This is a genomic window from Streptomyces sp. NPDC051563 (genome assembly GCF_044454225.1).
Classification (GTDB): Bacteria; Actinomycetota; Actinomycetes; order Streptomycetales; family Streptomycetaceae; genus Streptomyces.
The window spans coordinates 57,672-159,021 of record NZ_JBITDL010000010.1; the positions used below are offsets into that span (position 1 = coordinate 57,672).

The 101,350-nt window shown below is 72.8% G+C and carries 80 protein-coding genes, 1 tRNA gene, 1 pseudogene and 1 riboswitch (1 of these 83 running past the window's edge); of the genes and pseudogenes, 27 read left to right on the forward strand and 55 right to left on the reverse strand.

Going from position 1 to position 101,350, the window contains the following annotated elements; all coding sequences use genetic code 11:
• The 3 genes from ACIA8F_RS13920 to ACIA8F_RS13930 all read right to left on the reverse strand — a co-directional run.
• Positions 1-170 carry the beginning of a transglycosylase family protein gene (locus tag ACIA8F_RS13920; protein WP_399378547.1) on the reverse strand. It extends 538 nt beyond the left edge of the window, so 170 of the gene's 708 nt are visible here — the first part of the coding sequence; its start codon is at positions 168-170; its stop codon lies off the left edge, out of view.
• A 2-nt stretch (positions 171-172) separates the two neighbouring features.
• Positions 173-344, reverse strand: a riboswitch (cyclic di-AMP (ydaO/yuaA leader).
• Positions 345-620: 276 nt separating this feature from the next.
• A complete protein-coding gene (locus ACIA8F_RS13925; RefSeq protein ID WP_399378549.1) occupies positions 621-1,769 on the reverse strand; it encodes a transglycosylase family protein in 1,149 nt (382 codons plus the stop codon).
• 143 nt (positions 1,770-1,912) lie between these two features.
• Positions 1,913-3,202 (reverse strand): cytochrome P450, encoded by a 1,290-nt coding sequence (locus ACIA8F_RS13930; RefSeq protein ID WP_399378774.1) that lies wholly within the window; start codon positions 3,200-3,202, stop codon positions 1,913-1,915.
• A 199-nt stretch (positions 3,203-3,401) separates the two neighbouring features.
• Here ACIA8F_RS13930 and ACIA8F_RS13935 point away from each other — a divergent pair, with 199 nt between their 5' ends.
• On the forward strand, positions 3,402-4,586 hold the full coding sequence (locus tag ACIA8F_RS13935; RefSeq protein WP_399378550.1) for a globin domain-containing protein: 1,185 nt from the start codon (positions 3,402-3,404) through the stop codon (positions 4,584-4,586).
• 33 nt (positions 4,587-4,619) lie between these two features.
• On the opposite strand, the gene ACIA8F_RS13940 is transcribed toward ACIA8F_RS13935, so the two are convergent.
• Positions 4,620-5,609 carry a nucleoside triphosphate pyrophosphohydrolase gene (locus ACIA8F_RS13940; RefSeq protein ID WP_399378552.1) on the reverse strand — a complete coding sequence of 330 codons (990 nt, stop codon included), beginning with the start codon at positions 5,607-5,609 and terminating at the stop codon, positions 4,620-4,622.
• Positions 5,610-5,639: 30 nt separating this feature from the next.
• Entirely contained in the window at positions 5,640-6,260 is a 621-nt protein-coding gene (locus ACIA8F_RS13945) for a SurA N-terminal domain-containing protein (protein WP_399378554.1), read from the reverse strand.
• A 176-nt stretch (positions 6,261-6,436) separates the two neighbouring features.
• Between ACIA8F_RS13945 and ACIA8F_RS13950 the strand changes: the two genes are divergently transcribed.
• Entirely contained in the window at positions 6,437-8,854 is a 2,418-nt protein-coding gene (locus tag ACIA8F_RS13950; protein WP_399378555.1) for a YfhO family protein, read from the forward strand.
• Here the strand turns inward: ACIA8F_RS13950 and ACIA8F_RS13955 are convergent.
• From ACIA8F_RS13955 to ACIA8F_RS13965, 3 genes are all read right to left on the reverse strand, one after another.
• Positions 8,842-10,350, reverse strand: a complete 1,509-nt coding sequence (locus tag ACIA8F_RS13955) for a protein kinase (RefSeq protein ID WP_399378556.1) — start codon at positions 10,348-10,350, stop codon at positions 8,842-8,844. The two genes, ACIA8F_RS13950 and ACIA8F_RS13955, sit on opposite strands and share 13 nt — an antisense overlap.
• Entirely contained in the window at positions 10,347-11,015 is a 669-nt protein-coding gene (locus ACIA8F_RS13960; protein ID WP_399378558.1) for a hypothetical protein, read from the reverse strand. The genes ACIA8F_RS13955 and ACIA8F_RS13960 overlap by 4 nt, the downstream gene beginning before the upstream one ends.
• A 171-nt stretch (positions 11,016-11,186) precedes the next feature.
• Positions 11,187-13,325, reverse strand: coding sequence for an N-6 DNA methylase (locus ACIA8F_RS13965; protein ID WP_399378560.1), 2,139 nt, complete (start codon positions 13,323-13,325; stop codon positions 11,187-11,189).
• A 184-nt stretch (positions 13,326-13,509) separates the two neighbouring features.
• Between ACIA8F_RS13965 and ACIA8F_RS13970 the strand changes: the two genes are divergently transcribed.
• Entirely contained in the window at positions 13,510-13,671 is a 162-nt protein-coding gene (locus ACIA8F_RS13970) for an Rv0909 family putative TA system antitoxin (RefSeq protein WP_399378561.1), read from the forward strand.
• Between the two features lie 111 nt (positions 13,672-13,782).
• Here the strand turns inward: ACIA8F_RS13970 and mfd are convergent, their stop codons facing one another.
• Positions 13,783-17,343 carry a transcription-repair coupling factor gene (mfd, locus tag ACIA8F_RS13975; protein ID WP_399378562.1) on the reverse strand — a complete coding sequence of 1,187 codons (3,561 nt, stop codon included), beginning with the start codon at positions 17,341-17,343 and terminating at the stop codon, positions 13,783-13,785.
• 227 nt (positions 17,344-17,570) lie between these two features.
• Between mfd and ACIA8F_RS13980 the strand changes: the two genes are divergently transcribed.
• Together ACIA8F_RS13980 and ACIA8F_RS13985 are read left to right on the forward strand one after the other, a co-directional pair.
• Positions 17,571-17,846 (forward strand): type II toxin-antitoxin system Phd/YefM family antitoxin, encoded by a 276-nt coding sequence (locus ACIA8F_RS13980; protein WP_399378563.1) that lies wholly within the window; start codon positions 17,571-17,573, stop codon positions 17,844-17,846.
• Complete coding sequence (locus ACIA8F_RS13985) at positions 17,843-18,217, forward strand: type II toxin-antitoxin system VapC family toxin (RefSeq protein ID WP_399378564.1); 375 nt, start codon at positions 17,843-17,845, stop codon at positions 18,215-18,217. Before ACIA8F_RS13980 ends, ACIA8F_RS13985 begins: the two co-directional genes overlap by 4 nt.
• Positions 18,218-18,287: 70 nt before the next feature.
• On the opposite strand, the gene ACIA8F_RS13990 is transcribed toward ACIA8F_RS13985, so the two are convergent.
• Together ACIA8F_RS13990 and ACIA8F_RS13995 are read right to left on the reverse strand one after the other, a co-directional pair.
• Complete coding sequence (locus tag ACIA8F_RS13990; protein ID WP_399378566.1) at positions 18,288-20,861, reverse strand: ABC transporter permease; 2,574 nt, start codon at positions 20,859-20,861, stop codon at positions 18,288-18,290.
• A complete protein-coding gene (locus ACIA8F_RS13995; RefSeq protein ID WP_399378568.1) occupies positions 20,858-21,634 on the reverse strand; it encodes an ABC transporter ATP-binding protein in 777 nt (258 codons plus the stop codon). The genes ACIA8F_RS13990 and ACIA8F_RS13995 overlap by 4 nt, the downstream gene beginning before the upstream one ends.
• A 367-nt stretch (positions 21,635-22,001) precedes the next feature.
• Here ACIA8F_RS13995 and ACIA8F_RS14000 point away from each other — a divergent pair, with 367 nt between their 5' ends.
• The gene (locus tag ACIA8F_RS14000; protein WP_399378570.1) at positions 22,002-23,579 is read left to right on the forward strand and encodes an MFS transporter; all 1,578 of its coding nucleotides are present in this window, start codon (positions 22,002-22,004) and stop codon (positions 23,577-23,579) included.
• 124 nt (positions 23,580-23,703) lie between these two features.
• Positions 23,704-24,549 carry a hypothetical protein gene (locus ACIA8F_RS14005; protein ID WP_399378572.1) on the forward strand — a complete coding sequence of 282 codons (846 nt, stop codon included), beginning with the start codon at positions 23,704-23,706 and terminating at the stop codon, positions 24,547-24,549.
• Between the two features lie 189 nt (positions 24,550-24,738).
• Here ACIA8F_RS14005 and ACIA8F_RS14010 read toward each other — a convergent pair whose 3' ends face one another.
• The 3 genes from ACIA8F_RS14010 to ACIA8F_RS14020 all read right to left on the reverse strand — a co-directional run bounded on the left by ACIA8F_RS14010 (position 24,739) and on the right by ACIA8F_RS14020 (position 29,421).
• Entirely contained in the window at positions 24,739-25,611 is an 873-nt protein-coding gene (locus ACIA8F_RS14010; protein ID WP_399378574.1) for a DivIVA domain-containing protein, read from the reverse strand.
• Between the two features lie 170 nt (positions 25,612-25,781).
• Entirely contained in the window at positions 25,782-28,364 is a 2,583-nt protein-coding gene (locus ACIA8F_RS14015; RefSeq protein ID WP_399378576.1) for an SUKH-4 family immunity protein, read from the reverse strand.
• A 7-nt stretch (positions 28,365-28,371) separates the two neighbouring features.
• Positions 28,372-29,421 (reverse strand): SMI1/KNR4 family protein, encoded by a 1,050-nt coding sequence (locus ACIA8F_RS14020; protein ID WP_399378578.1) that lies wholly within the window; start codon positions 29,419-29,421, stop codon positions 28,372-28,374.
• Between the two features lie 230 nt (positions 29,422-29,651).
• Between ACIA8F_RS14020 and ACIA8F_RS14025 the strand changes: the two genes are divergently transcribed.
• A complete protein-coding gene (locus tag ACIA8F_RS14025) occupies positions 29,652-30,278 on the forward strand; it encodes a YwqJ-related putative deaminase (RefSeq protein WP_399378579.1) in 627 nt (208 codons plus the stop codon).
• A 5-nt stretch (positions 30,279-30,283) separates the two neighbouring features.
• Positions 30,284-30,793 carry an SUKH-3 domain-containing protein gene (locus ACIA8F_RS14030; protein ID WP_399378580.1) on the forward strand — a complete coding sequence of 170 codons (510 nt, stop codon included), beginning with the start codon at positions 30,284-30,286 and terminating at the stop codon, positions 30,791-30,793.
• On the opposite strand, the gene ACIA8F_RS14035 is transcribed toward ACIA8F_RS14030, so the two are convergent.
• Complete coding sequence (locus ACIA8F_RS14035; protein ID WP_399378776.1) at positions 30,794-31,333, reverse strand: ferredoxin; 540 nt, start codon at positions 31,331-31,333, stop codon at positions 30,794-30,796.
• Positions 31,334-31,467: 134 nt separating this feature from the next.
• Positions 31,468-32,733, reverse strand: a complete 1,266-nt coding sequence (locus ACIA8F_RS14040) for a sensor histidine kinase (protein WP_399378581.1) — start codon at positions 32,731-32,733, stop codon at positions 31,468-31,470.
• Between the two features lie 154 nt (positions 32,734-32,887).
• Here ACIA8F_RS14040 and ACIA8F_RS14045 point away from each other — a divergent pair.
• From ACIA8F_RS14045 to pth, 5 genes are all read left to right on the forward strand, one after another.
• Positions 32,888-32,959, forward strand: a tRNA-Gln gene (locus ACIA8F_RS14045).
• A gap of 108 nt (positions 32,960-33,067) precedes the next feature.
• Positions 33,068-34,513, forward strand: a complete 1,446-nt coding sequence (gene glmU, locus ACIA8F_RS14050; RefSeq protein WP_399378583.1) for a bifunctional UDP-N-acetylglucosamine diphosphorylase/glucosamine-1-phosphate N-acetyltransferase GlmU — start codon at positions 33,068-33,070, stop codon at positions 34,511-34,513.
• A gap of 133 nt (positions 34,514-34,646) precedes the next feature.
• Positions 34,647-35,624: a ribose-phosphate diphosphokinase gene (locus ACIA8F_RS14055; RefSeq protein ID WP_112451977.1), complete on the forward strand. Its 978-nt coding sequence runs from the start codon at positions 34,647-34,649 to the stop codon at positions 35,622-35,624.
• 188 nt (positions 35,625-35,812) lie between these two features.
• Positions 35,813-36,388 carry a 50S ribosomal protein L25/general stress protein Ctc gene (locus ACIA8F_RS14060; RefSeq protein ID WP_399378584.1) on the forward strand — a complete coding sequence of 192 codons (576 nt, stop codon included), beginning with the start codon at positions 35,813-35,815 and terminating at the stop codon, positions 36,386-36,388.
• A gap of 91 nt (positions 36,389-36,479) precedes the next feature.
• Positions 36,480-37,070, forward strand: a complete 591-nt coding sequence (pth, locus tag ACIA8F_RS14065; protein ID WP_399378586.1) for an aminoacyl-tRNA hydrolase — start codon at positions 36,480-36,482, stop codon at positions 37,068-37,070.
• A gap of 96 nt (positions 37,071-37,166) precedes the next feature.
• Here the strand turns inward: pth and ppc are convergent, their stop codons facing one another.
• Complete coding sequence (gene ppc / locus ACIA8F_RS14070; RefSeq protein ID WP_399378587.1) at positions 37,167-39,932, reverse strand: phosphoenolpyruvate carboxylase; 2,766 nt, start codon at positions 39,930-39,932, stop codon at positions 37,167-37,169.
• A 384-nt stretch (positions 39,933-40,316) separates the two neighbouring features.
• Here ppc and ACIA8F_RS14075 point away from each other — a divergent pair, with 384 nt between their 5' ends.
• Positions 40,317-41,297 carry an acyl-CoA desaturase gene (locus ACIA8F_RS14075; RefSeq protein WP_388497945.1) on the forward strand — a complete coding sequence of 327 codons (981 nt, stop codon included), beginning with the start codon at positions 40,317-40,319 and terminating at the stop codon, positions 41,295-41,297.
• Positions 41,294-41,968, forward strand: a complete 675-nt coding sequence (locus tag ACIA8F_RS14080) for a TetR family transcriptional regulator (RefSeq protein ID WP_383947427.1) — start codon at positions 41,294-41,296, stop codon at positions 41,966-41,968. The genes ACIA8F_RS14075 and ACIA8F_RS14080 overlap by 4 nt, the downstream gene beginning before the upstream one ends.
• A gap of 74 nt (positions 41,969-42,042) precedes the next feature.
• On the opposite strand, the gene ACIA8F_RS14085 is transcribed toward ACIA8F_RS14080, so the two are convergent.
• Entirely contained in the window at positions 42,043-42,417 is a 375-nt protein-coding gene (locus tag ACIA8F_RS14085) for a VOC family protein (RefSeq protein ID WP_399378589.1), read from the reverse strand.
• 2 nt (positions 42,418-42,419) lie between these two features.
• Complete coding sequence (locus ACIA8F_RS14090; protein ID WP_399378591.1) at positions 42,420-43,292, reverse strand: trans-aconitate 2-methyltransferase; 873 nt, start codon at positions 43,290-43,292, stop codon at positions 42,420-42,422.
• A 160-nt stretch (positions 43,293-43,452) separates the two neighbouring features.
• Between ACIA8F_RS14090 and ACIA8F_RS14095 the strand changes: the two genes are divergently transcribed.
• A complete protein-coding gene (locus tag ACIA8F_RS14095) occupies positions 43,453-43,950 on the forward strand; it encodes a MarR family winged helix-turn-helix transcriptional regulator (RefSeq protein WP_399378592.1) in 498 nt (165 codons plus the stop codon).
• Here the strand turns inward: ACIA8F_RS14095 and ACIA8F_RS14100 are convergent.
• From ACIA8F_RS14100 to rsmI, 13 genes are all read right to left on the reverse strand, one after another.
• On the reverse strand, positions 43,909-44,694 hold the full coding sequence (locus ACIA8F_RS14100) for a LuxR C-terminal-related transcriptional regulator (protein ID WP_399378593.1): 786 nt from the start codon (positions 44,692-44,694) through the stop codon (positions 43,909-43,911). The genes ACIA8F_RS14095 and ACIA8F_RS14100 overlap by 42 nt on opposite strands.
• Before the next feature lie 460 nt (positions 44,695-45,154).
• Positions 45,155-46,102, reverse strand: a complete 948-nt coding sequence (gene galE / locus ACIA8F_RS14105; RefSeq protein ID WP_399378777.1) for a UDP-glucose 4-epimerase GalE — start codon at positions 46,100-46,102, stop codon at positions 45,155-45,157.
• 186 nt (positions 46,103-46,288) lie between these two features.
• Positions 46,289-46,978 carry a response regulator transcription factor gene (locus ACIA8F_RS14110; RefSeq protein WP_399378779.1) on the reverse strand — a complete coding sequence of 230 codons (690 nt, stop codon included), beginning with the start codon at positions 46,976-46,978 and terminating at the stop codon, positions 46,289-46,291.
• 138 nt (positions 46,979-47,116) lie between these two features.
• On the reverse strand, positions 47,117-48,895 hold the full coding sequence (locus ACIA8F_RS14115) for a PQQ-binding-like beta-propeller repeat protein (protein ID WP_399378595.1): 1,779 nt from the start codon (positions 48,893-48,895) through the stop codon (positions 47,117-47,119).
• A gap of 106 nt (positions 48,896-49,001) precedes the next feature.
• Entirely contained in the window at positions 49,002-50,675 is a 1,674-nt protein-coding gene (locus ACIA8F_RS14120) for a PQQ-binding-like beta-propeller repeat protein (RefSeq protein WP_399378596.1), read from the reverse strand.
• A gap of 152 nt (positions 50,676-50,827) precedes the next feature.
• Positions 50,828-52,627 (reverse strand): ABC-F family ATP-binding cassette domain-containing protein, encoded by a 1,800-nt coding sequence (locus ACIA8F_RS14125; RefSeq protein ID WP_399378598.1) that lies wholly within the window; start codon positions 52,625-52,627, stop codon positions 50,828-50,830.
• Positions 52,628-52,655: 28 nt separating this feature from the next.
• Positions 52,656-53,987, reverse strand: coding sequence for an acyltransferase family protein (locus tag ACIA8F_RS14130; RefSeq protein WP_399378600.1), 1,332 nt, complete (start codon positions 53,985-53,987; stop codon positions 52,656-52,658).
• Between the two features lie 328 nt (positions 53,988-54,315).
• The gene (locus ACIA8F_RS14135; RefSeq protein ID WP_399378602.1) at positions 54,316-55,212 is read right to left on the reverse strand and encodes a 4-(cytidine 5'-diphospho)-2-C-methyl-D-erythritol kinase; all 897 of its coding nucleotides are present in this window, start codon (positions 55,210-55,212) and stop codon (positions 54,316-54,318) included.
• Complete coding sequence (rsmA, locus tag ACIA8F_RS14140) at positions 55,209-56,048, reverse strand: 16S rRNA (adenine(1518)-N(6)/adenine(1519)-N(6))-dimethyltransferase RsmA (RefSeq protein ID WP_399378781.1); 840 nt, start codon at positions 56,046-56,048, stop codon at positions 55,209-55,211. The genes ACIA8F_RS14135 and rsmA overlap by 4 nt, the downstream gene beginning before the upstream one ends.
• Before the next feature lie 95 nt (positions 56,049-56,143).
• Entirely contained in the window at positions 56,144-57,355 is a 1,212-nt protein-coding gene (locus ACIA8F_RS14145; RefSeq protein ID WP_399378783.1) for a ubiquitin-like domain-containing protein, read from the reverse strand.
• 632 nt (positions 57,356-57,987) lie between these two features.
• Positions 57,988-58,866 carry a TatD family hydrolase gene (locus ACIA8F_RS14150; RefSeq protein WP_383956350.1) on the reverse strand — a complete coding sequence of 293 codons (879 nt, stop codon included), beginning with the start codon at positions 58,864-58,866 and terminating at the stop codon, positions 57,988-57,990.
• A gap of 10 nt (positions 58,867-58,876) precedes the next feature.
• Positions 58,877-59,257 carry a hypothetical protein gene (locus ACIA8F_RS14155; protein WP_399378785.1) on the reverse strand — a complete coding sequence of 127 codons (381 nt, stop codon included), beginning with the start codon at positions 59,255-59,257 and terminating at the stop codon, positions 58,877-58,879.
• Between the two features lie 298 nt (positions 59,258-59,555).
• The gene (gene rsmI / locus ACIA8F_RS14160; protein ID WP_399378603.1) at positions 59,556-60,473 is read right to left on the reverse strand and encodes a 16S rRNA (cytidine(1402)-2'-O)-methyltransferase; all 918 of its coding nucleotides are present in this window, start codon (positions 60,471-60,473) and stop codon (positions 59,556-59,558) included.
• 88 nt (positions 60,474-60,561) lie between these two features.
• Between rsmI and ACIA8F_RS14165 the strand changes: the two genes are divergently transcribed.
• Positions 60,562-62,343, forward strand: a complete 1,782-nt coding sequence (locus ACIA8F_RS14165) for a dolichyl-phosphate-mannose--protein mannosyltransferase (protein WP_399378604.1) — start codon at positions 60,562-60,564, stop codon at positions 62,341-62,343.
• A gap of 325 nt (positions 62,344-62,668) precedes the next feature.
• A complete protein-coding gene (locus tag ACIA8F_RS14170) occupies positions 62,669-64,321 on the forward strand; it encodes a penicillin-binding transpeptidase domain-containing protein (RefSeq protein WP_399378606.1) in 1,653 nt (550 codons plus the stop codon).
• A 43-nt stretch (positions 64,322-64,364) separates the two neighbouring features.
• Here ACIA8F_RS14170 and ACIA8F_RS14175 read toward each other — a convergent pair whose 3' ends face one another.
• Genes ACIA8F_RS14175 through ACIA8F_RS14195 form a run of 5 tightly spaced genes read right to left on the reverse strand, consistent with a single transcriptional unit; the run spans position 64,365 to position 68,703 of the window.
• Positions 64,365-64,841 (reverse strand): YbaK/EbsC family protein, encoded by a 477-nt coding sequence (locus tag ACIA8F_RS14175; protein WP_399378608.1) that lies wholly within the window; start codon positions 64,839-64,841, stop codon positions 64,365-64,367.
• Between the two features lie 55 nt (positions 64,842-64,896).
• On the reverse strand, positions 64,897-66,054 hold the full coding sequence (locus ACIA8F_RS14180) for a serine hydrolase domain-containing protein (RefSeq protein ID WP_399378609.1): 1,158 nt from the start codon (positions 66,052-66,054) through the stop codon (positions 64,897-64,899).
• Positions 66,055-66,114: 60 nt separating this feature from the next.
• Complete coding sequence (locus ACIA8F_RS14185) at positions 66,115-66,900, reverse strand: energy-coupling factor ABC transporter ATP-binding protein (protein WP_399378611.1); 786 nt, start codon at positions 66,898-66,900, stop codon at positions 66,115-66,117.
• Positions 66,888-67,649: a cobalt ECF transporter T component CbiQ gene (cbiQ, locus tag ACIA8F_RS14190; protein ID WP_399378613.1), complete on the reverse strand. Its 762-nt coding sequence runs from the start codon at positions 67,647-67,649 to the stop codon at positions 66,888-66,890. The genes ACIA8F_RS14185 and cbiQ overlap by 13 nt, the downstream gene beginning before the upstream one ends.
• 1 nt (position 67,650) lies before the next feature.
• The gene (locus ACIA8F_RS14195; RefSeq protein WP_399378615.1) at positions 67,651-68,703 is read right to left on the reverse strand and encodes an energy-coupling factor ABC transporter permease; all 1,053 of its coding nucleotides are present in this window, start codon (positions 68,701-68,703) and stop codon (positions 67,651-67,653) included.
• Positions 68,704-68,898: 195 nt separating this feature from the next.
• On the opposite strand from ACIA8F_RS14195, the gene ACIA8F_RS14200 reads away from it, so the two are divergent.
• Entirely contained in the window at positions 68,899-69,366 is a 468-nt protein-coding gene (locus ACIA8F_RS14200) for an SsgA family sporulation/cell division regulator (protein ID WP_399378616.1), read from the forward strand.
• 107 nt (positions 69,367-69,473) lie between these two features.
• Here the strand turns inward: ACIA8F_RS14200 and ACIA8F_RS14205 are convergent, their stop codons facing one another.
• Together ACIA8F_RS14205 and ACIA8F_RS14210 are read right to left on the reverse strand one after the other, a co-directional pair.
• Complete coding sequence (locus tag ACIA8F_RS14205) at positions 69,474-71,681, reverse strand: MMPL family transporter (protein WP_399378618.1); 2,208 nt, start codon at positions 71,679-71,681, stop codon at positions 69,474-69,476.
• A 162-nt stretch (positions 71,682-71,843) separates the two neighbouring features.
• Entirely contained in the window at positions 71,844-72,434 is a 591-nt protein-coding gene (locus tag ACIA8F_RS14210) for a TetR/AcrR family transcriptional regulator (RefSeq protein ID WP_399378619.1), read from the reverse strand.
• A gap of 209 nt (positions 72,435-72,643) precedes the next feature.
• Here ACIA8F_RS14210 and ACIA8F_RS14215 point away from each other — a divergent pair, with 209 nt between their 5' ends.
• On the forward strand, positions 72,644-75,952 hold the full coding sequence (locus tag ACIA8F_RS14215; RefSeq protein ID WP_399378620.1) for a S41 family peptidase: 3,309 nt from the start codon (positions 72,644-72,646) through the stop codon (positions 75,950-75,952).
• Positions 75,953-76,041: 89 nt separating this feature from the next.
• Here ACIA8F_RS14215 and ACIA8F_RS14220 read toward each other — a convergent pair whose 3' ends face one another.
• From ACIA8F_RS14220 to ACIA8F_RS14235, 4 genes are all read right to left on the reverse strand, one after another.
• Positions 76,042-76,200, reverse strand: coding sequence for a hypothetical protein (locus ACIA8F_RS14220; protein ID WP_383952762.1), 159 nt, complete (start codon positions 76,198-76,200; stop codon positions 76,042-76,044).
• A gap of 78 nt (positions 76,201-76,278) precedes the next feature.
• Complete coding sequence (locus ACIA8F_RS14225) at positions 76,279-77,163, reverse strand: SDR family oxidoreductase (RefSeq protein WP_399378622.1); 885 nt, start codon at positions 77,161-77,163, stop codon at positions 76,279-76,281.
• Positions 77,160-78,125, reverse strand: coding sequence for an alpha/beta fold hydrolase (locus tag ACIA8F_RS14230; RefSeq protein WP_399378623.1), 966 nt, complete (start codon positions 78,123-78,125; stop codon positions 77,160-77,162). Before ACIA8F_RS14230 ends, ACIA8F_RS14225 begins: the two co-directional genes overlap by 4 nt.
• Positions 78,122-79,687 (reverse strand): flavin-containing monooxygenase, encoded by a 1,566-nt coding sequence (locus tag ACIA8F_RS14235; protein WP_399378624.1) that lies wholly within the window; start codon positions 79,685-79,687, stop codon positions 78,122-78,124. The genes ACIA8F_RS14230 and ACIA8F_RS14235 overlap by 4 nt, the downstream gene beginning before the upstream one ends.
• 207 nt (positions 79,688-79,894) lie before the next feature.
• Here ACIA8F_RS14235 and ACIA8F_RS14240 point away from each other — a divergent pair, with 207 nt between their 5' ends.
• Positions 79,895-80,575, forward strand: a complete 681-nt coding sequence (locus tag ACIA8F_RS14240; protein WP_399378626.1) for a MerR family transcriptional regulator — start codon at positions 79,895-79,897, stop codon at positions 80,573-80,575.
• Here ACIA8F_RS14240 and ACIA8F_RS14245 read toward each other — a convergent pair.
• Positions 80,557-81,360, reverse strand: a complete 804-nt coding sequence (locus ACIA8F_RS14245) for an exodeoxyribonuclease III (protein WP_399378628.1) — start codon at positions 81,358-81,360, stop codon at positions 80,557-80,559. The two genes, ACIA8F_RS14240 and ACIA8F_RS14245, sit on opposite strands and share 19 nt — an antisense overlap.
• Positions 81,361-81,398: 38 nt before the next feature.
• On the opposite strand from ACIA8F_RS14245, the gene ACIA8F_RS14250 reads away from it, so the two are divergent.
• The gene (locus ACIA8F_RS14250; RefSeq protein ID WP_399378629.1) at positions 81,399-81,899 is read left to right on the forward strand and encodes a GNAT family N-acetyltransferase; all 501 of its coding nucleotides are present in this window, start codon (positions 81,399-81,401) and stop codon (positions 81,897-81,899) included.
• Positions 81,900-81,966: 67 nt separating this feature from the next.
• On the opposite strand, the gene ACIA8F_RS14255 is transcribed toward ACIA8F_RS14250, so the two are convergent.
• The 7 genes and pseudogenes from ACIA8F_RS14255 to asnB form a co-directional block, all read right to left on the reverse strand.
• The gene (locus ACIA8F_RS14255) at positions 81,967-83,031 is read right to left on the reverse strand and encodes a CE1758 family FMN-dependent luciferase-like monooxygenase (protein ID WP_399378788.1); all 1,065 of its coding nucleotides are present in this window, start codon (positions 83,029-83,031) and stop codon (positions 81,967-81,969) included.
• Positions 83,032-83,089: 58 nt separating this feature from the next.
• Positions 83,090-83,980, reverse strand: coding sequence for a shikimate dehydrogenase (locus ACIA8F_RS14260; RefSeq protein ID WP_399378631.1), 891 nt, complete (start codon positions 83,978-83,980; stop codon positions 83,090-83,092).
• The gene (gene aroQ / locus ACIA8F_RS14265; RefSeq protein WP_399378790.1) at positions 83,980-84,417 is read right to left on the reverse strand and encodes a type II 3-dehydroquinate dehydratase; all 438 of its coding nucleotides are present in this window, start codon (positions 84,415-84,417) and stop codon (positions 83,980-83,982) included. Before aroQ ends, ACIA8F_RS14260 begins: the two co-directional genes overlap by 1 nt.
• A gap of 66 nt (positions 84,418-84,483) precedes the next feature.
• Positions 84,484-85,605 (reverse strand): annotated as a pseudogene (aroB, locus tag ACIA8F_RS14270) (3-dehydroquinate synthase); the annotation flags it as partial.
• Complete coding sequence (gene aroC / locus ACIA8F_RS14275; RefSeq protein ID WP_399378792.1) at positions 85,602-86,786, reverse strand: chorismate synthase; 1,185 nt, start codon at positions 86,784-86,786, stop codon at positions 85,602-85,604. The pseudogene aroB and the gene aroC, both read right to left, overlap by 4 nt.
• A gap of 80 nt (positions 86,787-86,866) precedes the next feature.
• Positions 86,867-87,580, reverse strand: coding sequence for an SDR family oxidoreductase (locus ACIA8F_RS14280; RefSeq protein WP_399378633.1), 714 nt, complete (start codon positions 87,578-87,580; stop codon positions 86,867-86,869).
• A gap of 102 nt (positions 87,581-87,682) precedes the next feature.
• Positions 87,683-89,536 (reverse strand): asparagine synthase (glutamine-hydrolyzing), encoded by a 1,854-nt coding sequence (gene asnB, locus ACIA8F_RS14285; RefSeq protein WP_399378634.1) that lies wholly within the window; start codon positions 89,534-89,536, stop codon positions 87,683-87,685.
• A gap of 278 nt (positions 89,537-89,814) precedes the next feature.
• On the opposite strand from asnB, the gene ACIA8F_RS14290 reads away from it, so the two are divergent.
• Positions 89,815-91,311: an FAD-dependent monooxygenase gene (locus ACIA8F_RS14290; protein WP_399378636.1), complete on the forward strand. Its 1,497-nt coding sequence runs from the start codon at positions 89,815-89,817 to the stop codon at positions 91,309-91,311.
• A 26-nt stretch (positions 91,312-91,337) separates the two neighbouring features.
• Here the strand turns inward: ACIA8F_RS14290 and ACIA8F_RS14295 are convergent, their stop codons facing one another.
• Positions 91,338-92,792 carry an MFS transporter gene (locus tag ACIA8F_RS14295; RefSeq protein ID WP_399378637.1) on the reverse strand — a complete coding sequence of 485 codons (1,455 nt, stop codon included), beginning with the start codon at positions 92,790-92,792 and terminating at the stop codon, positions 91,338-91,340.
• Between the two features lie 357 nt (positions 92,793-93,149).
• Here ACIA8F_RS14295 and ACIA8F_RS14300 point away from each other — a divergent pair, with 357 nt between their 5' ends.
• From ACIA8F_RS14300 to ACIA8F_RS14310, 3 genes are all read left to right on the forward strand, one after another.
• Complete coding sequence (locus ACIA8F_RS14300) at positions 93,150-94,778, forward strand: FAD-dependent oxidoreductase (RefSeq protein ID WP_399378639.1); 1,629 nt, start codon at positions 93,150-93,152, stop codon at positions 94,776-94,778.
• A gap of 115 nt (positions 94,779-94,893) precedes the next feature.
• A complete protein-coding gene (locus ACIA8F_RS14305; protein ID WP_399378641.1) occupies positions 94,894-95,655 on the forward strand; it encodes an SDR family NAD(P)-dependent oxidoreductase in 762 nt (253 codons plus the stop codon).
• A gap of 81 nt (positions 95,656-95,736) precedes the next feature.
• A complete protein-coding gene (locus ACIA8F_RS14310; RefSeq protein WP_399378642.1) occupies positions 95,737-96,204 on the forward strand; it encodes an AtaL-like protein in 468 nt (155 codons plus the stop codon).
• Positions 96,205-96,518: 314 nt separating this feature from the next.
• On the opposite strand, the gene ACIA8F_RS14315 is transcribed toward ACIA8F_RS14310, so the two are convergent.
• Genes ACIA8F_RS14315 through tkt form a run of 3 tightly spaced genes read right to left on the reverse strand, consistent with a single transcriptional unit; the run spans position 96,519 to position 101,086 of the window.
• Positions 96,519-97,694 carry a 3-hydroxybenzoate 6-monooxygenase gene (locus ACIA8F_RS14315; RefSeq protein ID WP_399378644.1) on the reverse strand — a complete coding sequence of 392 codons (1,176 nt, stop codon included), beginning with the start codon at positions 97,692-97,694 and terminating at the stop codon, positions 96,519-96,521.
• A 6-nt stretch (positions 97,695-97,700) separates the two neighbouring features.
• Positions 97,701-98,972: a 3-phosphoshikimate 1-carboxyvinyltransferase gene (gene aroA, locus ACIA8F_RS14320; RefSeq protein ID WP_399378645.1), complete on the reverse strand. Its 1,272-nt coding sequence runs from the start codon at positions 98,970-98,972 to the stop codon at positions 97,701-97,703.
• A complete protein-coding gene (gene tkt, locus ACIA8F_RS14325) occupies positions 98,969-101,086 on the reverse strand; it encodes a transketolase (protein WP_399378647.1) in 2,118 nt (705 codons plus the stop codon). The genes aroA and tkt overlap by 4 nt, the downstream gene beginning before the upstream one ends.
• Between the last annotated feature and the right edge of the window lie 264 nt (positions 101,087-101,350).

Below are 101,350 nucleotides of genomic sequence, written 5' to 3' on the forward strand. Positions count from 1 at the left end.
CCGCCGGACTCGCACGCGGCGACGCGGTCCCATTCGCCGGCGGTCGCGGCGGAAGCGGTGCCCGCAGCCATCAGCGGAGCCGCCACGGCGACACCGGCGACACCGGCGAGCGTGACGATGCGGACGGCCTTGGAGCCGCGACGGTGCTTGCCCTTGCCCGAAAGCAGCATGGAGTTCTCCTCACCGACGCCTACGAGGTGAGCTGTCGGGTTCGGGCGAGTGAGTGCCCGGCCGAGCGACCTAGCGCTCGACTTAACCCCTAGCCGGTTCCGTGACCGTCTCTCAACGGCCGGTTCCGGCGCCTACCTTGGTTCCCCCGCTCCTGCCTTCGGCGCTTTACGCGACGAGTGTTCCCTCCGTCCGCCGGCAGGATTCGGCGATGCGGTCGAAGGAGCCCGCGGTGGCGAGCGATTCAGAAGGTAGACAGGTCTCCCCCCGATGTTCAACGAGCAACATCGGGGGGAAACGGTGCCTACTTGCGCTCCCCGGAGGGACGTTTGCGCAGGTGAGGGCGGGGTTTGCGGAACCCTCCGGGCCTGACACGCCAGTTGACCTGAAGAGACACATGTCTCACTTACAGAAAACGGACAATCAGCTGGTTCCGGGCGCTTTAAGTACCCCTATTGGTGCGTTAGATCCAGGTTCTGGCCGGGCTTGATCAGGTCCGCATCGCCGCCGATGACCTGCTCGTTGGCCTCGTACAGCCCCTTCCAGCCGCCCTTCACTCCGTTGGCGTCCGCGATCGTGATGAGGCTGTCGCCCGCCTTCACGGTGTACGTCGGGTCCGACGCGGCATCAGACCCGGTCTGCGTCTCGACCGCGGCCTGGCCGCGGTGCTTGCCGCCGCCCTCGGTCGCGCCGGCGGTCGCCGGGGCGCTCGGGGTGGCCGCGTCGCCCGGTGCGGCCGGGGCCGTCGGGGCCGTGGGATCAACCGGGTTGACCGGATTTGTCGGGTTCGCGGAATTCCCCGGCCCGGCCGGGGAGGTCGGGTCCGCCGAGTCTGACGGACCGACGGGAGCCGTCGGCCCCACCGGCGCCGTCGGGCCGACCGGAGCGGTCGGGTCCACCGGTACGGACGGGTCCGCCGGCGCGGTCGGGTCCACGGACGGCGGCGGAGTCGTAGGGTCCGCCGGGGCGGTGGGGTCCGCCGGGCTCGTGGGAGCCGTCGGGTCGCCCGGGAGGCCGGGAGGCGGCACCTGGAGGTCCGGCGCGGGCATGACGGGCAGGTCGCCGGGCACGCCGATCGGATAGTCGGGCAGCTCCGAGCCCGAAGGGGACGGCGCGGCCGGGGCCGTGGGCGTCGGGGCCCCGAAGTCCGTGGAGAGGCTGCCCGAGCCCGTGTGGGGCACGGAGTCGTCCGGGCGGGACGGGGCGGCGGGGGCGGCGGATCCGGAGCCCCCGGGCAGGCCCGGGTCCACCACGGCGGCGGGCGCGTCCTGCGTCAGCCCGGCCGGCACCCCGCACAGCGGCCACGCCTGGGGGCCCTGGGAGGCCAGGACCCGCTCGGCCACGGCTATCTGCTGGGAGCGGCTGGCGAGGTCGGCGCGCTCGGCGAAGTCGAGCCCGCCCGCGTTCTTCCACTGCTCCTGGGTGAACTGCAGCCCGCCGTACGCCCCACCGCCGAAGTTGGCGCTCCACGTACCGCCGCTCTCGCATTCGGCGACCTTGTCCCATGTGGAGGTCTCCGCTGCGCTCGCGCCGGTGGCCGCGAGCAGCGGCAGGGCGAGGGCGGTGCCGGTGACTCCGGCGGTGACGACAAGTGCGGGCACTTGTCGGGGGCGTCTGTGGCGGCCGTTCCCGGAACGCATGAGGCTGCACCTTTCGCATAACGGCGGGGTAACGGCAGAACCTAGCGGCCTTCGAACGCCTGTCACAAGTTTGGGCAGCCAACTGACTTCGGGTCAGGCCGGTTTCAGGTGTTTTGGGCGGTGGATTCGGCGGTGAAGCGGACCGGGAGCGTCCGCAGCCCCCGCATGATGAGCCCACCGCGCCAGCGCAGCTCCTCGGGCTCCACGGCCAGTTCCAGGTCGGGCAGCCGCGTCAGCAGGGTCGCGAGCGCGGTCTGCCCTTCGAGCCGGGCCAGCGGGGCGCCCAGGCAGTAGTGGATGCCGTGCCCGTATCCGAGGTGCTGGTTGTCGGTCCGGGAGAGGTCCAGGGTGTCCGGGTCGGTGAACCGTTCGGGGTCCCGGTCGGCGGCCGCCAGGACCACCAGGACCGGGTCTCCGGCCGCGATGTCCTGACCGGCGAGCTCGAAGGCCTCGGTGGCGAACCGCCAGGTGGCCAGCTCCACGGGGCCGTCGTAGCGCAGCAGCTCCTCCACACCGGTGGCCAGCAGCCCACTCTCGCCGGCGGCGAGGGAGCTCTGGAGGCGTGCGCGCTGCTCCGGGTTCATGAAGAGGGAGTGGACCCCGTTGCCGATGAGGTTGACCGTGGTCTCGAAGCCCGCGAACAGGAGGATGAAGGCCATCGCGGTGGCCTCGGCCTCCGTCAGGTGGTCGCCGTGGTCGCTGGCCCGGATGAGATCGGAGATCAGGTCGTCGCCGAGGTCGTCGCGCTTGCGGTGGATGAGCTCGCCGAGATAGGTGCGCATCTGCTTCACGGACCGGGCCACCCCGCCGCGCGGGCCGCCGCCGTGCCGGATCATCATGCCCGCCCAGTCGCGGAAGTCGTCCTGGTCCTCTCGCGGTACACCGAGCATCTCGCAGATGGCGTAGATGGGGAGCGGGAAGGCGAACTCGTGGATGAGGTCGGCCTCCCCCTTCTCGCAGAACCGGTCGATGAGGTGGTCGGTCAGTTCCTGCACCCTCGGGGTGAACTCGGCGACCCTGCGCGGGGTGAACGCCTTCGACACCAGCCGGCGCAGCCGGGTGTGGTCCGGCGGGTCGATGTTGAGGAGGTGGGTCATCAGCTCCGCCTTGCGCTCCCCCGGGATGCCGGTGCGGCCCTTGGCGTGCGCGGAGCCCTCGTGGTGGGCCGGGTTCTTGCTGAGCCGCTGGTCGGCGAGGGCCTGGCGGGCGTCGGCGTACCGGGTGACGAGCCAGGCCTCGACCCCGCTGGGGAGCGTGGTGCGGTGCACGGGCGCGTGCTCGCGGAGCCAGGCGTACGCCGGGTACGGGTCGGTCGCGAACTCCCAGTCGAACAGGGTCGGCGGGGTGGATCCGGCGGCGGCCGCGGCGGCGGAGCCGCCCGCGGAACCGTCCACGGGCTGGTCGGCGGTGGGCTCTTCGGGGACTGCGGGGGTCTGCTCGTGCACCCGCAGACCGTATCCCGCCGGCCACCCGTGACCCCATATGAGCCGTTTATCGCGGCTGTCCGTAGATCGGCCGTGGCTTGACCTCACGTTCTTTGGCGTTCCTACTTTCGGTTTTGTGGATGTGAGGATCTTGAAAAGCAGCTTCGCGGTGGTGGAGAGACGGGCCGAGCATGCGGTCAAGTTCTTCTACTCCCACCTCTTCTGGCACAACCCCGGAGTCCGTGATCTCTTCCCGGCCTCCCCCGAGGACATGGAACGACAGCGGGACCGGCTCTTCGCCGCGCTCACCCATGTGATCGCCCACCTGGAGAACGAGACGCTCGTCCCCTATCTGCGCGACCTCGGCCGCGATCACCGCAAGTTCCTGGCGGGGCCCGAGCACTATGCGGCCGTGGGCATCAGCCTCATCGCCGCGCTCGCCGAGGCCTCCGGGTCCGCCTGGGATCCACAGGTGGAAAAAGCCTGGTCAGAGGCGTATCAGGTGATCGCCGACGCGATGATGGCCGGCGCTGCCGCCAGCGAGGACCCGCCCTGGTGGGACGCGGAAGTCGTACGCCACCTGCTGTACGGGGAGGACATCGGCGTCCTCACCCTCCGCCCGCACGCGCACTTCCCCCACGTCCCCGGCCAGTACGCGAGCGTGAGCAGCGACCGGGTGCCGACCACCTGGCGCACTTACTCCCTGGGCAACGCCCCCCGCGCCGACGGCACGCTCGACCTGCACGTCAGCCGGATCGAGGGCGGCCGCCTCAGCACGGCCCTGATCCGCGAGACGCAGCCCGGGGACGTGCTGCGGCTCGGCGCCGCCGGCGGGCAGATGACCTTCCGCCGCGAGGACCGCCCGGTCAGCTTCATAGCCGCCGGCACCGGCTGGGCCCCGGTCCGCGCCATGCTGGAGGACCTGGCGGAACACCCTCCCGATCAGGACGTGCGGCTCTTCGTCGTCGCACGGGACGCCGCGCACCTCTACGACCGCCCGCTCATCGACGCGTACGCGGACGCCCTCGGCTGGCTGAGCGTCACCTACATCACCCCCGCCCCCGGCCAGCACCGCAACCAGGCCACCGGCCGGCTGGCGACCGCGCTCAGCAACCGCGGGCTCTGGCCCGACCAGGACGTCTACTTGAGCGGTCCGCCGCAGTTCATCCGGGAGACCTCGTACCTCCTGGAGGAACTCGGCGCGCGCCCCGACCGGATCTTCTACGACTCCGTCCCGGCGGGCGGCCGGAACCAGGACGACGCAAACCGTCCGATGGGCTTCGGCGAGTGGTTCCTGAACCGCCCCGACCCCCACTGGCACAACCCGTCCGGCCGGGCTCCCCGGGAGTACTGACTCCGTTCTCGCGGGACCTCCCGCCGCTGAGGGCTACTCGCCGACGCCCTCGGCCGCTCGGATCGCGTTCCGGTAGGTCCGGGCCGCGGCGCGCAGTGCGGTTTCGGGGTCGGTGCCCGCCGCTTCGGCGCGTGCCGCCAGCTCCAGCAGTTCGTACCCGACGCCCTCCCCGCGGGGCAGGTCCACGGGTACCGCTCCCGCGCGGACACGGCCCGCCAGCTTGGACGCGAGGGCGAGTCCGGGCTGGCCGAGCGGAATGCCGTCGGTGACCGACTCCCGCTGCTTCTCCACCTGCTTGGTGCGCTGCCAGTGTGCGTTCACGTCCTCCGGGGTTTGCGCGGTCGCGTCGCCGAAGACGTGCGGGTGCCGGTGGATCAGCTTCTCGACGAGGGCTCCGGCCACGTCGTCGATGGAGAACGGCTCGTCCTCTTCACCGGGGCCGCCCTCCTCCGCGATGCGCGCGTGGAAGACCACCTGGAGCAGGACGTCGCCCAGTTCCTCGCGCAGTTCCTCGCGGTCGCCGGCCTCGATGGCTTCGACCAGCTCGTAGGCCTCCTCGATGGCGTACTTCGCCAGTCCCTCGTGGGTCTGCTCCGAGGTCCAGGGGCATTCTCGCCGGACCCGGTCCATGACCTGGACGAGGTCGAGCAGGCGTGCGCCGGGCAGGTCGTACGAGCCCGGCAGCAGCTCCAGGTCCGGTACGGCGACCCGGCCCGAGCCGGCGAAGCGGGCCAGCCCGTCGGTGAGCCGCCGGTCTCCCTCGCCGCTGAGCAGGACGACCACCGTCCGCCCGCCGGCGCACTCCCCGATCAGCGCCTGGGCGTCGGGGGCCTCGAGGGCGACCTCGACGCCCGCCTCGCGCAGGTAGGGCAGCTGGACGTGGTCCGGGTCGGCGCACAGGACCCGGTCCGCGGTCTGCAGGGTCTGCCAGGCCGGCCAGGAGAGGATGCCGGGGGCCACCCGGTGGCTCGTGGTCAGCAGCACGATGCGGCCGGTGGGCTCGGAGGACACGTCGTCAGTCACCCTCCGAACCTACCGCGCCGCCCCGAGCGCTCAGGCCCCGGCCGGAGCCTGCTCGGGCCGGGTGACCTGGGTGATCCACGGGGTGGAGTGCTCGCCGAGGGTGACCCGCTGGGCGTCCCAGACGCCGTAGCGCGGATTGACCTCGATGCCGAGCTTGGCCGCGGCCTTCGCGGCGGGCTCGGCGAGCTTGCCCTCGCCGTACTTGGCGTTCAGCTTCTCGAAGAGCACCTGGTCCCGGACCCAGCGCTCGATCTGGTCGGGCGCGACGGCGGCCTTCTGCAGGATGGCCTCCTCGAAGGCGGCGGCCCCGCGGTTGCCCTCGTCGTACGCCTTGCGGGCGTCCTGGAGCTCCTTGGGGGTGACGGCGATCCCCGCGTCCTTCGCCATCCGGTCGAGGATCCGGCTCTGCAGCATCGTGCTGAGCTTGACCCGGTCGAGCTGCGGGACGGCCGCGATGAGCTCGGCCGCGTGTTCGGAGCGGTTCTGGGCGGTACGGACGTCGTTCACCTGGGCCTGGAGCGCGGAGGTGGTGATCCGTTCGCCGCCGATCACGGCCGCGGTGCCGGGGCGGGCTTCGCCCGAGCACGCGGACAGCAGAGGGGCCGCCAGGAGCAGGGCGGCGGAAACGGAGAGCGCTGTGCGACGGTGCAAAGGAGCCTCCAGGGCCGGGAGATTGTGCTTCGGTGCACAAGGGCCGTGCGGTGATCGATGTTATGCAGTCGAGGTGGTCAGAGCCACCGGTTCGACCAACGATTCCGGGGGTGTTGGGGTTCGCGCCCACCGATGGCCACCCTTCGGCCCACCGGGAGTGCCAGGGTCGGCCCACCATGTCGACACCGCACCGCTCCCCGCGCCGCCCCGGTCTGCTCGGCTCGGCGCTCGCCGCCCTGGTCACGGCGGTGGCCGTGGGCGCCGGAGACGCCGTGGCGCGCGTCTTCCCGTACGGGCCCCGCCACCGCAGCGTCAACGACCTCGGCAATCAGTTCGTGCCCTTCCACGCGCACCTGTGGGACCTGCTGCACGGGCGCGCCGGGGGCGGGCTGCTGCTGAACTGGCAGTCCGGCTACGGGACCAGCTTCCTGCCCGACTTCGGGACGTACCTGTCCAGCCCGTTCGCGGTGCTCGTGGCGCTGTTCCCGCGCGCGGACATCGACCTCGCGGTGTACGTGGTCACCGTGCTCAAGACGGCGGCCGCGGCGGCGGCGATGGCCTGGCTGCTGCGCACCCAGCGGCGCGGACCGGTGTGGGCGGCGGGGCTGCTGGGGGCCTCGTACGCACTGTGCGGCTGGTCGGTGATCGAGGCCTCGTACAACCCGATGTGGCTGGACGGGCTGATCGCCCTCCCGCTCCTGTGTCTGACGGGTGAGTGGGCGCTGCGCTCGCGCCGGCCGGCCGCGGCCGTGGTGGTCGTGGCGCTGTGCTGGACGGCGAACTTCTACACCGCCTACATGGCGACCCTGGGCGCCGTCCTGGTGCTGCTGGTCCGGCTGCTCACCCGGGAGGGCGCGAAGGAACGGCTACGGGTCCTCGCGCGGGCGGCGCTGACAACCGCGCTGGGCGTGGCCCTGTCGGCTCCGGTGCTCGTTCCCCTCTTCCTCAGCTCGCAGCAGGCCTACCCGGGGTGGTCCAAGCCCTTCGTACCGGTGGCCACCGAGGACCTGCTGGCCCGGCTGCTGCCCGCCACCTACTCCTTCTCCTCCCCCGCCCTGTTCATCGGCACCGGGACATTGCTGCTCGCGGCGGCCCTGCCCTTCCACCGGGCGGTGGCCGGGCGGGAGCGGCTGGTGTGGACGGGGCTGGTCCTGCTGGTGCTGCTCTCCTTCCAGTGGCTGCCGACCCACCTGGCCTGGCACCTCTTCGCGACGCCCAACGGCAGCCCCTACCGGCAGACCTTCGTGCTGGCCGGGATCGTGGTGATGGCCGCCTGGGCGGGGCTGTCGGCCGGCCCGCCCGGGCCGTGGGCGCTGGCGGGCGGCGCGGCGGTGCTGGCGGCCGTACTGCTCGCGGCGAGCGGGAGCCGGCTGGCGACCGGCTGGGGCCTCGCCCTGTCCGGCGGCGGCCTGGTCCTGGCGGTCGCCGCCTGGTGGGCGCTGCGCCACCGGCGCCTGGCCCTGCCCGCGGCGGCCGTGCTGGCGCTGGTGCTGATGGCCCAGGCGGCGGCGACCACCGCCAACGGAGAGCGGGGCAAGCTGGCGGGCCTGGACGACTACCCGGTGTGGGGCGCGGCGCACACCGCGCGCGCCGGAGCCCTGGCGGGAGCCGAGGGGTGGCCCGCGTACCGCACGGACGCCGGGCGGCCCGCGCTGACCGGCAACGACCCGATGCTGCTGGGCGGGGAGGGCGGCGCGTACTACAGCAGCCACACCCCGGACCTGTTCACCCGGACGATGGCGGCCCTCGGAGCGGGCTGGACCTCGCGCGGCCGCAACGTGCAGAGCCTCGACAACCCGGTGACGGACGCCGTGTTCTCCGTCGGCGCCCGGCTGCGGCCCGACGGCACGGTCGCGCGGGCCGAGGTGCCGCCGCTGGTCACCGTCCGCCCGCCGGGCCCGGAACCGGCCTACGGGGCCTCGCCCTTCGCCAACCAGGAGCTCCTGCTCGGTGCCCGGGTGTACGAGGACCCGCTCTCCCCCGGGGTCTGCCGGGCGGGGACCGAGGCCTTCCTGTCGGCCCCGGAGTACAACGGGACGGCCCGCCTCACGGACGGGCCGGCCTTCCGGCTCAACGCCCGCCCGCCGCGCAACAGGGCGGCCCTGCAGCCCCTGGGGGCCTCCCGGGGCCCGGGCTCGGCGCTGGTCTTCGAGCAGGGGGCTCCGGTGCACTGGCAGCTGGCCTGCCTGGACCGCTCGCTGCTGACCGCGGCCGTGGCCCGGCTGCGCGCCACCGCGGCGGTGTCCGTACGGGCCGGCTCCTCGGGCGTCCGTGCCGTGCTCCCGCCGGGCAGTACCGGCACCGCGGTGCTGTCCGCCCCCGCGATCGCGGGCTGGACCTGCAACGGCCGCCCGGCCGCGGCCCGGCTGGGCCTGGTCGCGGTCCCGCTGGACGGCCGGACCACCCACCTGAGCTGCACCTTCCGGCCTCCGGGCCTGGTCCCGGGCGCGGTGGCCGCGGGGGTGGCCCTGCTGGTCCTGGCGGCCCTGCTGGGACGGTCCGGCCGGCCCGGCCCGCTCGCGGCGGGCCGCCGGGATCGGCGTCCGCGTCCACGGGCGGCTGCCCTGACCCGGTCGGAGCGTCAGCGGACCTGACCCAGCCAGTGCAGGGTGCGGCGGACCTCCTCGGTGAAGGGGTGGTTCGGGCCGTGCAGGCGTTCCCCGTCGAAGAGGAGGCGGGCCAGGGTGTCGTGGGCCGCCGGGCGGTCGCCGAGGGAGAGCAGCAGGTGCGCTATGCGGCGGCGGACCTCCAGCGGGAGGCCCGGGTCCGGGTTCGCGTAGTGGTTCTCGAAGAGCGGCAGCAGCGCCCGGTACTCGGCCAGGGCCGCCGCCGGTTCCCCGAGCTGTTCCAGGCACTGGGCCGCGTCGTAGCGGAAGCGCAGGGCCTGCGGGTCGCCGGCCGGGAACTCCTCGGCGAGCCGCCGCAGTTCGGGCAGGGCGCGGCGGTACTGGCCGTCGTCCATCAGCGTGGCCGCGTACTGCTTGCGCAGGGAGCGGACCACCGGCGAGTGCGCGCCGTGCTGCTCGGCGGCCGCCGGGAGGATGCCGCCGAGGATGTCCACGGCCTGGGTGAGCATGCCCTGGTCGAGGAGCTTCTTGGCCTCCTCCACGGCTGCCGGGACGTCCGGCCGCGGCGGCGGGGGCGGGGTGGCCGGCCGGGGCGGGATCACGGTGGCGCGGTCGGGCCAGGGGGCCTGCGGGCGCAGGAAGGGCCGGGTCGGGTCGAGGGGGCCGGTGGGGGCGCCCGAGCCGCGGTGGGGCAGCAGCGGCGCGAGGGCGGCGTAGACCGCCTGGGCGGAGGCGGGCCGGTCCTGCGGGTCCTTGGCCAGCAGGTTCAGCAGGACGGCTTCCAGCTGCTGCGGCACCTCGGGGCGCAACTGGCGCACCGGGAGCGGGGGTTCGTACAGGTGGCGGTGGAGCACGCCGAGCGCCGTGGAGCCGGCGAAGGGGACGTTGCCGGAGAGCAGCTCGTAGAGGACCACGCCGAGCGCGTAGAGGTCGGTGTGCGGGCCGACGGCCCCGCCCATGGCCTGCTCGGGGGCCATGTACGCGGGGCTCCCGATCGGCGAACCGGTGCTGGTGAGGCGGGTGGTGTCGGTGTCCATCACGGAGGCGACACCGAGGTCGAGGACCAGGACGGTCCCGTCGGGGCGGACCATGACGTTGCGCGGCTTCAGGTCGCGGTGCACGATCGGCACCGCGTGCACGGCGGAGAGCACCGAGCACAGCTGCGCGATCACCGAGACCGCCCACGGCCACGGATAGGGGTCGTGCTCGGCGAGGTGGTCGGCGAGGTCGGCGCCCTCCACGTACTGCATGACGAGGTACAGCTCGTCCCCGTCGCTGCCCGCGTCGTACACGGTGACCAGGCCGGGGTGGTCGACCTGCGCCGTGACCCGGCATTCGCGCACGAAGCGGCGGCGCAGCTCCTCGGCCACGGAGCCGGGGCCCGCCACCTTGTCGGGGCGCAGCAGCTTGACCGCGACGCGGCGGTCCAGGCGCCGGTCGTACGCCGTCCACACCTGGCCCATGCCGCCCTGGCCCAGGATGGTGGCGAGCTGGTAGCGGTCCCCGATGAGCCGGTCCGTCACGGGCGGGGGTCCTCGTCACGGGGCGGCTGCTGGCGGCGCAGGAGCTCGCTGAGCTCGTCGAGTTCGGCGCGGACCTGCCCGATGCGCGGGGGCGGGGTCGGGGCGGGCGCGGACTCGGGGGCCGGCTGCGGGGCGGGGTGCTGCGGCCGGTGGGTGGGCTGCTGGGGGTGCGGCTGGGACTGGTGGGACTGCTGGGACTGGTGTTGCTGCGGGGCGGGCTGGGACACCGGCGGGTACCCGTAGGCGGGCCCGGCCTGCTGCTGGGGCGGTACGTACGGGGAGGCGGGCGGCGGGTACCAGCCGGCCGCGCCGGGCCCGGCCTTGAGCGCCTCGAAGTGCCGGATGTCGGCGACGAGGTAGTAGATGCACACCACGAGGCCGTTGATCAGCGTGCCGAAGGCTCCCGCATTGCCCTGCGGGCCGCTGGCGTCGGCGCTCGGGTCCGCGCCGATCAGCGCCAGCGACAGGACCTCGACCGCGACGCAGGCCCCGAGCAGCCACCAGTCCCGGGACTTGCGGGTGACCAGCGCGAGCCGCAGCATCGTCCCCCAGGCGAGGAACCCGCAGCTCAGGATCGGCAGCAGCGCGAACAGCACGCGCAGCGCCACCACGCTCCCGGTGGCGGGCTGGTGACCGTGGGGCGGCGGAGTGCCGGGGCCGTGCATCGCTGCTCCTGACGGGCCGTGCGGAGGAAGGGCGGAGAAAGTGCGGAAGGACGAGGAAGTGCGGAGGATTCCGGGTCAGAGCGTATACAGCGTTCCCGGCCGGGAGTGAGGGGATGCGCTCAACCGTTGTACGGTCGCAGCCCAATCGATCCACCGCCCCGGCCGGGACGGTCATTCGGGCCGGACCGTGCCGTCCGACAGCCCGTCGTACAGCCCCTGGACGAGCTGTTCGCCGAGCCGGGCGGCCAGCCTGAGGGCGTCCTCGAACTCGGCCAGGGCGCGGAACCGCGCCCCGTAGACCTCCTGCTCGGTCCGCGGCAGCCGGGGCAGTTCGAGGCGGCGCACGTCCAGCCGGGTCGTGGTGGAGGCGTGGCTGCTCGCGCGGCGGTTGTTGGCGGTGGCGCGCAGGAACCCGGCCAGGAACCAGGGGTCCAGCGCGGCCCGATCGGGCCGCAGCAGCTGCAGGCCCCGGCCGAGGGCGGCCCCGGCGGTGGCCGCGTCCACCACGCGGACCACGCCGGCGCCCCCGGTGAGCGGGACGACCACGTCACCGGGTGCGGTCAGCAGCGGCGGCTCCGCGGCGGCGGCCAGGGTCCCGGAGGGCCCGGTCCCGGCGCTCACGTCGTACTCGGTCAGGACGGCCGCCCGGCCCGCACCGCTGCCCGTGCCCGTGTGGAGGAGCAGGGCTCCGGCGCGGGCGAGCTCGCCGACGGTGGTCAGCGGCAGCCGGGCGGGCTCGGCGGCAGCGGCCCCGTCCGGGGCGGCGCCGGGAGGTGCGGGCGGGGCCGCCGGGGTGAGCCCGGCCGCGCGGGTCAGCGTGGAGTCCAGCCGGTCCCGTACGGCCGTCAGCTCGGCCAGGCCGCCGCCCGCGGCGGGCGGCGGCAGGTGGCGGGCCGGGGTCAGGTCCACATCGTCGTCGAGCAGGTCCACGACGGGCACCACCCGGCGCACGCCCGGGACCTCCGGGAACCCGGGAGCCGGGCCGCCCCGGTCGTACGCCGTCCAGGCCTCCTCCACCGCGCTGTGCACGGCGGCCCAGCCGGCCCGCCCCGGCCCGGGGCCGTCGGCGAGTGCGGCGGTGTCCACGAGGAGCAGCCCCGCGGGGGGCGCCGGCTGCGGGGCGGGCCTGCGCAGCACCCACAGGTGCAGCGGGATCCCGTACGGCGGCGCGGCGCCCGCCGGGAGCGCGACGACGGCCCGCAGCGCGCCCCGGCGCAGCAGGTCGGCCCGGATCCGGCGGCCGGAGCGGCGGGCCGCGGCGGCGGGGGGCATGAGCAGGACGGCGGTGCCGCCCTCGCGCAGGTGGGCCAGGGCGTGCTGGACCCAGGCGAGTTCGGATTCCGCGCGGGCCGGCAGTCCGTACTCCCAGCGCGGGTCGTAGGCCAGTTCCCCGTGGCCCCAGTTGCGTTCGTTGAACGGCGGGTGGCAGAGCACGGCGTCGACCGCTTCGGCGGCGGGCCGCGCGAAGGCGTCGGCGCGCAGGCTGTCGGCGGCGGCGGCGCGGACCGGGGCGTCCGACTGCAGGGCGAGGCGCAGGGCGGCCAGGGAGGCGAGCTCGGGCGAACTGTCCTGCGCGTAGCGGGTGGTGGCCCCGGGGACGGCCCGCAGCAGGGTGCCGGTGCCGCAGGCGGGGTCCAGGACCGTGAAGGGGGCCGGGCCGGCCGGTCCGGTGCTCGCGCCGGAGGGGGGTCCGGCGAGGGCGGCCATGAGGGCGGCCAGGCCGTCGGGAGTGAGCGTGTACTGGCGGGGGTTGGCTTCGAGGTGGCGGCCGAGCAGGAACTCGAAGGCTCCCCTGGTGCCGAGCTCGGCGGCGAGCTCGGCCGCGGCCCGCAGGAAGGGCACCGCGCCGGGCGTCAGGGGGGCGGCGGTTGCGAGCGGGTGCGCGGGCCCGAACCGCAGGGCGAGCACCCGGTCGAGGGCGGGCGCCAGCAGGATGGCCATCCGCTCGTCGGAGACCGCCGAGGCCTCGAGCCACTCCCTGGGCCGGTCGCGTACGAGGAGCAGCGCGCTCCCGGCCCTGACGAGCGCGGCCACGGAGCCGCCGGGGTGGGCGGCGACGTACTGCCAGACGCGCTCGCGCAGCGGGACCTCGGCGAGCTTGCCCTGGGCCCGGAGCCAGTCGGTGACCTGCGCCAGCGCGAAGGAGGGACTGGCCTCGGTGCCACCGACGGGCCGCGGGAAGTCACCATGCCGACGGCGCCAGTTGCTCACGGCGGCCCGCCCGACTCCGGCAAGCCGGGCGATCCCGGCGGCGGTCACTTCGGGGGCGGGGGCGGCTGGGGCCTCGGTGAGGGGCTTCTGCTCCGGCATGTGCGCGAGCGTACCGGCGCACCGTGGAGAGACCTGTTCACACGGTGAATTCAACAATGCATCGACATTGCGTTGCTTCGGTTCACATGCCTGCGGGCGATTACGGGATGTTCCGACCTCCCAACGAGCGAACCACCCCGAACGGGCGTAGCGTCGCAAAAGGGATCACGGAAGGAGCCCGGGCATGGGAATTTTCGACAGGTTCAAGGACAAGGGCAAGGACATCTCCGACAACCTCGAACAAGAGGCCAACGAGAAGACCGGCAACAAGTACGCGGACCAGATCGACAAGGCCCAGCAGACGATGGAAGAGAAGCTCCGCATCGACGACGACCCGAACAAGTAGCCCCCGCGGGAACCCGAACGGCCGCGACCGGGGACCGGAAGGTCCCCGACGCGGCCGTCGCCGTGTCCACGGGCGCCGTGATCACGAGCTCCTACGAGCCCCTACGAGCCCCTACGAACCGAGGATCGTGGCGAGGAACTCCCCGGTCCAGCCCAGCAGTTCCCGTCCGACCAGCGGCTTCCCGCCCACCCGGGCGGTCTTCGGCCGCGGCACCAGCACCTGCGAGGCGGCCGGCTTGATCACCGAGCCCGGGTAGAGCCGCTTCAGCCGCAGCTCCTGCGATTCGCGCAACTCCACCGGCCCGAAACGGATGTTGGGGCCCTGGAGGGTGATGTCGCCGACCCCGCAGGCGCGGGCGAGCATCCGCAGTCCGGCCACCAGCAGCAGGTTCTCCACCGGCTCCGGCAGCTTGCCGTAGCGGTCGGTGAGCTCCTCGCGGACCGCCTTGACGTCCTCCTCGGAGTTGGCCGCCGCGATGGACCGGTACGCCTGGAGGCGCAGCCGCTCGCCCGGCGCGTAGTCGTGCGGGACGTGCGCGTCCACCGGCAGCTCGATCTTGACCTCGAGCGGCGGCTCCTCCTCGACCTGGCCGTCGACGGCCGACCGGTAGTCGGCAACGGCCTCGCCGACCATCCGGATGTACAGGTCGAAGCCGACGCCCGCGATGTGGCCGGACTGCTCGCCGCCGAGCAGGTTGCCCGCGCCGCGGATCTCCAGGTCCTTCATCGCCACGTACATGCCCGCGCCCATCTCGGTGTGCTGGGCGATCGTCGCGAGCCGCTCGTGCGCGGTCTCGGTCAGCGGCTTCTCCGGCGGGTACAGGAAGTACGCGTACCCGCGCTCGCGGCCGCGCCCCACGCGGCCGCGCAGCTGGTGGAGCTGGGAGAGGCCGAAGTTGTCGCCGCGCTCGACGATGAGGGTGTTGGCGTTGGAGATGTCGATGCCGGACTCGACGATCGTCGTGGAGACCAGCACGTCGAACTTCTTCTCCCAGAAGTCCACCACGACCTGTTCCAGGGCCTGTTCCGACATCTGGCCGTGGGCCGTCGCGATGCGCGCCTCGGGCACGATCTCGCGGAGCTTGGCGGCCGCCCGGTCGATGGACTCGACCCGGTTGTGGATGTAGAAGCACTGGCCCTCGCGGAGCAGTTCGCGGCGGACCGCGGCGCCGATCTGCTTCTCCTCGTAGGGGCCGACGAAGGTGAGGACCGGGTGGCGTTCCTCGGGCGGGGTGGTGATCGTGGACATCTCGCGGATGCCGGTCACCGCCATCTCCAGGGTGCGCGGGATGGGGGTCGCGGACATCGTCAGCACGTCGACGTTGGCGCGCAGCTTCTTCAGCTGCTCCTTGTGCTCGACGCCGAACCGCTGCTCCTCGTCGACGATGACCAGGCCCAGGTCCTTGAACCTGGTCTCCTGCGAGAACAGCCGGTGCGTGCCGATGACGATGTCGACGGAGCCCTCGCGCAGGCCCTCCAGCGTGGCCTTGGACTCGGTGTCGCTCTGGAAACGGGACAGCGCCTTCACCTTGACGGGGAACTGCGCGTACCGCTCGGAGAAGGTCCCGAAGTGCTGCTGCACCAGCAGCGTGGTCGGGACGAGGACGGCGACCTGCTTGCCGTCCTGGACCGCCTTGAAGGCGGCGCGCACCGCGATCTCGGTCTTGCCGTAGCCCACGTCTCCGCAGATCAGGCGGTCCATGGGGACCGACTTCTCCATGTCCTCCTTGACCTCGGCGATGGTGGTGAGCTGGTCGGGGGTCTCCGCGTACGGGAAGGCGTCCTCCAGCTCGCGCTGCCAGGGGGTGTCGGGGCCGAAGGTGTGGCCGGGGGCCGCCATGCGGGCGCTGTAGAGCTTGATCAGGTCGGCGGCGATCTCCTTGACCGCCTTCTTCGCGCGCGCCTTGGTCTTGGTCCAGTCGGCGCCGCCGAGCCGGTGCAGGGTCGGGGCCTCGCCGCCGACGTACTTGGTGACCTGCTCCAGCTGGTCGGTGGGGATGTAGAGGCGGTCGCCGGGCTGGCCGCGCTTGGCCGGCGCGTACTCGACGAGCAGGTACTCGCGGGTGGCGCCCTGCACGGTGCGCTGCACCATCTCGATGTAGCGGCCGACGCCGTGCTGCTCGTGGACGATGTAGTCGCCGACCTCCAGGGTCAGCGGGTCGATCGTCTTGCGGCGCCGGGTCGGCATCCGGCCGAGGTCCTTGGTGGCGGTGCGCTGGCCGGTCAGGTCGGTCTCGGTGAGCACGGCGAGCTTGAGGACCGGGTCGACGAAGCCGTTGTCGAGGGAGCCGCACGAGACGTGGACCAGCGAGGGCTCCAGGTCGGTGACGTCCGCCTCCAGGCGGGCCGCGATGCCCTCGCCGCCGAGGACCTCGACGGTACGGGCGGCCGGCCCGTGGCCCTCGGTCAGGTAGACGGTGCGCCAGCCGTCGGCGAGCCAGGCCTTGGTGTCGGCGAGCGCCCGGGTGGTGTCGCCGCGGTAGGCCTCGGGGGCGTGCATGCCGAGGCTGAGGGTGTCGCGGCCGACCGCGCCCGCCGCGTCAGCGGCATATGTCAACGTCTCGTCCGCCGCGAAGGGGGACACCGACCACCACATCATGCCGAGCTCGCGCGCGTGGTCCCGTACGTCGGCGATCCCGCGGAGCGAGGCCGCGCCCACGTCGATGGGGGCCTCGCCGCCGCCGGCGGTGGCGGCCCAGGAGGCCATCAGGAACTCCTGCGAGGTCGCCACCAGGTCCGAGGCCCGCGTGCGCACCCGCTCCGGGTCGCACACGACGGCCATGGCGCCGGCGGGCAGGACGTCGATCAGCAGCTCCATGTCGTCGACCAGGACCGGGGCCAGGGACTCCATGCCCTCGACGGCGATGCCTTCGGCGATCTTGTGCAGCAGTTCGCCGAGCTCGGGGTGGAGCTCGGCGAGGGCCGCGGCGCGCTCGCGGACCTGGTCGGTGAGGAGCAGTTCCCGGCAGGGCGGGGCCCACAGGCCGTGTTCGGCGATCTCCAGGGAGCGCTGGTCGGCGACCTTGAAGTAACGGATCTCCTCGACCTCGTCGCCCCAGAACTCCACGCGCAGCGGGTGTTCCTCGGTGGGCGGGAACACGTCGAGGATGCCGCCGCGCACCGCGAACTCGCCGCGCTTCTCGACGAGCTCCACCCGGGCGTACGCGGCTGCGGCGAGCGCCTGCGTCACCGCGCCGAGGTCCACGCTCTGGCCCTGGCGCAGGCTCACCGGGACCAGGTCGCCGAGCCCCTTGACCTGCGGCTGGAGCACGGAGCGGATCGGCGCGACGACCACCGAGACCGGTCCCGCGGCGGGGTCGTCCTTGCTCGGGTGCGCGAGGCGGCGCAGGACGGCGATCCGGCGGCCCACGGTGTCGCTGCGCGGACTGAGCCGTTCGTGCGGCAGCGTCTCCCAGGAGGGGTACTCCGCCACCTCGTCGGGGGGCAGCAGGGACCGCAGTGCGGCGGCCAGGTCCTCCGCCTCCCGTCCGGTGGCGGTGACCGCGAGCACGGTCCGCTGGGTCCGGGCGGCGAGCGCGGCGATGGCGAAGGGCCGGGCGGCGGCCGGGCCGACGAGGTCCACGTGCATGCGGTTGCCGTCCCCGGCCGCGGTGACCGCCTCGGCGAGTGCGGGGTCCCGGGTGACGGCATCGAGCAGTCCGTGCAGGCTCATGAAGGCGGCTTTCCATCCGATGAGGTGCGGCGCGTCCCCGCGGGGCGGCAACGCGAAGGACCCGACACGTCGAACGGGCCGGGGGTACCCACCCTACGACGCGGCTCCGACACCCGCGCGTGGGATTCGCATCCCCCGCGGGGGTGAAGGAACTGGCGCGGACTGAGCCAACCTGATTACGCTTAGCCCGGCGGTTAGTCCACCTTCCCCATGTCCTGGAGTACGCGATGGAAGCGGCCCGGCAGTACAACGTCCACGAGGCGAAGACCAACTTCTCCAAGATCCTGGAGACCGTCGCCACCGGCGAAGAGGTGATCATCAGCAAGGCCGGCGAGCCGGTGGCCAAGGTGATCCCGCTCGCGGGGAAGGTCCGGCGGACCGCCCGAGGGTCGGTTACCGAGCCCGTGGTCTTCCGCGAGGACTTCGACGACATGTCCGACGATCCCGGCTTCGCCGAGGCCTTCGGACTGCTCCCTGCTCCCGGGGCCGGGGGCGCCGAGTGAAGCTCCTGGCCGACACGCACGTCATCGTGTGGTGGCTGACCGACTCGCCTCAGCTGTCGGAGGAGGTCAAGCACCTGCTGGACACCGAGCGACTCGTCCACGTCAGCGCCGTCACCCCGTGGGAACTGTCCGTCAAGCAGGCGCTCGGCAAACTGGACGGCCCGGAGGACCTGCCGGAGCAGGCCCGGGACTGCCAGCTCAGGCCCCTCCCGATCACTGCCCTTCACGGAATCCGGGCGGGTCAGCTACCCCTGCACCACCGGGACCCCTTCGACCGGATACTGATCGCCCAGGCCCAGACCGAGGGACTCACCCTCGTCACCCGGGACAAGCACATCCCGCTCTACGACGTTCCCGTCATGAGCGTGTGAACGACCCCGGCCCCGCCCCACCCGAACGGGTGGGGCGGGGCCGGGGCTCCCCCGTACGACCGGCCGGCGATTACTCGCTGGCGATCGCGTTCAGGACGTTCATCCGGCCCGCCCGGAAAGCCGGGACCAGTGCGGCCAGCAGGCCGACCAGGGCGGAGCCGGCGAACACGCCGAGGATGGTGGGCCACGGGATCTCGAGGATCTTCATGCCCTCCAGTGCGAGGAGCTGGTGGGCCGTGGCGCCCCAGCCCATGCCCAGGCCGAGGCCCAGCAGGGCGCCGAAGAGGGCGATGACCACGGACTCCAGGCGGATCATGCGGCGCAGCTGGCGGCGGGAGAGGCCGATGGCGCGCATCAGGCCGATCTCGCGGGTCCGCTCGACCACCGAGAGGGCCAGGGTGTTCACCACGCCCAGGACCGCGACGATGATCGCGAGGGCGAGGAGGGCGTAGACCACGTTCAGGAGCTGGCCGACCTGGTCCTTCAGCGCCTGCTTGTAGTCCGTCTGGTTGAGCACCTGGTACTGCGGGTACTCCGCCAGCGCCGACTTGACCGCCGCGTAGGCGGCGTCGTCCTGGCCGTCCTTCGCGGTGGCCAGCACCATGAAGGGCCGGGGCAGCTTGTCGGCCGGCACGTTCGCCTCGGCGACGGCGGTGCTGACGTACTTCATGCCCTTGTCGAGGTTGCTCTCGTCGCTGGTGATCGCCGCGACCTTGAGCTTGACGGTCTTGCCGCCGGTGAAGGCGACGGTCAGCTCGTCACCGAGCTTGACCTGGTGCTTGGTGGCGTATTCGGAGCCCACCGACATCGAGCCCGGCCGGTAGGCGTCCGCGTGCTCGCCGGCCGTGGTCTTGCGCCGGACGTCCTTGGCGTAGGTGGGGTCCTGGGCCCCGATGCCGTCGGACTCGGTGGTGCCGTCGGGGGCGGTGATCTTGGCGTCGACCTCCCGGTAGACGGTGACGTGCGCCAGGCCCTGGGTCCGCCGCAGCGCTTCCTCGGCCTGCGGTACGACGGGCTGCCCGGTCTGGGACTGGACGATGAAGTCCGCGCCGACCGACTTGTCGAGCTCGTCGGTGGCCGAGGCCACCATCGAGGAGCCGACCACCGACAGGCAGGCGACCAGCGCGAGGCCGATCATCAGCGCGGCGGCGGTGGCACCGGTGCGGCGCGGGTTGCGCAGGGCGTTGCGCTCGGCGAGGCGGCCTATGGAGCCGAAGGGCCGCAGCACCGGGGCCGACAGGGCCCGGACCACGACGCCCGCGAGGAGCGGGCCGATCACTATGAACCCGATGAGGGTGAACAGGACGCCCAGCCCCAGCCACTGCGCTCCGGTGCCGGCGGCGTCGGCGCTGCCGGCGAGGTACAGGGCAGCGGCGCCGATGCCGGTGAGGCCCAGTCCCAGGGCGGCACGGATCCGGCCGGCCTTCTTGTCGCCGGGGGTGCCGGACTCGCGCAGGGCGGCCATCGGGGAGACCTTGCCGGCCCGGCGGGCCGGTATGAAGGCGGAGACGACGGTGACGACGACACCGAGGACGATGCCGATGACCGGGGTGGTCCAGGCGATGGTCAGGTCCTCGGTGGACAGGCTCATGCCCATCTGGCTCATGAGCTGCATCAGGCCGACGGCCAGTCCGACGCCGGCGGCGACGCCGAGGACCGAGCCGACCACACCGAGCAGTAGTGCCTCGATGACCACCGACTTGAGGACCTGGCCGCTGTCGGCGCCGATGGCCCGCATCAGGCCGATCTCGCGGGTGCGCTGGGCGACCAGCATCGAGAAGGTGTTGAAGATCAGGAAGATCCCGACGAGGAAGGCGATCGCGGCGAAGCCGAGCATCACCCACTTCATGATGTCGAGGAAGTCCATGCTCTTCTTGTTGGCGTCCGCGGCTTCCTTCGCGGTCTGGAGCTTGTAGGCGTCGGCCCCGAGGGCGGAGGCGACGTTCGCCTTCAGCTGCGCATCGCTGACCCCGTCCTTGGCGGTGACGTTCACGTGGGTGAAGGCGTCCGGGGCGCCGAGCAGCTTCTGCTGCGAGGTGGCGGTGTCGAAGTAGACGACGGTCGCACCGGGGTTGGTCACGGTGAAGGCGGCGATGCCGGTGATCCTGGAGCGGATGTCGCCGGTGACGGTGATGGTGCGGATGTCGTCACCGAGGCCCAGGTGGTGCTTCTTCGCCGTGTCGCTGTCGATCATCACGTCGGTGGGGCCGCGCGGGGCCTGACCCTCGATGATCTTCATCGACTTCAGTTCGTTCTCGGTCCAGTTGCCCGCGAAGGTCGGGGCGCCGGTGGTCGAGCCGAGGTTCTCGTTCTTGGAGTTGACGACGGTCACCGCCATCGAGGCCACGCCGCCCTCGGCGGACTTCACGCCCTCGGCCTTCCTCACCTGCTCGACGACCGAGCCGGGCAGCGCCTGGGGCTTGCCGGTGTCGGGGGTCTCCCCGCCGCTCTCGGCCTCCTTCGGGCTGACCGTCACATTGGAGTTGGTGACCGCGAACAGCTTGTCGAAGGTCGTGTTCATGGTGTCCGTGAACACCAGCGTCCCGCAGACGAAGGCGACCGAGAGCAGGACGGCCACGGCGGAGAGCGCCATGCGTCCCTTGTGCGCGAAGAAGTTGCGCCGCGCGGTCTTCATGACGGTCATGACGTCCGCCCGCGCGCGTCGAAGTCCTTCATGCGGTCCAGGACCTGGTCGGCGGTGGGCGTGTGCATCTCGTCGACGATCCGGCCGTCGGCGAGGAAGATGACGCGGTCCGCGTAGGAGGCGGCGACCGGGTCGTGGGTGACCATGACGATGGTCTGGCCGAGCTCGTTCACCGAGCGGCGCAGGAAGCCGAGGACCTCCGCGCCGGCCCGGGAGTCGAGGTTTCCGGTGGGCTCGTCACCGAAGATGATCTGGGGCCGGGAGGCCAGGGCGCGGGCGACCGCCACGCGCTGCTGCTGGCCGCCGGAGAGCTCGGTCGGGCGGTGCTTGAGGCGGCCCGCCAGGCCCACGGTCTCCACGACCCGGTTCAGCCACTCCGTGTCGGCCTTGCGGCCGGCGATGTCCATGGGGAGGGTGATGTTCTCCAGGGCGTTTAGCGTCGGCAGCAGGTTGAAGGCCTGGAAGATGAAGCCGATCCGGTCACGGCGCAGCTGCGTGAGCTTCTTGTCCTTCAGCCCGGTGATCTCGGTGTCGTCCAGGAAGATCTGGCCGCTCGTGACAGTGTCCAGACCGGCCAGGCAGTGCATCAGCGTGGACTTGCCGGAGCCCGAGGGCCCCATGATCGCGGTGAACTGCCCGCGGTGGATGTCCACGTCCACCGCGTCCAGGGCGACGACCCGCGTCTCGCCGGAGCCGTAGGCCTTGACGACCTTCCGCGCACGCGCCGCGACGGCCCCATGCCCTCCAGTGCCCCCGTGCCTGGTTTCGGTCATAGCCGTTGTCACGGTGTTTCCCCTCGTTCTGATGCGTACGGTCGTCGGTGCTGCGTGTGTGTCGCACGCAGTGCTGCGCTTGATCCGAAGTCTGCTGGCCGGGGGTACCGCGGCGCGCTGGTGCCAATCGCCGTATCCATAGGGGTGCTAGCCCTACCCCCCGCGGACTCCCGCCCTGTAGACACCAGTTAAGGACCCGCGCGGCCCTTCCTCCTCCTCCCCCGGGACGAAGCGCCCCTGGATCCTTGTGAGGAGCAACCCCTAGGGGATCTCGCCCGTTGGGACGAGGCGCCCTCCGGGGATACCACCGCGTAATGCCGCAGTGAGAGGGTGTCTGCGCAGGTAGCCACGGGGTGAAGGGTTTTTCATGGGCTCAGGGGAGAGCACGGGCGCGAGTACCGACGAAGGTGCCGGAGGCATACCCGGGGAGGAACGGACCGGATCCGGAGCTCCCGGGCGGCCCCGTACGGCCGTCGTCGCCGCCCTGATGCTGACCATGGGCCTCGTCGCCCTCGACGGCGCCATCGTGGCCACCGCCATCCCGCAGATCGTCGGCGACCTCGGCGGCTTCGCCGTCTTCTCCTGGATCTTCTCGGGCTACATCCTGGCCGGAACGGTCACCCTGCCCGTCTACGGCAAGCTCTCCGACACCTACGGCCGCAAGCCCGTACTGCTCCTCGGCATCAGCCTCTTCCTGCTCGGCTCCCTGCTGTGCGCGGCCGCCTGGGACATGGCCGCCCTCATCGCCTTCCGGATCCTCCAGGGCCTGGGCGGCGGTGCCCTGCAGGGCACCGTCCAGACCCTGGCCGCCGATCTCTACTCCCTCAGGGACCGGCCGCGCATCCAGTCCCGGATGTCCGTGGTCTGGGCCGGATCGGCGCTGGCCGGCCCCGCGCTCGGCGGGCTGATCGCCACGTACGCCGACTGGCGCTGGATCTTCCTGCTCAACCTGCCGCTGGCCGCCGCAGCCCTGTGGATCATCAGCCGGTACCTGGTCGAGCCCACCCGGGCCCCCGGCCGTACCGGCCCCGTCGACTGGCCCGGCGCCGTCGCCGTGTTCGCCTGCGGCGGGCTGCTGCTCTTCGCGCTGGTGCAGGGCGGAGTGGCCTGGCCCTGGCTGTCGGCGCCCTCGCTGCTCCTGCTCGGATCCGCGGCGGCGCTGGGCGTGCTCGTCGTCTGGATCGAGCGCCGGGCCGAACAGCCCATCCTGCCCGGCTGGGTGTGGCGCCGGCGCACCATCGCCGCCGTCAACCTGGCCATGGCCGGGCTCGGCCTGCTGATGGTCGCCCCGATGCTGTTCGTGCCGACGTACGCCCAGTCCGTCCTGGGCCTCGGCCCCACCGGCGCCGGTCTGGTCGCCTCGGCGATGACCCTGAGCTGGCCGATCAGCGCGGCCCTCGCACAGCACGTCTACCGGCGCATCGGCTTCCGCAACACCGCGGCCACCGGGGTCGGGCTGGCCGCCCTGGTCCTCGGCGCCTTCGCCGTGCTCCCCTACCCCGCCCCCGTCTGGCAGCCGGTGGTGATCATGCTTCTGCTCGGCGCGGCCCTCGGCCTGTTCCAGCTCCCGCTGATCGTCGGGGTCCAGTCCACGGTGGGCTGGGAGGAGCGCGGGACCACGACCGCCTCGGTGCTGTTCTGCCGCAACGTCGGGCAGAGCGTCGGGGCGGCGCTGCTCGGGGCCGTCGCCAACGCCACCATCGCCGCCCGGCTCTCGCAGGCTCCGGTGCCCGGGCTCCCCTCGAACCTGGACGACGTGGCCAGGGCCCTGACCCACCCCGGCATCCTCCCCCCGGAGGCCGCCGAGTACCTGCGCCGGGCGGTGGCCGCCGCCGGGGACCACATCTTCCTCGGCGCGAGCCTGGCGGCGGCCGCGTCGGCCCTGGTACTGCTGCTGGTGGCCCCGCGCCGGTTCCCGGTGCTGCCGGAGCAACGCGAGGGATGAGGGCGGGCGCGGGCGCCGCGGAGTTGGCGCAAAGGTGACGCCGCCGGGGGCCGATCGACTTGTCATGCCCGGACCGGTTCGGTAACCCTCTGCGGAGACGCCGTACTTCCGGGGGGAACCACACATGACGTCCGCGCTCCTGGCCCTGGCCCTGCTCGCCGCCGTGGCCGGCCCGATCCTGCTCCGCCTGCTCCGCCACCCCGGCTTCGTCACCGGCCGCGACGGGCGCCTCTCCACCTCCACCACGCTCGCCCTGGCCTGGACGGTGATCCTGCTCTGGCTGCTCCTGGCCACCCTCGGCTACGGACTCACCGCGGGCGGCGGCGTCGCCTGGTTCCAGGGTCCCGAGGGCCCCCTGTCCTCGCTGACGACCGTCTACCTCCCGCTGCTCGGGGGCCCGTACGCGGCCCTGATCGCGGCCAAGGCGGTGGTCGGCATGCGGGTGGAGCGGGGCTCCATGGCCAAACCGGCGCCCAAAGGCACGGAACGGCGCCCGCTGCACGACCTGATCGCGAACGACAGCGGGCGGACCGACCTGGTCGACCTGCAGTACGTGGCCCTGAGCGCGGTCACCATGCTGTACGTGGTGGCGTTCTTCGTGACGGACGTGGGCGCCGGACTGCCGAAGCTGCCGTCGGAGATGTGGGCGCTGACCGGGGCGCCGGCCGGGGCCTACCTCCTGAACAAGATGGCGGTGCGGGCCAATCCGGTGATCACGAGGGTCTCCGTGACGGAGGGTCTCCTCGCCGTCGAGGGCGGCGGCTTCGGGGACGCGCCCCTGGTCGAGGTCGACGGCACGGCCCTGCCGACCGCGGTCACCCCGGCCGGGACCCTGGCCGCGGCCCTGCCCGCGACGGCGCCGCCCGCCTTCAGCGTGGTGGTCACCACCCGCGGCCTGCGCAGCGACCCGTCGCCCTATCCGGCGCAGCCGTCCCAAGCCGGCGGTCCCGTGCCGCTGAGCGGGCCTTGAATCCCCTACCCGCCCTTCCACCGTTCCCAGGGCTCCGCCCTGACCCGCCGAACCCGGACCGCGCCCGAGACCCCTGGGGCTCCGCCCCACACCCCGGTCCTCAAACGCCGGACGGGCTGAAACGGCGCGCTTGAGGAACAGGGTCCGGGGACTGGCCCCCGGGAAGGGCGCCGCGCGTGGCCGTCCGGGTCAGCCCTCCGCCGGGGCGCGGCCCGTCAGGGCGGCCAGGCTGGAGCGGACGTGGTTCATGTGGGCGCGCATCTCGTCCTGGGACTCCCCGTGTTCGCGCAGGATCCGCTCCGTCTCCCGGCCCGACCGCTCCTCGCGTACCCGCGCCTCCGCGATGAGCTCCGCCGCCCTCGCCTCCGCGTCCTCCTGGCCGTGCCGGGCGGTCTCCTGGGCCTGCGCGAACGCCCGCTTCGCCTCCGCCAGCCGGGATTGCGCGTACCGCTCCAGTTCCGCGTGCCGGGACTCCAGCTCCGCCGTCCGCGCCGCCAGCTCCCGCTCCGCCGCGTCCCGGCGCTCAGCGTGTTCCTGTTCGCGCTCCGCGAGCAGCGCGTCCGCCCGGCGGGCCGTGTCCGCCAGCGCCGCCTGCGCCTCCGCCCGCCAGGCCGCCGCGTCGTCCCGCGCCTCGGTCCGGGCGTCGTCCGCCTCGCGCCCCGCGCGCAGCAGCAACTGCCGGGCCCGGACCTCGGTCTGCTCGCGCACCGCCTCCGCGTCGCCGTGCGCCAGGTCCGCCACCCGGTCGGCGTGCGCCTCGGCGGCGCCCGCCGTCGCCAGTGCGTCCGCCCGCGCGTCGCCCCGTAGGGTCTCGGACTCCTCCTCGGCCAGCAGCAGGATCCGCCGGGCGCGCTCGCCGAGCTCCTCGTACGTCTGCGGGGCCAGTGCGGAGACCTCCGCGCGCAGCCGCCCGGCCTCCTCCTCCATCTGCTTGGCCAGCACGGTCAGCCGGGCCACCCGTTCCCAGGCCTCGTCCCGGCTCCCCGACAGCCGGGCGAGGTACCGGTCCACCTCTTCCGCCCGGTAGCCACGGCCACGCACGGTGGTAAAGGGTGCACTCATCCTGGAAGCGCCTCTCTCGCGGGGGTTCCTGCCAAGGATGCGTCATTTGCTCCCGGAAGCCCGAATGGCCGGGCCGACACCCTGTTCGAGGGTCACGACCCGGCCATCCTGACCGGCACGGGATCCGCAGGGGATCCGCACGGGATCCGCACGGGATCAGCGACGAGCGGTCAGAGGAGCCCGTCCCACATCTGCTCCAGCAGCACCGACCACCAGTTCTCCGGCGACGCGAGCGCCGCACTGTCCAGCCCCGCCAGATTGGCCTGGAAATCGACGGTCCAGCGGCCCGCCTGCTCCGGCGTCAGGTGCTGGCGCAGCCGCCACATGTGACCCAGCATCGCCAGGGACCGTACGAACTGCGGCAGCGAGGAGTTCACGAACTGCGGGGGCACCGGCGCCCCGCCGGGACCGCCCTCTCCCCCCTCGACGGGCACCGCCACGATGTGCGCCGTGCCGTACTGCACGCACAGCGCCTTGCCGAAGTCACTGCCGACCACCAGGTACGAGCCCGCGTCCGAGGCCGGCTGCACCTGCCGCTGCGCCGCCAGTTCGGCGAGCGTCGGCAGCGGGGCACCCGGTACGGCCTGGGCCCAGAAGAACGGCCCGAAATCGACCGGCAGTCCGGACCACATCAGCGTCTGCGCCACGATCTCCGGCACACCCTGCCGGGACACCGCGCGCTGCTCGAAGCGGAACACCCCCTGCGGCCCGAACGCCCCCGCCAGCTCCTGCGCGATCGCGTCCAGCGGGATGGCCGGCTGCAACGGCACCTGCGGCAGCGGTGCGCGCACCGGCGCGGGGCGCGCCGGGCCGTCCGCCACCTGGTGCAGTTCGCCCTGGTGGGTCAGCAGGTGCCGCATGCCCTGCTGGCGTCCCGCGTGGTCCGTGCCGTACGGGGCCACGCTGGTGATCCGCACCTGCGGCCAGGTTTCGCGGATCATGCGCGCGCAGTAGCCGCCGGGCAGCTCGCACGAGGCCAGCTCGGTGTGCAGTTCCAGCACCTGCTGCGGCGGCACGTTCATCGCGCGCAGCTCGTACAGGATCTGCCACTCCGGGTGCGGGGTGCCGGGCGCGGAACGGCGGATGAGCTGCTGCTCGGAGCCGTCGGGCGCGCGGTAGCGCAGCACGGCCTGGTAGCCGGGGCCGACCGTGGGCACCCCGGGGACGGGGGCCTGCGGAGCCGGTGCCTGCGGAGCCTGTACGGGCGACTGCGGCGCGGGACCGGGCGCACCGGGCGGGCCCGGCTGCTGCGGTCCGCCGGGACCGGCCAGCATGGTGGCGGCGTACGCGTCTCCGCGCCCGCCGGAGGCGCCGGACGACCCGGGAGCCCCGGGCGGACCGGGAGGCGCGGGCGGCTGCCCCGTCACCGACGGGCCCGCCAGCATCGTCGCGGCACGGTCCAGCCCGCCACCGGGCACGCCGGGGGGACCGGGCGGGCCGGGCGGCTGCCCGGCACCCGGGGCCCCGGGCGGGCCGGGCGGACGGGGTCCGGTGGGACCGGCCAGCATGGTCGCGGCGTGGTCCAGCCCGCCACCGGGCGCGCCGGGAGCCCCCGGCGGACCGGGAGGCGCGGGCGGCTGCCCCGTCACCGACGGGCCCGCCAGCATCGTCGCGGCATGGTCCAGCCCGCCACCGGGCGCGCCGGGAGCCCCCGGGGCTCCGGGCGGGCCGGGCGGGCCGGGCTGCTGGGGCCCGCCGGGAGCGGCCAGCATGGTGGCGGCGTACGAGGGCGGCTCCGCGCCGCCGCCCGGCGCACCGGGCGGGCCGGGCGGAGTCACGGGCGCGGCAGCCCCGGACCGGTTGACCCGGGCCTTGCTCGTCGGGGCGTCGGCGATGTCCCCGCCGGACGCCGCACCGGGACCGGAGTTCCGGCCGGGACCCGGCTCCGACCCCTGCGCCGGTCCCTGCCCGGGCCCGGACTCCGAGTCGAGCGCGGGCACGACGGCGGTCTTCGGCAGCTCGCTGCCCCTGGGCATCAGGGTCGTGCGCGCCTCGGGGCCGGGCCCCGAGGACGCCGGGGCGTCGTCCAGGTCCGACCCGGACAGCGGCGGGGCGAACACCGTCGCCGGCAGCGGCACGGACACGGAGTCCGCGCCGGGGTTCACGTCGGTCCCGGCCCAGGGTGTGGCCCCGGTCGGGACCGCGGCGGGCACCCCGTCGTTGGCGGTCGGCTCGTAGGGGACCTCTCCCCCGCGCCGCAGCGGCACGGGCTCGGGATCCCGCTCCGAACGGCCGTCGGAAGGGCCCGGCCCGGAAGAGCCCGGCCCCGAAGGGCCCGGCCCGGAGGCGGAGGCTCCGGAAGCGGCCGGAGCCGCCTGCCCGACCGGCACCGGGGGCCCCGCGGGGGACTGCGGAGCGGCCGGGGCCGCCGGAGCCGCGGGGATCCCCGCGCGGTCCGCCGCCTCCTGGAGCCACTCCGGCGGGCTCAGCATGAAGGAGGTCTGCTCCGAGTCGATGCGCGGCACCGGAACCGAAGCCTCGGCCTGCGCGGCCGACGCCCCGTACTCCTCCTCGTAGCGGCGGATCACCTCACCCACCGGCAGGCCGGGCCAGAGCGTCACCTCCCCGCTGTCCCGGGCGATGACGAGCCGCTGCCGGCCGCCCCCGGACACGGGGCCCGCGGGGCGGTCCTCCGCCCACACCACGAAACCGAGTCCGAACTCCCGTACGCGCACCTCGCGGTGCTGGTACGCGGGCACGTCCCCGTTGATCCATTCCTCGGCGCGCTCCTGCGCCTGCGCAAACGTCACCATCGCGCCGTCACCCCTCCACCGGTGCCGATGCCGGCCCGGCACCCGGAACCGAACGTCCGGCCGAACCGGCACCCGAACCCGGACCCGTCACGGGAACCGAGCGTGCGAATCCGCCGTCCACCATCAGACCGGCCACCGTTTCCAGTTCCGGCGGATTGCCCGCCAGCCGTTCCAGGAAGGCGTCGAAATCCGTACCGCACGGCAGCAGCAGCCGCTCCACGCGTTCCTGCACCGACCAGCCGTCCTGGTCGCGCGCATCGTCGTACGGCGAGAACCAGACCGAGCCGACGGCCTCCCCGCGCACCTTCACCGCGAGGAGCCCGCCCTGGGCGAAGGCCACGCAGAGGTAGTCCTTCGTCAGGTGGTCCCGCAGGCACTTGTTGACGTAGACGAGGTCGTTGACCGCCGCCTCCTCGCGCACCGTGAAGAAGGGCTGGTCCACCAGCAGGCCCAGCTCCACGTCGAGCCCGGTGCCCACCGGCGCGCAGCCGCCCGCCGCCTTCAGGAAGGAGCGGTACGCCTCCGGGAGCCGGTAGCCGAGGTCCTCCTCGACGCCCTGGACCTGCTGCTCCGACACCGAGACCACCGTCTTGGGCAGTCCCAGGTGCACCGGGCGCACCTCCTGCAACGGCCGCGTCCCGCGCTTGCCGTGGTCCACCGCCGCCGTCGCCAGACCGGCGTGGTGCCTCAGCAGGGACTTCACCTCGACCGGGACGAGCTCCATCCGGCGGGTACCGGACACGTGGTGCCAGGTCCAGCCGTGCGGGGTCGACACCGGGCCGACCGTGTCCCACAGCTCGTGGCCGGTCGCCCGCATGGCCGCGTTCGCGGACACGCAGTCGGTCAGGCGCAGCTCGTCCACGCCGAAGCCCTCCGGGGGCTCGGCGATCTCGACGGCCGCGCGCGCGTACGGCGCGAAGTCGGGATGCCCGTTCGCGTCGATCCGGACTCCGTGGGGATGGCGCGCGGCCCGGACGGGGTCCGGGAAATGCACGACCTGCCCCGAATAAGCGGCGTTGGGTGGCGCGGCCTGATGCCCGAGCCGACCTGTCGTCATGGCGGTAGCCCCCTGCTGGATCTGGCTGGTTCACCACAGCCTATGTGCTCCGGCCGGGACGTCACCCGCGCGTGTGCGGGGACCCCGCGGGACGGGTGGGAAGATCCGAATTGATACGAATATTCGACCCCGCTTCCGCAGGCCGGGAGACATTTGACAGGCTGTCCCCACAGCACGGGGGCGTGCGCGACAGCGGTCAGCACCGCGGCCACGGGAGGGAAAGCGCAACCATGCAGAACACGGCAACACGTACAGCAGCGGCCGACGCCCACTCAGGAGGCGCGGGAGCGCGGGAATCCGCGGACCCCGAGGGCCCGGCGGGAGCCGGCGGTCCCGCCGCTGTCCCGCCGCAGACCGGCGCCGCGGCCGACCCGGGCTCCGGCGATCCCCGGCTGCGCTGGGGCGGCGGGGACGGCCGGCCCGCCGTGCCCACGCTGCGCTTCCGCCGGGACGGGATCCTGCCCACCGTGGCCGCCGCCCTGTCCGTGCGCGGGGAGACCCTCACCGGCACCGCCGGCAAGGCCGACCTGCCGCCCGTACTGCACGCCCTCGTCCAGGATTTCCTCGACACCCTCACGAGCGGCCAGCGCGAACGTTTCACCGGCCGGTGTCCCGAGGCGATCCTGCTCTCCCGCCACCTCGCCACCGTGGAGGGCGCCCGCAGCAAGCGCGCCTCGCGCAAACCCCTCACCCCCAGCGAGGCCCGCCGCTCGCTGAAGCACTCCAAGATCACCGCCCGCCGCATCCGCGAGGACGGCGACCCGCTCCACGGCAGCTACGCACCGCCCTGCCGCTCCTGCGAGGCCCTCCTCGCCCACTTCGGCGTACGCCCCGTCGACCTCTCCCACCCCGAGTAGCCGCCATGACCACCGCTTCCGCTTCGTACGCCCGCTCCTCGGCCACCCGCTTCCCCGCCGCCGTGGACTCCGCCCTGCGCACCGCCGGCTGGGAGCCGGGCCGCTGGGACATCAAGCAGGCCGAGTACTGGGCCGACGCCCTGCGCGACCACACCACCCCCGCCGGGCACCGGCACACCGTCTTCCCGGCCGCCGTCGAGGCCTGGGCGGAGTTCGGGAACCTCACCGTCACCGCCCCGGGGCCAGGCCGCCAGATCGCGCCCACCGCGATACGCATGGACCCCCTGACGGGGCTCCACCTCGCCCGCACCTTCGCGGACCTCGGCCGCGCCCTCTCCACCCAGCTGTGCCCGCTCGGCATCGAGGCCGACGGGACCTCCCACCTAGCCCTGGACCGCGAGGGCCGCGTCTACTGCGTGGACCACACCGGCGACTGGTACCTCGGCGCGAGCCTCGACGAGGCCCTCACCCTCCTCCTCACCGGCCTCCAGCCGACCCGCCTGACGACGGGCTAGCTAGCCCAGCTCCGGCAGCCGCTCCCCTTCACCGGGGTAGCGGCCCTCCTCCAGCCGGAAGAGGTACGCCCGCAGATCGGCGGCGAGCCCGCCCGCCAGGTACGCCCGGAACTCCCGCGCGCCCGCGGCCGCGTCCCGGTCGGCGGGATGCACGCTGTCCGCGTACTCGGCCAGCGTGAGCACCAGGTGCTCCTCGACCCGCCCCCGGCCGGCCCACCACCGGCGCACCGCCTCCGGGGTCCACCAGCGGTCGCCGTCGTACGCGTACTCCTGGAAGGGCTCCTCGTCGGCCGCGTTGACCACGTCGCGCACCTCTTCCGGGCTCCGCGGCTGCCGGAACACGTACTCGAGGGTCCCCTCGGTGCTCGCCGCGTACATCACGTTGCCGGGCGCGTTCAGCCGCCCGGTCCAGCACGTGTCCGTCTCGCCCGTGTAGAAGGGCCCCGGCACGTTCAGCCAGAGCCTCTTCTCCCACCGCCCCTGGAACAGCTTCCGGTCCTCGTCCGTCAGCTCCGCCACCGGATCCCAGCCCACCGTCATCCCCACTTCCCCCCCCTGTCGCCCCGCATCACAGACGCGGGAGCCGCTTCCGGTCTGCGGATACCGGCCTTCCCCACCGGAAAACATACGCCCGCAGGTCATCGGCGAGACCACCCGCCAGGTACCCGGGCCCGCTACCCCCGTTCGCCCGGCAGGACCGCCGAGACCTTGAAGCCGCCCTCGTCCGTCGGGCCGGAGACGAACACGCCGCCCAGGCGCAGGACCCGCTCGCGCATGCCGACCAGGCCGTTGCCGCCGCTCGGCAGGCCCGGTTCGGCGGCCTTGCCGTCGACGGGGCCGTTCTCCACCTGCATGGCCACCTCGCCCTCCCGGTGTGCCAGCCGTACGACGACGCGTGCGCCCGCGGCGTGCTTGTGGCAGTTGGTCAGCGCCTCCTGCACCACCCGGTAGGCGGTCTGCTCCACCTCCGCCAGGTAAGCGGAGTACTCGCCGTGCACGTCCAGCTCGACCGTCATCCCGGCCGCCCGGGACTGTCCGACCAGCACCTCCAGTTCGGCCAGCGTCGGGCCGTCTTCGAAGCTCCCCACCAGCGCCGCCGGCGCCGTCACGGCCGCCGCCGGCTTCGGCGCCTCCGCCCGCAGCACGCCGAGCATCTCGCGCAGCTCCGTCAGGGCCTGCCGGCCCATGTCCCCGACCAGCGCGGCGTTCCTCGCCGCCTTGACCGGGTCCTTGGCGGCGATCGCCTGGAGCGCCGCGGCGTGCACCACCATGAGCGACACCCGGTGCGCCACGACGTCGTGCATCTCCCGCGCGATCCGGGTGCGCTCCTCCGTACGGGCCCACTCGGCCCGTTCCTCCGCCCGGTCCGCGAGCAGCGACAGCTCCCGCTCCAGCGAGTCCGCCCGCTCGTGCAGGCTCTCCATCAGCCGCCGGCGGGCCGCCGTGTACAGCCCGAGCAGCACCGGCGGCACGGTCAGCGCCACCGCCAGGAACACGGACAGGCTGATGAGGATGGTGAAGGTGACATCGGGTTCGTTCCTGGTCCTCAGGTACGCCACCACGAAGGTCGCGGCCAGCGACATCGACGCCAGGGTGGCGGTGATCCGCCGGGGCACCTCGGAGGAGGCCAGCGTGTACAGCCCGACCACCCCGAGCATGAACCCCATGGCCGCCGGCGACACCGCGATGCCGACCAGCACCACGAGGATCGGCCAGCGGCGCCGCAGGACCAGCGAGGATCCGATCAGCAGCCCGAACAGCACCCCGGCGAAGACCGGGATCCCCGCGTCGTGGGCGAAGTCGACGCCCTCCAGCCCGCACTCGACGGCGGACACCGCGGCGAGCCCCACGTCCAGCACGGCCGAACCGCGCCGGTCCCACCACAGGGGCCCGTCCCGTCCGGCCCCCGCCTCTCCCTGCTCTTCCCCCGTACTGGTCATACCGTCCAGCCTACGCAGCGGCCCCGGTCCGCAGGCGACGGGAAATCCCGCTGAAGGGCTCGGATTTGTACCGTCGCATTCAGGGCGCCCGGTGCGGCATAGTAGGTCCCGTCGGCTCGACCACCAGGGCTCCATGTCCGGTTTGGCCGATCAATCCCCTGTGGTGTAATTGGCAGCACTGAGGCTTTTGGTGCCTTATGTTCGGGTTCGAGTCCTGACAGGGGAGCCCACGGTCCGGGTCCTGACCTTCACAGTCGGGACCCACCCTCGTTTAGGGCCTCAAACCCACCGGTATCCTTCACGGGTCCACCACCCGAAGCCGAAGGGCACACCCGTGAGCGCCAACCGCCCGGCAGCCGTCGTCGTACTCGCAGCGGGTGAAGGCACCCGCATGAAGTCGGCCACACCCAAGGTTCTGCACGAGATCAGCGGGCGCTCGCTCGTCGGTCACGTCGTCGCCGCCTCCCGCGAACTGGACCCCACCCACCTCGTCGTCGTCGTCGGGCACGCCCGCGAGCAGGTCACCGCGCACCTCTCCGCGATCGACGCCGACGTCCGCACCGCGGTCCAGTACGAGCAGAACGGCACCGGGCACGCCGTCCGGATGGCCCTCGAAGAGCTCGGCGACCGGCCCGCCGGCACCGTGGTCGTCGTCTGCGGCGACACCCCGCTGCTGACCGGCGAGACCCTGGCCGCGCTGACGGCCACGCACGAGGCCGACGGCAACGCCGTCACCGTGCTCACCGCCGAGGTCCCCGACTCCACCGGGTACGGCCGGATCATCCGCGGCGCCGACGGGGCGGTCACCGCCATCGTCGAGCACAAGGACGCCACCGACGCCCAGCGCGCCATCGCCGAGATCAACTCCGGGGTCTTCGCCTTCGACGGCGCCCTCCTCGCCGACGCCCTCGGCAAGGTCCGCACCGACAACAGCCAGGGCGAGGAGTACCTCACCGACGTGCTCGGCATCCTGCGCGAGGCCGGCCACCGCGTCGGCGCCGCCGTGGGCGCGGACCACCGGCAGATCCTCGGGATCAACAACCGGGTCCAGCTCGCCGAGGCCCGCGCCCTGCTGAACGCCCGCCTGCTGGAGCGCGCGATGCTCGCCGGCGTGACGATCGTCGACCCGGCGAGCACGCTCGTCGACGTGACGGTGACTTTCGGCCAGGACGCGATCGTGCACCCGGGCACCCAGCTGCTCGGCACCACGCACATCGCCGAGCAGGCCGAGGTCGGCCCCAACACCCGCCTGAAGGACACCCACGTGGGCGCCGGCGCCCGGGTGGACAACACCGTGGCGGACACCGCCGTCGTCGGCGCCTCGGCGAGCGTCGGCCCCTTCGCCTACCTGCGTCCGGGCACGAACCTGGGCGCGAAGGCCAAGGCCGGCACGTACGTGGAGATGAAGAACGCCACGATCGGCGAGGGCACCAAGGTCCCGCACCTGTCCTACGTCGGCGACGCGACGATCGGCGAGTACACGAACATCGGTGCCGCCAGCGTGTTCGTCAACTACGACGGCGAGCACAAGCACCACACGACCGTCGGCTCACACTGCAAGACGGGTTCGGACAACATGTTTGTGGCTCCCGTCACCATCGGGGACGGCGCCTACACCGCCGCCGGCTCCGTGATCACGAAGGACGTGCCGCCCGGCGCCCTGGCCGTGGCCCGTGGCCAGCAGCGGAATATCGAGGGCTGGGTGGCCCGCAAGCGTCCGGGAAGCGCCGCCGCGACCGCGGCCCAGTCGGCGGTCAGCGAGGACTCCGGCGAACGCTGAGGTGAACTGACCGGAAACGGCTACGCCCGAGAGCGCGTACCGTGATACGTGAACGCAATTCGGCTGGCTCACCGTGTGCGGGACGGACGCACATGGGGGCGAGCAGCTTTCCCACGTCTGAGGAGACAGTGCTGTGACCGGGATCAAGACGACCGGCGAGAAGAAGCTGATGCTCTTCTCCGGCCGCGCCCACCCCGAGCTGGCCGAGGAGGTCGCGCACCAGCTCGGTGTCGGCCTCGTGCCGACCAAGGCTTTCGACTTCGCGAACGGCGAGATCTACGTCCGCTTCCAGGAGTCGGCGCGTGGCGCGGACTGCTTCCTGATCCAGAGCCACACGGCTCCGATCAACAAGTGGATCATGGAGCAGCTGATCATGATCGACGCGCTCAAGCGCGCGTCGGCACGCTCCATCACCGTGATCGTCCCGTCCTACGGGTACGCCCGCCAGGACAAGAAGCACAAGGGCCGCGAGCCGATCTCGGCCCGCCTGGTCGCCGACCTGCTGAAGACCGCGGGTGCGGACCGCATCCTCACGGTCGACCTGCACACCGACCAGATCCAGGGCTTCTTCGACGGCCCGGTCGACCACCTTTCGGCCCTGTCGGTCCTCGCGGACTACGTCGGTGCCAAGGTCGACCGCTCCAAGCTGACGATCGTCTCCCCGGACGCCGGCCGCGTGCGCGTCGCCGACCGCTGGTGCGACCGCCTGGACGCCCCCCTGGCGATCGTGCACAAGCGCCGTGACAAGGACGTCGCCAACCAGGTGACCGTCCACGAGGTCGTCGGTGAGGTCAAGGGCCGCGTCTGCGTCCTGGTCGACGACATGATCGACACCGGTGGCACCATCTGCGCCGCGGCCGACGCGCTCTTCGCGCACGGCGCGGAGGACGTCATCGTGACGGCCACGCACGGCATCCTGTCGGGCCCGGCCGCCGACCGCCTGAAGAACTCCAAGGTCAGCGAGTTCGTGTTCACGAACACCCTGCCGGACCCGTCCGACCTGGAGCTCGACAAGATCACGGTGCTCTCCATCGCCCCGATGATCGCCCGCGCCGTGCGCGAGGTCTTCGAGGACGGCTCGGTCACCAGCCTGTTCGAAGAGCAGCAGTAGCAGTCACCGCAGAGATCGTTTTGGGTACGGCCTCCCTCCCCGGGTACACTCCTCGAGTTGCTCGGCGAGGGAGGCCGTACCTGTTTTCCACAGGGTGCGGATGCTCCGTTATCGACGCGCTCTTCGTAGCAGGCCGTGTTCCGGCCGGGTGACTGTCGTCCATTTCCGTCACCCCACGAGGAGTGAGCATGTCCGAGATCAAGCTTGCCGCGAAGGTCCGCGAAAACTTCGGCAAGGGCTCCGCCCGCCAGGCCCGCCGCGACGCCCTGACCCCCGCGGTCATCTACGGCCACGGCACCGACCCGAAGCACGTCAACGTCGACGCCCACGCCCTGGCGCTGGCGCTCCGCACCCCGAACGTCCTGATCTCCCTGGACATCGCGGACGGCGGCACCGAGCTGGTCATCCCGAAGGCCGTGCAGAAGCACCCGCTGAAGCGCTCGATCTCCCACGTCGACTTCCTGATCGTCAAGAAGGGCGAGAAGGTCACCGTCGACGTCGCGATCGTCACCGAGGGCGAGCTGGCCCCGGGCGGCAACATGCTGGAGACCCTCCAGAACACCATCTCCGTCGAGGCCGAGGCCACGCACATCCCGACCGAGGTCACCGTCTCGATCGCGGGCCTGGAGGCCGGTGCCACCATCACCGCCTCCGACCTGGTCCTGCCGGCCGGCACCACCCTGGCCGTCGACGGCGACATCGCCGTCCTGCAGGTCATCGGCGCGCAGGCCGAGGAGCCGGCCGCCGAGGGCACCGAGGCCTGAGCCTCACCGCTCACCCTCAGCACTTGCTGAACGACCGCCGTCCGGCTCCACTGGAGCGGGACGGCGGTCGTCTTCGTATAAGGAGCTTTTGATGTCGGACGACGCGGCGCCCTGGCTGATCGTGGGTCTCGGGAACCCGGGTGCGGAGTACGCGGGCAACCGCCACAACATCGGTTTCATGGTCGCCGACCTGCTGGCGGAGCGGATGCGCGGCAAGTTCAAGGCGCACAAGGCGCGCGCCCAGGTGGTCGAGGGCCGGATGGGCCCGCCGGGACCGCTGAACCGGCGCGTGGTGCTGGCCAAGCCCATGTCGTTCATGAACCTCTCCGGCGGACCGGTGACGGCGCTGCGGGACTTCTACAAGGTGCCGCTGGACCGGATCGTCGCCGTCCACGACGAGCTGGACATCGACTACCCGACGCTGCGGCTGAAGCTGGGCGGCGGGGACAACGGCCACAACGGGCTGAAGTCGATGACCAAGTCGATGGGACCGGACTACCACCGCGTGCGCTGCGGCATCGGCCGCCCGCCCGGCCGGATGCAGGTCGCCGACTTCGTGCTGAAGGACTTCTCCTCCACGGAGCGCAAGGAGCTGGACTGGTTCGTCGACCGTTCGGCGGACGCCGTGGAGTGCCTCGTCCAGGAGGGCCTGGAGCGGGCGCAGTCCACGTACAACAGCTAGGAGCCGCCGACTCCTGGCGGGCCTACGACGGAGCCCCCGCCGCCGGAGCGTTCCGGTGGCGGGGGCCTCGTCGTACGAGGTGTCTCGTGCGAAGGGTCAGCCGGTGTTGCGCAGGCCGGCCGCGACGCCGTTGACGGTGAGGAGCAGGGCCCGGGACAGGATCGGGTCCGCCTCCTCGCCGCGCTCGGCGGCCGCCCGCTGGCGGGCCAGCAGGGAGACCTGGAGGTAGGAGATCGGGTCCAGGTAGGCGTCGCGGACCGAGAAGGTCTGCTGGAGGACCGGGTTGGAGTCGAGGAGCTTCTCGCCCCCGGTGATCCGCAGCACCTCGCGGACGGTCAGCTCGTGCTCGGCCTCGATGCGGGCGAAGACGTGCTTGAGCTCGTCGGGCACCAGGGTGTCGACGTAGTGGCGGGCGATCCGCAGGTCCGTCTTGGCCAGCGTCATCTCGACGTTGGACAGGAAGTTGCGGAAGAAGTGCCAGCGCTCGCCCATCTCGGTCAGCGCGTCGCCCTGGCCGGCCTCGCGCAGGGCCTTCAGGCCCGAGCCGACCCCGTACCAGCCGGGGACGATCTGGCGGGACTGGGTCCAGCCGAAGACCCACGGGATGGCGCGCAGGCCGTCGAGGCCCGCGCCCGAGTCGGGGCGGCGCGAGGGGCGCGAGCCCAGGTGCAGGTCGGCGAGCTGGTCCACGGGGGTGGCCTTGAAGAAGTACGCCGGCAGGTCCGGGTCCTCGACGAGCGCGCGGTACGCGTCGTGCGCGGCGTCGGAGACGGTGTCCATGGCCGCGTCCCAGCGGGCCAGGTCCTCGTCGGACTGGCGCGGGGCGGTGTGCAGGGCGGAGGCCTGGAGGGTGGCCGCGACGGTCAGCTCCAGGTTCTCGCGGGCCAGCGACGGTACGAGGTACTTGTCGGAGATGACCTCGCCCTGCTCGGTGACCTTGATCTCGCCCTCCAGGGTGCCCCAGGGCTGCGCGAGGATCGCGTCGTGCGAGGGGCCGCCGCCGCGGCCGACGGTGCCGCCGCGGCCGTGGAAGAGGCGCAGGCGCACGCCGTAGCGGTGGGCCACGTCGCGCAGCCGGCGCTGGGCACGGTGGATCTCCCACTGGGAGGTGGTGATGCCGCCGAACTTGGAGGAGTCGGAGTAGCCGAGCATGACCTCCTGGACGTCTCCGCGCAGCGACACGAGGCGCCGGTAGGAGGGGTCCGCGAGCATCTCGTCGAGGATGACGTCGGCGGCCTTGAGCTCGTCGGTGGTCTCCAGGAGCGGCACGATGCCGATCTTGGCCCAGCCGCCGTGCAGGTCGATGAGGCCGGCCTCGCGGGCGAGGACGGCGGCGGCGAAGACGTCGTCGGCGCCCTGGCACATCGAGATGATGTAGGACTCGATGACCTCGGGGCCGAACTTCTCGAAGGCGTCCTTGATGGCGCCGAACACGCCGAGGGTCTTCTGGCCGGCCGCGTCCAGCGGGGCCGGGGTGGGCGCCAGCGGGCGGCGGGAGCGGAGCTCCTTGGCCAGGAGGCGGCCGCGGTAGTCGCGGGGCATGTCCGCGTAGCGCCAGGACTCCTCGCCGAGCCGGTCGAAGAGCTGACCGAGCGCGTGGTGGTGGGCGTCCGCGTGCTCGCGCACGTCCATCGTGGCGAGCTGGAGGCCGAAGGCGGCCAGCGTGCGGATGGTGCGGTCCATGCGGCCGTCGGCGAAGAGCGCGCCGCGGTGCTCGCGCAGGGAGGTCTGGATGAGGGTCAGGTCGGTGAGCAGCTCGGCGGTGCCGAGGTAGTCGCGGCCGTCCTCGTGCGGGATGCCCTTGGCGAGGCGCTCGCGGGTGTTGAGGAGCTTCTGCCGGATGCAGGTGGCCTTGAGGCGGTACGGCTCCTCGGCGTTCAGCCGCTTGTAGCGCGGGCTGATCTCGGGGAGGCGCTCCAGGTCGGCCTGGAGGGAGGTGAGGAGCTCCTCGGTGGCACCGGTGTAGCGGATGGAGTTCGACAGCAGTCCGCGCAGGAAGTCGATGAGTTCCAGGGCGTCGGTGATGCCGTGCTCGTGCTGGAGGATCAGCACGTCCCGGGTCACGTCGGGGGTGACGTTCGGGTTGCCGTCGCGGTCGCCGCCGATCCAGGTGCCGAAGGTGAGCGGGCGGGTGCCGGCGGGGATCTCGATGCCGACGCGCTGGAGCTCGGCGGCGAGGTCCTCGAGGACGTCGCCGACGGCGCCGGCGTGCAGCTCGTCGAGGTAGTAGATCGCGTTGCGGGCCTCGTCGGCGGGCTCGGGGCGGACCACGCGCAGTTCGTCGGTCTGCCAGACGAGGTCGATGTTCTCCGCGAGGCGCAGGTCGTGGCGGCGGCGCTCGCCGGCGCCCGAGACGGGCTCCTCCAGCAGGGCCGCGATGCGGCGCAGCTTGTTGAGGACGCTGCGGCGGGCCGCTTCGGTCGGGTGCGCGGTGAAGACGGGGCGGACGTTGAGGTTCTTGACCGTCTCGCGCAGGTGCTCGGGGTCCGCGTCCTTGAGCATGTCGGCCGTGCGGGCCAGCAGGCCGCCCTCGGCGGCGCGGTGGGCGCGCAGCTCCTTGCCGCGGTGCACCTGCTCGGTGACGTTGGCGAGGTGGAAGTAGGTGGAGAAGGCGCGCACCAGCTTGGCGGCGGTCTCCAGGTCGGTGTCGCCGAGCAGCTCGGCGGCGGCGATCCCGTCGGTGCGCGTGAGGGCTCGGACGCGTTCGACCAGGTCGAGGAGGTCCTGGCCCTCCTGGCGTACGAGGGTCTCGCCGAGGAGGTCGCCGAGGCGGCGGATGTCCGCGCGCAGCTCGGCGTTGGCCGCGCCGGCGGGGGACGTCGCCGGGGCGGTGGTCGTGTGGGCCTGGTCGGCACTGCTCACAGGTGCGGCTCCTTGCAGTGTTTCGAGCGCTACTGGGAGGTGGGCCCCGGATGCGCGCGGTGGTGCCCGCCCGGACCTGGGTCCGGCGGAGCCACCGCTCCTGATGCGCAGCTCGGGCTGCCCGTGCGGACCGCGCTGTCCGACGACACCAGGATAGGTGGCCCGTACCGGTGACCAGGTCCCTGTGTCACCAGGCGGGACGGCGGCCCTGCGACTCGGGCCGATCGGCCCTGTGCCCAGTGCCTTCAGGACGGGATCGCAGCGCGCTCCCCTTGCCGCGAGGGGGACCTTTGCCATACTTACGTTGCCGTAGGTTACGCACCCGTAGGGATGTGTGGCCGGGCGGCGCGCCTGCCGACTCCCTCACCCTCAGGGGACACACCTATGACCATCAGTCCCGACGTGATCGAGGACGCCTCGGCGTCTTCCGGCACGTCCGTGCCGTCCGCGACCCTCGGCGGTGAGAGCAAGCGGTCCGTGGAGCAGATCGCGCTGCTGCTGTTCATCACCGTGCCCTTCCTCGCCCTGCTGGTGGCGCTTCCGCTCGCCTGGGGCTGGGGGGTGAGCTGGCTGGACGTGGGGCTGATGGTGTTCATGTACTTCCTGGCCTGCCACGGCATCACGATCGGCTTTCACCGCTACTTCACGCACGGTTCCTTCAAGGCGAAGCGGCCGCTGCGCATCGCCCTGGCGGTCATGGGGTCGATGGCGGTCGAGGGACCCCTGGTGCGCTGGGTGGCCGACCACCGCAAGCACCACAAGTACTCCGACCACGAGGGCGACCCGCATTCGCCGTGGCGCTTCGGCGAGACGGTGCCGGCCCTGATGAAGGGCCTGTGGTGGGCGCACATCGGGTGGCTCTTCGACGAGGAGCAGACCGACCAGCAGAAGTACGCCCCGGACCTGATCAAGGACCCGGCGATCCGCCGCATCTCCCGCGACTTCATCTTCTGGACGATGTTCTCGCTGGCGCTGCCGCCGCTGGTCGGCGGTCTGGTGACGATGTCGTGGTGGGGGGCCTTCACGGCGTTCTTCTGGGGCTCCCTGGTCCGGGTCGCGCTGCTGCACCACGTGACGTGGTCGATCAACTCGATCTGCCACGCGGTGGGCAAGCGCCCGTTCAAGTCCCGCGACCGCTCCGGCAACGTGTGGTGGCTGGCGGTGCTGTCCTGCGGCGAGTCCTGGCACAACCTGCACCACGCCGACCCGACCTCGGCCCGGCACGGTGTGCTGCGCGGCCAGGTCGACTCCAGTGCGCGCCTGATCCGCTGGTTCGAACAGCTCGGCTGGGCGTCCGACGTCCGCTGGCCGTCCGAGGCCCGCATCGACGCCCGACGCAAGGAAGAAGTGTCGAACGCGGCATGATGGGGGACGTGGGAAACGACGGCAGCAGTTCCAGCAGCGAGAAGCCCAGGCGCAGCCGCCGGGTCCGGATGACGGGCGCCGAACGGCGTCAGCAACTGCTGGACATCGGCCGCACCCTGTTCGCCGAGAAGGGGTTCGAGGGCACCTCGGTGGAGGAGATCGCGGCGAAGGCCGGAGTCTCCAAGCCGGTGGTCTACGAGCACTTCGGCGGCAAGGAGGGCCTCTACGCGGTCGTCGTGGACCGCGAGATGCGCCAGCTGCTGGACGGGGTGACGGGCGCGCTGACGGCCGGGCACCCGCGGGAGCTCCTGGAGCAGGCGGCCTTCGCGCTGCTGGACTACATCGAGAACTACACGGACGGCTTCCGGATCCTGGTCCGGGACTCCCCCGTGGCCCAGTCGACGGGCACGTTCGCCTCGCTGATCAGTGACATCGCCACGCAGGTCGAGGACATCCTGGGCCTGGAGTTCAAGGCCCGCGGCTTCGACCCGAAGCTGGCCCCGCTGTACGCGCAGGCGCTGGTCGGCATGGTCGCGCTGACCGGGCAGTGGTGGCTGGAGACCCGCCAGCCGAAGAAGGCCGAGGTGGCGGCGCACCTGGTGAACCTGTCCTGGCACGGACTGGAGAACCTGGAGGCGAAGCCGCGGCTGGTGGGCCACCGCAAGAAGTGAGCCCCGTACCGCGCGTGCGCACGACGGCGCCCCGTCACCGGAGATCCGGTGGCGGGGCGCCGTCGCGTGGGGCGTCAGCCCCGTTCCGTGCCGTGCCGCTCCAGGAACTCGATCCGGTTGCCGACCGGGTCCTGGGAGTAGAAGCGGCGGTGCCCCGGCAGGTCGTCGTCCCAGACGACCGTGGCGCCGCGCGCCCGCAGTCTGTCCGCGTAGGCCTCGATGCCCTCGACCCTGAGTCCCGGGTGCGCCTTGCGGGCGGGGCGGAAGTCCTCCTCGATGCCCAGGTGCAGCTGGACGGGCCCGGCGGCGAACCAGCAGCCGCCGCGGGCCGCGAGCACCGGGGGCTTGGGGAGCTCGGTCATGCCGAGCACCTCGGTGTAATAGGCGCGGAGCCGCTCCTCCGAGCCGGGAGGCGCGGCGAGCTGGACGTGGTCGACTCCGGCGAGCATGCTCAGGCCTCCTTGCGGGCGACGGCGAAGATCCGGCGGAACGGGAAGACGGTGCCGCGCGGACCCGCGGGGTAGGCGGCGCGGAGCAGGGTGCGGTACTCGGCGAGGAAGGCCTCGACCGCCTCCTCGTCATCGGCCAGGGCCGTGAGCACGGGCCGCAGCGCGGTGCCCTTGACCCAGTCCAGCACCGGGTCGGTGCCCTGGAGCAGCTGGTGGTAGGTGGTCTCCCACACGTCGGCGGAGCAGCCGAGCTCGGTGAACCGCTCCAGGTATCCGGAGGGTTCGAGGATGTGGATGTAGCGGGCTCCGCGTCCGGCGAGCCGGGCCCGCCAGCGCGGGGTGTCGCACAGGTCGGCGAGGATCCGGTGGCTGGGGGCGGTGAAATTGCCCGGGATCTGGAAGGCGAAGGTGCCGCCGGGGCGCAGTCCGTTGATCCAGGGGGCGAAGGATCCGGCGTGGCCGGGGACCCACTGGAAGGCGGCGTTGGAGACGATCAGGTCGTAGGGCTCCTCCGGGAGCCAGTCGGCGAGGTTGCCGTGGCGGAAGTCGAGCGTTCCGGCGCCGCCGGTGGGACCGGCGTACTCGGCTTCGGCGCGGTGGAGCATCTCCGGGGAGAGGTCGTAGCCGGTGATGTGCGCATCGGGCCAACGGTCCGCGAGGAGCGCGGTGACGTTGCCCGGTCCGCAGCCGAGGTCGGCGATGCGGGCGGCCCGGGTGGGCAGCTCGGGTATGCGGGCCAGGAGGTCGAGGAAGGGCCTGGCCCGGTGGCCCGCGTGCCGGAGGTACTGCTGCGGGTCCCAGGTGGGGGCGTCATCCGTGGGGTGGGCGGGGGATGTCGACGCCGGAATCCTGGCCGGCGCGGTATCGGAATGCATGTGCGAGCCTCCCTGCTGGCGGTGCGGACGGAATCGGAACCTTCTCCGGCCCCCTCCATGCCCATGGTCGCGCCAATTATATCTCGATGTCAAGATACTCGAAATCGAGATACTCGATTTAAAGAGACTTCACGTCGACAGACCCTTTACACTGATCCGCATGGAGGACGAGGTCGACCGACTGGTCGCGGCATGGCGGCGGGAACGCCCTGACCTCGACGTGGAACCGCTCGAGGTGCTCAGCCGCGTCAGCAGGCTCGCGCGGCACCTCGACCGTGCCCGCCGGCTGGCCTTTTCCGAGCACGGGCTGGAGCCCTGGGAGTTCGACGTCCTGACCTCGCTGCGGCGGGCCGGCGCGCCCTACCAGCTCTCCCCGGGCCAGTTGCTGACGCAGACCCTGGTGACCTCCGGGACCATGACCAACCGCATCGACCGGCTCGCCAAGAAGGGCCTCGTCGAACGGCTGCCGGACCCCAACGACCGCCGCGGGGTCCTGGTGCGCCTCAGCCCCGAGGGCCGCGACCGCGCCGACCAGGCGCTCGCCGGGCTGCTGGCCCAGGAACGGGCGATCCTGGCCCAGCTCTCGCGGACGCAGCGCGGCGATCTCGCCAACCTGCTACGCCAGTTGACCGCTCCGTTCGACAACATCCCCGGCTAGTCCCTGCCCCGGCAGTCCGGGCAGGTCCGCGGGCCGTACGCCGGCCCGCCGGGCCAGGGCCACCGCCGCGAGCGTGGAGTGCACGCCCAGCTTGCCCAGCACGTTCTGCATGTGGGTGCGCACCGTGTGCGGGGAGAGGAACAGCCGCGCGGCCACGTCCTTGCGGCCCAGTCCCGCCACCATGCAGCGCAGCACCTCGTGCTCCCTGGGCGTGAGGGACTCCACCAGCCGTTCGCTGTCGGTACGGTGCTTGCGCGCCGCGGTCAGTTCGCGGAGCACTCCGGTGAGCAGCGCGGGCGGAAGGTGCGTCTCCTCGCGCAGGACCCCGCGGATGACGGCCAGGAGCCGCGAGAGCGAGCAGTCCTTGGCCACCCAGCCCGAGGCTCCCGCCTGGAGCGCGAGGGCGGCCCGGCGGGCGTCGTCGCGCTCGGCGAGCACGACCGTGCGGACCGCCGGATGGGACACCCGTACCCCCGCCACCAGTGCGATCCCGTCGGCGACGGGCGGGGCGGAGCCGGACTCCCGCTGGACGGGAACGCCCGCGGGGACGGCGGCCAGGTCGGAGTCGACCAGCAGGACGTCGAAGCGGCGGCCCTCGGCCGCCCCGCGTTCGAGGCAGCGCAGCGCGGCGGGGCCGCTGCCGGCCGCGGAGACGTCCACGTCCGGTTCGGCCGCGAGCGCGGCGGCGAGAGATTCGGCGAAGATGCGGTGATCGTCGACCACGAGTACCCGGATACGGACCACAAAACCCCCAAGGGTCGGGGAACGGACGACGGCGGGTACGACGCCCGGACCGGGTGATCCGCAGGCGCCCCGGCCGCCGCCGTGACATCTCTGCACTACCCCGGAGCGGACGTCGTACCCGACTTGTCTCGACCCCTGAATCAACACCGGCCCCCACCGGTGTCACGCATCAGCGTAGGGCCGGGGTCGGCTCGTGGTTGGCCGAATTGCAGAAGTTTTTCGAGCGATTTTCCGGCGAGGCGCATCCGGACGGGCTCCGGGGTGGCTTGAAATCGACTGCCTGCTTCCAACGGAAGCGCCGTTTTACCCGCTGCTGTGCCGCGGGCAGTTGCACGGGGAGTATTTCACTCGGCGTGCGCACGCCGGGCGCCCGCGCGCAGCGCCCGGCGAGGGCGCGCCCGGAACGCACGCGCGCCCCTGCCCGGGTGGGTGCCGGGGATGCCCGCAGGTGCCGGTGGGGTCAGCCGCGGCGGGCGCGGGCGAAGTTCCAGGCGTCCGTCACGATGCCCGTGAGGTCCGAGCGGGTCGGGGTCCAGCCGAGCCGCTCGTGCGCCGTGCGGGCGGAGGCGACGAGGAAGGCCGGGTCGCCGGCCCGGCGGGGGGCCACCACCTCGGGGATCTCCCTCCCGGTGACCTTGCGGACCGTCTCGATGACCTCGCGGACCGAGAACCCGCTGCCGTTGCCCAGGTTGCACACCAGGTGCTCTCCCCCGGCGGCGGCCCGCAGCGCGGCCAGATGGGCCTCGGCCAGGTCGGCGACGTGGATGTAGTCCCGTACGCAGGTGCCGTCCGGGGTCGGGTAGTCCTCGCCGAACACCGAGATCGACTCCCGCTCGCCGAGGGCCACTTGCAGCACCAGCGGGATCAGGTGGGTCTCGGGGTCGTGCAGTTCGCCGAACCGTCCGTACGCACCGGCCACGTTGAAGTAACGCAGCGAGACCGCCGCGAGGCCGTGCGCCGCGCACTCCCCCGCGATCATGTGGTCGACGGCCAGCTTCGAGGCCCCGTACGGGTTGGTGGGGGCGGTCACCGAGGACTCGGTCAGCGGCCCGTCGCCGGGCTCCCCGTAGGTCGCCGCGGTGGAGGAGAACACCAGCCTGCGCACGCCCGCGCCGCGCATCGCGGCCAGCAGGGCCAGGGTGCCGCCGACGTTGTTCTCCCAGTACTTGCCCGGGTTCACCACGGACTCGCCGACCTGCGAGGAGGCCGCGAAGTGCAGGACCCCATCGTAGGAGGGGTCCAGGTGTTCGGCGGCGTCCTGGATGCGGCCCTCGACGAACGCGGCGCCGGCCGGCACCCCGGAACGGAAGCCGGTGGAGAGGTCGTCGAGGACGGTGACCTCGTGGCCCGCCTCCAGCAGACGGGCCGCGACCACGCCGCCCACGTATCCGGCGCCGCCGGTGACCAGGTACTTGGAAGGCCCGGAGGCCTCGGAGGCCTCGGAGGCCTCGGAGGACCGGGAAGCCTGGGGAGCCTGGGAAGACGCCTTCTCGCTCACGTGCCTACTGCCTCTCGCCGGGGAAAGCACGCACCGTGCGCGTGCTGGTCACCGGCATACCGGAATCCGTGCCGCCGGGGAAATCCCCGGCCCCGATCAGGGCCGGACACCCCCGGACGGCGGCAGTGCGGCCCGGTCGAGCAGACCGGTACGGGCGGCCAGCGCGGCCGCCTCCAGCCGCGAGCCCACGCCCAGCTTCATCAGCACCCGCTGGACGTGCGTGCGTGCGGTGCTCGGCGCGATGGCCATCCCGGCGGCGATGAGCCGGGTGTCCTCGCCCTCGGCGACCCGGACCAGCACCTCCACCTCGCGCGGGGTGAGCAGCCGCAGCAGCCGGCTGCCCTCGTCGTCGGGCTGCGCCGCGGGGTTGAGCAGCTCCGCGAAGGCCCCCTGCAACAGCTGCGGGGCGATGGCCACTTCACCCGCCCGGGCCTTGGCCAGGGCGCGCTCCACGCCCTCGATGCGCTCGTCGTGGCGCACGTACCCCGAGGCGCCCGCCGCGAAGGCGGCCGCGATCCCGCGCGGGCTCGGCACCGGGCCCAGGACGACCACGGCGATCTGCGGACGCTCCCGCTTGATCCGGACGATCGGCTCGAAGACCCCGGGACCGGCGGGCGTGGCGGTGCCGAACAGGCAGACCTCAGGGGCGCGGCCGATGACGAGTTCGGCGGCGCCCGCGGCCGGGGCCGCCGCGGCCAGCACCCGGTGGCCGCGCAGTTTCAGGGCCGAGGCGAGCGCCTCGGCCAGCAGCCGGTGCTCGTCGACCACCATGACCCGTACGCCCATTGAGGCACCCACCCCCGCCCTTCTGACCCGGCAAGCTACACGCTTGTTCGACGACGCGGTGGGGATACGGCGCAGAAGCCCCCGGAAGGACGGACCTTCCGGGGGCTTCTGCTGGTCCGGGCGGTGCGCCCGCCCGGCTCAGCCGGTGGTGTAGGAGACGAAGCTGTAGTACGGGTCGGTGGACGCGGTGGACTTGGTCATGACGGCCGTGCGGGAGATGAACAGCTTCCCGTTCTGGTAGCGGTACTCCGCGCTCTCCGGCAGGAACTGGGTCTCGGCGCGCTGCGATTCCTTGGTGTCCGGGTTCTGCATGAGCACGGTCTCCTTCATCGTCTTGCCGTCGATGGAGACGATCTGGCCGCCGCCGTCGTAGGGCGGGGACTTGTAGGCGATGAGGTTGGAGCCGTCCATGCGCAGCGGGTAGACGGTGTAGCGCTCGCCGGCGTCGGCGCGGTCCGCCGTCAGCTTGCCGGTCTCCAGGTCGAAGGAGACGATCTCGTTGGTGCGGCCGGAGTCCGTGGTGCCCTTGTGCTCCTCGGTCGGCAGGTAGAGCTTGCCGTTGCCGACGACCATGTTGACGCAGTCCTCGACCTCGGTGGCCCCGCACTCGGGGTTGTAGTTGCCCGAGGTGAGCGAGATGCGCGCCTTGAGCTGGCCCCCGTCGTCGAGGACGAAGAGGTCGCTGACGCCGGTGGCGTTCTTCGAGGTGTCGTTCACGTCCGCCGCGACGATCAGCGGCTTGGTGGAGACGATCTGGGCGAAGTCGATGCCGGCGGGGAGCTTGTACGAGCCCTTCGGCGCGCCGGTGACGGGGTCGAGGCCCTGGGCGGACAGGACGTAGTCCGGGTGCTGTCCGCACCGGCGGATCACGGCGAGGGCGGGGCCGCCCGCGTAGCCCAGGTCCGAGCACCGGTCCGCGTCGGTCTTGGCCCCCCAGAGGACCTTGCCGTCGGCGAGGTTCCAGGCGGCGCCGCCGTTGAGGCCGCCCGCGGCGACGGTCTGGCCGCTGACGGTGACCTCGGCGAAGGTGATGGGCTTGTCGCCGCCGGTCTGGGACTTGGCCTGGGCCTTCCACAGGAGCTTGCCGGTGTTCAGGTCGATGACGCCGACCTGGTTGCACGGCTGGTACTTCTTCTCGGGCGTCGGCAGGGCCTCGTCGAAGAGGATCGCCGTCTTGTCGTCCGAGACCCAGCGGCTCGCGGCGCAGACGTTGGCGCCGAGCGGGATCTCCCACTTCTTGGCGCCGTCGGCCACGTTGTAGCCGACGATCTTGCCCATGTCGGACTTGGCGTAGGTGGTGCCGGTGAGCCAGGAGCCGGTGATCCGGACGATCTCGGCCGACTCCGGCATCGGGACGTTGACCAGCGTCTTCGACTTGGTCTTGGCGGGCACCTTCTCGGTGCCGCCGCCGCCCGGGGCCTTGTCGCCGCCGGCAGCGGGGCTCGCGCTGCCGTCGGCCACGGGCTGGTTGCCGGAGCCCTTGTCGTCGCCGGAGACGTACAAGAAGCCGCCGCCGACGATGAGGACGATGGCCAGCAGGGCCGCGCCGACGATCATCAGCTGGGTGCGGACTTCGTTGCCACCGCCCCCGGCGGGCGCCGCCGGGCCCTGGGCCGCGTACATCGGCGCGGTGGCGGGCTGCGGCTGCTGCGGGTAGCCGTAGGGCTGCTGCGGATAGCCGTACGAGGGCTGCCCGGCGGGCTGCCCGGCCGGGACCGTCGGGGGCTGGGCCGGGACCGCCGGGGGCTGGGCCGGCGGCGGCGGGGGGCCGGCCGGCGTGGCCGGGGGCACCGGCGGGGGCCCGCCGAAACCGCCGGGCGGCGGGTCCGCGGGCTTGCCGAAGCCGGCCGGCGGCGGGTCCTGCGGGGCGCCGAACCCGCCGGACGGCGGCTGGCTGGGGGGCGGCGGGGTGCTCATCGGTGCTACTGCCTCTCGGTGGGCGGCTCGGCGGACTGTTCGGCGCGCTGGTCGGCGGGGTGTGCGGCAGGGGGTGCGGCGGGCCGCCCGTGCGCGGGGCGGGCCCTCACTTGCCGAAGACCATCAGGAACTTCTCGCTCTTGTTCTGGGCTTGCAGATGGGAGGCGGAGATGAACAGCCGGCCGTCCACGAACTCCACGTCCGGGGAGGTGAAGGAGCTCTCCACCGGGGCCGAGGGGCCGGACGGGTTGCGCAGGACCGCGGTGGGCGTTCCCCCGGCGGCCGGGATCGTGAGGACCTCGCCGCCCTTGTCGCTCTCCGCCTCGCGGTAGACGACGACCTGGCCGCCCGCCGCCTTCAGCGGGGTGAGGGTGCGTCCCTCTCCGGCCGGGGTGCGCCACTTCACCTTGCCGGTGCCGAGGTCGAAGGCGACGATCTCGTTCGCCTTGCCGATGTCGGCCTTGGTGGGCAGGTAGAGGGTGTTCGCGTCCACGTAGGAGGAACCACAGCTCTGGAGCGAGTGGTTGAAGAGGCCGCCGCAGCCGACCGGGAAGCTGCCCTCGCCGGCGACGGTGGTGCGCTGCTTGCCATCGGGTCCGAGGACCACGATGGAACGCTCCTTGCCCTCGCTGTTGCCGAGGTCCAGGACGATCGGGTCGAGCGAGTAGACGTTCTTGACGTCGAAGCCCTTGGGGAGCTTGTAGATCCAGGTGTTCTTGCCGGTGACCGGGTCGGCGTCCATGACCTCGACGGTCTTGTCGGCGTCCTGGCAGGTCGCGATCGAGATCATCTTCCCGTTCAGGGCGACGAAGTCGGTGGGCCGGCAGCCCTCGTCCCGCTTGTTGTCGAAGAGCTTGTCCCCGGTGCTGACCTTGAACGCGCTGCTCGTGCCCAGCCGGTTGACGACGAGGGAGTCACCGGTGAGGGCGAGGTCGACGGAGGTCATGATGTCGAAGAGGCCTTCCTTCGGTACCTCCTTCGTCCATCCCTCCTTGCCGGCCTTCAGGTCGATCATCCGCATCATGTTGCAGTCGGCGCCGCTGGACTCGCCGTTCTTGTACAGGACGACGGTCTTGCCGTCCGCGGTCATGCCGGTGACCCCGCAGATCTCGGTGGGGAGGGCGAGGGTCCACTTCTCCTTGCCGTCCTTGACCCCGTAGCCGGTGACCGACTTCCAGAGGGTCTTGACGACGGTGTCGCCGACGATCCACTGGCCCTGGGAGTCGACGCCCGAGCCGGGACCGTCGATCGTGCTGCTCTTGAACCACAGGACCTTGCTCTCGCCCTGCTTGCGGCCGGCGTTGAGGTCCTGTTCCTCGCCGCCGTTGCCGCTGCCGTCGCCCTTGTCCACGGAGGCGGAGGGCGAGGCCTTGTCGTCGGCGGGCGGTGTGGTGTCCTGCCCGATCACCTTGTCGGACGTCTCCTTGCCGTCGAAGAGCAGGAAGTAGCCGCCGGTGCCCAGGACGAGCACGCCGGCGACGGCGGCCGCGATCACCACGGCGAGCTTCTTCTTCGGCCCGGCGGGCGGCCCCGGCGGCATGCCGGGGGGCATGTGCGGGGGCTGTGGCGGGAAACCGTAGCCACCGGGCGGCTGCTGCCCGTACGGGCCCTGCGGCTGCTGCCCGTACGGAGCCTGCGGCTGCTCGCCGTAGGGACCCTGCTTCGCGTAAGGGTTCTCGCCCTGCGGAGGGAATCCGTAGCCGGGCTGCGGCGGCCCGGGCAGGTGCCCGTAACCGGAAGGGTTCGGCGGCTGGTTCGGCGGCTGGGGCGGCTCGGTCATCAGCGCATACCTTCGGCTTCGGGTGTGGGAGGAAGCCCTTTCTATCACTGGTCGCGCGTACGGGCCGGGCCGGTCCGCCCCCTGTTCCCAAGGGAGAACCGGCCCGTGATGCCGCCGTTATCGGCCAGTTGGGGCCGGCGGGCCCCCGCGGGCTACGCGTCCTCGGCGAGCTCCAGCCAGCGCATCTCCAAGTCGTCCCGGTCCGAGATGAGTTCCCGCAGTTCGGCGTCGAGCTTGGCGACCTTGTCGAAGTCGGTGGAGTTCTCGGCGATCTGGGCGTGCAGGCTGCTCTCGCGGTCCGTCATCTTGTTGAGCTGCCGCTCGATCTTCTGCAGCTCCTTCTTCGCGGCGCGCGCATCGCCGGAGGCGGAGGACTTCCCGGCGCCGGCCGCGGCGGGCGCCGGGGAGGCCGCGTCGATCATCTTCTGGCGGCGCTCCAGGTACTCGTCGAGTCCGCGCGGCAGCATCCGCAGGCTCGCGTCGCCCAGCAGGGCCATGACCGTGTCGGTGGTGCGCTCGATGAAGAACCGGTCGTGCGAGATCACGATCATCGACCCGGGCCAGCCGTCGAGGAGGTCCTCCAGCTGGGTCAGGGTCTCGATGTCGAGGTCGTTGGTGGGCTCGTCGAGGAAGAGGACGTTGGGCTCGTCCATCAGCAGGCGCAGGATCTGCAGCCGGCGCCGCTCACCGCCGGAGAGGTCGCCGACGGGCGTCCACTGCTTCTCCTTGGTGAAGCCGAACTGCTCGCACAGCTGGCCGGCCGTCATCTCGCGGCCCTGGCCGAGGTCGACCCGGTCGCGCACGCGCTGGACGGCTTCCAGGACCCGCAGGGACGGGTCGAGCTCGCCGACCTCCTGGGAGAGGTAGGCCAGCTTGACGGTCTTGCCCACGGTCACGGTGCCGGCGGCGGGCTGGACCTCGCCCTGGGTGCGGGCGGCCTCGCCGAGGGCGCGCAGCAGGGAGGTCTTGCCGGCGCCGTTGACGCCGACGAGGCCGACGCGGTCGCCGGGGCCCAGGTGCCAGGTGAGGTGCTTGAGCAGGGTCTTGGGGCCGGCCTGGACGGTCACGTCCTCCAGGTCGAACACCGTCTTGCCGAGGCGGGCGTTGGCGAACTTCATCAGCGCGGACTTGTCGCGCGGCGGCGGCACGTCGGCGATCAGCTCGTTGGCGGCCTCGATGCGGTAGCGCGGCTTGGAGGTCCGGGCGGGGGCGCCGCGGCGCAGCCAGGCGAGCTCCTTGCGCATCAGGTTCTGCCGCTTGGACTCCTCCGTGGCGGCGATGCGGTCGCGCTCGGCGCGGGCGAAGACGTAGTCGCTGTAGCCGCCCTCGTACTCGTGGACGTCACCGCGCTGGACGTCCCACATGCGGGTGCAGACCTGGTCGAGGAACCACCGGTCGTGGGTGACGCAGACGAGTGCGGAGCGGCGTTCCTGGAGGTGCTTGGCCAGCCAGGAGATGCCCTCGACGTCGAGGTGGTTGGTGGGCTCGTCGAGTACGAGGAGGTCCTGGTCGGCGATGAGCAGCTTGGCGAGCGCGATGCGGCGGCGCTCGCCGCCGGACAGCGGGCCGATGACGGTGTCGAGGCCCTGGCCGAAGCCGGGCAGGTCGAGCCCGCCGAACAGGCCGGTCAGCACGTCGCGGATCTTGGCGTTGCCGGCCCACTCGTGGTCGGCCATGTCCCCGATGATCTCGTGGCGGACGGTGGCCTTGGGGTCGAGGGAGTCGTGCTGGGTGAGCACGCCCATGTGCAGGCCGCTGTTCTGGGTGACCCGGCCGCTGTCCGGCTCCTCCAGCTTGGCGAGCATGCGGATGAGGGTGGTCTTGCCGTCGCCGTTGCGGCCTACGACACCGATCCGGTCCCCCTCGGATACGCCGAGGGAGATGCCGTCGAGCAGGGTACGGGTTCCGTACACCTTGCTGACTGCCTCGACATTGACCAGGTTGACGGCCATCAGGAGCGCTCCAGGGAAGGGGTGTGGATCAGCCCCTCAGCCTAACCCTCCGCGAAGTGCCGGACCGTTCCACCAGCAGCCAGCCGCCCAGCGCCATGCCGATCGCGGCGGGCGCGGTGACCGGGAGCGCGATCAGGGTGGCGCTGTGGCCTTCCAGGAGACCGCCGAGGCCGGTCGTGGACAGCCCGAGGACGCCGAGGAGGCACAGGGCGGTGCCGAGGGCGGCGCGGGGGCCGGAGCCGGAGCGGGCGCCGGGGCGGGCGCCGCTCCTGACGGGGGCCTCGAAGCGCCGGAACACCGCGACGAGTACGCCGGTCAGCGCGGCGGCGGCGAGGAACCGGACCGGGACCTGGACCCACCAGGCCGCCCCGGCGGGCTCGGGCAGGGCGATGCCCAGACCGAGCTGGGCGGCGTACACGGCGAGCATCGCGGTGAGGTGCCAGAGGAAGGCCGTCATGGCGACCCCGTTGGCGGCGACCACCCCGCGCCAGACCCGGGGCCGGGCCAGCCAGGCCGCGGCCGGGGCCCTGAGCAGCTCCACGGCGCCCACCAGCCAGATCCCGTGCGCGAGCAGGGCGAGGGTGGGCGGGGCCATGTTGGAGACCTTCTCCCCGGGCATCCCGACCATGGACAGCGGGTACGGCCCGTACGCCACCAGCGCCACGGCCCCGGCGAGCCCGGCGGCGGCGAGGGCGCCGGGACGGCGGAGCCGCCCGTCGGCGCGCAGGAAGCCGAGCTGGTGGACGGCCAGCCAGACGAAGCCGAAGTTCAGGAACTCGGCGTACGGGACACCGCCCGCGAAGCGCAGCAGGTCGACGGCGGCCGCCGCCGCGGCCAGGGCGCCGAAGGCGGCCCAGCCGCAGCGCTCGTGCAAGGCCAGCAGGGGCGGGGTCAGGGCGACCATCGCGAGGTAGATCCCGATGAACCACAGCGGCTGCGTGACCAGCCTGAACGCCGCCCCGGACAGGCGCCCGCCGCCCGCGCCGAGGAGCTGCGCGGCGAGGGCCGCGGCGGTCCAGACGGCCACGAACACCAGGGTGGGCCGCAGCAGCCTGCGCAGCCGGGCCCGCACGAAGACGGCGTAGAGGGGGCCCTCGGTGCGGCGCGCGAGGGAACGGTAGGACAGGGCGTGCGAGAACCCTCCGACGAAGAAGAACACGGGCATCACCTGGAGGGCCCAGGTGAGCACCTGGAGCGGCGGCACGACGGCGAGCAGATTCCCTATGCCGCCGGTACTGACGGCGGCCATCAGCCAGTGCCCGGCGATGACGGTCCCGAGCGAGGCGACCCGGAGCAGGTCGACATAACGGTCCCGCGTCGCGGGGGTGGCTGCGGCGATGTCGCTTGCGCTGGCTCCCATGCCCCCACGCTCCCGCGCGGCGCCTCCGGCCGACAGGGCGCGCGTACTCAGCCCGGCCTAGGTACCCGGAGCCCGGGGGACACGAGGCGCGGGGCGGAGCTCCCCTACCCGCCCTTCCACCGTTCCCTGGGGCTCCGCCCCAGACCCCGCTCCTCAAACGCCGGAGGGGCTGGAATCGCCCTGCGGGCAACCCAGCCCCTCCGGCGTTTGAGGAGCGGGGGTGCGGGGGCTGGCCCCCGCAACGGGTCCGGGCAGGGCCCGGGGAACGGGCGAAGGGCGGGTAGGGGACTCGGCGCCGCGCAGCGGCATGGGCGCAGCCGGGCCGGGGTCAGAGGACGGTCGCGCCCGGGGCCGGGCTCGTGGCCAGGTGGGTGCTGCGGCAGGTGCCGGAGGCGGCCAGCGCGGCGGCCACCTTGGCCGCGGACTCCGCGTCGCGGACGAGGAAGGCCGTGGTCGGGCCCGAGCCGGAGACCAGCGCGGCCAGCGCCCCGGCACCGACCCCCGCCGCGAGGGTGTCGGCCAGCGAGGGCCGCAGCGAGAGGGCCGCGGGCTGGAGCCCGTTGGCCAGGGTGGCGGCCAGCGCGTCGGGGTCGCCGGAGGCGAGGGCCGCGAGCAGGGCCGGGGAGGCCTGTGGCACGGGGACCTCCGTGCCGGCGGTGAGCCGGTCGAACTCTCGGAACACCGCCGGGGTGGAGAGCCCGCCGTCGGCCACGGCGAACACCCAGTGGAAGGTGCCGGCCGCGACGGGGGTCAGGATCTCCCCGCGCCCCACTCCCAGCGCCGCCCCGCCGACCAGGCTGAACGGCACGTCGCTGCCCAGCTCCGCGCAGAGGGCGAGGAGGTCCTCGGCCGGGGTCTTCAGACCCCAGAGGGCGTCGCAGGCGAGGAGCGCGGCCGCCCCGTCGGCGCTGCCGCCGGCCATGCCGCCCGCCACCGGGATCCGCTTCTCGATGTGCAGGTGCACGTCGGGTGCGATGCCCGCCCGCTCGGCCAGGAGCTCGGCCGCCCGGGCCGCCAGGTTGGTGCGGTCGAGCGGCACCTTGTCGGCGTCCGGGCCGGCGCAGGTGACGGTGAGCCCGGCGGCCGGGGTCGCGGTGACCTCGTCGTGGAGGGAGACGGCGAGGAAGACGTTGGCGAGGTCGTGGAAGCCGTCCGGGCGGGCCGCGCCCACCGCCAGCTGGACGTTGACCTTCGCGGGGACCCGTACGGTGATCGCGTCGCTCACAGCGCGGGCCTCTCCGCGGCGGGCTTGTGCTCGGCGATCGCCGCGAACTCCTCGACGGTCAGGGATTCGCCGCGGGCCTGCGGGGAGATCCCGGCGGCGACCAGGGCCGCCTCGGCGCCCGCGGCCGATCCGGCCCAGCCGGACAGGGCCGCGCGCAGGGTCTTGCGGCGCTGGGCGAAGGCCGCGTCGACGACGGCGAAGACCTCGGCCTTGGTCGCGGTGGTCTTGACCGGCTCGGCCCGGCGGACCAGGGAGACGAGTCCGGAGTCGACGTTCGGTGCGGGCCAGAAGACCTTGCGGCCGATGGCGCCGGCCCGCTTGACGTCCGCGTACCAGTTGGCCTTGACGGAGGGGACCCCGTAGACCTTGTTGCCGGGTTCGGCGGCCAGCCGGTCGGCGACCTCGGCCTGCACCATGACCAGGGTCCGCTCGATGCTGGGGAAGCGGTCGAGCATGGTGAGCAGGACCGGCACGGCGACGTTGTAGGGAAGGTTCGCGACGAGCGCGGTGGGCGGCGGCCCGGGCAGCTCCTTGACCAGCATGGCGTCGGAGTGGACCAGCGCGAAGCGGTCCTTGCGCTCCGGCATCCGCGCCTCGATGGTGGCGGGCAGCGCGGCGGCCAGGATGTCGTCGATCTCGACGGCGACGACCCGGTCGGCGGCCTCCAGCAGTGCCAGCGTCAGCGAGCCCAGCCCGGGTCCGACCTCGACGACCACGTCGTCCGGCCGGACCTCGGCGGTGCGCACGATGCGGCGCACGGTGTTGGCGTCGATGACGAAGTTCTGGCCCTTCTGCTTCGTCGGCCGTACGCCGAGTACGGCGGCCAGCTCCCGGATGTCGGCCGCGCCGAGGAGGGCGGACGGTTCGGGGGTGGCGGTCTCGGGCTGGGCGGTCTCCGGCGCGGAGGATTCGGGCTGCTGCTCTGCGGTGCTCACCGATAAAGGGTACGGCCGCAGTGTGGCCAGGGACTCGCCCCCCGCTGGACGTACAGCTTCTTGGCGCGGTACGTCTGTTCCGGGCCCGGAGCGTCCTGCGGCCGGCCGCTGCCGCCGAGGGCCTGCCAGGTCTGCACGTCGAACTGGTAGAGCCCCCCGTACGTCCCCGAGGCGTCGGTGGCGCCGGGCCGGCCGCCCGACTCGCAGCGGGCCAGCGCGCCCCAGTCGAGGCCGTCCGCGCCCTGGACGGAGGTGGGCAGCGCCCTGGTGCCGACCTTGACGAGCTGGCTGACGGGCTCGCGGACGGTCTCCTCGGCGACCCGGCGGGGTTTTTGCCGGACCCCGTTGACGGTGCGCAGGCTGTACGTGACCCTGCGCGCTCCGGGCCGCCCCGAGCGCTCGACGACTTCGGTTCCGGCGAAGAGGGCGGGGTCCTTGACCCGCTCGGTCGCGTACGGGATGTGTTCCTCGCGGATCTCGCGGGTGCCGCTGATGCGGAGCACGGTGACGGTCTGGCCGTCGCGCGGGAAGGAGCCGGCGGGCACGGAGGTGGTGTCCTGGCCGTGGAGGGTGATCCCGGCTTCGTCGAGGGCCTCCTGCACGGTGGCGGCGTTGGTGCGGATGGTCCGCTCGCGGCCGTCGGCCATGAAGGTGATGCTGCGTTCGGTGCGGACGGCGAGGGTCAGGCCGGTCCGGGGGACGGGGGCGGTGCGGGGGGCGGAGAGGTAGGCACCCTCGGCGCGGATGCCGAACTGGCGCAGTGCGCCGTCCACGGTGCGGGCGGTGGTCCACACCTCGCGCTGCTGTCCGTCGAGGGTGAGGCTCAGCGGGCGGCCGTAGCGCAGGACGATCTCGTCCCCGTCGTCGAGGACCTCGGCCCCGGCCGGGGCGATGAGGTCGTGGGGGCCGGTGGCCAGTCCTTCTGCGGCGAGCAGCTCGTCGACGTCGTCGGCGAAGGTGTGCAGGGTCCGCGGGACCCCGTCGACGGTGAGCCGTACGGACTTGTCGGCGGCGACGAAGGCGGTGGTGCCGCCCGCGAGGAAGGCGACGACCAGGGCCTGCGGCACGATGCGCCGCCAGGTGTCGCGGGAGGCGGGGGCGGCGCCGCGGCGCCGCCGGGTGCCGGGGACGGGGACGGGGACGGGGACGGGGACGGGGACGGGGACGGGGACCGTACCGGCGCCGGTACCGGTACCCGGCGCGGGCACGGTGCCGGGGCCGCCCCGGCGCCGCCCGGTCCCCGCCGGGGCCGTCGCTCCGGCGGGGACCGGGACGGTGTCCGGGGCCGCCCCGGTGCGGCGCCGGCGGCCGGTGGCGGGTGGCTCCGGCTGGAGGTCGGGTCCCGGTGCGGTACCGGCGGGGGCGGGGCTGCGGCCGCGCGCCCGGCGGCCCGCCCCGGGCTCCGCGGCCGTCCGGCGCCGCCCGCCGCCCCGGGGCGCGGGCACCGCGGGTTCCGGGTGCGGGCCGGGGGCGGCCGACCCCCGGCCCGGGAACGGGTCCGGGTCCGGCGCGGAGCCCCGCAGCGGATCCGGGCCCGGGTCCGTGAAAGCCCCCTGGTCCGGATACGGGTCCGCGTACCCCTCCGCGTACGGGTCCGCCGGCTCCCGGTCCGTGCCCGGGGCGAGGAACGGGTCCGGGCCGGGACCCGGTTCCGCGGTCGGGTCCGGGGCCGCGGCCCAGGGGTCGCGTCCACCGGCCGGCCAGGCCACATCGCTCATCGCGCTCGCTCCACTGGTCCGTCCGGCTGCTTCGGGCACGGCACCCTAGCGGAGCGGCCGTCACGCTACAAAGCGGGACGGCTACGGAACGTGGCGAACGGGTGAGCGGTCCTGCGGGGTGCTCAGTAGGCGAAGGCGCGGGCCGTGTTGGCCGCCAGGGCGGTCGCCATGGCGTCCTCGTCGATGCCGCGGACCGCGGCCATGGCCCGTACGGTCAGCGGAATGAGGTACGGCGCGTTGGGCCGTCCGCGGTAGGGGGCCGGGGTGAGGTACGGGGCGTCCGTCTCGACGAGCACCAGTTCCAGCGGGGCCACCGCCAGGGCCTCGCGCAGCGGGGCCGCGTTCTTGAAGGTGACGGTCCCGGCGAAGGACATGTAGTAGCCGGCGGCGGCGCACTCCCGGGCCATCTCCGCGTCTCCGGAGTAGCAGTGGAAGACGGTCCGCTCGGGGGCGCCCTCCTCGCGCAGGACGCGCAGCACGTCCGCGTGGGCCTCGCGGTCGTGGATGACCAGGGCCTTGCCCTGCCGTTTGGCGATCTCGATGTGTGCGCGGAAGGACCGCTCCTGCGCGGCCATGCCCTCCGGGCCGGTGCGGAAGTAGTCGAGTCCGGTCTCGCCGACCGCCTTGACGTGCGCGAGCGCGGCCAGGGCCTCGATCTCGGCGAGCGCGTCGTCGAGCGCGGCCTCGCCGCCGCCCGTCCGGGCGCCCTGACGCGACCAGCCGTCGGGGTCCCCGTGCACGATCCGTGGGGCTTCGTTGGGGTGCAGGGCCACGGCCGCGTGGACGTTCTCGTACGCGGCGGCGGTCTCGGCGGCCCAGCGGGAGCCCTTCACGTCGCAGCCCACCTGGACCACGGTGGTCACCCCGACGGAGGCGGCCTTGGCGAGGCCCTCCTCGACGGTGCCGGACTGCATGTCCAGGTGGGTGTGCGAGTCCGCGACCGCCACCCGGAGCGGTTCGGGCAGCGGGGGCGGCGCGTCGTTCGGCGTGCTACGGCTCATACGGCCGATCTTATGACCGGCGGAAGAACCCCAGCAGCCGGGCCATCAGCCCGGGCCGTTCCACCGGGACCGGCCCGGGGGCGTCGTGCAGGGCGGCCTTGCGCTGCTTCGGGGCCTTCGGCGCCTTCGCCGTGTACCCGGCGGGCACGGGTCCGGCGATCCCCGGGGCCGCGCGGTGGTGGTAGAGCTGGTCGAGCATGCCGATGACCGACTTGACCTGCCCCTCCCGCATGATCCGCACCACGTGGCCGCCGCAGTTGTGGCAGGTCGGGTTCGACAGCGGGGAGGGGACCCGCTCGCCGTCGGCGGTGTAGACGATGAACGGCATGCCCCTGCCGTCGGTGTGGTGCTCTATCTCGTAGCCCTGCTCCCAGCCGTAGCCGCACTTCATGCAGGCGAAGGAGTAGGCCTCGTGCACGGTCGGCACGGATGCGGGAGCGGTCCCCGTCACGGGGACGGCCGTCACGGTCGGCGCGGCGACGGGTCCGGCCGGTTGGGGAAGGGGACGGGGTTCGGCGATCTCACTCATGCCAGCTCCTCTTGTTCCACTGCTGCCATTGCCAGTGGACGCCTCTTCGGGCGGGAGCGCATCAGGCCCTGTCCAGTGTTGGACGGTCCTTGGGCGAGTCATGCCCAAAGCGCCCCGTGCGCGGTCTGAGCTTTGCTTTTCAGGTTAGCCCTTTACCGACTCACGGCGACTTTTGTGCCGCGTTCTTTGCCGCGACCACCGCGTCGAACACCTCGCGCTTGGGTACCCCGGCCTCGGCGGCGACCGCCGCGATGGCCTCCTTGCGCCGCTCCCCCGCCTCCTCGCGCACCCGTACCCGGTTCACCAGCTCCTCGGCGTCGACATCGCCGGGGGCCGCGGCCGGGGCGCCCTCGACGACCACGGTGATCTCCCCGCGCACGCCTTCGGCGGCCCAGGCGGCCAGCTCGCCGAGCCCGCCGCGCTTGACCTCCTCGTAGGTCTTGGTCAGCTCGCGGCAGACGGCGGCCCGCCGGTCGGCGCCGAAGACCTCGGCCATGGCGGCCAGGGTGTCGTCGAGCCGGTGCGGGGCCTCGAAGTAGACGAGGGTGCGGCGCTCCGCGGCCACCTCGCGGAGCTTGCTCAGCCGCTCGCCGGCCTTGCGCGGCAGGAAGCCCTCGAAGCAGAAGCGGTCGACCGGCAGCCCGGAGAGGGCGAGCGCGGTGAGCACGGCGGAGGGGCCGGGGACGGCCGTGACCTTGATGTCCTTCTCCACCGCGGCGGCGACCAGCCGGTAGCCGGGGTCGGAGACGGAGGGCATGCCGGCGTCCGTCACCAGGAGCACTCGCTTGCCGGCCTCCAGGGCCTCGACCAGTTCGGGGGTGCGCGCGGACTCGTTGCCCTCGAAGTACGACAGGACCCGGCCGGTGGTGAACACGCCGAGCCCCTGCGTCAGCCTGCGCAGCCGCCGGGTGTCCTCGGCGGCGATCACGTCGGCCCGCTCCAGCTCGGAGGCGAGCCGCGGCGGGGCGTCGGCGAGGTCCCCGATGGGGGTCCCGGCGAGGACGAGGACGCCCGCCCCCGGTGCGTGGGAGGGGGCCGGGGAGGCGGCTTCGGCGGTGCGCGGCTGGTCAGTGGTCACCGCCCCATCCTCTCAGCCGCCCCAACCGCCGCGCCCCACACTCCCGTCCCCCTGGGTCCGGCACAGGGTCGTTCCCTACGATGTGCCGGTGACCAGTACCGCGACGCCGCCGCCCAGCCCTGCGGGGGCCCCGCCCGCCACCGAGGCAGGGCCCGGCCAGGCCCCCGCCGACCAGCCGTCCGCCTGGCTGCGCCGCCTGCGCGGCTTCGGCTACGCGCCGCCCGCCGGGGCGAAGCGGCAGTCGGACGTCCGCACCCGCCTGGTGCCCCCGTACGCGCGGCCGTCCGCGCAGCTGTGGGCGCAGATCGGGATCGGTCCGGCCGCGGCGGTGCGCTGGGAGCGGGTGCTGGCCTGGGCCGGTCCGCTGCTGGTGGCGCTGGTCGCGGGGGTGCTGCGGTTCGCCCATCTGGGCACCCCGAAGGCGGTGATATTCGACGAGACGTACTACGCCAAGGACGCCTGGGCCACGATCAAGCAGGGCTACGAGGCGAGCTGGCCCAAGGACATCGACAAGTCGGTCCTCGCCAACCCCGACGGGGTCCCGCTCCCGCTGGACCCGGGCTACGTCGTGCACCCGCCGGTCGGCAAATGGGTGATCGGGCTCGGCGAGTGGATGTTCGGCTTCGACCCGTTCGGCTGGCGGTTCATGACCGCGCTGCTCGGCACCCTGTCCGTGCTGATGCTGTGCCGCATCGGCCGGCGGCTGTTCCGTTCCACCTTCCTGGGCTGCCTGGCCGGCCTGCTGCTCGCCGTGGACGGCCTGCACCTGGTGATGAGCCGGACCGCGCTGCTCGACCTGGTGCTGATGTTCTTCGTGCTCGGCGCCTTCGGAGCGCTCGTCATCGACCGGGACAAGGCGCGGGCCCGGCTCGCGGCGGCGCTCCCGGTGGACGAGGAGGGGCGGACCCGGCCGGACGCCCGGATCGCGGAGACGCTGAAGCTGGGCTGGCGCCCGTACCGGCTGCTGGCCGGCATCAGCCTGGGCCTGGCCTTCGGTACGAAGTGGAACGGCCTGATCGTGCTCGCCTTCTTCGGCGTGCTGACCGTGCTGTGGGACGCGGCCGCCCGCCGCACCGCGGGCGCGGGCGCCCCGTACGCGGCGATGCTGCGCCGGGACAGCGGGCCCGCCTTCCTCTCCCTGGTCCCCGTGGCGATCTCCGTCTACCTGGCCTCGTGGCTCGGCTGGATCCTCTCCCCCGACAACGGCAAGGGCGGCTACTTCCGCGACTGGGCCGCCAAGAACGACCAGCACAGCTCGTGGTCCTTCGTCCCGGAGTGGCTGCGCAGCCTGTGGCACTACGAGACGGAGGTCTACAAGTTCCACGTGGGCCTGACCTCCGGCCACACCTACGAGTCGAACCCGTGGAGCTGGCTGATCCTGGGCCGTCCCGTCTCCTACTTCTACGAGTCCCCCGCCCCCGGCACCGACGGCTGCCCGGCGACCGAGACGGCCAAGTGCGCGCGCGAGGTGCTGGCGCTCGGCACGCCGCTGCTGTGGTGGACGGGCTGCTTCGCCCTGCTGTACGTGCTGTGGCGCTGGATCTTCCGCCGCGACTGGCGCGCGGGCGCGATCGCGTGCGCCCTGGGCGCCGGCCTGCTGCCCTGGTTCAACTACCAGGAGCGGACCATCTTCTTCTTCTACGCCGTGGTCTTCGTCCCGTACCTGTGCCTGGCGGTGGCCATGATGATCGGCGCCCTCCTGGGCCCGGCCGGCTCCTCGGAACGCCGCCGCGCCCTGGGCGCGGTCGCGGCGGGCGTCCTCGTGCTCCTGATCGTGTGGAACTTCATCTATTTCTGGCCCATCTACACGGGCCAGTCCATCCCGATGGATTCCTGGCAGAACCGGATGTGGCTGGACACCTGGGTCTAGGGGGTGTCCGCAAAGTGGCGCCGGGCGCCCGGAGGGCGCCCTCGCGGCGTTCGGTGCGTGCTCTCGGTGTGCCGGGCGGAAGCCCGCGTACTGGACGTACTCGGGCTTCCGCCCGGCGCGCCGAGAGCGCGTGCCGGGCGTCGCGAGCCAGGCGCCACTTTGCGGACACCCCCTAGCGGGGCCTCTGCAATCCCGTGCGCCCGGGGCAACCAAACCCCTGAAGCGTTTGTCTGTTCGACGTAAGGTCTCCCCAGGGGCCACTTGAACACGTTCAGTGTCCGAGGGGCCGGGGTCGGGGCACACGGGAACGAAACGGGGACGGGACATGAACGGGGCTGCAAAGGGAGCCGTCGTGGGCGGAGCCTTCCTGGCGATGCTGGGCGGGGCCACGTATGGGGTGTACGCGCTGGTGGGGGACAGCGGCGACGACGGCGCCAAGAGCGCGAGCACGAGCGCGAGCGGCCCGGCCGTGCCCGCCAAGGGCACCGGGCCGGTCAGCGACAAGGACGCCGCGGCGACCGCCGCGGCCTTCTTCGCCGCGTGGGCCGCCGGGGACGCCCGGGCGGGAGCCGATCTGACGAACAACCCGGCGGAGGCCCAGGGCGCCCTCGGGGACTTCAAGAGCAAGGCCTACGTGTCCAAGGTCGCCATCACCCCCGGCGCGCAGACCGGAACCACGGTGGCGTACTCCGTCGCGGCCGAGGTCACCTACGAGGGGGTCACCAAGCCCCTCGCCTACGAGTCCAAGCTGACCGTGGTCCGCGGCACCACCACGGGGCTGCCGCTCGTCGACTGGCAGCCCTCGGTGCTCCACCCGCAGCTCCAGAAGGGCGAGAAGCTGCGCGGCGGGGCGCCGGCCAACCCTCCGGTCAAGGCCGTCGACCGCAAGGGCCGGGAGCTGACGGCCGAGAAGTACCCCTCGCTGCGCCCGGTCCTCGACAGCCTGCGCAAGACCTACGGGGAGCGGCTGGGCGGCACGAGCGGCGCCGAGCTGTGGATCGAGCCGGTCGCCCAGGAGGCTCCCCGGCGGACCCTGCTCACGGTGATCGAGGGGAAGCCCGGGGAGATCGAGACCGTCCTGGACGCGGACGTCCAGGCGGCGGCCGAGCAGGCGGTGCTGAAGTTCCCGCAGGCCTCGGTGGTCGCCGTCCAGCCGAGCACGGGCAACGTCCTGGCCGTCGCCGACCACCGCGGGGACGGCTTCCCCGCCTCCCTCAGCGGGGCCCGCGCGCCCGGCTCCACGATGAAGATCGTGACCGGCGCGATGCTGCTGGACCGGGGTCTGGTGGCGGCCGACAAGGTCGCCGAATGCCCGGCGGAGGTGTCGTGGGGAGGCAGGACCTTCAAGAACCTCAAGGGCTTCAAGCTGGACGGCGAGACCTTCGCGACGAGCTTCGCCCAGTCCTGCAACACCGCCTTCATCAAGCAGATCAAGCCGGTCGGCGACGAGGACGCGCTCCCCAAGGAGGCCCGCGAGGTCTTCGGGATCGGCGACGGCGTCGAGTGGAAGGTCGGCGTGCCCACCGTCGACGGCAAGGTCCCGGCAGCGACCGGCCCGGCCGCGGCGGCCGCGTACATCGGCCAGGGCCAGATCCAGATGAACCCGCTGACCATGGCCTCGGTCACGGCGACCGCCCGCACCGGGGTGTTCCGCCAGCCGGTGGTTGTCAAGGCCTCGCTGGACGGCCGCGAGATCGCGAAGGCCACCCGGAAGATGAAGCCCTCGGTGGCGGCGCAGCTCGTGCGGATGATGAAGCTGACGGCCACCTCGGGCACCGCCCAGGAGGCGATGTCCTCGGTCCACGGCTCCGACAAGGGCGCCAAGACCGGCTCCGCGGAGGTCGACGGGGCGCAGAACCCGGACAGCTGGTTCACCGGCTTCAGCGGCGACGTGGCGGCCGCGGCGATGGTCGAGGGCGGCGGCCACGGCGGCGACGCGGCGGGCCCGATCGTGGCGGCCGTGCTGAACGCGGGCTGAGCCAGGGGCCTGAGGCGGGGGCCTGGCGCGTCCGGCCCCCGCCTCAGCCCTCCCGTACGTCGGACAGCGCGGCCCCCGCGTGCCGGATCAGCTCGCGCGGATCCATCGGGAACACCGTGTGCGGGGTGCCCGCGGCCGCCCAGACCACCTCGTGGGCCAGCAGCGAGCGGTCCGCGAGGACCCGGGTGCGGGTGCGGTGCCCGAAGGGCGGCACCCCTCCGATGGCGTAGCCCGTGGTCTCCCGGACCAGGGCCGCGTCCGCCCGGGTCACGGCGCCCGCACCGAGCTCGCGGCGCACCGCCTCCACGTCCACCCGGGAGGCCCCGTCCATGAGGACCAGGACGGGAACGCCGTCGGCGGCGAAGATCAGCGACTTCACGATCTGGCTGAGCTCGCAGCCGATCGCGGCGGCCGCGTCGGCGGCCGTGCGGGTCCCGTCGGGGAAGCTCCGTACGTCCGGCTCCAGCCCCAGTGCGGCGAGGGCTTCGGCGAAGAGGGGGTGCACCGTGGTGGTCGTCATGGAGGCACGCCAGCGCTCCCGCCCGGGCCCGTGCGACGCCCTTTCGCCGGGCCCGCTACAGCGCCGAGCGGACCGCCCGGACCAGGGCCTGGGCGCGCGGGTCGGCGGTGACCGACTTGGCGTGGGCGTTGGTGACGTAGCCGAAGCCGATGCCCGCCTCCGGGTCCGCGAAGGCCAGCGAGCCGCCGCGGCCCGGGTGCCCGAACGAAGCCGGGGACAGCAGCGGCGAGGCCGGGCCGTGCAGCATGTAGCCGGGACCGAAGCGGGTGTTGACCACGAGCACGCGGTCGGGGCCCGAGGAGAACTCCTTGCCGGCCAGCGCGGTGGTGGCCGGGGTGAAGATCCGGGCCCCGTCCTCCACCACCCCGATGGTGGCCGCGTAGAAGCGGGCCAGGGCGCGGGCCGTGCCGATGCCCGCGGAGGCCGGCAGTTCGGCGGCCCGGTAGGCGGGGTCGTTCTCGTCGGGCAGCGGGAAGATGGCCGCGAAGGCTCGGCGGGTGAGGGAGTCCGGGTCGGCGTAGGCCGCGGAAACGTTTCGCTTCGGCCGGGTCCTGAGCGTGCCCGCGCTCTCGGGCGGATCGACCGGCCCCACCCGGCCCACCCGGTGCGCCTCCGTCTCCGGCAGGCCGATCCAGAAGTCCAGCCCCAGCGGCTCCGCGATCTCCTCGGCGAGGATGCCCCCCAGCGTGCGGCCGGTCGCCCGCAGCACCAGCTCGGACAGCAGCCAGCTGAAGGTCTGCGCGTGGTACCCGTGCTCGGTGCCGGGCTCCCAGAAGGCCTGCTGGGCGGCGACCGCCCGCGCTCCGGAGACCCCGTCCGCGGCCTCGGCCACCGTCAGCCCGCGGTCCAGGGCCGGGACCCCCGCGCGGTGCGCGAGCAGGTCGCGGACCCGGGTCCGCTCCTTGCCGCCCGCCTTGAACTCCGGCCAGTACGAGCTCACGGGCGCGTCCAGGTCCAGCAGCCCGCGCTGCTGGAGCAGCAGCGGTACGGCCGCGGCCACGCCCTTGGTCGCGGAGCGGACGATCTGCGCGGTGTCCTCGGCCCAGGGTTCGGTGCCTTCGGCGTCCTTGGTGCCGGCCCAGAGGTCCACGACCTTGCGCCCGTCGCGGTACACGGCCACCGCCGCGCCCCGGTCCCCGAGCACCTGGAAGTTGCGTACGAACGCGTCCCTGACGGGCTCGAAGCCCTCCGCCACCACACCCTTGATGTCCACGGCCTGTGCAACAACCCCCGACCGGCGGTTATGCCACCGCGCGGGGTACCCGGCGCACGCTCAGCCGACGACGACGGAGCGCGGGTCGAACCCGAAGGGCAGCTCCAGCCGGTGGGCCCGCATCAGCTTCTCGTCGCACAGCACGTCCTGGGTCCTGCCGTCGGCCACGATGGTGCCCTCGCTGAGGATCACCGCGCGCGGGCAGAGCTCCAGCGCGTAGGGCAGGTCGTGCGTCACCATCAGCACGGTGACGTCCAGGGAGCGCAGGATGTCCGCGAGCTCGCGGCGCGAGGCCGGGTCCAGGTTGGAGGACGGCTCGTCCAGGACGAGGATCTCGGGCCGCATGGCCAGTACGGTCGCCACCGCGACCCGGCGGCGCTGCCCGAAGGACAGGTGGTGCGGGGGCCGGTCCGCGAAGGCGGCCATCCCGACCTGTTCCAGGGCGTCGCGGACCCGCTCCTCCAGCTCGGCGCCGCGCAGTCCGGCGGCGGCCGGGCCGAAGGCCACGTCCTCGCGGACGGTCGGCATGAACAGCTGGTCGTCGGGGTCCTGGAAGACGATGCCGACCCGGCGGCGGATCTCGGCGAAGTTCCGCTTCTCCACGGGCAGCCCGGCCACGCTCACGGTCCCGACACCGCCGGTCAGGATGCCGTTGAGGTGCAGCACCAGGGTGGTCTTGCCGGCACCGTTGGGACCGAGCAGCGCCACCCGCTCGCCGTGCCCGACCGTGAGGTCGACCCCGAAGAGGGCCTGGTGGCCGTCGGGGTAGGCGTAGGCGAGGCCGGAGACCTCCAGGGAGGGCGGGGCGGCGGGCGTGGGTGCGTTCACAGGGCTCACAGGGTCCATCCCATCAGACAGACGGCGAGCGCCGTTACCGGGAGCGCGGCCGCGTACGCCCACTGCGTGCGGGTGGCCACCACCTCGTCGATCACCGGCATCGAGCCGGCGTAGCCGCGGCTGACCATCGCCAGGTAGACGCGCTCGCCGCGCTCGTAGGAGCGGATGAACAGGGCTCCGGCGGTCTTCGCGAGGACCCCCCAGTGCCGGATGCCGCGCGCCTCGAAGCCGCGGGAGCGGCGGGCGATGGACATCCGGCGCAGCTCGTCGCCGATGACGTCCCCGTACCGGATCATGAAGGAGGCGATCTGGACCAGGAGCGGCGGCAGCTTGAGCCGCTGGAGGCCCAGCAGCAGGGCGCGCAGTTCGGTGGTGGAGGCCAGGAGCACGGAGGCGGCCACGCCGAGGGTGCCCTTGGCCAGGACGTTCCAGGCGCCCCAGAGGCCGTTGACGCTGAGCGACATGCCGAGGAACTCCACCCGCTCGCCCTGGGCCACGAAGGGCATCAGGACGGCGAAGGCGACGAAGGGCACCTCGATCAGCAGCCGGCGCAGCAGGAATCCGAACGGGATCCGGGCCACGGCGGTGGCTGCCGCGATGAGGACGGCGTACAGCCCGAAGGCCCACACCGCCTCGCGCGGTGTGGACACGACGACGGCCACGAAACCGAAGGTCGCGGCCAGCTTGCAGTGCGGCGGCAGGTCGTGGACCGGGGAGCGCCCCGCCCGGTAGAGCTTGTGGGCGTGGCCCGCGCCCATGTCAGGCGGCCGGTACGGCCGTGGAGGCGGCCGTCAGGTCGGCGGAGCGCCGGCGGCGCACGGTCCAGAACACGCCGGTGCCGACGAGGACGGTCGCACCCACGCCGATGACCCCGGCGAGGCCGCCGGAGAGGCGGGCGTCGGAGACGTCCTTGACGCTGTAGTCGGCGAGCGGGGAGTCGGCGGCGGAGTGCTCGGTGACCTTCTGGTCGATGCCCTTGTCGGCGGCGACCTTCTCCAGTCCGTCCGGGCTGGAGGAGGCGTAGAAGGAGACGATGCCGGCCAGGGCCAGCGCGGCGACCAGTCCGGTGATCCAGACGGGCTTGGTGGAGCGGGCGGCGACCGGCGCGGCGGCGGCCGCGGGGGCGTCGACCAGTTCGCCGCCGACGCGCAGCTTCAGCGGGGCGGCCAGGGCGCGGGCGCCGTGGACCAGGTCGGGGCGGACGGCGATCACGGCGCCGACGGTGGCGGCGGTGATGACGGCCTCGCCGATGCCGATGAGGACGTGGACGCCGACCATGGCGCCGAACACCTTGGCGATCGGCACGTCGGTGGTGCCGCCGAGGGCGTAGAGGAGGGTGAAGAAGGTGGCCGCGGCGGGCACCGAGAGCAGGGCTCCGGCGAAGGCGGCGACGGTGACCGAGCGGCGGGTGCCGGGCAGCAGCTTGACCAGCCCGCGGAAGACGGCGTAGGCGACGACCACGGTGACGACGCCCATGGTGAGGATGTTGACGCCGAGGGCGGTCAGGCCGCCGTCGGCGAAGAGGAGGCCCTGCATGAGCAGGACCACGGACACGCACAGCACGCCCGTATAGGGGCCGACGAGGATCGCGGCGAGCGCGCCTCCCAGAAGGTGGCCGCTTGTTCCGGCCGCGACGGGGAAGTTGAGCATCTGTACGGCAAAGATGAAGGCGGCCACCAGGCCGGCGAGCGGCGCCGTGCGCTCGTCCAGCTCCCGGCGGGCGCCACGGAGGCTGACCGCCACGGCTCCGGCGGCGGCGACACCTGCGGCAATGGAGACGGGGGCATCGATGAAGCCGTCGGGCACATGCATGGTTCTGCTCCGCTTCCTGCGGTCCGGCGAACGGTTGGTTGATCTGACAAAGTCTTTAACCGTTCAAGAATAGGGCCTTCTTGCGAACAGTTGGCAAGAGCGGTGGCGTCACAAATAGCCCCGTGCGGATTCGTGGGAATGTGCGAGGCTGGGGGCAATACGGACGCAAATGTTCCGATTCGAGGAGTCTTGTCGATGTCAGCCGCCGCCGAGAATCCATCCGCAGGTGCCACCGCGACCCGGGCCGCGACCGCCACGGCCCCGCTCGTCGAGCCTCCCCCCGCCGAGTCCTCTTCCGCCGGGGCCCCCCTCGTCGAGGAGCGGGTGCGCGCCCGCGTCATCACCGACGATCCGCTCTACCGGGCCATCCCGGTCGCCCTGCGCTTCGTCCCCGCCGAGCCGCTGGCCGTACGGATCGTCTTCCCCGCCGACCTCTCCCCCGAGGGCACCGACAACGAGTGGGTCTTCCCCCGCGCCCTCCTGGAAGCCGGCCTCCAGGCCCCGACCGGGACCGGCGACGTCCGCGTCTGGCCCTGCGGGCGCGTCCAGGCCGTCGTCGAGTTCCACTCCCCGGAGGGGGTCGCGGTGGTCCAGTTCGACATCGCCGCCCTGCGCCGCTTCCTGCGCCGTACGAACGCGCCCGCGCCCGCGGCCACCCGTTAGGCCCAGCCGGTCCCGCCCGTTTCCCGCAGGACGCAGAACGGCCCCGCACCTTCCGGTGCGGGGCCGTTTTGCGTGCGTGCTGCCAGCCGGAGGACCCGGACGGCGGATCAGACGTTGGCCAGCTCGCGGTCCTTGTCGGGACCGGAGCCGTCCGCGGAGTCGTCGAGGTGCTTGCGCAGGCTCTCGCCCTCCACGTCCACGTTCGGCAGGATCCGGTCGAGCCACTTCGGCAGCCACCAGGCCTTGTGGCCGAGCAGCGCGAGGACGGCCGGGACGATGGTCATGCGGACGACGAAGGCGTCGAAGAAGACGGCGATGGCCAGGCCGAAGCCGATCATCTTCACCATCTGGTCGCTGGCGCCCATGAAGCCGGAGAACACCGCGATCATGATGACGGCCGCGGCCACCACCACCCGGGCGCTGTACTGGAACCCGGTGACGACGGCCTGGCCCGGCCGCTCCCCGTGGACGTACGCCTCACGCATGCGGGTGACCAGGAAGACCTCGTAGTCCATGGCCAGGCCGAAGACCACGCCGACCATGAAGATCGGCATCATCGACATGATCGGACCGGTCTGCTCCACTCCGAAGAGCGAGCCGAGCCAGCCCCACTGGAAGACCGCCACGACGGCGCCGAGGGCGGCGACCACCGAGAGCAGGAAGCCGAGGGCCGCCTTGAGCGGAACCAGGATCGAGCGGAAGACGAGCATCAGCAGCAGGAAGGCGAGGCCGACGACGAGCGCCAGGTAGGGCAGCAGCGCGTCGTTCATCTTCTGCGAGAAGTCGATGTTCATCGCGGTCGCGCCGGTGACGAACACCTTGCCGCTGTCGCTGCCCTCGCGGATCTCGTGGACCAGGTTCTCGGTCTCCACGGAGGACGGCCGGTCCTTCGGGATCACCGAGATGACGGCGGCGTCCTTGGCCTCGTTCTGGGTGGCCGGCATGACCGCGGCCACGCCGTCCAGGCCCTTGATCCGGTCGACCGTCGCGTCGGCGAGCGCCTTGTCCCCGTTCACGACGACCATCAGCGGGCCGTTGAAGCCGGGGCCGAAGCCGTCGGAGAGCAGGTCGTACGCCTGGCGCTGGGTGGTGGACACCGGCTGGGCGCCGTCGTCCGGCAGGCCCATCTCCAGCTTGCTCGCCGGGACGGCGACGATGCCGAGGCCGATCACGCCCGCGAGCAGCACCATGACGGGGCGGCGCAGGATGAAGCGGGCCCAGCGGGTGCCGCCGTTGGGCTTGGCCTCCGTGCCTTCGGCGGCGGGCTTGCCCTTGCCGAGGAAGCGGGACTTGGTGCCGGCGGGCAGCACCTTCTTGCCGGCGAATCCGAGCATGGCCGGGACCAGCGTCAGGGCGACGAGGACGGCGATGACCACGGTGCCGGCGGCGGCGAAGCCCATCTTGCTGAGCATCGGGATGTTGACGACGGCCAGGCCCACGAGGGCGATGACCACGGTCAGACCGGCGAAGACGACGGCGGAACCGGCGGTTCCGACGGCCCGGCCCGCGGCCTCGTCGCGCTCGCGGCCCTCGGCGAGCTCCGCGCGGTAGCGGGAGACGATGAAGAGGGCGTAGTCGATGCCGACGGCGAGGCCGATCATCATCGCGAGGGTGGAGGTGGTGGAGCCGAGGTCCAGCACGTTGGCGAGCGCGGTGATGGAGGAGATGCCGATGCCCACGCCGATGAGGGCGGTCAGCAGCGGCAGGCCCGCGGCGATGAGCGAGCCGAAGGTGATGACGAGGACGATCGCCGCGATCGCGATGCCGATGATCTCGCCGGAGCCCGTCTCGGGGGCGGCCATCAGGGCGTCGCCGCCGATCTGGACGTTCAGCCCGTCGGCCTTGGCGGCCGTGGTGGACTCGGTGAGGGCCTCGCGGGTGGCGTCCGTCAGCTCCATGCCGCTGACCTTGTACTTGACGCTCACGTAGGCGGTGGAGCCGTCCTGGCTGACGGCCTTGGCCTCGTACGGGCTGGTGACCGAGGAGATCTGGTCCTTGCCCGGACCGTCCTTCAGCTCGCTGACGATCTTCTCGACCTGCGGCTTGACGGCCTCGGAGTCGACCTTCTCGCCGGCCGGGGCCTTGATCACGATGCGGGCGGTGGCGCCGTCGGCGGCCATGCCCGGGAAGCGCTGGTCCAGCAGATCGAAGGCCCGCTGGGCCTCCGTGCCGGGTATGGAGAACGAGCCTGAGGTGGGTGCGGAGGCCGATGCCGCGCCGAAACCGGCGACGAACAGCAGCGCCACCCAGACGAGGGCGACGAATCGGCGGCGCCGGAAGGCACCCCTGCCGAGTCGGTAAAGGAAGGTGGCCACGTCGGTGGTTCTCCCGTTCGGGTCGTGGGATGGGTCAGGGCATGAAATGCCGTTCCGACGACGAGAGCGGCGTGTCAGGGCAGGCAGGAATACGGGCGCGGGGACGGCGCGGGCGGGCGGCTGCGCGGGTGAGCAGCCGGGCGGGTGTGCGGCCGGGCGGGATCAGACGCCGAGGGCGGGGAAGACCACGGCATCGATGAAGTCGCCCAGGAAGGCCCGGTCGACGGACCGGTCCTCGATGAGCGGCAGGGCGATGAACGCCCCGATGAGCATGTGCGGAACGAAGGCCAGGGCCGGACAGTCCGGGGCGATCTCGCCCCGGGTGACCGCTCTGTGCAGCATCTCCTGCAGACCGTTGAGCTCCGGATCGACCAGCAGGTCCCGTAGCGCCTGGTGGAGCTCGGGGCTCTCGTGCACCGCATGGGCCAGGCCCCGCATCAGCGCGGTGTCCTTCGCCATCTGGGCATCGTCGGAGTTCTCGATCATGACCCCGAAGTCCCCGCGGATGCTGCCCGTGTCGATCTCCCGGAGGGAGACCGGCTGGGTGCAGCGCAGGGCCTTCGCGACCAGCTCGGGCTTGCTCCCCCACTGGCGGTAGAGGGTGGCCTTGCTGGACTTCGTACGGGCGGCGACCGCGTCCATGGTGAGCGCCTCGTAGCCGACCTCACGGAGGAGGTCGAGGACCGCTCCGTGCAGTTCGGCTTCCCGTTCGGGGGTGATCCGGCTGCGACGCGACATGACCTCTTCGACCATCCCGGCGTCTCCTCCCGACCTTGCCCAACCGAACGAAACCGTTTCGTACGGATAGACCATACCCCGGCCCCCAGCGAAACGAAACCGTTCCGTTTCGCTTGGGGCGTGGTATCGGTCACGTCCCCGCCGCCGTACGCCGCCCCCGCGGGAAGCCGCATGGATCACCTGTACGAGTTGCCAGCCCCCCTCCGCGCGGAAAGCATTGGGGGGTGAGTCACGACGCGGCGTACCTCCGGTTCCCCCATCTCCACGACGATCTGCTGTGCTTCGCCACCGAGGACGACCTCTGGGTGGCACCCCTGGTTCCTCCCGGAGAGCCCGCGGGCCGGGCCTGGCGGATCACCGTCGACCGGACCCGGGTGGGCCACCCCCGGTTCTCCCCCGACGGCAAGCACATCGCCTTCACCACCTGGCGCAGCCTCGACCCCGAGATCCACCTCGCCCCCGTCTCGGGCGGCCCGGCCCGCCGGCTCAGCTACTGGGGCGCCACCGACACCCGGGTCTGCGGCTGGACCCCGCCCGACAAGGACGGCCGCAGCGACATCCTGGCCGTCTCCTCGCACGGCCAGCCCTTCTCCTACTTCGCCTGGGCGTACACCCTCCCCACCGACGGCAGCCCCGGCGGCCGGCTCCCCTGGGGGCCCGTCTCCGACATCGCCGTCCACGACGAGGCCTCCGGCCCCGACGGAGACGGCGAGGAGCCGGCCGAGCGCCGCACCCTGCTGCTGACCGGCAAGCCCCCGCACGAGCCCGCCGCGTGGAAGCGCTACCGCGGCGGCGCCACCGGCCGGCTGTGGCTGCACGGCGAGCGGCTGCTGGAGGGCATCGAGGGCCACCTGGACTCACCGATGTTCGTGGACGGCCGGATCGCCTTCCTCTCCGACCACGAGGGCATCGGCAACGTCTACTCCTGCCTGCCCGACGGCACGGACCTGCGCCGGCACACCGATCACGAGGAGTTCTACGCCCGGCACGCCTCCAGCGACGGCTCCCGGATCGTCTACCAGTGCGCCGGCGACCTGTGGATCGTGGAGTCGCTGGCCCCCGGCGCCGCCCCGCGCAAGCTGGAGGTCCGCCTCGGCGGGCCCCGGGCGGGCCGCCGCAGCTACCAGGTCCCGGCCGCCAGCCACGTCGACTCCCTCTCCGTCGACACCACCGGGCGGGCCAGCGCCGTCGTCGTGCGCGGCAGCCTGTACTGGCTCACGCACCGCGACGGACCCGCCCGCACCATCGCCGACACCCCGGGCGTACGGGTCCGGCTGCCCGAGATGCTCGGCAGCGGCGGGCAGGTGGCGTACGTGACCGACGCGGAGGGCGAGGACGCGATCGAGATCGCCTACCTGCCCCGGGCCTCGGGCGACCGCGCGCCGCGCCGGCTCGCCTCGGGCGCGGTGGGCCGCGTACTGGAGCTGCTCTCCGATCCGGACGGGGAGCGGCTCGCCATCGCCTCCAACGACGGGCGGCTGCTCCTCATCGACGCCACCGAGGAGTCCAACGGGGAGGCCAGCGAGCTGATCCGGTCCGACAACGGGCCCGTCACCGACCTCGCCTTCTCCCCCGACGGCTGCTGGCTGACCTGGTCGCACCCGGGCATCGGCCGCTCGCTGCGCCAGATCAAGATGGCCCGGATCTCCGGGCCCGGCGCCCACACGGTCATCGACGTCACCAACGGCCGCTTCGAGGACGAGAGCCCGGTCTTCACCCGGGACGGCCGCTACCTCGCCTTCCTGTCCTGGCGCGGCTTCGACCCCGTCTACGACGTCCACACCGGCGACCTGTCCTTCCCGCTGGGCTGCCGCCCGTACCTGGTGCCGCTGTCCTCGGCCACCCCCTCCCCCTTCGCCTTCTCCCCCGACGGCCGCCCCGCGGCGGGCGGACTCGACCCGGTCGAGGGGGACTCGGATTCCGGCGACGGCGCGGTCACCGTCGAGGTGGAGGGCCTGGAGAGCCGGGTGACGCCCTTCCCGGTGTCGGCCTCCAAGTACTCGGCCCTGTACCCGGTGAGCGGCGGCGGGCTGGTGTGGCTGCGCTGGCCCATCTCGGGCGCGCTCGGCGAGACCTTCGCCAACCCGGCCGACACCAGCGGCAAGCCCACGCTCGAGTACTTCGACCTCACCAAGGCCCGCAAGACGGAGTTGGCCGCCGGGCTCGACTGGTTCGCGGTCAGCGGCGACGGCTCCCGGCTCGTGGTCAACGACGACGGCGACCTGCGCGCCGTCCCGGCGACCGAGTCCGGCGACACCGACTCCACCGTCTACCTGGACCTGCGGCGCATCCTGCACGAGGTGGACCCGGCGGCCGAGTGGCGCCAGGCCTTCGAGGAGGCGGGGCGGCTCATCCGCGCCTACTTCTGGGAGCCGGAGATGTGCGGCATCGACTGGGACGGGGTGCTGCGCCAGTACCGGCCGCTGGTCGAACGGGTCGCCTCCCCCGACGAGTTCGCCGACCTGATGCGCGAGGTCCTCGGCGAGCTCGGCACCTCGCACGCCTACGTCTCCCCGGCCCGCCGCAACGAAGGCCCCCCGCACTACCAGCGGGCCATCGGCCTGCTCGGCGCCAACCTCTTCCCCCGCGACGGGGAGTGGGTCGTCGGCCGGATCCTGCCCGGCGAGTCCTCCGACTCCAAGGCCCGCTCCCCGCTCGCGGGCACCGGCATCCGCGAGGGCGCGGTCCTCACCCACGTCGACGGCCGGCCGGTGGACCCGGTCGCCGGACCGTACCCGCTGCTGTCGGCGGCGGGCGGCACCACCGTGGAGCTCACCTTCGAGCCGGCCGAGGGACAGGGCCGCTCCCGCAGGGTCGCGGTGGTCCCGCTGATCGACGAGCGGCCGCTGCGCTACCAGGACTGGGTGGCCAAACGCCGCGCGGTGGTCCGCGAGATCAGCGACGGCACGTGCGGCTACCTGCACATCCCCGACATGGGCGGTTCGGGCTGGGCGCAGTTCAACCGCGACCTGCGCGCCGAGATGTCCAAGCCGGCCCTGCTCGTGGACGTGCGCGGCAACGCCGGCGGGCACATCAGCGAGCTGGTGGTGGAGAAGCTGACCCGCTCGATCCTCGGCTGGGACCTGACCCGCAACGCACAGCCCGTCTCCTACGCCTCCAACGCACCCCGGGGCCCGATCGTGGCCCTGGCCGACGAGGCGACCTCCTCGGACGGGGACATGATCACGGCCGCCTTCAAGCTGCTGGGGCTCGGCCCGGTCGTCGGCCAGCGCACCTGGGGCGGGGTGGTCGGCATGACCGGCCGGCACACCCTCGGCGACGGCACGGTGATCACGGTCCCGATGAACGCGGCCTGGTTCCCCGAGTACGGCTGGTCCGTGGAGAACCACGGCGTGGAGCCCGACCTGCCGATCCTGCGCACCCCCCTCGACTGGGCGGAGGGGCGGCACGCCCAGCTCGACGACGCCGTGCACCTGGCGCTGGAGCTGCTGGAACAGGACCCGGCCGCGGTGCCGCCCGGCTACACGGACGTACCGGACCGGCGCCGGCCGAAGCTGCCGCCGCGGGAGTGAACGCGCGGGGCGGGCGACCGTAGGGCATGCAAGAGGGGTGCGACCCGGGACGGCGGGTCGCACCCCTCGGTGCGTGTTACGGGGTACCGCTACTTGTCGAAATTCTCGTCGAAAGCGTCGCGGGCCCTGTCCTTGGCCTGGTCAGCCGCCTGCGAGGCGCGCTCGGACGCCTCCTCCTGCTGACCGGAGGCCTTCGCCCGCTCCGCGAGTTCCTTCGCCTTGTCCTGGAACTGGTCCCTGATGCCCATGTGTCCTCACTCCTGTAGCGGCGTTCGGTAAGGGGAACGCGACCAGTCTCGCCCAGGTGGACATTCATCGCATTCCGGTCAGCGACTCTGGCTGCGCTCCTGCTCGTCCGCGGCCCCGCCGGCCCCCACAAGCCCCTTGGAGACACTGGCCAGTCGCGGTTCGAACCGCTTCATCTCGCGCTGTCCGACTGCCGAGATGATCCCGGGCAGGTATCCGCGGAAGCCCTGCATGCCCCGCAGCCACCACTGTGCGTACACGTGCGAGGAGCGCCGCTCGATGCCCGCCACGATCCGGTCGACGGCCGGCCCCAGCGGGTACGTCCGGTTCGACGGCCAGGGCAGCCGCTGGCGCAGTTCGCGCATGACCTCGTCCTGGTCGGCGCCGCGCACCATGTCGGTGTCGGTCCAGGACAGGTAGCCGACGCCCACCTTGACCCCCTTGTAGCCGACCTCGGCGCTCAGGCAGTGCGCGAAGGCCTCGACCCCGGACTTGGAGGCGCAGTAGGCGGTCATCATCGGCGCCGGGGTGATCGCCGCGAGGGAGGCGATCTGCAGGAAGTAGCCGCGGCTCTCCGTCAGGACCGGCAGGAAGGCCCGGGCGGTGACGGCGCCGCCGATGAGGTTGACCTCGATGACCCGGCGCCAGGCGTCGGGGTCGGAGTCGGCGAAGGGCCCGCCGGAGGCGACACCGGCGTTGGCGACGACGATGTCCACCTTGCCGAAGCGCTGCTTGACCTCCTGCGCGACCCGGGCCATCGCCTCGTGGTCGGTGACGTCGGCGTACCAGTGGTCGCTGTCGGTGTGCAGCCGCTCCGAGACCTCCTTGAGCGCGTCGGGCTCCAGCCCCACGAGGGCCACCTTCGCGCCGCGGGCGGACAGTTTGCGGGCGAGCAGTTCGCCGACCCCGCGCGCGGCCCCCGTGACGACGGCGACCTGGCCTTCCAGACTCCGGCGAGCGCTCACAGGGTCTTCTCCTTTGCGGGTTCGTTGACGTGTGCGGGTTCGTTGACGTGGGACCGGCCGACGTACGCCGCGGCGAGCTCGCGCAGGGCGGCGGTGACGGCTTCCGGGGCCTCGATCGGGCTCATGTGGCCCACCCCGGTCAGTTCGGTGAGGCCGACGCAGTTCGGCAGCGCGGCCGCCAGCCCCCGGGCGTGCACGATCGGCGTCAGCCGGTCGCTCTTGCCGCCGAGGACGGCGGTGGGCACGATCAGCGCGGCCAGCTGCGCATCCAGGTCCAGGGAGGCCAGCACCCCGGACCAGGCGTGCCGCACCGGCGTGGGGCAGGCGTGCACGATCCGCGCGCAGGCCTCGACCTTGTCGGGCGCGGAGCCGGGGCCCATCGTGGCGTACTTCAGCACCTTGCGGGCGACGGGCGTGACGGGCCCGAGCGGGGCCCGGGAACCCAGGACCGCCCCGGTGACGCGGGTCCGCGCGCGGCCGGCGCGCCACGGCAGCACCTGCGACTCCTCCACCAGCCGGCCGCTGCCGGTGCTGCACAGCAGCGCGGCCGCGGCGTGCTCGGCGAACTCCGGCCGGGCGGCGGCGGCCATGACCGTCATCCCGCCCATGGAGTGGCCCGCGACGACCGCCTTCTCGCCGGGGGCGAGGGTGGCCCCCAGCACCGCGACCAGGTCGTCGGCGAGGGCGGCGGTGCCGTAGCCGGAGACGGCGCCGGCCGGGCTGCGGCCGTGGCCCCGCTGGTCGTAGACGACGACCCGGTGCCCGGTGGACAGGGCCCGCACCTGCGCGGCCCAGAAGGCGGTGGAACAGGTCCAGCCGTGCGCGAGCACGACGGCCGGGGCTCCGTCCTCGCCGTGCACCTCGACGTGCAGGCGCGCACCGTCGGCGGAGGTGGCGACCAGCTCCCGGCGGGCGGCCGGCGGGGCGTACGGCCCGGCGGTGACGTGCATCAGGCGGCTCACGCGGCCCCCTCCTGCACCGCTTCGGCCCCGCCGGCCGACGGGACCCGCTCGCGCTCGCGGCCCCGTACGACCTCGTACTCGCCCAGGTCCACGCCCAGGGTCTCCTTGCGGAACTCCCCGGTGGTGCCCGGCCAGACCGTGGTGTTGCGGCCCTGCGCGTCCAGGTACCAGCTGGTGCAGCCGCCGGTGTTCCACACCGTGCGCTCCATCCGGGTCTGCACCTGCCGGTTCCAGGCGTTGACCGCGGAGGGCCGGGCGGCGAGGGCGACCTTCCCGCCCAGGACGCCGAGCTGGCGCATGTAGTCCGCCATGTAGTTCAGCTGCGACTCGATCATCAGGATCATCGAGCTGTTCCCGAGACCGGTGTTCGGCCCGATGATCGTCATCCAGTTCGGGAAGCCCGCCGCGGTGGCCCCGCGCAGCGACTGCATCCCGTCCTTCCAGACCTCGGCCAGGGTCTTGCCGTCCACGCCCACCACCCGGTCGGCGATCGGCATGTCCGTGACGTGGAAGCCGGTGCCGAAGACGATCGCGTCGACCTCGGTCTCGGTCCCGTCGGCCGCGACCAGCACCGAACCGCGGATCTCCTTCAGACCGGAGGCCACGAGGTCCACGTTGGGCCGGGCGAGCGCCGGGTAGTACTCGCTCGACAGCAGGATCCGCTTGCAGCCGATGCGGTACGAGGGCGTCAGCTTGGCCCGCAGCTCCGGGTCCTTGATCGAGCGCGCCATGTTCGCCTTGGCGAGGGACTCGATCAGCCCGAGCTGGTTGGGCCGCTTGGTGAAGGCGCTGACCTGGAGCTCCCGGATCCCCCACAGCAGCCCGCGGCGGGCCGCCCGGGTGAAGGGGAGCTGGCGGTGCAGCCAGCGCTCCACCGAGGTGATCGCCCGGTCGGTGCGCGGCATCACCCACGGCGGGGTGCGCTGGAAGAGGGTGAGCCGCTCCACCTCGGGGGCGATGGCGGGCACGATCTGGATGGCGGAGGCGCCCGTACCGATCATGGCCACGCGCTTGCCGCGCAGGTCGTAGTCGTGGTCCCAGCGGGCCGAGTGGAAGACCTTGCCGGGGAAGCCGGCGAGTCCGGGCACCTCCGGCATCTTCGGGTCCGACAGCGGCCCGGTGGCGGAGACGACCACGTCGGCGGTGAGGTCCCCGCCCGCGGTCTCTATCTCCCAGCGCATCGCGTCGGCGTCCCACCGCATCATGCGGACCTCGTGGTTCAGCCGGATGTGGCGGCGCAGCCCGAAGGTGTCGGCCACGTGCTCCAGGTACTCCCTGATCGCGGGCTGGCCGGAGAAGGTGCGGGGCCAGTCGGGATTGGGAGCGAAGGAGAACGAATAGAGGTGGGAGGGCACGTCGCAGGCGCACCCCGGATAGCTGTTGTCCCGCCAGGTGCCGCCGACGGAGTCCGCGCGCTCCAGGACGACGAAGTCCGTGATCCCCTCGCGCCGCAGCCGCACCGCGGCGCCCAGCCCGCCGAACCCGGATCCGATCACCGCCACGCGTACGTGTTCGCGGCCCTGCTCTCGTTCCTGCCCGCGCCCGTCCATGCCACCGCCCATGCCAGCCACCTTCGGATGCCGATGCCAACGCCCACTCGATGCTGCCAGCAATCACTGGCACAATCGGGAGAGTAGAGCAGCCCCGTACTCATGGGTAGGGGTCGCGCCGGGAAAGTTACCGGGAGTACGCCCTAGGCTGCCGACGTGCCGCACAATGCGACGCAGGAAGCGGCGCCACCCACCTCAGCGACAGAAGCAAGGACCACAGTGCGCGAATACCGCACGGAAGAGCTGGCCGAGGCCGCCGGCATACCCGTACGCACCCTGCGCTTCTACCGTGAGCGCAAGCTCCTGCCGCCGCCGCGCCGCGAGGGCCGCATCGCCTGGTACGACGACGACCACCTGGCCCGGCTGCGCACCATCGCCGCCCTGCTGGAGCGCGGCCACACCCTCGGCGGGATAGCCGAGCTGACCGTGGCCTTCGAAAACGGCCGCGACGTGGGCCAGCTGGGTGAGCTGCTCGGCATCGGCTGGTCCGAGGAGACCCCGGTGCGCCTGACGCCCGAGGCCCTCGCCGACTACTTCGAGGGGGAGGTCACCCCGGAGAACCTGGCGGCCTCGCTCGACCTCGGCTACCTCGCCACCGACGGCGAGGAGATCGTCCACGTCAGCCGCCGGCTGCTGGACGTCTCCTCGGCCCTGGTCCGCGAGGGGGTGCCGCTCTCGGCCGTCCTGGAGGCGGGCCGCCGGGTGCGCGAGCACGCGGATGCGATGGCGGTCCTGTTCGCGGACCTGATCTCCACCCACATCTCGCAGGAGGCCGTCCCGCGGCTGCGCCCCCTGGCCAAGAGCGTGGTCGAGGCGGAACTCACGATGGCCATGGACCGCCTGCGCCCGCCCGCCCCGGGCCCCTCCGGGCCCCCGTCCCCTCAGACGCCGAGCTCGTAGACCACGGTCACGGGCGCGTGGTCGGACCAGCGCTCGGGGTGCGTCCCGGCCCGCTCCACGAACGCCTTGACGGCCTTGGCCGCCAGCCCCGGCGTCGCCACCTGCAGGTCGATCCGCCAGCCGGCGTCGTTGTCGAAGGCCCGCCCGCGGTAGGACCACCAGGAGTACGGCCCCTCGGTGTCCGGGTGCAGGCTGCGCACCACGTCCACGTACCCGGCGGTGTCGTACACCTGGCCGAGCCACTCGCGCTCCTCCGGCAGGAAGCCGGCGTTCTTCCGGTTGGTCTTCCAGTTCTTCAGGTCGGCTTCCTGGTGGCAGATGTTCCAGTCGCCGCACACGACGACCTCCCGCCCGTCCGCCGCGGCCCGCACCTTGAGCTCCTGCAGATAGGTGAGGAACTCCCCCATGAACCGGTACTTCTCGTCCTGCTTCTCGGTCCCGGCCTCCCCGGAGGGCAGGTAGAGGCTGGCGACGGTCACACCGGGCAGGTCGACCTCCAGATACCGCCCGCTGCCGTCGAACTCCTCGCTCCCGAATCCGACCTGCACCCGCTCCGGCTCCCGCCGCGTGTACACCGCGACCCCGGCCCGCCCCTTGACGGCGGCCGGCGCGAACACGGTGTGCCACCCCTCCGGCGCCCGCACCTCCTCCGGAATCTGCCCCTCCTCGGCCCGCACTTCCTGCAGACAGACGACGTCGGCGTCCGACCCGGCCAGCCAGGGCGAAAACCCCTTCTTGGCGGCGGCGCGGATTCCATTCACATTCACGGAGGTCACAGAGAACATCCCTGCACGATAGCCGGAGCGTTCCGTAGGCTGTTCCGATGTCTCAGGAGATCCAGCTCCGCGCCGTGTCGTACGACCACCCGGACGCGGTCAAGCTCAATGACCAAGTGCAGATCGAATACCAGGAGCGCTACGAGGGCGAGGGCGACGACACCTTCCTCGACCCGGCGATGTTCGCCCCGCCGCAGGGCCTCTACCTCCTCGCCTACGACGCTTCGGGTGCCCCGGTCGCCAGCGGCGGCTGGCGCAGCCACGAGGCGAACGACGAGGGTTACTCCGACGGCGACGCCGAGCTGAAGCGCATGTACGTGATCCCGGAGGCCCGCGGCCTGGGCCTGGCCCGCCGCATCCTCGCCGCTCTGGAAGCCGACGCCCGCGCGGCCGGCCGGCTGCGGATGGCCCTGGAAACCGGCGACCAGCAGCCGGAGGCCATCGCCCTCTACCTCTCCGAGGGCTACACCCTGACGGACGCCAAGTTCGGCCACTACCGCTTCCACGACTCCAGCCGCTGCATGGCGAAGCCGCTGAACCCGGCGTAGCGCGGGCTGCCGTACGCGGAGCCCCGGGGTGCCGGGGCTCCGCGTACGGGTCACTCGGGGTCCGGCCTCATCGGGGGGCGGCCGGGTGGCGGGGGGCGTCCGGGACTCCTGGGCGGCGGACGGAGTCCATTTCCTTGCGGAGGACCGGGACCACCTCCGTGCCGAGGATCTCGATCTGCTCCAGGACGGCCGCCAGCGGCAGGCCCGCGTGGTCCACGTGGAAGAGCTGGCGGTGGTAGTCGCCGTAGATCTCGCGGAAGGCCAGCGTCTTCTCGATGGCGTGGTCCGGGCTGCCGACCGTGAGCGGGGTCGCCGAGGCCACCTCCTCCAGGGAGGGGCCGCCGCCGTAGATCGCCGAGCGGTCGAAGTACGGGCGGAAACCGCGGAAGGCGTCCTGGGAGCGCGGCTTCAGGAAGGTCTGGCCCCCCAGGCCCACGATGGCCTGTTCCGGGGTTCCGTGGCCGTGGTGGGCGTAGCGCTCCCGGTAGGACTCCACCAGCTGCTTGTAGTGGCCGGTGGGCGCGAAGATGTTGTTGGCGAAGAACCCGTCGCCGTGGAACGCGGCCAGTTCCGCGATCTCGGCCGAGCGGACCGACCCGTGCCAGACGAAGGGCGCCACCCCGTCCAGCGGGCGCGGGGTGGAGGTGAAGTGCTGGAGCGGGCCGCGGAACTGTCCCTCCCAGGTCACGCGCTCCTTCCTCCACAGGGTGTGGAGGAGTTCGTAGTTCTCCACGGCCAGCGGTATCGCCTCGCGCGGGTCCTTGCCGAACCACGGGTAGACGGCGGGCGTGTTGCCCCGGCCCAGCATCAGGTCCGTCCGGCCGTCGGCCAGGTGCTGGAGCATCGCGTAGTCCTCCGCGATCTTCACCGGGTCGTTGGTGGTGATCAGCGTGGTGGACGTGGAGAGGATCAGCCGCTGCGTGCGCGCGGCGATCCATGCGAGCAGCGTCGTCGGCGAGGAGGGGACGAACGGCGGGTTGTGGTGCTCGCCGGTGGCGAAGACGTCGAGCCCGACCTCCTCCGCCTTGACCGCCATGGCGGTGATCGCTTTGATCCGCTCGTGCTCGGTCGGCGCCCGGCCGGTGGTCGGATCGGGGGTGACGTCCCCGATCGTGAAGATCCCGAACTGCATTGCGGTCATCCGTTCTCCAAGGCGTTCGTGTGTTCCCGCGGTGCCCGGGCGGGGGCCGTCATCGCGCGACCGCCGCGGCCGCCGCGGCCGGCGCCGCCGTGCCCGCCGCACGCATCGCCGCGAGCGGGGCCCGGCCGCAGCCCGTCATCAGCTCCACCTGCCGTGCCGCCTGGTGGACCAACAGGTCGAGACCACCGAGGACCGGCCCGCCGCGCCCCGCCCAGGCCGCCGCGAGCGCCGTGGGCCACGGGTCGTACACCACGTCGAAGAGCACCCCGGGGGCCGCGGGCACGGCCCCCGCGAAGCAGTCCGCGGCGCCCTTGGGGGTGGTGGAGATGACGAGCGGGGCGGACAGGGAGCGGTCGGCGTGCTCCCAGCGCTCCGTCCGCACGTCCACGCCGAGGCGTTCGCCCCAGCCGCGCAGTTCGGCGGCGCGCCCGGGGACCCGGGCGAGGACGGTGACCGGTCCGGAGCAGATCTGCGCGAGGGCGGCGACCGCGGAGGCCGCGGTGGCGCCCGCGCCGAGCACGGTGGCGGACTCGACCCGGGTCACCCCGCGCTCGCGCAGGGCCTCGACCATGCCGGGGATGTCGGTGTTGTCACCGGTCAGCCGCCCGTCGGAGTGCCGGATCACGGTGTTGACGGCCTCCACCGAGGCGGCCCGGCCGGTGATCCCGTCCAGCAGCGGGATGACCACCCGCTTCAGCGGCATGGTCAGCGACAGGCCGGCCCACTCGGAGCCGGACCGCCCCCCGAGCCGGGCCACGAAGCACGCCAGGCCCCGCTCGTCCACCTCGAAGCGGCCGTAGGACCAGTGCTCCAGTCCGAGCGCGGCGTAGGCGGCGCCGTGCAGCAGCGGGGAGAGGGAGTGGGCGACGGGCGAACCGAGGACGGCGGCCCTGCGCCGGCCCCCGTCCGGGAACTCCCCGTCCGGGTCCAGGTCGTGCATCACGGCTCACCCGCCCCGGGGAGGCCGTGCAGGGCGTGCAGGGCGAGCCGGTAGGACCCGATGCCCAGCCCGGCGATGGTGCCGCTGGCGACGGGGGCGATCACGGAGGCGTGCCGGAACTCCTCGCGGGCCTGCGGGTTGGAGAGGTGGACCTCGATGAGCGGGGCCGTGCGCTGCGCGGCCGCGTCCCGCACCGCGTACGAGTAGTGGGTGAAGGCGGCCGGGTTCAGGACCACGGGCAGCGCGAAGTCGGCGGCCTCGTGGAGCCAGTGGACCAGTTCGCTCTCGGAGTCGGTCTGACGCACTTCCACGTCGAGCCCGAGTTCCTTGCCGAGGGTCCGGCAGGACTCCACGAGCCCGGCGTACGAGGTGGTCCCGTAGATCCCGGGCTCGCGGCAGCCGAGGCGGCCGAGGTTGGGGCCGTTGAGGACGAGCACCCGCTGGAAGGCGGAAGCGGAGGCGGAAGCGGAGGCGGAGGCGGAAGCCGCGGCCGGCGGGCGGGGCGCCGCGATCTTCGCGTGGGCGGCTTCCAGCATCTCCGGGGCCGGGTCCGCCAGTACGGCGGGGCGGCCGATGCCGTCGAGGACGATGAAGCGGAGCCGGTCGCCGCGGGACTTCTTGTCCAGCCGCATCGTGTCCAGCAGCCGGGGCCAGCGGTCGCCGCGGTAGGCGACCGGCAGGCCCACGGAGGTCAGGACGGCGCGGTGGCGCCCGGCCTCGGCCTCGGTCAGCCGCCCGGCGAGCAGGGCCAGTTCGGCCGCGTAGACCATGCCGACGGCCACGGCCTCGCCGTGCCGCCAGGTGTAGCGCTCGTTCTTCTCGATGGCGTGCGCGAGGGTGTGCCCGTAGTTGAGGAACTCCCGCGGGCCGGCCTCCTTGAGATCTCCGGCCACCACGTCGGCCTTGACCTGGATGGAGCGGCGGACCAGCTCGGCGGTGTGCGGTCCGGCGGGCGTGCGCGCCGCCTCGGGGTCCGCCTCGATCAGGTCGAGGATCTCCGGGTCGGAGATGAATCCGGCCTTGATGATCTCGGCGAGGCCGCTGATGTAGTCCGCGACGGGCAGCGAGTCGAGCGCCGCCAGGTCGCAGAGCACCCCGGCCGGCGGGTGGAAGGCGCCGACGAGGTTCTTGCCCTCGGCGGTGTTGATGCCGGTCTTGCCGCCGACGGCCGCGTCCACCATCGCCAGCAGGGTGGTCGGCACGGCGATCCAGCGCACCCCGCGCAGCCAGGAGGCCGCGACGAAGCCCGCGAGGTCGGTGGTGGCTCCGCCGCCGACCCCGATCACCACGTCGGTCCGGGTGAACCCGGCCCGGCCCAGCGCCTGCCAGCAGTCGGCAGCCACCCCGGCGGTCTTGGCCGCCTCCGCCTCCGGGACCCGGAGGGCGAGGGTCTCGTAGCCGAGTTCCCCGGCCCGGGCGCGCAGCGCCTCGGCGGTGGCGGTCAGCGCCTCGGGGTGGATCACGGCGACCCTGCGGGCGAGGGGCCCGATCAGCCGGTGCAGCCCGGCCGGACCCGCCAGGAGCCCCCGCCCGACGAGGACTTCGTACGGATCGGTGCCGGCGCTCGCGCCCACCCGGATCCGTGTCACGGGCTGCCCGGTCCCGGGCGTGCGGTGGCCGGTCACCGGATGTGCAGGTGGTCGAGGTAGGACCGGACGTTGCGGCGGGTCTCGGTGACCGAGTCGCCGCCGAACTTCTCGAGGACGGCGTCCGCGAGGACCAGCGCCACCATGGCCTCGGCGACGATGCCCGCGGCGGGCACCGCACAGACGTCGGAACGCTGATGGTGCGCGGCGGCGGCCTCGCCGGTGGCCACGTCGACCGTGGCCAGGGCGCGCGGCACCGTCGCGATGGGCTTCATCGCAGCCCGTACGCGCAGCAGTTCGCCGGTGGTGAGCCCGCCCTCGGTACCGCCGGAGCGGCCGGAGGTGCGGCGGAGGCCGGCGTCGGTGGACACGATCTCGTCGTGGGCCTTCGATCCGGGTACGCGGGCCAGGTCGAAGCCGTCGCCGACCTCGACGCCCTTGATGGCCTGGATGCCCATGAGCGCGGCCGCGAGGCGCGCGTCGAGGCGGCGGTCCCAGTGCACGTGCGAGCCGAGGCCGACGGGCACCCCGTACGCGAGGACCTCGACCACGCCGCCCAGGGTGTCGCCGTCGGTGTGGGCCTGCTCGATCTCCGCGACCATCGCCTTCGAGGCGTCGGCGTCGAGGCAGCGCACCGGGTCCGCGTCCAGGGCGGCCACGTCGGCGGGGACCGGGTGGACCCCGTACGGGGCCTTGGCGGCGCCCAGTTCCACCACGTGGGAGACGATCTCGATGCCGGCGACCTCCTTGATGAAGGAGCGGGCGATCGCGCCGAGGGCCACCCGGGCGGCGGTCTCCCGGGCGCTGGCACGCTCCAGGATCGGCCGCGCCTCGGAGAAGCCGTACTTCTGCATGCCCGCGAGGTCGGCGTGGCCGGGGCGCGGGCGGGTCAGCGCCGCGTTGCGGCCGGTCTCCTTGAGCAGCGAGGGGTCGACCGGATCGGCCGACATCACGGTCTCCCACTTGGGCCACTCGCTGTTGCCGATCATGACCGCGACGGGGGAGCCCTGGGACAGGCCGTGGCGGACTCCGCCCAGAAGGGTCACCTCGTCCTGCTCGAACTTCATCCGGGCACCGCGCCCGTGCCCGAGCCGCCGCCGGGCCAGATGTTCCGCGACCGTCGCGGTGTCGACCGGAACGCCTGCCGGAAGCCCCTCCAGGGTGGCCACCAGCGCGGGTCCGTGGGACTCGCCCGCGGTCAGCCAGCGCAGCCTGCTCAGCACTTTCGCACCTCTCCTCGTAGAAATTCCGGACTCGTGCCCCGCACCGGCGGGAAGAGACGTTCCGGCTCGCCGCGGACTCAGACCACGGTCTTCTTGTCGAGCACCATGTCGTGGCCGACGACGAAGGAGGCCTCGTCGGAACAGAGCCACACCACCGTCTCGGCGACCTCCTCGGCGGTGGCGCCGCCGGTCTCGCCGGGCTTCGCCCCGTGCGCCGGCCCCGGACTGATCGCGTTGATCCGGATGCCCTTGGCGATGTACTCGTGAGCGGCGGTACGCGTCAGCGCGCTCAGCGCCGCCTTCGAAGCGGCGTAGGCGCCCATGCCGACGAGCCGGCCGGTGGCCGCCATGTCGCAGGAGGTGTTGACGATCACCCCGGCGCCCCGCGCCTCCATGTGGGCGAGCTCGTGCTTCATCGCCATCCACACCCCGGTGAGGTTCCCGGCGAGGGTCTGCGCCCAGTCCGCCTCCTGGATGTCGGCCACGTGCCGGTTCGGTCCGGTGACGGTCGCGTTGTTGAACGCGATGTCCAGGGCCCCGTACCGCTCCACCGTCGCCGCCACCATCCGAACGGCCGCGTCGGAGCCGCCCCGCGTCAGGTCCGCCGTGACGGAGTCGGCCGCCCCGCCCGCGTCACGGATCAGCTTGACCGTGCCCGCCAGCTCGTCCGGGTCCGGTCCCGCCACCATCACGGTGGCACCCTCCCGGGCGAACGCGACGGCCGTCGCCCGGCAGACGCCGGTACCCGCTCCGGCGACCAGGACAACCCTTCCAGCGAATCGTGCGGACATCGTCCAAGCCCCTCTTCCTCTAGCCTTCTCGGTGAGTCGTGTCGATCAGTTCGTCGGCGGCACGTCCGCCCGGCCGCCGCCGGGCGGCCGGGCGGACGTCGCTCAGAGCTCGACGCGGACGTCGTACTCGGTGACCCAGGTGTTGAACTCGATGAGCCGCTCCAGCACGGCGCGGGCGCTCCACGGGCCACCGACGCCGTAGGAGCCCTCCGGCACGTCGAGGAGCTTGCGGATGTCCGCCTCGGAGACCAGCTGGAAGACCGGGGCGCCCTCGGTGAGGATCCCCTCGACCTGCTCGCGCAGGGCCAGTTCGTACTTGCGGTCCTGGGTGGAGGGGTACGGGTTCTTCTTGCGGTCGAGGACCGAGTCCGGCAGCAGGCCCCGCATGGAGGCGCGCAGCAGGCTCTTCTCGCGGCCGTCGAAGGTCTTCATCGCCCACGGGGTGTTGTAGACGTACTCGACGAGGCGGTGGTCGGTGAACGGAACGCGGACCTCGAGGCTGACCGCCATGCTGATGCGGTCCTTGCGGTCCAGCAGGAAGTTCTCCCAGCGGGTCAGGTTGAGGTAGGTGACCTCGCGCATCCGCGCCTCGAGACCGGTCTCGCCGTCCAGGCGGGGGACCTCGTCCAGGGCCTCGGTGTAGCGCTCCTTGACGTACTCGGTGAGGCCGAGCTTGTCCCACAGGCCGACCGTGCGCAGGGCGCCGATGCCGCCGGCCTGCTCGAAGGGGTGGTGCCAGGGGAAGCTGCCCGACTCGACGGCCTCCTTGTCGTGGAACCAGGTGTAGCCGCCGAAGAGCTCGTCGGCCGCCTCGCCGGAGAGCGCGACGGTCATCTGCTCCTTCAGCGCCCGGCACAGGATGAGCAGGGAGTACTCCATGTCGCCGGTGGAGACCGGCAGGTCCTGGGCGCGCAGGACGGTGCTGCGCACCTCCGGGTCGAGGATGTCCTCGTTGGAGAGCTCGACGATGATGTGCTCCGCGCCGACCAGCTCGGCGACCTCGACCGCGTACGGGGTGTCGGGGTCGGCCCACTGCACGTTGGCCTCGAAGCGCTCGTCGTGGCCGACGAAGTCCACGGAGAAGGCGCGGATGGGGTCGGTGACGCCCTGCTTGGTGAGGGCCTTGGCGGCGAGCGCGGTGACCGCGCTGGAGTCCAGGCCGCCGGAGAGCAGGGTGCCCACGGTGACGTCGGCGACGAGCTGGCGCTCCACGATGTCCTCGAGGAGGTCGCGGACGGTGCCGATCGTCGTCTCGAGGTCGTCGGTGTGCGGCTTCGCCTCGAGCTGCCAGTACCTGGTCTCGGTGCGGCCCTCGCGGGTGAAGCGCAGGATCGTGGCGGGAAGGACCTCGTGCATGCCCTTGTAGACGGCGTGCCCGGGGGTCTTGACGATGGAGAAGATCTCCTTGAGGCCGTCGGCATCGACCACGGCCTCGGCGTCGTCGTGCGCGAGGATCGCCTTCGGCTCGGAGCCGAAGAGGACCCCGTCGGCCGTCGGGTAGTAGTAGAGCGGCTTGACGCCCATCCGGTCGCGGATGAGGAGCAGTTCCTCGGTGCGCGGGTCCCAGATGGCGAAGGCGTAGATGCCGTTGAGGCGCTCCGCGAAGCCGGCGCCCCACTGCAGGTAGGAGCGCAGGACGACCTCGGTGTCGCTGGAGGTGCGGAACTCGTGGCCGAGTCCGCGCAGTTCCTCGCGCAGCTCCTGGAAGTTGTAGACCTCGCCGGTGTACGTGATCACGGGCTGCGTGTCGTCGTTCTCGGCGGCGGCCATCGGCTGCCGGCCGCCCTCGAGGTCGATGATCGCCAGTCGGCGGTGCCCGAGGATCGCTCGGGGCGAGGTCCACAGGCCACCCGCGTCCGGGCCGCGGCACTCCATGGTGCCCGTCATGGCCGACGCGATTTCGGTGTGCGCCGTCAGATCGCGCTGAAAGCTAACCCATCCGGCAAGGCCGCACATAGGTGATCGGTTCCTCTCGGTAAGCGGTGACCAGGTGACCAGGTGTCCTTGGCCGACTTCCCAGAGTGTCGGGTCCACCGAAATGCCCGGTCCACGGACGGCGGTTCACTTCGTCAGGTGACCGGGACTTCTTCAGGTCCCCGGTGGGCCGCTGCCGGAGACCAGATCTGACGAAGTGTGCTTTCCGGAATTGCCAGGGCCTCTTGACCGGTCGCATGTTTCGAGGGGCTTACGTCCTCGCGGACGGGGACAGGCCCCGAGGAAAGGATGCGTGGGCCATGGCCTTGGATATCGATGTCGTCATCGTCGGCGGAGGACCGGTGGGCATGCTGCTCGCCGGTGAACTCGCGCAGCACGGAGTGCGTACGACCGTTCTGGAGAAACTCCCGGCACCGACCGGGGAGTCCAAGGCCGGCACCCTGCACGCGCGTACCGCGCAGACCCTCGAGCGGCGCGGCCTCCTGCGGGCCGTGCAGCCGGGACCGCACGCGGCGGGACGGCGGCCCCAGCAGCGGGTGCCCTTCCACTTCGGCGGGCTGTTCGACCTGGACCTGGCTCCCGTGGTCGAGGAGTTCCCCGCCCTGGTCGGCAGTCCGCAGGCGTACGCGGAGGCCGTGTTCGCCGACCGCGCCGAGCGCCTCGGCGCCCGGGTGGAGCGGGGCCGCGAGGTCGTCGGGGTCGAGGACCTCGGCGACCGGGTGCGGGTGACGGTGGCCGAAGGCGACGGCGAGTCGGTACTGCATGCGGGGTGGGTGGTCGGCTGCGACGGCGCCCGCAGTGCGGTGCGCAAGCAGGCGGGCATCCCCTTCACCGGGTCGATGCCCACCATGTCCTGCCTGATGGGCGAGGTGGTGCTGGGCGAGCCGCACAAGGTACCGGCCGGCTGGCAGCGCACCGAGCGCGGCTGGACCATCTTCTGGGTCGATCCGTACGGTCACAGCCGGGTCGGGACGTACGACTTCCGCGGTCCGCACCCCGACCGGCACTCCCCGGTCACCCTGGCGGAACTGCGGGGGGAGGCCGAGCGGATCACGGGCGGCCGGGTGCTGATGGACTCGCCGCGGTGGCTGAGCCGGTTCAGCGATGCCGGACTGCAGGCCGAGCGGTACCGTGCCGGCCGGATACTCGTCGCGGGCGACGCCGCCCATGTCCACTTCCCGGCCGGCGGGCAGGGACTCAACACCGGCCTGCAGGACGCGGTCAACCTCGGCTGGAAGCTGGCGGCCGAGGTACGGGGGTGGGCGCCGCCCGGTCTGCTGGACACGTACGGCACCGAGCGCCATCCGGTCGCCGCCGAGGTGCAGTACAACGTCCGGGCCCAGGTGGCGCTGATGAACCCGGACCCTTCGGTGGACTCGCTGCGGCAGCTGTTCGGTGAACTGATGCGGATGGACGAGGTCAACGAGTACCTGGCGGGCCTGGTCAGCGGCACGCGCACCCACTACGACGTCGGGCTGCCGCACGACCCGGTGGCCGGACGCTTCGTCCACGACACGGTGCTCAGGACGCCGCACGGCACGGTCGCGCTGGCCTCGCTGCTCCACACCGGGCGGGGCGTCCTGCTGGACCTGGCCGGGCGGACCGACCTCTGTGACACGGCCGGTCCGTGGAAGGAGAGGGTGGACGTGGTCAGCGCGGTGCCGCAGGACGGGGAGCTGCTCGCCGAGGCCGTGCTGCTGCGTCCCGACGGGTACGCGGCCTGGAGCGCCGGGGGCGGGGCGGCGGACACCGCCGCTCTCGAACGCGCGCTGCTGCGCTGGTTCGGCACGCCGTAGGCGTCCGCCGCCGCTCGACGCCCCCGTCAGTCCCCCGAGGTCCGGGTCCGCAGGGTCACCGCGGTGAGCAGTGCGCACACCGCGAAGCCGGCCGCCGCGCTGTTGAACGCGAAGGCGTAGCCGCCGGCCGTGGCACCTGCCCGGGCCGCCTCGTCCAGGCCGGACGTGGCTCCCGTGTGCGAAGCCGCGAGGGAGACCAGGATCGCCAGGCCGACCGTGGGCCCGGTCTCCAGCGCGGTGTTGACCAGACCGCCCGCCAGACCGGCGCGGTCGTCGGGGACGTTCTCCACGACCGCGACGGTGGCTCCCGAGAAGACCAGGGAGATACCGGCGGGGAACAGCAGCAGGCCACCCAGCAGGGCCCCCGCGTAGGGGCTGTCCGCGGTGGTCCGGCCCAGCAGGAGCAGGCCCGCCGCGGCGATGAGCAGCCCCGCCGTCACCGCGGTCCGGGGGCCGAAGCGCTTGACCAGCCGCGCGGCGAGCATGCCCGTGGCGACCAGGACGGCGCTGAAGGGCAGGAAGGCGGCCGAGGTCAGCAGGGGGGAGAGGCCGCTGATCTGCTGGAAGTGGAGCGACAGCAGGAAGAACATGGTGGCGATGCCCGCCGAGCCGACGAGGACGGCGATCAGTGCACCGGCGCGGGGCCCCGAGGCGAGGAATCCCAGGGGCAGGAGCGGGTCGGCGGCCCGGCGTTCGACGACCAGGAAGCCGGCCAGCAGCAGGATGCCGGCGATGCCGGGCACGGTGACGGTCGCGGAGGTCCACGGTGCTTCCGCGGCGTGCACGAGGCCGTAGCTCAGCACGGACAGGCCGGCGGTGGCGAGCACCGCGCCCACCACGTCGACCCGCCCGGTCGCCGCCGCCTGGGAGCGTGGCAGCAGGCGCGGCGCGACGAGGACCGCCGCCGCGGCCACGACCGCGGGCACGGCGAACGTCCACCGCCAGGAGATCCAGGTGGTCAAGGCCCCCGAAGCGAGTGTTCCCAGCGTGGCGCCCAGTGGTGCGAGCCCTCCCCACACCGCCATCGCCCGGCCCCGGCGCGCCGGTTCGGGGAACAGGGAGCCGGCCAGGGCCATGGCCGCCGGGGCGGCGAACGCCGCCCCGACGCCCTGGGCGAAGCGGCCGGCCAGCAGGGTGACGGTGTCCGGGGCGAGTCCGGCCGCGACGGAGGCCACCGCGAAGACGCCGGTGCCCCACAGGAACGTGCGCCGCTGTCCGTAGAGGTCGGCGGCCCGGCCGCCGAGCAGCAGCAGCCCGCTGAAGGAGAGCCCGTACGTCGCGCTCACCAGGGTGAGTTCGGCGGGCGAGAGCCCCAGCTCGTGCTGGATCCGGGGCAGGGCCACCGACAGCATCGTGATGGCCAGGATCAGCACCACCTGGACGGCGGCGAGCAGCGCGAAGGCGGGAGCGGAACGCGGTGGGACGGCGTCCCGCCGCCCTCGCACCGCGGGCGGTGAAGCCTGATCGGTTCCGGCGAACATCGGGCACCTCTTTTCGTGAGCACGGATATGCGCAGAAATCCTGTGTCCCTTCCGTCCTGGCACCTATCCGCCCCGGATTACTTCGTCAGATGTGCTCCGGGCCCGCTCGCGGACAACTTGACAGAGTCAGGCCCGCGCCCTGGGACATCACGAGGAGCCGACCGAAAATAGGCCCGGGCAGCCGGTTGTTCTCCGCCTTCGAGACCGCTCTCGCACGAGGCCGGAAATGCGTACCGCGGCCCGCCCCCTTTGCCGATGACATCACCCCGTCCTCGGGGACCGCCCCTCTTTGCCGAAGGAAATGCTTTGAGATCTGTCAGGCGACGCAATATTCTCACCGGTGGTGCGGCTGCCATTGTGGCGGGCACCGGAATCACCGCCGCCTCCGGCGCCCTGGCCCCTTCGCGCGCTTCGGCGGCGGAAGCCGCGACGGACACCGGATTCAACACGGTGACGATCAAGCCGGACGACATCCGCTACCCCGAGCTGATCAGCGGCATGAACCAGCGCTGGGTGAGCAGTCCTGACTACATCCGCGTCGTCTCCACGACCGCGCAGGTCGTCACCGCGGTCCAGGACGCGTACAACGCGGGCAAGCGCATCTCGGTGCAGGGCGGTGGCCACTGCTACACGGACTTCGTGCACAACCCGGCCGTCAAGGCCGTGATCAACATGACCGAGATGAGCAAGATCTACTTCGACAAGGCGCACAACGCCTTCGCGGTCGAGGCCGGCGCCACGCTGACCGAGGTCTACGAGACGCTGTTCAAGGTGTACGGCGTGACCCTGCCCGGCGGCATGTGCTTCTCCGTCGGCGTCGGCGGACACGTCAGCGGCGGTGGCTACGGTCTGCTGTCGCGCAAGCTGGGCCTGATCGTCGACCACCTGTACGCGGTGGAGGTCGTCACCGTCGGTTCCGACGGCGTCGCCCGTGCGCAGATAGCCACCCGCGAGGCCAACGACCCCAACCGGGAACTGTGGTGGGCCCACACCGGTGGTGGCGGCGGCAACTTCGGCGTCATCACCCGCTACTGGTTCCGCTCCCAGGGGGCCACCGGCACCAACCCCTCGGCGCTGCTTCCCAAGCCGCCGAAGACCATGCTGGTCAACGCCGTGGCGATCCCGTGGAGCCAGCTCGACAAGGCCGGCTTCACCCGTCTGATCAAGAACTACGGTGCGTGGCACGAGCAGAACAACTCGGCGTCGTCCCCGAACAACGCCCTGTGCAGCTTCATGCTCGCCAACCACAAGGCCAACGGGAACATCGGGCTCCTGACGGTCGTGGACGGCACCGTCGCGAATGCGGAGAAGCTCCTCCAGGACTACCTGGCGGCCCTCACCGACGGCGTGGAGGCCTCCGTCCAGCCGGTGAACGAGCCGATCGGCGAGCACGCCGCCATGCCGGACCTCTACCACCCGACCCGGATCCCCTGGTTCACCGCGGTGCGTCTGCTGGGCACCAGCAACCCGACGCTCACCAACCCCACCCTGCGGGGCGAGTACAAGTCGGGCTACATGAAGAAGAACTTCACCGACGCCCAGGTCTCCTCGATGTACACGCACCTGACGCGCGCGGACTACGCCAACACGCAGGCGCTCATGGTGCTGCTCTCCTACGGCGGCCAGATCAACACCGTCGCCTCGGACGCCACCGCCTCCGCCCAGCGCGACTCGGCCTTCAAGGTGCTCTTCGAGACCTTCTGGTCGGACTCGGCCGAGGATGCCCAGCACATCGGCTGGTGCCGTGACATCTACACCGAGGTGTTCTCCGCCACCGGTGGTTACCCGGTGCCGTCCGCGCAGACCGACGGCTGCTACATCAATTACCCGGACACGGACATCATCGACCCGCAGGTGAACAAGTCGGGCGTGCCCTGGTCGACCCTCTACTACAAGGGCAACTACCCGCGTCTGCAGCGGGCCAAGGCGAAGTACGACCCGAAGAACGTCTTCCGGAACTCGCAGTCCATTCAGCTGCCCTCCTGATCCGCCGCGCAGCCCGGCCGTCGCCCTCGCGGCGGCGGCCCCCTCGAACCTTCCGTCGCGCACCCACTGACGCGACGGTCCGGATCCGATCCACCACCATTCAAGGAGATTTCCCATGACCGCACGTTTCGACGGCAAGGTCGCACTGGTCACCGGCGCCGGTTCGGGCATCGGGCGCACCAGCGCCCTCGCGTTCGCCGCCCGGGGTGCCACCGTCGCCGTCGCCGACCTCAACCCGTCCAGCGCGGAGGAGACGGTCAAGCTGATCGAGGCGGAAGGCGGCAAGGCGAGCGCGATCACCGTCGACGTCACCGACTCGGCCTCCGTCAAGGCCATGGTCGACACGGTCGTCGCGCGCCACGGCGGGCTGCACATCGCCCACAACAACGCGGGCATCTTCCCCGCGCCGGCGCCGTTCGGCGACACCGACGACAGCACCTGGGACGCGGTCATCGCGATCAACCTGACCGGTGTCGCGCACTCGATGAAGCACGAGATCAACCACATGCGCGCCAACGGCGGCGGTGCGATCATCAACGCCGGTTCCAACATCGGTGACCACGTGCGCTACCCGGGCGTCGCCCCGTACGTCGCGTCCAAGGCCGCGGTGAGCAACCTGACCCGCGCCGCCGCCCTGGACCACATCAAGGACGGCATCCGCATCAACGCGGTCAGCCCCGGTGCCTCCAAGACGCAGATGACCTTCATGCCGGGCGAGACGGACGAGGACCGCAACGCCCGCCTGACGGGCGGCATCCCGATCGGCCGCCTGGCCGAGACCGAGGAGATCGTCGCCGCCGTCGTCTGGCTCGCCTCCGACGAGGCCAGCTTCGTCGTCGGCCACGACCTGGTGGCCGACGGCGGCGCCAGCGCCTGACCCGACCCCGCCGGCCCGGTGCCCGTGGCGAAAGCCGCGGGCACCGGGCCGGCGCGTACCCCCGTCCTTCCAGGAGATCCGATGACCCACTTCAGCTGGACCGTCCCCCTGCGCCCCGCCGGCGCCACCGCTCCCGTCCGCCTCGACCGCGAGGAGGTCTGGCGGAGCATGGAGCACAAGGCCGAGGACCCCTCCTCGTACGTGCCGTACATCGTGGGCTGTGAGGTGCTGGAACGGTATCCGGACGGCATGCTGCGCGAGATCGCCTACAGCGACCGCGGCACCGCCCGTGAGCGCGTCTGGTACGAGAAGTCCCTCATGCGCATGACCTTCGTGACCTCGGACGACCCCGACATCACGGAGATCGTCAACGAGGTCGGTGAGGGTAAGGACGGCGAGCTCACCTTCACGCTGCGCGTGACGCTCACCGACGAAGCCGAGAGGAAGGCGCAGTCGGATCCCGATTTCCTGCCCGGCCTCTCCCGGCTCTTCGCGGTCTCGCTGCGCACCATCGTCGACGCGACGGTCGGCCCGAGCCTGACGCACTGAGCACTGAGCACTGAGCACTGAGCACTGAGCATGCCGGGAGCCCGGGGGATCCTCCCCCGGGCTCCCGGCGTGCTGCGCCCGCCGGCACGCGGTCCTCGACGGACAGCGCGCGAAGGGCCCGTGGTCCCAGGGGGCCGGTCCTGTCCCTGGGACAGACGGCCGCCTGGGACCACGGGCCCCGGTCACTCGTCGGCGTGCCGCCGCCTACGGCGAGAGCGGCGGGCGGCCGCCCGGTGCGGACGGCGTGGCGGGCAGCTGGTCCAGATACCGGAACACCGTGCGCCGCGCCCGCGCCGTCATCCGGCGCAGCCTCCTCACCGCAGGTCCGCCCCGTGGAGCCAGGCGACCTCGTCGTACATGTCGTCGGCGGAGAGGGCGGCGAGCATCGCGTTGCGCTCGCGCGCCCCCTCGCCCACCGGGTGGTAGAGCCGGCGGCCCATCTCGCGGGCGACCAGCTGGGTCCGGGCCGTACGCTCCCGGCGTGCCGCGCTGTACTTCTCGAGGCGCTGCACGAAGTCCTCCTCGGGGCAGTCCAGGGACTCGGCGATGACCACCGCGTCCTCCAGCGCCTGGCAGGCCCCCTGGGCGGCGTACTGGAGCATCGGGTGGGCCGCGTCGCCGAGCAGGGCCACGCGTCCGTCGGTCCAGGTGTCGACCGGGTCGCGGTCGCACAGCACCCACGCCTTCCAGTCCCGGCCGAGCTCCAGCAGCCGCCGTGCGGTGTCGCCCAGTTCGGGGAACTCGTTCAGCACGTGCTCGCGTGCGGTGGGCTGCCCGACGACGGCCACCTCGGCGGCGTCGTCGCGGGTCGCCGCCAGGTTGAGGAAGGCGCCGCCGCCGATCGGGTAGTGGACGAAGTGCCACTTGGGGCCCGCCCACAGGGTCACGGTGTTCCACCGCAGTTCCTCGGGGACCTGCTCCATGGGGATCACCGAGCGGTAGATCGTGTGCCCGGAGACCCGCGGGTCCCCGTCGCCGACCAGCTGTCGGCGGACCGCCGAGCGGATGCCGTCGGCGCCGATCAGGGCCGCGCCGGTGAGCCGCTCGCCGGTGGCGAGGACGGCGGTCACCTCGCCCCGGCCGCCCTGTTCGTACGCGACGACCGCGCTGCCGCCGCGCAGTTCGATCAGCGGGTGGCTGCGGCAGCCCTCCAGCAGCGGCTCGTACAGGTCGGATCGCTGCACCACGGCGTACGGGTTGCCGAACCGCTCCCGGTAGTCACCGGTCAGCGGCATCGAGGCGACCCGCTCGTCGGTGGTGCCGTCCATGAAGCGCAGTTCGTCGATGTAGACGGCCCGGTCCCGGACCCGCCCTCCCACGCCGAGCAGGTCGAGCGCGTGAAAGGCGTTGGGGCCGAGCTGGATGCCGGCGCCGAGTTCGGTGAAGGTGTCCCGGCGCTCCAGAACGGTCACGCGGTGGCCGCGGCCCGCGAGGCCGAGCGCCGCGGCCAGTCCGCCGATGCCTCCGCCCGCGATGAGTACGTTCGCCATGGTGGTTCAGATCCCTTGCGGTGTCGTGTGGTCGGGGAAGAGGCGGCGCAATTCCTCGTGGAAGCCGGGGAAGGTCTTGCCGACGCAGGCCGGGTCGTCGAGGGTGATGCCGCGGACGCGCAGTCCGAGGACGGAGAAGGCCATGGCGATCCGGTGGTCGCGGTAGCAGGCGATCCGCGCGCCGGCCGGCCGGCCGGGGTGGACGGTGATCCGGTCCGGGCCCTGCTCGGTGCGGATCCCGCAGGCCCGGAGGTTGCGGGCGACCGCCTCGATCCGGTCGGACTCCTTGAGCCGGGCGTGCCCGATGCCGCGGATCGTGATCGGGGCGTCGGCGAGCGGGGCGATGGCCGCGAGCGTCATGAAGGTGTCCGAGATATCGCCCATGTCCACGTCGAAGCCGCCGGTGAGGGCGCCGCCCGCGCGTCCGGTCACGGTGGTCGCGGACGCGGTGGTCTCCACGTGGGCACCCGTGCGCCGCAGGACCTCGACGAAGCCGAGGTCGCCCTGGGTGCTGCCGGTGCCCAGACCGGGCACGGTGACGCTGCCCCCGGTCACGGCGGCCGCCGCGAAGACGTACGAGGCGGTGGACGCGTCCGGTTCGATGCCCAGTTCCGCCGCGGTGTACCCGCCGGGCAGCACCCGGATGGCGCCCTCCCCGTCCTGCCGGGTACGGGCCCCGAAGTGGTGCATCAGCGACCGGGTCATCTCGATGTACGGACGGCTGACCAGGCCCTCGGCCCGTACGGTCAGCGGTGCGCGCATCAGTGGGGCCGACAGCAGCAGCCCGGTGAGGTACTGGCTGCTGAAGGAGGAGTCGAGGGTGATCTCCCCGCCGGCCAGGCCGTTCGCGCGGACGGTCAGCGGCAGGACGCCCCCGGAGACGGTGTCCAGTTCGGCACCGAGCCCGGTGAGGGCGTCGACGAGCGGACGCAGCGGGCGGGCCCGGAGCTGCTCGGTACCGTCGAAGACGAAGGTGCCCCGGCCGGCCGCCGCGAAGGGCGGCAGGAAGCGGGCGGCGGTGCCCGCGTCGGCGCACCACACGCGGGCGTCGCCGACGGGCCCGTCGCCCCGGCCGGTGACCTCCCAGCACTCGTCCGTGCCCGAGACCCGGATGCCGAGGTCGGTGAGGGCGGTGCGGAAGGCGAGGGTGTCCTCGCTGATCAGCGGTGCGTGCAGCCGCGTCACGCCGTGGGCGGCGGCGGCCAGCAGCAGGGCCCGGTTGGTGATGCTCTTGGAGCCGGGGACCCGGGCGGTCAGCGGAGCGGGGACCGTGGTCACGACCGGCCCCCGGCCCGGGCGACGCCGGCGCGGGCGGCGGCCGCCACGCGCTCGGCGGTCAGACCGTACTGCTCGTACAGCGCCTGGAAGGGGGCCGAGGCGCCGAACTCGTCGAGGCCCACGGCCTGTCCGGCGTCGCCGACCAGCGCGTACCAGCCGAGCGCGGATCCGGCCTCGACCGAGACCCGGGCCCGTACCTGCGGCGGCAGCACCTGGTCCCGGTACTCCTGGCTCTGCTCGCCGAACCATTCCAGGCAGGGCAGGGACACCACGCGGGTGGGGATGCCGTCGCGCTGGAGGATGCGCCGGGCGTCGAGGGCGATGTGCACCTCGCTGCCGGTGGCGAGCAGCAGGGCTTCGGGGATGCCGCCCGCGGCTTCCGCCAGGATGTAGCCGCCGCGCGCGGCGCCCTCGGCGGACTCGATGTCCGACTCGGGCGAGCGGTCCAGGACGGGCAGGTTCTGCCGGGACAGGCACAGCCCGGCGGGTCGGTCGGTGCGCCGCAGTACGGAGGCCCAGGCGACGACGGTCTCGTTGGCGTCGGCGGGCCGGACCACGTCCAGACCGGGGATCAGCCGCAGGGACCAGAGGTGTTCGACGGGCTGGTGGGTGGGGCCGTCCTCGCCGAGCCCGATGGAGTCGTGGGTCCAGACGTAGGTGACGGGCAGCTTCATCATGGCCGCGAGGCGCACGGCCGGGCGCATGTAGTCCGAGAAGACCAGGAAGGTACCGCCGTAGGGCCGGGTCCCGCCGTGCAGGGCGATCCCGTTGAGGATGGCGCCCATGGCGTGCTCGCGGATGCCGAAGTGCAGGGTCCGCCCGTACCGGTGCCCCGAGTACGCCTCGGTCGACAGCTCCTCGGGGACGAAGGAGGGCTCCCCCTTCATCGTCGTGAGGTTCGACTCCGCCAGGTCCGCCGATCCGCCCCACAGTTCGGGCAGGACGGAGGCCAGCGCGTTCAGCACCTCACCGGACGCCTTGCGGGTGGCGACCGCCTGGCCCGGTTCGAAGACGGGGAGGGCGGTCGCCCAGCCCTCGGGGAGTTCGCGCGTGGAGATCCGGTCGAACAGGGCGGCCCGCTCGGGGGAGCCGGCGCGCCAGTCCTGCTCGCGCTTGTCCCACTCCGCGCGCTCCAGGCGGGCCCGCTCGCCCACCTGACGGGCGTGGGCGAGGACCTCCGCCGGTACGTGGAAGCGCAGTTCGGGGTCCAGGCCCATCGCCTCCTTGGTGGCCGCGACCTCCTGCGCGCCCAGCGCGGCGCCGTGGATGCCGCCGCTGTTCTGCTTGCCCGGCGAGGGCCAGCCGATGATCGTGCGCAGCGAGACGAGCGAGGGCCGGTCGGTGGTCTCGCGGGCGGCGTACAGCGCGGCGTGCAACGCGGGCACGTCCTCCACGTAGGAACCGGTCGCGGTCCAGTCGACCTCCTGGACGTGCCAGCCGTACGCCCGGTAGCGGGCCACCACGTCCTCGGAGTGGGCGATCTGCCGGTCGTCCTCGATGGAGATGCGGTTCTCGTCGTAGAGGACCACGAGGTTGCCGAGCTTCTGGTGCCCGGCGAGCGAGCTGGCCTCGTGCGCGACGCCCTCCTCCAGGTCGCCCTCGGAGGCGATGGCCCACACGGTGTGGTCGAAGGGGCTCTCGCCGGGAGCGGCCTGCGGGTCGAACAGGCCGCGCTCGCGGCGGGCCGCCATGGCCATGCCCACCGCGTTGGCCAGGCCCTGGCCGAGGGGACCCGTGGTGGTCTCCACACCGGGGGTGTGCCCGTACTCGGGGTGCGCGGGGGTCAGACTGCCCTCGGTGCGCAGGGCCTTGATGTCGTCGAGCTCCAGGCCGTAGCCGGAGAGGTACAGCTGGTTGTACAGGGTCAGGCTGGCGTGGCCGCAGGAGAGCACGAACCGGTCGCGGCCCGCCCACCCCGGGTCCGCGGGATCGTGCCGCAGCAGCTTCTGGAAGAGCAGGTACGCGGCCGGGGCCAGGCTCATGGCGGTGCCGGGGTGGCCGTGGCCGGCCGCCTCGACGGCGTCGACGGCCAGGGCACGGGCGACGTCCACGGCGCGCCGGTCCAGCTCGCTCCATTCGAAGCTGCCGGGCGCACTCTTCGCGGGGGTCCTCACGGTTCTCCTCAGGGCTTGACTGATGTTCGTAAGCGGGTGGAATGCACCGCTCCCACGGCCACCCTGCGATGGGGGGAGCGGGCGTGCGCAGGAGCCCGGGAGCACTTCGTCAGGTGCCCCGGGCCGCGTCACGCAGCCCGCGGCGGGGGGCCCCGGGGGGGGGGCGGGGGCGCCCCGCCGCGGGCGGGCCGGTCAGCGGCCGGGCGGGCGCGCCCCAGCCCCGGCCCCGCCGGGCAGGGCCGGGAGGGCGTTCGGGCCCCCGAC

What these genes read in the sequence shown, in the direction of transcription:
- ACIA8F_RS14005 (WP_399378572.1), top strand. Translation starts at nt 23,704, where the DNA reads ATGACGTCCGCGCTCCTGGCCCTGGCCCTGCTCGCCGCCGTGGCCGGC.
- ACIA8F_RS14260 (WP_399378631.1), bottom strand. Translation starts at nt 83,980, where the DNA reads ATGCACGACCTGGACCCGGACGGGGAGTTCCCGGACGGGGGCCGGCGC.
- ACIA8F_RS14040 (WP_399378581.1), bottom strand. Translation starts at nt 32,733, where the DNA reads ATGACCAGTACGGGGGAAGAGCAGGGAGAGGCGGGGGCCGGACGGGAC.
- ACIA8F_RS14085 (WP_399378589.1), bottom strand. Translation starts at nt 42,417, where the DNA reads ATGCTCGCCGGAGTCGACCACGTCCAGCTCGCCGCGCCTCCCGGCTCG.
- ACIA8F_RS14125 (WP_399378598.1), bottom strand. Translation starts at nt 52,627, where the DNA reads ATGGCCGTCAACCTGGTCAATGTCGAGGCAGTCAGCAAGGTGTACGGA.
- ACIA8F_RS13970 (WP_399378561.1), top strand. Translation starts at nt 13,510, where the DNA reads ATGGGAATTTTCGACAGGTTCAAGGACAAGGGCAAGGACATCTCCGAC.
- cbiQ (WP_399378613.1), bottom strand. Translation starts at nt 67,649, where the DNA reads ATGGGCGCGGGCCACGCCCACAAGCTCTACCGGGCGGGGCGCTCCCCG.
- ACIA8F_RS14130 (WP_399378600.1), bottom strand. Translation starts at nt 53,987, where the DNA reads ATGGGAGCCAGCGCAAGCGACATCGCCGCAGCCACCCCCGCGACGCGG.
- ACIA8F_RS14220 (WP_383952762.1), bottom strand. Translation starts at nt 76,200, where the DNA reads ATGGGCATCAGGGACCAGTTCCAGGACAAGGCGAAGGAACTCGCGGAG.
- mfd (WP_399378562.1), bottom strand. Translation starts at nt 17,343, where the DNA reads ATGAGCCTGCACGGACTGCTCGATGCCGTCACCCGGGACCCCGCACTC.
- ACIA8F_RS14110 (WP_399378779.1), bottom strand. Translation starts at nt 46,978, where the DNA reads ATGGGCGTACGGGTCATGGTGGTCGACGAGCACCGGCTGCTGGCCGAG.
- ACIA8F_RS14150 (WP_383956350.1), bottom strand. Translation starts at nt 58,866, where the DNA reads ATGAGCCGTAGCACGCCGAACGACGCGCCGCCCCCGCTGCCCGAACCG.
- ACIA8F_RS14255 (WP_399378788.1), bottom strand. Translation starts at nt 83,031, where the DNA reads ATGCAGTTCGGGATCTTCACGATCGGGGACGTCACCCCCGATCCGACC.
- ACIA8F_RS14315 (WP_399378644.1), bottom strand. Translation starts at nt 97,694, where the DNA reads ATGGCGAACGTACTCATCGCGGGCGGAGGCATCGGCGGACTGGCCGCG.
- ACIA8F_RS14030 (WP_399378580.1), top strand. Translation starts at nt 30,284, where the DNA reads ATGACCACCGCTTCCGCTTCGTACGCCCGCTCCTCGGCCACCCGCTTC.
- ACIA8F_RS14200 (WP_399378616.1), top strand. Translation starts at nt 68,899, where the DNA reads ATGTCAGCCGCCGCCGAGAATCCATCCGCAGGTGCCACCGCGACCCGG.
- ACIA8F_RS13960 (WP_399378558.1), bottom strand. Translation starts at nt 11,015, where the DNA reads ATGCACGGCCCCGGCACTCCGCCGCCCCACGGTCACCAGCCCGCCACC.
- ACIA8F_RS14210 (WP_399378619.1), bottom strand. Translation starts at nt 72,434, where the DNA reads ATGGTCGAAGAGGTCATGTCGCGTCGCAGCCGGATCACCCCCGAACGG.
- ACIA8F_RS14120 (WP_399378596.1), bottom strand. Translation starts at nt 50,675, where the DNA reads ATGACCGAGCCGCCCCAGCCGCCGAACCAGCCGCCGAACCCTTCCGGT.
- ACIA8F_RS14235 (WP_399378624.1), bottom strand. Translation starts at nt 79,687, where the DNA reads ATGGGCGGTGGCATGGACGGGCGCGGGCAGGAACGAGAGCAGGGCCGC.
- asnB (WP_399378634.1), bottom strand. Translation starts at nt 89,536, where the DNA reads ATGTGCGGCCTTGCCGGATGGGTTAGCTTTCAGCGCGATCTGACGGCG.
- ACIA8F_RS13950 (WP_399378555.1), top strand. Translation starts at nt 6,437, where the DNA reads ATGTCGACACCGCACCGCTCCCCGCGCCGCCCCGGTCTGCTCGGCTCG.
- ACIA8F_RS14035 (WP_399378776.1), bottom strand. Translation starts at nt 31,333, where the DNA reads ATGACGGTGGGCTGGGATCCGGTGGCGGAGCTGACGGACGAGGACCGG.
- ACIA8F_RS14290 (WP_399378636.1), top strand. Translation starts at nt 89,815, where the DNA reads ATGGCCTTGGATATCGATGTCGTCATCGTCGGCGGAGGACCGGTGGGC.
- ACIA8F_RS14075 (WP_388497945.1), top strand. Translation starts at nt 40,317, where the DNA reads ATGACCATCAGTCCCGACGTGATCGAGGACGCCTCGGCGTCTTCCGGC.
- ACIA8F_RS13980 (WP_399378563.1), top strand. Translation starts at nt 17,571, where the DNA reads ATGGAAGCGGCCCGGCAGTACAACGTCCACGAGGCGAAGACCAACTTC.
- ACIA8F_RS14305 (WP_399378641.1), top strand. Translation starts at nt 94,894, where the DNA reads ATGACCGCACGTTTCGACGGCAAGGTCGCACTGGTCACCGGCGCCGGT.
- ACIA8F_RS13965 (WP_399378560.1), bottom strand. Translation starts at nt 13,325, where the DNA reads ATGCCGGAGCAGAAGCCCCTCACCGAGGCCCCAGCCGCCCCCGCCCCC.
- ACIA8F_RS14175 (WP_399378608.1), bottom strand. Translation starts at nt 64,841, where the DNA reads ATGACGACCACCACGGTGCACCCCCTCTTCGCCGAAGCCCTCGCCGCA.
- ACIA8F_RS14010 (WP_399378574.1), bottom strand. Translation starts at nt 25,611, where the DNA reads ATGAGTGCACCCTTTACCACCGTGCGTGGCCGTGGCTACCGGGCGGAA.
- ACIA8F_RS14245 (WP_399378628.1), bottom strand. Translation starts at nt 81,360, where the DNA reads ATGTTCTCTGTGACCTCCGTGAATGTGAATGGAATCCGCGCCGCCGCC.
- ACIA8F_RS14310 (WP_399378642.1), top strand. Translation starts at nt 95,737, where the DNA reads ATGACCCACTTCAGCTGGACCGTCCCCCTGCGCCCCGCCGGCGCCACC.
- pth (WP_399378586.1), top strand. Translation starts at nt 36,480, where the DNA reads ATGTCGGACGACGCGGCGCCCTGGCTGATCGTGGGTCTCGGGAACCCG.
- ACIA8F_RS14025 (WP_399378579.1), top strand. Translation starts at nt 29,652, where the DNA reads ATGCAGAACACGGCAACACGTACAGCAGCGGCCGACGCCCACTCAGGA.
- ACIA8F_RS14170 (WP_399378606.1), top strand. Translation starts at nt 62,669, where the DNA reads ATGAACGGGGCTGCAAAGGGAGCCGTCGTGGGCGGAGCCTTCCTGGCG.
- ACIA8F_RS13995 (WP_399378568.1), bottom strand. Translation starts at nt 21,634, where the DNA reads ATGACCGAAACCAGGCACGGGGGCACTGGAGGGCATGGGGCCGTCGCG.
- ACIA8F_RS14155 (WP_399378785.1), bottom strand. Translation starts at nt 59,257, where the DNA reads ATGAAGTGCGGCTACGGCTGGGAGCAGGGCTACGAGATAGAGCACCAC.
- ACIA8F_RS14195 (WP_399378615.1), bottom strand. Translation starts at nt 68,703, where the DNA reads ATGCATGTGCCCGACGGCTTCATCGATGCCCCCGTCTCCATTGCCGCA.
- ACIA8F_RS14250 (WP_399378629.1), top strand. Translation starts at nt 81,399, where the DNA reads ATGTCTCAGGAGATCCAGCTCCGCGCCGTGTCGTACGACCACCCGGAC.
- ACIA8F_RS14000 (WP_399378570.1), top strand. Translation starts at nt 22,002, where the DNA reads ATGGGCTCAGGGGAGAGCACGGGCGCGAGTACCGACGAAGGTGCCGGA.
- ACIA8F_RS14080 (WP_383947427.1), top strand. Translation starts at nt 41,294, where the DNA reads ATGATGGGGGACGTGGGAAACGACGGCAGCAGTTCCAGCAGCGAGAAG.
- ACIA8F_RS14060 (WP_399378584.1), top strand. Translation starts at nt 35,813, where the DNA reads ATGTCCGAGATCAAGCTTGCCGCGAAGGTCCGCGAAAACTTCGGCAAG.
- ACIA8F_RS14015 (WP_399378576.1), bottom strand. Translation starts at nt 28,364, where the DNA reads ATGGTGACGTTTGCGCAGGCGCAGGAGCGCGCCGAGGAATGGATCAAC.
- ACIA8F_RS14090 (WP_399378591.1), bottom strand. Translation starts at nt 43,292, where the DNA reads ATGCATTCCGATACCGCGCCGGCCAGGATTCCGGCGTCGACATCCCCC.
- ACIA8F_RS14295 (WP_399378637.1), bottom strand. Translation starts at nt 92,792, where the DNA reads ATGTTCGCCGGAACCGATCAGGCTTCACCGCCCGCGGTGCGAGGGCGG.
- ACIA8F_RS14020 (WP_399378578.1), bottom strand. Translation starts at nt 29,421, where the DNA reads ATGACGACAGGTCGGCTCGGGCATCAGGCCGCGCCACCCAACGCCGCT.
- ACIA8F_RS14095 (WP_399378592.1), top strand. Translation starts at nt 43,453, where the DNA reads ATGGAGGACGAGGTCGACCGACTGGTCGCGGCATGGCGGCGGGAACGC.
- ACIA8F_RS14185 (WP_399378611.1), bottom strand. Translation starts at nt 66,900, where the DNA reads ATGGACCCTGTGAGCCCTGTGAACGCACCCACGCCCGCCGCCCCGCCC.
- ACIA8F_RS14280 (WP_399378633.1), bottom strand. Translation starts at nt 87,580, where the DNA reads ATGTCCGCACGATTCGCTGGAAGGGTTGTCCTGGTCGCCGGAGCGGGT.
- ACIA8F_RS13990 (WP_399378566.1), bottom strand. Translation starts at nt 20,861, where the DNA reads ATGACCGTCATGAAGACCGCGCGGCGCAACTTCTTCGCGCACAAGGGA.
- ACIA8F_RS14115 (WP_399378595.1), bottom strand. Translation starts at nt 48,895, where the DNA reads ATGAGCACCCCGCCGCCCCCCAGCCAGCCGCCGTCCGGCGGGTTCGGC.